The sequence below is a fragment of the Nocardia sp. NPDC004654 genome (genome assembly GCF_040609595.1).
Classification (GTDB): domain Bacteria; phylum Actinomycetota; class Actinomycetes; order Mycobacteriales; family Mycobacteriaceae; genus Nocardia.
The window spans coordinates 343575-456680 of the sequence record NZ_JBEXKI010000008.1; the positions used below are offsets into that span (position 1 = coordinate 343575).

Consider the following 113106-nt stretch of genomic DNA (forward strand, 5'->3'; position numbering starts at 1 on the left):
GGCTCGAGCCATCCGCCGATCATGGTCGCCGTTTCGGTGATCACCAGTTCGCGATCGGCGGTCGCGGCGGGCCCGAGGGTGATGCGCAAGGCGGCGGCGAGGCCGGTGGTCACCATGACCAGCGCCTTCGCGTCGAGCTCGTCCTCCGGACACGGCCCGAGCCGGTGCAGCAGATAGGCCCGGGTGAGGACGAGCAACCTGCGCTCCAGCCCGAGCAGCCCGAATCCGGGCACGGCGGCGGCCGCCGACAGCGCGCGTACCAGACCTTCTCGCGCCGACACCACGTCGACGATCGCGTGCAGGCTGGCCGCGACCGATTCGCGCGTGGACAGCGTCATCCCCGCCCGCACCGTCTCGGCGAAGCGCTCCTCGAGTTCGGTGAGCAGCCGATCGCGCAGCACCCCGACGATCTCGTCCTTGTCCGCGAAGTACCGGTACAGCGACCCGATGCTCATGCCCGCGTGCGCGGCGATGCGATTGGTGGAGGTGTCCACGATGCCGCGCTCGGCGAAAAGCTGAGCGGCGGCGGTCAGGATGCGTTCCCGCGACTCCCTCGCGCGCGGCTGCTTGGGCGCTTTCCGCCGGTTCGGCGCGGTGTTCCCGGTCATCGATCGACCGGCCGCAAAAGCGAGTAGAAGGTGAGCATGAACTCACTTTAGTGTTTCGACATGGCTATCGATACGGTGGACGAGGCCGAACCCGCCGCCCCGACCGAATTCCGCTACTGGCTGCGCGTCGAGGATCCGTCGATCCAGCGGATTCGGCGAATCATGAAGCGCGCTTTGCGATTCGATCCGCAACCGTCGGACGATCTGGTCCGTTCCTTCGCGGCGGCCTACTTCGAGGCCGACCCAGTGGCCGAGGCGTTCGTCGACGAGGTCTATCTCGGCGAACCCGGCCCGAAAGCGGGACGGGCCATGCTCGACCGAGCGCTGACGCACGGCGTCGGCGCGGTGCCGGACGCGCCCGCATCGCTGGTGCGGCTGTTCGAGGAGTTCGAGACGCCCCCGCCATGGCTGGACCGCGAGCTGATCGAACGGGGCGCGCGGGTGTTCCGCCGGTGGGGCACTTCGGTGTTCAGCTTCGCCACGACCAGCACGCTCGAGATGTACTCGGAGAGCTCGATCGCCAAACCCCTGTCCTACACCGGCGGCTACGCGGGACAGCGTGCGCACAAACGCCAGCTGGAGACCGTGCGCTTCTGGATCGATGTGTCCGAACCCGGCGGCTTGTCGCCCGGCGCGCGCGGACGGCAGACCGCCATGCGGGTGCGAATCATGCACGTGTTCATCCGGCGCAAGCTGCTGAGCAGGCCGGAGTGGCAGCGCGCGGCGTGGGGTGTGCCGATCAGCGTCGGCGACGCCACGCTCACCCTGATGGCGGGCAGCGTGGTCCCCGGACTCGCGCTGTGGAGCGCGGGTTTCCAGACCACGCGGGCGGAAATCGAAGCCACCATGCATTTCTGGCGCTACGTCGGGCACTTGCTCGGCGTGCAGCCGGATTGGTATCCGACCGATCTGCGCACCGGCGCGCAGCTGATGTTCGCCGCCTTCGTCAAGCGGGCGCACACGGCGGGCGCCGACGGAGCCGAACTCGTCGAGTCCTACCTTCCGGCCTTCCGGCCGAAGCCGGAAACGCCGTGGCGCAAGCGAATCCGCGACGAGCTCAACTACCGCGCGCAGATCGGCTACACCGGTTTCTGGCTGCCGCCCGCCACCTACGCCGCGCACGTCATGCCACGGCGCTTTCCGTGGATCCTCTACCCGATCCTGCGCACGCCGGTGATCTTCGGTCTCGAGACGCTGCGCCGCACCGTTCCCGGACTGGACGGCCTCGCCGACCGGTTTCAGCGCGACCGCCGAGAAGCGTGGTACCGCAACGAAGTCGGCGACCGCGCCGCCGAGTTCACCCCCGTCGAGGAATTCCGACGGTGAGCGCCCGGCGGCGCGGATGCCTCACTCCACCAGCACCGACAGCGATTCGGCGACGCCGTGAAAGACCCGCATAGCACTTCCCTTCGCTCAGGCGGTCGGTCCGCCGGCCACGTAGATGACCTGACCGGAGACGAATCCGGCGCCCTCGCCGACCAGGAAGGAGACCGTGTTGGCGATGTCTTCCGGCTTGCCGGTGCGCCCGACCGGGATCTGCTTGGCGGCCGCCTCGACGAACTGCTCGAAGCTCACGCCGATCCGCTCGGCGGTGGCGGCGGTCATGTCGGTCTCGATGAAGCCGGGGGCGATGGCGTTGACCGTGACGCCGAACTTGCCGAGTTCGATGGCCAGCGTCTTGGTGAAGCCCTGCAGGCCCGCCTTCGCCGCCGAGTAGTTGGCCTGGCCGCGGTTGCCCAGCGCGGAGGTGCTCGACAGGTTGACGACGCGGCCCCACTTGGCCTCGGTCATGTACTTCTGGGTGGCGCGGCTCATCAGGAACGAGCCGCGCAGGTGCACGTTCATCACCGAGTCCCAGTCGGCGACGCTCATCTTGAACAGCAGGTTGTCGCGGGTGATGCCCGCGTTGTTCACCAGCACCGTCGGCGCGCCCAGCTCGTCGGCGACCCGCTGCACGGCGGCGCCCGCGGACTGCTCGTCGGAGACGTCGACGCCCACCGCGAGCGCCCTGCCGCCCGCCGCCTCGATCTCCTCGACGACGGGCTTGCACGCGGCCTCGTCCAGGTCGAGGACAGCGACCGCGAAGCCGTCGGCGGCGAGCCTGCGGGCGGTGGCGGCGCCGATGCCGCGGGCGGAACCGGTGACGATGGCCGTGCGGGAAGTCGGGGCGCTCATGGTTCTCCTGACTGTCGAGGATGGTCCGTTTCGAGGGACACCCATAAAATACAACTAAGCCAATACGTCTCCAATAGGCGCGGCCGTCCGGTCCATCGGCTGTACGATTCACCCGGTGACCACTCCCTCGCGGCCCGCCGCCACTCGCTCTCCCGGACGTCCGGCTTCGGCCACCCGCGAACAGGTCATCGAACTCACCCGCCGCGCCTTCCTGGCCGGTGAACGCGTCGACGTGCAGGCCATCGCCGCAGAGCTAGGACTCAGCCGCGCGTCGATCTACCGCTGGTTCGGCTCGCGGGACGGCCTGCTCGGCGCGATGCTCGTCCAGGAGTACGAGCAGATGATCGCCCGCGCCGACGCCAAGCGACGGTCGCGCGGCGCCGAACGCATCCTCGAGGTGCTCGACCGCGTCGCACGCTGGGAGGCGGTGAACGAGCCATTCCGGCTCTACTTCGAGAACGAACCGATCTCGGGCTTACGCATCCTCACCGCCAGCGACGGACCGGTCCAGCCGCGCGCGGTCGCCGCCGTCGCCGAACTCATCGCCCGTGTAGAGGAAGAGGACGGCTACCAACCGCCACTGGAGCGAGAACTGTTGGCCTACACGCTGGTTCGGATCGGCGAGGCGTTCCTCTACACCGACACCGCGGCGGGCATCCGCAACGACGTGGACCGGCTGCGCGAGGTGCAGTCGGTGCTGCTCGGCATCACCGCGCAAGACGGCTCCGCCTGACCGGGCCGCCGAGTTCGCCGGGGCCCGCGCCGAATCTCGCGCGGACAAAGCACGGTCCGCGGCGGTCGGTGTGTGGCAATCTAACAACCCGACATTCGCACCGACGACCTTCGGGAGCCGATCGCATGGCAGCACTTCGCCAGTGGCCCACCGCATTCGGCGCGATCGATTACGATCAGCTGCCCGTCGCGCTCGAGGAACTCGCGCGGGCGCACGCGCGCCGCGCGTTGGCCTGCACCGGATCTCGCGAACCGCTCGCGCTGATCGACCAGGCCGTCTCGATCGGCGCGTGTGCCGAGTCGCTGCTCAAAGCCGTACTCGCCGGAATAGACATCCACCTGGTCCGCGGGCACATGGCGGGTCTCGAGACGACGCTGACGCTGGCCGGGCGGCCGGAGAATCCAGACCGACCGCTGCCCGACCTGTGGACGCTCGGCGGGCTCGAGGCGGCCCAGGTGCTGAACCGGGTCACGCCCCCGGACATCCACTTGCCCGAGGCGCTGCTCACGCGGATCGTCACGGTGCGCGACTCCGCCATCCACATGGGTTTCGTGAATCGCGACGAGAGCGAACGGGCTCTCGCCGATCTGGTCGTTCTCGTCGATCGGGTGCTGGCCATCCGCCGTGCGCTCGGCCAAGACACCGACTGGGCCGCGTTCTGGTCGCCGATCCATCTGGAGCGCGCCGACGCCCTCTTGCGCCAACGCGCCGAACCGGTCGTCGAGCTGATCGAACTGAGCGAGCAGAGCCTTCCGCTGCTGCTCGACGCGGCGGTGACCGACGCGGACCCGCTCGAGGTCATGGCGCCGGTGGCCGGACCGCCGGGCTGGACCGCGGTGCGCAAGGAGGCGTTCCTGGCGTTTCACCGCGACCGCGCGCTGCATCCCACCTGCCCGAACGAACGCACCTTCGTCATCACGGTCGAGGGGCGGGTCGTCGGCGCGGCCCGGCTCGAACCGCACGGCGACGAGGTGGAGGCGGGCGTGTGGATCGGCCGCTCGCACCGTGGGCGCGGCATCGGCGGCCGCGTCGCCACCGAGTTGCGCGCGCTCGCCACACGATCCGGAGCCCGCCGCATCACCGCCGTGACCACGCCGGACAACATCGCGGCACGGCAGCTCATCGACACCGGACTCGGCGCGCGACCGCACGTGCGAGGCGACGAGGTCATCGGCACCGCGGAGCTGGGCTGACCGAGCGATCGTCCTCAGTCACCGCGCAGGTGGTCGAGCAGCACCGCGACGTGGCTGTGCTCGGGATCCTTCGCCGCGGTCACCAGGGTCACGGGATGCTCGGCGGCGAGCTCGCGCAGTTCGCGAAGACCCCGCCGCTGCGCGTCGCCGGACAGCTCGGCCTCGTAGCGCCTGGCGAACTCGGTGAAGTCGGCGGCGGAGTCGTGGTGGAACCAGGTGCGCAGGTCGTTCGAGGGCGTGATCTCCTTGTCCCACAGGTCGATTCGGGCGCGCTCCTTGCTGATGCCGCGCGGCCACAGCCGGTCGACGAGCACCCGGCGGCCGTCGTCGTCGCTGGGGTCGTCGTAGATCCGCTTGGTCCGGAATTCACCCACGATCGTGTCCTTCCGATGCGTCCCTGTTCACTGCACGACGAGCACGACCAACCGGCGCGGGCCGTGCACACCGGGCGTCGCCGCGTCGGCGGTGGCCGACGGGCCGCCGACCAGGATGGTTTGCCGGCGCGGATCGAGCCGGTCCATCACCTCCGGCAGCGAGGCGAGGAGCTGTTCGGCTCGCACCACGCAGACGTGGCAGTCGGGCGCGAGCGTGGCGGGGCGGCGACTCTGTCCCTCGCCGCCGTCGAGCACGAGGATGCCGGAATCGGCGGCCGCGGCCGCGCAGGTGGTGACCACCGCGTCGACCTGCTCCATCTCGCCGGTCGTCGCCAGCGGGCTATCGGGGACGATGCGGTGGCCAACCTCGGCCGCCCATCCGGCCAGCCATTCGGCGGGCAGTCCGTCGGGTGCGATGACCGAGCGCGCACCGTGCTCGCGCAGCGCGGCGCGCACCTGATCCGGGATGTCCGCCGCGGTGATCCGGCGCAGCTGCGCACCGTGATGCTCCATGCGTTCGGCGAACAAGTCGACCAGCGCCGCGAGATCGCCGGGCTCGACGCCGGTTCCCTGGCGGGTGACCGCGTTCGGCACCGGCACGACCCGTTCGTCGTCGGGTAGCTCGACCAGCGCGTCCCTGATCCGGCGCAGCAGGTCCTCGCGAGAATTCACGTGCGCCACCACCCGCTCGCGTTCACCCAATATCCCACTCCCCCAGCGGTTTCCACCGCCTCCCCGAACATTTCCGGACAGGCGTCGCGATCGTACCGCAGGATCGGCGGCACCGCTCAGACTCCAGCTTCGACGGTTTGCTCGCCCCGGCGTGCGGGCGCGCCGAGGATCAGCCCGTTGTCGTCGGCGTCGACGCGCACCCTGTCGCCCGAGCCGAACTGGCCATCCAGCGGCAACCGGGACAGCGCGATGATGCCGCGCCCCGGTTCCGCCTCGATGACCGAGTGCAGCAGGCGCTCGGAACCGGAGAACCGCTCAGAGATGTCGTCGAAGGAACTGATCGAACTCGGCCAACCCTCGGTCATGTTCACCTCACTGCGTCCTGCGCACCCGGTGCGCCAACGGGATCACGGACGGCGCCGGACGAGACGGCGCCGGAACTGCTCACGGTTCACGCTCGTGCTATCGCATGGCAGACGCCGTGCGACCACGGGAGATCGCCCTCCCGCTCCATCGCAACGTACCGCCGTGTCGCCCGGGGTGGCAACCAATCGGTTCGTGATCGACTCGATACTGGCTAACCAGCCGCTACCGGTACGGGCGCTGGCCTATCCTGCAAGGCATGTCCACCGGCACCGGCCCTGTTCCGCCGCGGCCGGGCGACGGTCGTGATCGAGTGGTACCCATGTGCCGCACCCTCGCCGAACTCGACGCCTCCGTCGCCGATTGCTTCGCCTGCCCGCGCCTCGTGGCGTGGCGGGAACTGGTCGCGCGCGAGAAGCGCGCCGCGTTTCGCGACGAAACCTATTGGGGCCGACCGGTTCCCGGCTTCGGGCCGCCCGACGCCAGGCTGCTGATCATCGGGCTCGCCCCCGCCGCGCACGGCGGCAACCGCACCGGGCGCATGTTCACCGGCGACCGCAGCGGTGACGTGCTCTATGCCGCCATGCACGCCGTCGGCCTCGCGAACCAGCCGACCTCGGTGCGTCGTGGTGACGGCCTCGAACTGCTCGGCGCCCGGGTCACCGCGCCCGTGCACTGCGCGCCGCCGGACAACAAGCCGGCTCCCGACGAACGCGATCGGTGCCGCGGCTGGCTGGACATCGAACTCGGATTGCTGGCCCCGACGGTCCGGTCGGTCGTGGTGCTAGGCGCGTTCGGCTGGCAGGCCGCGCTGCCCGCGCTCGCCGAGGCGGGCTGGGTGGTGCCGCGCCCGCGCCCGAAGTTCGGGCACGGCGTGCGGGTCACGCTGGCGCCCGCCGTGGCGGGTCGCGCGGAACTGGAGTTGTTCGGCTGCTACCACGTCAGCCAGCAGAACACCTTCACCGGACGATTGACCCCCGCGATGCTCGAACAGGTACTCGCCGACGCGGCGACAGCGGCGGGACTGCATCCACGCACGCCGCGCTGACACACGCGGGTGCCACCGGGACACCCCGGTCGACGTCATGCCGGGCTGGTGCGGCGGTGGAGGGCGAGTTGGAGTTCCAGTAGGAGGCGGTTCGCAGGGTCGGCGAGGGCGACACCGGTGATGGCCTCGGCGCGGCGCAGCCGGTAGCGCAGCGTGTTCGGGTGCACCCGCAGGGTCGAGGCCGCGCGCCGCACGTCGCCGTGCTCGCGCAGGTAGCCTTCGACGCTCTCGCCGAGATGTGCGCCGTGGTCGCGATCGTAGTCGAACAGCGCCCGCAGCCGCGGGTCGTGCAATTCGGCTCGGGTGGCGAGCAAATCGAGGATCTCTCCGAGCAGCACGGCGGTGCGGGATTCGGCGAGGGTGGTCACCCGGCCGTGCGGGAAGGTGGCCGCGGTGCTGTCCAGCACCCGGTCGACCTCGGCGCGCGCGGCGGCCACCTGGGTGAGGTCGGCGACCGGAATGGCGATGGCCGCGCGCAGGATCGCCCCGCGCCCGGTCTCCAGCTGGTCGACCAGCTGCCGGGTCCACGCCGTGACCGACGGCGCGGACCGATACCCGGGCAGCAGCACGTAGACGCGGTCGCCGAGCACGGTCGCGATCGAGTCGGCCCGAAACGAGCTCGCGTGCAAGCGGATCACACTGCCGATCTCCGAATGCTCCGCGCCCGCGGGCGCGTTCAAGGCGAATCCGACGACGGCCGCCGGCCCACGCACGGGAATGCGCAGTGCGCCTGCCACGGACGGGATGTCGACGCCCTCGCCGTGCGCACCGAAAAGCCTATGCAGCAACAAGGTTTCGGTCGACGGCGCGTCCAAGGCCCGCGCGATGATGCGGGCGGCGACGGCGGCCGCGCCGCGCAGCACCTCCGCGGCATCCGGTTTGAACGGCCGGTCCCCCTGCTGCAACCAGATCGAGCCGAGCGTGCGCGACCGGCCGTCGGCGGCCGTGGCGTGAATGCCGACGACCAAGCGGCGCTTGATGTTCAGCTCCGCGCGCGCGGGCAGGTCGATCACCTCGTCGCCGCGGCGCAGCCGGTCGAACACGCCCCAGTCCTGGAGCACCCGCAGGTAGTCGCGCGGTCCCTCGCGGCCGAGGATGGACAGGATGCGCAGTTCGTCGGCCGATTCGTCGGAGGCGGAATAGGCCAGCACGTGCGAGTGCGCGTCCTCGATCGAGACCATGCCGCCCGCGTTCTGCGCGACGATCTGGGCCAGCCCGAACAGGTCGGTATCGGTGGTCAGCGGGTCCTCGGCCGGTCCGCCGCGGCCCGCCCGGTCGAGGACGCGGCGCACCAGCGCGAGCACCGTGTCCCAGCGGGCCCTGCGGTCGACGACGACCACGGCGACCCGCGAGCGCCGAGCGGCCGCGCGCACCGCGGCGGATTCCGCGGTCGACTTGAGCAGCACCGCCCGCGGACGCCGCTCCGGCGGTCGGGCGGCCAGCTCGTCCAGCCAGGCCAGCACCGCGGACTCCGGCACGCCGACCAGCAACGACATATCCGCCGGAACCGAAGGCGACTCGCCGAGGTCGTCGCCGTCCAATAGCGCCACTGAGCGGATCGCGACCGCGTCACCGTCGGGCGCTTCGACCGGATCGGTGACGGTGCTGTCGAGCGCGTCGAGCAGTTCGCGCAGCGGCACACCCGCCGGACGGTTCGGTTCCTCGGTGACCACGCTCACACCTTCCCGCCCGATCGGCTTCGGCCGACCGGACAACAACTCCACCCCATCTTTGTCCCATCGGCCGATCCGGCGCGGGGCTTTCGCGGAGTTGACTGCGCTGACCAGCTCCGACCAGGCAGGAGGATCCATGGACGCCATCGCGACCACACCCACGCCCGTCAACGAACCCGTCGGCAGCTTCGCCCCCGGCACACCCGAACGGGGGCGGCTGCGTGCCGAACTGACCAAGCTCGCCGCGACGCCGACCGAGGTACACCACGTCATCGGCGGTAAGCATCGCCGCACGGCCGGACCGGTCGTCGAAGTGGTGCAGCCGCACCGGCACGCCGCGGTGCTCGGCACCCTCACCTTCGCCGAGGCCCGCGACGTCCAGGACGCCATCGAGGCAGCCGCCGCGGCCGCACCGGGCTGGCGTGCGCTCTCGTTCGAGGACCGGGCCGCGGTGTTCTTGCGCGCCGCCGATCTGCTTGCCGGGCCGTGGCGGGAAACCCTCGCCGCGGCGACGATGCTCGGTCAATCCAAGACCGCGTACCAGGCCGAGATCGACGCGCCGTGCGAACTGGTCGACTTCTGGCGGTTCAACGTGCACTTCGCGCGCCAGATCCTGGCGGAGCAGCCGATCTCCACGCCGGGCGTGTGGAATCGGCTGGAGTACCGGCCGTTGGAGGGCTTCGTCTACGCGATCACCCCCTTCAACTTCACCGCTATCGCGGGCAATCTGCCGACCGCGCCCGCGCTGATGGGCAACACCGTGCTGTGGAAGCCCGCGCCGACCCAGGCGGTGGCCGCGTACTGGACGATGAAGCTGCTGGAGGCTGCGGGGCTGCCGCCCGGCGTGATCAACCTGGTGCACGGGGCGGGTCCGGAGGTCTCGGACGTGGCGCTGGCCGACCCGCGCCTGGCCGGTGTGCATTTCACCGGATCCACCGCGACCTTCCGCCACCTGTGGCGCACCGTGGCGACGAATCTCGATCGCTATCAAGGCTATCCGCGTCTGGTGGGTGAGACCGGCGGCAAGGACTTCGTGCTCGCGCACGCCTCCGCCGACCCGGACGTGCTCACCACGGCGCTGCTGCGCGGGGCGTTCGACTACCAGGGCCAGAAGTGCTCGGCCGCCTCGCGCGCGTTCATCCCGAAATCGGTGTGGGCGAGGATGGGCGCCGACCTGGTCGACAAGGCGAACGCGCTGACCTACGGCGACGTCACCGATTTCGGCAACTTCGGCGGCGCGCTCATCGATCGCCGCGCCTTCGACAAGAATGCCGAGGCCATCGCCCGGGCGAAGGCGACGCCGGGTCTGACCATCGCGGCGGGCGGCCGCACCGACGACAGCGTCGGCTATTTCGTCGACCCGACCGTGCTGCTCGGCGACGATCCCACCGACGAGGCGTTCCGCACCGAGTACTTCGGACCGATCCTGGCGGTGCACGTCTACGACGACGCGGCGCCCGGATCCTTCGCCGCGGCGATGGAATTCGTCGACCGTGGCGCGGCCTACGGGCTCACCGGCTCGATCGTCGCCGACGACCGCGCCGCCGTGGCGGCGGCCACCGACCGGCTGCGCTTCGCCGCGGGCAACTTCTACGTCAACGACAAACCGACCGGCGCCGTGGTCGGCCAGCAGCCGTTCGGGGGGTCTCGCCTGTCGGGCACCAACGACAAGGCGGGCTCGCCGCAGAACCTGCTGCGCTGGGTCTCGCCGCGCACCATCAAGGAGACCTTCGTGCCGCCCACCGACCACCGCTACCCGCACCAGGCCGCGGCTGCTCCCACGTCCGATGCCGAGACGGAGGTGCGGTGATGCCCGCCGGACTGCTGCGGCCCGCCCTGCTCGCGGCGGCCCGCTCCCCCAGGCTGGAGCGCGGCGTCACGCGGATGCGCGCCACCCGCTCGCTGGTCGACCGCTTCGTCGCGGGCTCGACCGAGCCGCAGGCCATCGCCGCCACCGGAGCGCTGCGGAGTACCGGCCGATTCGTCACCATCGACTACCTCGGCGAAGACACCACCGACCTCGCCCGGGCACGCGACACCGTGGCACACTACCGTGCACTGCTCACGGCGCTCGCCGAACTGCCCGACACCACCGGGCCGGGAACCGTAGGCGCGCTGGAGGTTTCGCTGAAACTCTCGGCGCTCGGCCAATCCCTGCCGCGCGACGGACACCGGATCGCGCTCGACAACGCCCGCGAGATCTGCGCCGCCGCGCACGACGCGCGGGTCGCGGTCACCGTCGACGCCGAGGACCACACCACCACCGACTCGACGCTGTCGATCGTGCGGGATCTGCGGGTGGACTTCCCCGGCACCGGCACCGTGCTCCAGGCCTACCTGCGGCGCACCGAGGCCGACTGCCGCGACTTCGCGGGCCCAGGGTCGCGCATCCGGCTGTGCAAGGGCGCGTACCGGGAGCCGGAGTCGGTGGCCTACCAGTCGACCGCCGAGGTGGACGCCGCCTACCTGCGGTGCCTGCGGATCCTGATGGACGGCGCGGGCTATCCGATGGTCGCCACCCACGACCCGGCGATGATCGAGGCGGCCCAGCGCTACGCCGACGAGGTCGACCGGAAGGCGGACGAGTTCGAGTTCCAGATGCTCTACGGCATCCGCGACGCCGAGCAGCGCCGCCTCGCCGCGGACCGCCATCGAGTGCGGGTCTATCTGCCCTACGGCGACCAGTGGTACGGCTACTTCATGCGCAGGCTCGCCGAACGGCCCGCCAACCTGGTGTTCTTCCTGCGCGCCTTGGCGCCCGCCAACCGGCGCTGACCATCGAACCGACCGCCCGGGTTGTCCAGTCGGACAACCCGGGCGGAACATTATTTATCCAACTCACCGATCACACCGTGTTCGTGGTCCGATTAGCTGACTGCCACCAGTGTGATCTGCGTTACCGCGCGTGTCCCGCGACCCGGGCGCGCCGAAACGCAGCGGAGAAAGGAACCCGCATGTCCCTCGCGGAGTTGCGCCACCAGATGTTGCGCCGCAAACCCCTCGTCGAAGTCGAGGACGAGACGCCCACCGACGAACGGTTGGCCAAACACCTCGGCGTATGGCAACTCACCGCGATCGGCGTCGGCGGCATCATCGGCGCGGGCATCTTCACCCTGGCGGGCAGCGTCGCGAACAAGACCACCGGTCCGGCCGTGCTGCTGTCCTTCCTGGTCGCGGGCCTGGCCAGCGCGGCGGCCGCGCTGTGTTACGCGGAGTTCGCCGGCATGGTGCCGAAGGCGGGATCGGCCTACACCTACGGCTACGTCTCGCTGGGTGAGTTCGTCGGCTGGTTCATCGGGTGGGATCTGCTGCTGGAGTACATCGCCGTCGCGGCGGTCGTCGCGATCGGCGTCTCCGGGTACTTCGGGTTCCTGCTCGATCAGGTGGGCCTCACGCTGCCCGACTGGATGCTCGGCGCCTCCGGCACCGGCGAGGGCCACGTGGTGGACGTGTTCGCGATGGTGTTCTGCCTCGGCACGGCGTGGGTGCTCTCGCGCGGCATCCGCAGCGTCGGCCGGTTCGAGACGGTGGCCGTCGGCATCAAGGTCGCCCTTGTCCTGCTGATCATCGTGCTCGGCGTCTTCCAGATCGACAGCTCGAACTACACCCCGTACTTCCCGTACGGCACCGGCGCGGTGATGACGGGCGCGGCCACGGTGTTCTTCGCCGTGTTCGGCTACGACGCGATGAGCACGGCGGCCGAGGAGTCGGTCGACGGCAAGAAGCACCTGCCCAAGGCGATCCTGTACTCGCTGGCCATCGCGATGGTGCTGTACGTGCTGGCGACCCTGGTGCTCACCGGCATGCAGAAGTACACCGAGATCGACCCGGAGAGCGGCTTCTCCAGCGCCTTCGAGGCCGTTGGCATGCCGGGCATCGCCAACATCATCGCGGTCGGTGCCATCGTCGGCATCATCACCGTGGTGCTCACCTTCATGCTCGGCGTGACCCGGGTCTGGTACTCGATGAGCCGCGACGGCCTGCTGCCCGAGTGGTTCGCCAAGACCCATCCGGAGCGCAAGGTGCCGACCCGCGTGACGTGGATCGTCGGCATCGGGTCGGCCCTCCTCGCGGGCCTGCTGCCGATCAACCTGGTCGCCGAGCTGACCAACATCGGCATCCTGAGCGCATTCGTGGTGGTCTGCGTGGCGGTGCTGGTGTTCCGCTACACCCGGCCCGAGGTGCCGCGCACCTTCCGGCTGCCGTTCATGCCGGTGGTGCCGATCGTCGGCATCGTGTTCTCGGTGTGGCTGATCCTGTCGCTGCCGTGGGAGACCTGGGCGCGCTTCGGGACCTGGTTGGTGGTGGGCCTGGTGATCTACATCGGGTACTCGCGCACCCACTCCAAGCTCCAGCAGACCGCTCCCGGCGCGCACAACGCGGTCGGCTCGGTGCGTGAATGAGGGGCGGCGCGGCGAGGCCTCGAGGATTGTTCGGATGAACACTTCCGAATCGAATTGGATTCGCTACGGTGAGCCGGTGACCAGGAAAGATTCACCAGCACCACCACCTCAGGCCCCGCCGCGCCGTAGTCGCACGCCGGTCCCCCTGGACGACATCGACCGCGTTCTGCTCGACGAGCTGGCGCGCGACGGCCGCATGACCAACAACGCGCTGGCGGCCGCGGCCGGTATCGCGCCGTCGACCTGCCTCGGGCGAGTGCGGGCCCTGGTGGAGCGCGGCGTGATCCGCGGCTTCCATGCCGACATCGACCCGTCCGCGCTCGGCCGGGGCTTGCAGGCGATGATCGCCGTGCGGCTGCACGGTAATTCGCGCAAGCACCTCGCCGAGTTCGGCAGGCGGCTCGCTACGCTCGTCGAGGTGCTCAACGTGTACTTCATCGCGGGCGCCGACGACTACCTCGTCCACGTCGCCACCGCGGACACCGACGAGCTGCGCACTTTCGTGCTGAAGCACCTGAGCGCGAATCCCGCGGTGTCCTCGACGGAGACGATCCTCATCTTCGAGCACCTGCGGCCGCAGACACCGGCGCACTGAGTCATCGAACGCTCGGCGTCGTCGAACGCTCAGCCGCGACGAGCCGTTCCGTGGTCGGCTACACCGACACGCGGTCGCTTTCCGGCGCGCCCGCGATCCCGCGCGAGTCGGGCGCGCTGAGCCGGACCACGTCGGCCGACCGGTCGTCGGGCTGCTCGTTGGCGCGCAGTTCGGCCTCGACGCGCACCCGGTAGGTCTCGATCTCGCGCTCGATCCCCTCCTCGCCCCAGCCGAGGTACGGGGCGACCAGGCGCGCCACCTCGGCCGCGACCAGCACGCCGCGATCACCGGTCTCCACTGAAACCCGGGTGCGGCGGGTGAGGATGTCGTCGAGGTGCAGCGCGCCCTCGTGGGTCACCGCGTAGACGAACTCGGCCCGTAGGTAGCGGGAATTGCCCAGCGGCGCACCGAGTTCCGGCTGCGCGAGGATGATCTCGCGCAGTTCGCCGACGGCGCTGCCATAGCGGCCGAGCAGGTGCTCGACCGTGGCCAGATCGACGCCGAACTCGTCGGCGAGGCGGGCACGGGACAGCGAGAGCTCGCGGTACCCGTGCGCGCCGACCAGCGGCACCCGCTCGGTGCACGACCGGGCGACCCGCCCCGGCAGATCCGCGACGGCCGCATCGATGGCGTCCTTGGCCATCACCCGGTAGGTGGTGTACTTGCCGCCCGCGACGATCACCAGGCCCGGCACCGGCGTCGCCACGGTGTGCTCGCGCGAGAGCGCGCTGGTCTGCTCGGAGGCGCCCGCGAGCAGCGGCCGCAGCCCGGCGTAGACGCCCACGATGTCGTCGTGGCCGATGGGCTGCTCGAGCAGCCGATTCACCTGGGCGAGAATGTAATCGATATCGGCGCGGGTGGCGGCGGGGTGGGCCAGATCGTGGTCCCAGTCGGTGTCGGTGGTGCCGATGACCCAGTGGTCCTCGCTCCACGGGCACGGGATCACGAACAGCAGGCTCTTCTCGGTCTCGGTGATCAGGCCGGTCTCGGAGTCGATGCGATCGCGCGGGACGACGATGTGCACGCCCTTGGAGGTGCGGATACGGAAATCGCCCGCGCCGCCGAGCATTTCCTGGATCTCGTCGGTCCACGGCCCGGCCGCGTTGACGGTGCGCTTGGCCCGCACCGGGATGTGCCGACCGCTCTCCAGGTCGTGCACCAGCGCGCCGACGATCCGGCCGTCCTCGCGCAGGAAGTCGACGACCCTGGCGCTGGAGGCGACAAGCGCGCCGTGGCTCGCGGCCGTGCGCGCCAGCATCATGGTGTGGCGCGCGTCGTCGAGCTGGCCCTCGTAGAAGCTCACACCGCCGCGCACGGTCCCGCGCTTGGCGCCGGGGAAACGCTTCAGCGTCGCCCGCCTGCCCAGGTGCCGATGATGCTGCGGCACACCGCGTCCCGCGCCGAGCACGTCGTACACGCCGACGCCCGCGCCGACCCAGGCCCGGTCCAGACCGGGACGCTCCAGCGGGTAGACGAACTCGACGGGCTTGGCCAGGTGCGGCGCGAGGGTTTCCAGGATCAGCGAACGCTCCCGCAGCGCCTCGAAGACCAGGGCGAAGTTGAGCTGCTTGAGGTAGCGCAGGCCGCCGTGGACCAGCTTCGACGACCGGCTCGAGGTGCCGGAGGCGTAGTCGCGGGCCTCGACGAGCCCGACGCTGAGCCCACGGGTCACCGCGTCGAGCGCGGCGCCCGCGCCGACGACGCCAGCGCCGATGACCAGCACGTCCAGTTCGGTGCTCGCCATGGCGTCCAGGGCGCGGGTGCGCTCGGCCGGACCCAGTGCGACGGGGGCGGTGAGAGAACGGTCGACCATGTCGGTCTCCTTCTGTTCGAATCGTGGTGCGCGCGTGCGCATGTGGTCTGTGTGGGCGGGCGGCTCAGTGCGCGGGCGCCCAGTCGAGGGTGCGGCCGATGGCCTTGCGCCAGCCCTCGTATCCGGTGGCCCGTTGCGGCTCGGTCCATTCCGGTCGCCAGCGCCTGGATTCGCGCCAGTTCTCGCGCAATTCGTCTGTGCCGCCCCAGAATCCGACCGCCAGCCCCGCGGCGTAGGCGGCGCCGAGCGCGGTGGTCTCCGCCACCACCGGACGGCTCACCGGCACCCCGAGCACGTCGGCCTGGATCTGCATGCAGAGGTTGTTGGCGGTGACTCCCCCGTCCACCTTCAGCACCTCCAGCGCCACACCGGAGTCCTTGAACATCGCGTCGGCGACGTCGCGGGTCTGGTAGCAGATCGCCTCGAGGGTGGCGCGGGCGATGTGGGCGTTGGTCGCGTACCTGGTCAGCCCGACGATCGCGCCGCGCGCGTCGGAGCGCCAGTGCGGCGCGAACAGGCCGGAGAACGCCGGGACGAAATACACCCCGCCGTTGTCGGCGACCTCGCCGGCCAGCGTCTCGCTCTGCGAGGCGCCCTGGATGATGCCGAGTTGGTCGCGCAGCCACTGCACCGCCGAGCCGGTGACGGCGATCGAGCCCTCCAGCGCGTAGACCGGGTCCTGTCCGGCGAATTGGTAGCAGACGGTGGTGAGCAGCCCGTTCTTCGACCGAACCGGTGTGCCGCCGGTGTTGAGCAGCAGGAAATTGCCGGTGCCGTAAGTGTTCTTGGCCTCGCCCGCGGACAGGCACACCTGCCCGATCATGGCCGCCTGCTGATCGCCGACCGCCGCGGCCACCGGGATCTCGCCCGCCAGCGGGCCGTGCGCGGTGGTCCGGCCGTAGCCCGCGGGATCCGACGACGGACGGATGGACGGCAGCATGGCGCGCGGAATGTCGAACAGCGCGAGCAGTTCGTCGTCCCAGTCCAACGTTTCCAGGTTCATCAGCATGGTGCGGCTGGCGTTGGTCACGTCGGTGACGTGCACACCGCCGCGGACACCGCCGGTGAGGTTCCACAGCAGCCAGGTGTCGATGGTGCCGAACAGGGCCTCACCGCGTTCGGCCGCCGCGCGCAGGCCGTCGACGTTCTCCAGCAGCCAGCGGATCTTGCCGCCAGCGAAGTAGGTGGCTGGCGGCAGCCCGGTGCGGTGGCGGATCAGTTCGCCCGCACGGGATTCCAGCTCGGCGGCGATCCGGTCGGTGCGCGTGTCCTGCCAGACGATCGCGTTGTGGTACGGCCGTCCGGTGCGGCGGTCCCAGACCACGGTGGTCTCGCGCTGATTGGTCACGCCGATCGCGGCCAGGTCGGCGGCGCGCAGGCCGTGCGAGTTGAGCGCCGTCTGGATGACGGCCGACGTGCGTTCCCAGATCTCGACCGGATTGTGCTCGACCCAGCCGGGCCGCGGCAGGATCTGCTCGTGTTCGAGCTGGTGCTGGGCGACGACCGCGCCCGCGTGGTCGAAGACCATGAAGCGGGTGCTCGTGGTCCCCTGGTCGACCGCACCGATGAGGTCAAGCATGCGTCTCTCCGTTGCTCCGTTGTCCGGCGCGCGCGGCGGCCGGTACGCCATGCCGAAGGTAGGCAGCGGCGAAGTCCGCGACAACGGTGCGTGTTCGACAATGTCGAACGTTCTAGGTTTCCGCAGTACAGTCGAGTGCGTGCCGGGACCGATTCAGTCGATCGAACGGGCCGCCGCGATCCTGCGGGTGGTCGCCGAGGCGCCCTTCGGCGTCGGCGTCGGCGAGCTCGCCGGCGCGCTCGGCCTGCCCAAGGCGACGGCGCACGGTCTGCTGCGCACCTTGCAGCGAGTCGGCTACATCGAGCAGGACGACGCCACCGGCAAGTACCTGATCGGCGCCGCGGCCCTCGGGCTCGCCGACGCCCGGCTCGACACCAACGTGCTGCGCTCCTACGCGATGAACTGGGCCGACACCCTGGCCGCGCGGTCCGGCGAGTCGGTGCGGATCGGCGCGCTGCGCGGCGAGGGCGTGTCGATCGTGCACCACGTGTTCCGGCCCGACGGCACCGAGCAGACCCTGCGCGTCGGCATCGAACTCCCCCTGCACGCGACCGCGCTCGGCAAGGTATTGCTCGCCTACACACCGGGTTTGACCGAACGCGTCGCGAGCGCGCCGCTGCCCGCCTACACCCGGCGCACGGTGACCGCCCCGCGCGCCGTGCACGCCGAGATCGCGCGGGTGCGCGCGCAGGGCCACGCCGAGGACGTCGCCGAGTTCGCCTTCGAGCGGGCGTCGGTGGCGGCGCCGCTGCGCGACGCGGGCGGACGGGTGGTCGGCGCGCTCGGCGTTGTCGGCGCCGTCGACCGGGTGATCGATCCCGGCGTCCGTCCCAAACTCGTCGAGCTGGTGCGCGCGACCGCGGGCGCCATCTCCCGTGACCTGGGCGCCGACCGTCCACGGGTGCGCCCATGAGCGAGCGAATCGTGTACCAGCGCGCATCGCGCATGCCGGAGCCGAGCGCCAGCGAGGCGCAGGCATGAGCGCCGAACGGGGCCGCAACCGCTACGTGATGGCCATCGACCAGGGCACGACGTCGAGCCGCTCCATCCTGTACGACGCTGCGGGACAACTGGTTTCGATCGCCCAGCGCGAGCACCGGCAGCTGTATCCGGCGGCGGGCCGGGTCGAGCACGACGCCGCGGAGATCCGCCGCAATGTCGCGACGCTGGTCGATCGGGTGATCGCCAAGGCGGGCGTCGCCGCCGACCAGGTGGTGGCGATCGGCATCGCCAACCAGCGCGAGACGACGGTGCTGTGGGACAGGGAGACCGGCGCGCCTGTCGGCAACGCGATCGTCTGGCAGGACACCCGCACCGAGGAACTCGTCGCCCGGCTCGCGCGCAGGCCAGAGGCCGAGGAGGTGGTCCGGCACTGCGGATTGCCGCTGCTGAGTTACTTCGCGGCCCCGCGCATCCGGTGGCTGCTCGACCGCGACGAGCGGCTGCGCGAACGCGCCGAAAAGGGTTCGGTGCTGTTCGGCACGATGGACAGCTGGCTGATCTGGAACCTCACCGGCGGCCCGCGCGGCGGTGTGCACGTCACCGATGTCACCAACGCCGGGCGCACCATGTTGATGAACCTCGCCACCCTGGACTGGGACGACCGGCTACTCGACTTCTTCGGCATCCCGCGGGCGATGCTGCCCGAAATACGGTCCAACGCCGAGGTATACGGCCGCACGGCGGCGGGCATCCCGATCGCGGCCGCGCTCGGCGACCAGCAGGCGGCGCTGTTCGGTCAGACCTGCTTCGCCGCGGGCGAGGCCAAATGCACCTACGGCACCGGCAGTTTCCTGCTCAGCAACACCGGGACCACGCCGGTGCGCTCCACGCACGGGCTGCTCACCACGGTGGCGTTCCGGATCGACGGCGAACCCGCCAGCTACGCGCTGGAAGGTTCGATGGCCGCCACCGGGACGCTGGTGCAGTGGCTGCGTGACCGGCTCGGGCTCATCGACGCCGCGCCCGAGATCGAAACGCTCGCAAGCACTGTCGAGGACAACGGCGGCTGCTACGTGGTGCCCGCGTTCTCCGGCCTGTTCGCGCCGCGCTGGCGATCCGAGGCCCGCGGCGTGATCGCGGGGCTCACCTCCTACATCACCAAAGGGCATCTGGCCCGCGCGGTGCTCGAGGCCACCGCGTGGCAGACCAGGGAGGTGGTCGACGCGATGAACGCCGACACCGGCTACGCCCTCACCGAACTGCGCGTCGACGGCGGCATGACCTCGAACAATCTGCTCATGCAACAGATCTCGGACGCGCTGGGCGTGCCGGTGGAGCGGCCGCTGTTCTCCGAGACGGTGTCCCTCGGCGCGGCATACGCGGCGGGTCTCGCCGTCGGGCTGTGGCCCGATATGACGGGTCTGCGCAGCAACCGCCGCACCGCGAGCCGGTGGCTGCCGACCATGCCGGACGAGCGCCGAGATCGGGAGTACCGCCGCTGGTCGCGGGCCGCCGAACTCACCTACAACTGGAACGAACCTGGCGAGTCGTGAACCGCGCGCGTGGCGCGACGGCGCGTCGGTGGGACGTTCGCCGTACCGGCGCTACGGTGCTGGAAGCACAAGGCTCGACTACATCCGGTACATCGCGTCGCCGCATCGGCGCCCACCGAGGAGGGGCAGTTGCTCACCGTCCAGATACTCGCCGTGCTCGCGGCGCTGCTGCACGGCTACATCTTCGTGCTCGAATCGCTGCGATTCGCCGAGCCGAAGGTGTACGCGGGGACGTTCTACGTCGAGCGCGAGGATCTGGGGGCCGTCCAGCCCTGGGCCTTCAACCAGGGCTGGTACAACCTGTTCCTCGCGATCGGCACGTTGATCGGCGCGCTGCTGCTGCCCACGCTCCCGCAGGCGGGCTGGGCGCTGCTGCTGATCGGTTGCGGTTCGATGATCGCCGCGGCGGGCGTCTTGGTGGCGAACGACCGGCGTTTCGTCAAAGCCGCCCTGATCCAGGGGACGCTGCCCGCGCTCACGCTGATCACGGGCCTCATCACCCAGCTCTGAACGCGGGGAGGGTCGCCGAAGCGGCCCTCCCCCACCCGGTTACGGGTTCAGATGAACCGGCAGGCGGCGGTGGCCGTTGGAGATGAAGCTGGGCACCGAGCCCAGTTCCCCCGGCTCGGCGGCCAGTTCCATCTTCGGGAACCGCGCGAAGATCGCGGGCAGCGAGACGGCGGCCTCCATGCGGGCCAGCGGAGCGCCCAGGCAGTGGTGCGCGCCGTAACCGAAGGCGAGGTGCTCCTTGGTCGCGCGGTGCACGTCGAATTCGTCGGCGGTGTCGCCGTGCAGCTTCGGATCCCGGTTGGCCGCCACGTAGGACGCCAGGATCGGCTCCCCCTTGGCGATGCGCGCACCGTCGAGTTCGATGTCGTCGACCGCGAAACGCAGCGGCAGGTGCGCGACCGGAGCCTCGAACCGCAGCGCCTCCTCGATCAGATCGCTCCACGCGGCCCGCTCCTCGACCACGTCGGCGCGCTGCTCCGGCCGGGTCAGCAGCGCGAAGATGGCCTGGTCGAGCAGGTTCACCGTGGTCTCGTGGCCCGCGCTGATGACGAGCAGCAGCGTGTCGATCAGCTCCTGCTCGGTGAGCTGGGCGCCGTCCTCCTCGTCGCGGTGCGAGATGAGCAGGCTGGTCATGTCGTCGCCGGGGTGCTCGCGCCGGTAGGCGACGAGTTCACCGAGGATCCGGTACATCTCCATGTAGTTGGCCTGCGACTGCTCGGGAGTGAGCGAGGTGTCGAAGATGCCGTCCACACAGGTGCGCAGTCCGGCGTTCAGCGCCTCCGGCACGCCCATCAGTTCCGAGATCACCTGGATCGGCAGCGGATACGCGAAACCCTCGCGCAGGTCCACCGGTTCACCGGCCGGGGCGGCGGCGAGCTCGTCGAGCAGCGCCGCGGTGATGGCCTCGATGCGCGGGCGCATGGCCTCGGTGCGGCGATGGGTGAACGCGGGCGCCACCAGTTTGCGTAGCCGCCGGTGGTCAGCGCCGTACGCGGTGAACATGTTGTTCACGGCGACCCATAGGAACAACGGCCAGTCCTGCGGGATCTCGCCGTTGATGAACGGGGGCCAGTGCTGGCGCGCGTCCTTGGACACTCGGGGGTCGACGAGCAGCTTCTTCAACAGTTCGGCATCGGTCACCGACCACGCCCGCACACCACCGGGCAACTCGACGAGCACGACCGGCCCGCGGGCACGGATACGCGCGGACTCACCCTGGATATCGGCGCCGGTGGGATCGAGGACAAGGGGCTGACTGTCCATCGGGGCACTCTCCTTAATACAGGTTCAGCGGAGGGGATTTCGGGAAGGTGACCGGAAGGGACACCAGAGCTCGATGGAAAGGCCCAGGGCGGTAGGTCAACTGATCGACGGGCACCGCGAGCCGCATCTCGGGCAGCGCGTCGAGCAGCTGGTCGATCGCGTCCTGCGCGATCAGATAGGCCGCCGACTTCGCCGGGCAGGCGTGCGGACCCGCGCTCCACGCCAGATGCGAACGGTTGTCGGTGTAGTCGCCCGCGTCGATCGCCGGATCGTTGTTGCACGCCGACATGCTGATCACCACCGGCTGGTGCGCGGGCAGCCAGGCGCCGTCGATCAGGATGGGCTGCTTCGGATACGAGACGCAGTAGTTGGCCATCGGCGGGTCGGTGAACAGCACCTCGTCCAGCGCGTCGCGGGTGGACAGGCTGCCGCCCAACAGGTTTCCGGCGAAGCGGTCGTCGGTGAGCATGAGCAGCAGCGTGTTCACGATCAGGTTTTGCTCCGGCTCGATGCCCGCGCCGTAGAGGGTGACCAGCTGGTGGATCATCTCCACGTCGTCGAGTCCGGCCGCGTGGCCGAGCAGCCGGGAGACGATGTCGTCGCCGGGTTCGTTTCGTTTGCGGGTGGTCAGCTCGAGCAGGGCGTCGGTGAGCATGGCGTTGCCCTTGTCCGCGTTCACGCCCTCGAAGATGGCGGCCATGCCGGTGGCCACCTGCTGGCCGATATCGGCCGGGCAGCCGAGCATCTCGTTGAGCACGGCGAACGCGAGCGGGAAGGCGTACTGGCTGATCAGGTCCGCCGCCCCGTCGGCGCAGAAGGCGTTGATCAGCGGGACGGCGACCCGCTCGATCGTGGCGTGCATGGCGTGCAGATCCACCTCGGCGATCGCCGCGAGGTTGGCCTGCCGGTAGCGCGTGTGCTCGAGACCGGCGCTGCGCAGCGCGTTGGGGCGCCATTCCAGCATCGGCAGGATCGGGCATTCGCCGGGAACGTTCTGCTGCCAGGCCCGCGGATCGGCCGGAAAGTGCTCGGGATCGTTGAGGATTCGCAGCGCGGTGTGGTATCCGATCACCAGGGTGGCGGGGATGCCAGGCGCCAGATCGACCGGCGCGAGCGAGCCGAACTGGCGGCGCATCTGCCGGTAGACGCGGTGCGGGTCGGCGGCGAACTCCTCGGTGTACAGCGGCACCCGCGGGCCGTCGGTGTCGATCGGCGAACCGTGCGGAACGGGGCAGACACCCGCGGGCGCCGTGTGCGGAGGCATTGTCAAAGTCGGGACTCCAGACGGTGGAACAGGAATTCGACGAGTGTGATGAGCGATTGCAGACACGTGCCTCGATGCCGCGCGTCCAACGTGGTCAGTGGTGTGCCCTCGGCGAGATCCAACGCGTCGCGGACCTCGTCGAGGGGGTACTGCTTGGCGCCCTCGAACTGGTTGACCGCCACCGAATACGGCACGCCGCGTTCCTCCAGCACCGAGAGCACCTCGTCGGCCTTCTCGATACGCCGGGTGTCGACCAGCACCAGGGCGCCGAGCGCGCCGCGGGCCAGCTCCTCCCACAGCGGCACGAAGCGCTGCTGACCCGGTGTACCGAAAAGATACAGTGCCAGTTGCGGATTCAGCGTGATACGGCCGAAGTCCATCGCGACGGTGGTCTGCGTCTTGCCCGGCAGACCGGCCATGTCGTCGACGCCGATGCTCGCCTCGGTGATGGTCTCCTCGGTACGCAGCGGCTTGATCTCCGAGATGCTGCTGACGAAGGTCGTCTTGCCGACACCGAAATTGCCTGCCACCAGCAATTTGACCGATCGGGTCACGGTCTCCGGCACATAGTCGACGACTCGTTCAGGCCGAGAGAGCGCGGAGCCCATTCAGTACCTCCTCCAAAAGGGCTATCTCCGGCAGGTTCTCGGCCGGGGTTGGCGTGGTGAGATGGCCGCCGTCCATGAGATCCGATACGACGATCTTCACCACGGACGGCGGCAGGTCCAGATAGGCCGCGATCTCGGCGATGGACAGCACGCCGCGACCGCTGCACAGGTTCATCACGCGGCGTGCGTCCGGGCTCGCGCCGGGCGCGGGAGCCAGCGCCGCGACGACGAGCGTGACCAGATCCAGTTCGCGAGTGGCACGCGAACGCCCGCCGGTGCGCACATAAGCCCGAACCAGGTCGGGGTCGCGGCGGGACCTGGTCATGACAGGCCGCTGTCTGTCCTCTGCCGCGATTGGCTGCCGAGTTCGTGCCCGACGCGCCCGGCCAGTTCGTTCATCCGGTGCGCGATGAGGCTGACGTCGATGTCCGCGGTGGTCGAGACGCCGAGCAGGGCGCCCTCCCCGGCGGCGGTGATGAAGATCATCCCGTCGTCGTATTCGGTCATGTTCTGACGTAGGCCCGTTTCCGGTCCGCCGCAGAACTCGCCTAGCGCCTTGCCCAGAGACCGCAGGCCGGAGGCGGCCGCGGCGAAGCGTTCGGCGTCGTCGCGGGCGATGCCCTTCGAGTGCGCGATCCGCAGCCCGTCATCGGACAGCAATACCGCGAACCGGACGCCTGGAATGCTGAGATCCTCGAGTAGCCAGCCGAGCTTGTTGCTGCTGTCGGCCACGGTGGTAGTCGGTGTGCCCATCAAGGTGTCATCCCTTCCGTGTGTTCGGCGGCGGCGGCGCGGCCGCTCTTGGAACCTGTGTGCCATGCGGCAGCGATATCCGGCCTCGCGGGCTCGCCGGAAGTCCTTGCGCGCGTGCCGATCGCGGGCGCCACCTCGCGGCGGCGCCGCTTCGGCAGGCCGCCCTCGGTGATCTCGTGCACCGCGAACGCGCTGTCCTCCGGCTCCTTTTCGCGCGGTGCGGGCGCCGGTTGGGGCGCGGGTGCGGGCGCGGGAGCCTCGACCGGGGTGGCGGCCGTCGTCGTCTTGTCGCCCCCGCTCGGTGCGGCGAGCAGGGCCTCGGGGATGTACACCATCGCGCGCATGCCTCCGTAGGCGTTGGGCCCGTCGATGTAGACCGTGAACCCGTAGCGACGCGCGAGGGCGGCGACACCGGGGAAACCGACCTTCGGCGACGGACCGAGCTGGTGGATGTCGACCGGGCGCTCGTTGGCGAGCACCTGCCTGGCCTCCTCCATCTGCTCGGCGTTCATCCGCACGCCCGCGTCGTCGATGATGACGGTGACGCCGTGATGTCCCTCCTGGAAGCTGACGTCCACGAAGGAGGTCGGCGGCGAGTAGCGCAGCGCGTTGTCGAGCAGGGTGGCCAGGGTGTGCACGAGCGGTTCCACCGCTCGGCTGACGACCACGCGGTCCAGCTGGGTGGTGCGCACCCGCAGGTAGTCGCGCACGCGGCCGGTGGCGCCGCCGACCACGTCGGTGAGCGACTGCGCGGGCCAGCGCCTGCCGGGCAGGCCGCCACAGACGATCACGTAGGACTGCGCCTGGCGGATCATCTGCTGGACGGTGTGGTCGATCCGGGTGAGCGTGGCGTAGACGTCGTCGTTGCGGTGCTGGCGCAGCGCGGCGCTGACCACCTGGCTGACGTCGGCGCCGAGACTCACCACGGAGGTGCCGAAGGAGCGGACCGCGCCACTGGTCGCGTCGCGGGCGGCGGCTCCGACCTCGGCGCGCACCGCCTCCTCGGCGGCGTCGATCGCCTGCCTGGCGTGCGCCTCGGCGTCGACCATCGTCCGTTCCCTCGACTCGGACTGCACGAGGCGCAAGTCGTCGGCGTAGCGATCGCCGATCCACTGCAGGCACTGGGCCAGTCGCGAATTCTGCAGTCCCGTAGGCACTTCGATCGTGCTGGTCGGCGGCTCGTAGCGCCGGACGGCGTCGGTGATCGCCGGCATGGTCTGCCCGGCGAAACGCTCCAGCGCCTCGTCACGTTTGCGCTGGTCCTCCAGCAAAGACTCGGCTCTGGCCCGCTCTCGGCGCAGCGCGGCGATCGTGTACCCGACCGCGACGACAAGCACCGTGGCGAGGATCCATGGAAGTAGTACGGCGATATCCAGATTCATCAGTTCTCTCGTCGTTGACGGGATCGAGCCTCCCCCCGATGCACCGCCCCCGTTAAGGTCCCCGTCCGAACCCGCACCCTGCCACCACAGATCTCCGTCTTGTCTTTCCGAACGACACCGATCGTGTGACGCCTGATCGGATCCATTGCGCGTCGGAGGATCTGGCGCTCGCGGACAAGCACCACCGGAGGCTCACCGCTCACCTCACAGTGCCCGCAGCGCAGGCGATCAGCGAATCGATCACCGACCGACCGGAGCCAGTCCGACACGCCCAGAACCCGACGACTCGCCCACCCTAGCAGCATCACAGCGAAGTCACGACGGATCCTGATGACCGGCTTCGCAATTCGTAGCAAAATCCAAACGGGCACAGGAAAACCCAAGCAGCGCAGTTCATTGCGGCCGCCGAGAAGTGGCTGTTCGGAGTGAAATCGAACAGTCGGGCTGCCATTGTTCGCCGAATTCGCAACGGTGCCAGGGAACCGCTCCGCGACCGACGTCGCGGCGCGCACGGTCGGGCGCCGTGGCGGCTGCCGCCGGACCGCCACCGGTGCCGAAGCCCGTCTGTCCAGCGGTTACGCTGGCTCCATGACGGCCCAGACGGATTCCACTTCCGCTGCACGGGAAAGGATCCTCGCCGCCGCCTACTCGCTGTTCACTCGCCGCGGTATCCGCGATGTCGGCATCGACGAGGTGATCGCTCGCGCGGGCATCGCCAAGGCGACGCTCTACCGGCACTTCCGCACCAAGGACGATCTGGTGCTCGCCGTCCTGCGGCGCAGGGAGAAGCTGTGGACCTTCGGTTTCGTCGAGGAGCGTTCCCGACTACTCGGGCAGACCCCCGAAGAGCGGTTGCTCGCCATCTTCGATGTCTTCGACGAGTGGTTCAACGGCCCGGATTTCGACGCGTGCACGTTCATCAACGTGCTGCTGGAGATGGGCGCCGAGCATCCGGCCGGGCGCGCGAGCATCGAACACCTGGACAACATCCGCGGTGTGGTGCGGGCCCGCGCGCACAGCGCTGGTCTCCGCGAACCCGACGAGTTCGCCAGGTCATGGCACATCTTGATGAAGGGCTCGATCGTCTCCGCGGCGGAGGGCGATCGACAGGCCGCGCGCCGCGCTCGCGAGATGGCGCGCGCCCTGATCGCCGCCCACCGGCCGGGGCAGACCTCGACCTAGCTCTGGAGACCGGCCTCGATCTCCAGCGTGAGGGCCACCTTGTCGCCGATGACCGCGCCACCATCCGGCAGCGGCATATCGATGTCGAGGCCGAACTCGCGGCGGGAGACCACGGTCTTGGCCTCGAAGCCGGCGACCGGGCCGTTGCCCATGCCGGGGTTCACGCCGAGGAACTCCACGTTCAGCGAGACCGGCTTGGTGTTGCCGCGGATGGTGAACTCGCCGTCGACGACGAATTCCTCGCCGTTCACCCGGAATCCGGTCGACTTGAAAGTCATCAGCGGGAACTGCTCGGCGTGGAAGAAGTCGGCGGTGCGCAGGTGGGCGTCGCGCTGTTCGTTGTCGGTGGTCAGCGAGTTCACCCGGATCTCGGCCTCGGCCGACGCGGCGCCGTCCTCGCCGATGACGAGCTTGCCCTCGAAGTCGGTGAACCGGCCGCGGACCTTGCTCACCATCAGGTGGCGTACCGAGAAGCCGACGGTCGAGTGGGTGGGGTCGATGACCCAGGTGCCCGCGGTCAGTCCCTTGGCGATTGCGGTGGTCATGATGTTCTCCTTCGGTTGGTAGAAATTTCAACTAGTGCGGCGGTCGGGTGCGACGTCCTCGGCGTCACCCGGTGTTCTTGCGCACCCGGCCGGTGCGCGGCTTTCCTCCGGTCAGCCCGGCAGGCGTCCCGCGGTCACGAGACGGGCTCGGTCGCGGTGCGCGCGGCGAGCAGTGACGCGTGCGTCGGTGCGTCCGGCACGTGCGCGGGCTTGCGCGCGGCGAATTCCCTGCGCAGCACCGGAACCACCTCCTCGCCGAGCAGGTCCAGTTGCTCCAGAACGGTTTTCAGCGGCAGCCCGGCGTGGTCGATCAGGAACAGCTGGCGCTGATAGTCGCCGAAGTGCTCGCGGAAGGTCAGCGTCTTGTCGACGACCTGCTGCGGGCTGCCGACGGTGAGCGGGGTCTGTTCGGTGAACTCCTCCAGCGAGGGGCCGTGGCCGTAGACCGGCGCGTTGTCGAAGTACGGGCGGAATTCGCGCACCGCGTCCTGGGAGTTCTCGCGCATGAACACCTGTCCACCGAGACCGACGATGGCCTGATCGGCGGCGCCGTGCCCGTAGTGCTCGTAGCGGCCGCGGTACAGCTCGATCAGCCGCTGGAAGTGCTCCTTCGGCCAGAAGATGTTGTTGGCGAAGAAGCCGTCGCCGTAGTAAGCGGCCTGTTCGGCGATCTCAGGACTGCGGATGGATCCGTGCCAGACGAACGGCGGCACGTCGTCGAGCGGGCGCGGGGTCGAGGTGAAGGACTGCAGCGGCGTGCGGAACTTGCCCTCCCAGTCCACCACGTCCTCGCGCCAGAGCCGGTGCAGCAGATGGTAGTTCTCGATGGCGAGCGCGATCCCGTCGCGAATGTCCTTGCCGAACCAGGGATACACGGGTCCGGTGTTGCCGCGGCCGAGCATCAGGTCGACGCGACCGTCGGCCAAGTGCTGCAGCATCGCGAAGTCTTCGGCGATCTTGACGGGATCGTTGGTGGTGATCAGCGTGGTCGCGGTGGACAGCTGGATGCGGTCGGTGCGCCCGGCGATGTAGCCGAGCATGGTGGTCGGCGAGGACGGCACGAACGGCGGGTTGTGGTGCTCGCCGGTCGCGAACACGTCCAGGCCCACTTCCTCGGCCTTCTGCGCGATCGTCACCATCGCCTTGATCCGCTCGGCCTCGCTGGGGGTGCGGCCGTTCGTGGGATCCGCGGTGACGTCACCGACGGTGAAGACTCCGAACTGCACGAGGCCTCCTCGGACTAATTGGTTGACTTGGCAACCATAGTAACTCCGCTGCGGCGTCGCCTATTCCGACGTGACAGGGCTCACAGATCGCCACCGCGATCGGAGTCAGGTCGAACCGCCGGTACCGGATACCATGCGCGGCATGGCAAAGCTCAAGGTCTCCGTCGACGTCCCGATCAGCCCGGAAGAGGCGTGGTCGCACACCTCCAACCTCGCCGAGCTGGACAAGTGGCTGACCATGCACGAGTCGTGGCGCGGCGAGGTGCCGGAGACGCTGACGGTGGGAACCGAGCTGGTCGGCGTCGCGTCGGTCAAGGGCATGCGCAACCGCGTGACGTGGAAGGTCAAGACCGCGGAGCCGCCGCGCAAGCTGGTGCTCAGCGGCGCGGGCAAGGGCGGCACCAAGTTCTCGCTGGGACTTCTGGTCGCCCCCAAGGGCTCTGGATCCGAGGTGACCGTCGACATCGAACTCGGCGGGGCGCCGCTGTTCGGCCCGATCGGCTCGGGCGTGGCGCGCGCGGTGAAGGGCGACATCGAGCGCTCGCTGGACAAGTTCGTCGCGCTCTACGCGTAACCGCTGCCCGATCACGGCCGGAGCGAAACGATTCGGGTCCACGGCGTATTCGCCGCGGACCCGAATCTGTCGCCCTGACGCCGGACTCAGTGCACGAGCACCTTCGCGTCGGCGTCCTGGGTGTTCGCCGGTTTGGTCCGCGGCAGGAAGAACGCCGGGACCAGGGTCAGCACGATGAGGACCAGCGCGACGATGTAGGTGTCGCTGAACGCCTGCGCGGCCTGGTCCAGGCCGGTGGCGATGGCCTCCGGTCCGAGCTGCTGCGCGATGGCAGGATCGGAATTCGCGGCGATCGCCGGGCCCGCCAGGGTCTGGTCCTTCAGCAGGTTGGTCAGCACCACCGACATGGTCGCGGTGCCGATCGAGCCCGCGGTCTGGTTGATGATGTTCATCAGCGTCGAACCGCGCGCCACCTGCTGGTGGGTCAGCGTCTGGATGGCGGCGGTCATGATCGGCATCATGGTGCAGCCCATGCCGAGACCCATCACGAGCAGCGCCAGGCACATGATCACGTACGACGTGTCCGCCTCGAGCTGGGTGAAGAAGGCGGTGCCGACCGCGAGCAGCACGATGCCCAGCATGACGATCTTGCCGGGACCGTACTTGTCGACGAACCGGCCCGCGATCGGCATGGTGAGCATGGCGCCGAGACCCTGCGGCGCGATCAGCAGACCCGCCGCGAGCGCCGACTCACCGCGCACCTGCTGCAGGTAGCTCGGCAGCAGCAGACCCGCGCCGAAGAAGGCGATGGCGAACAGCACCATGGTCAGCACCGAGGCGGTCAGCGCCTTGTTGCGGAACAGGTGCAGGTCGATGAGCGGATGCTTGGTGCGCAGCGCGTGGAAGACGAACGCCACCAACAGCACGAGGCCGATCGCGGCCGGAATCAGCACCTTCTTCGCGGTGACCGTGCCCGCCTCCGGAATCGTGGAGACGCCGTAGAGGAACAGCGCCAGACCCGGCGAGGCGAGCAGCATGCCGAGGAAGTCGAACGACTCCGAGGGCTCCGGCTCGTCGGCCGGGAACACGAGGTAGGCCAGCACCAGCGCGACGATGCCGATCGGCAGGTTGATCAGGAAGATCCAGTGCCAGCTGAACGCGTCGATCAGCCAGCCGCCGAGGATGGGGCCGCCGATCGGGCCGAGCAGCATCGGCACGCCGAGCACCGCCATCACCCGACCGACCCGCTGCGGGCCCGCCGCGTGGGTCATGATCGTCATGCCGAGCGGCATCAGCATGCCGCCGCCGATGCCCTGGATGACGCGGAAGGCGATCAGCGACTCGATGTTCCACGCCGTACTGCACAGCAGCGAACCGAGCACGAAGAACGTCAGCGCGGCCATGTAGAGGCGTTTGGTGCCGAACCGGTCCGCCGCCCATCCGGTGAGCGGGATGACGGTGGCGAGTGCCAGGGTGTAGCCGGTCATGGTCCACGCGGCGATCGCGTAGCTGGTGCCGAACTCGATCTGGAAGGTAGGCAGCGCGACGGTCACGACGGTGATGTCGAGGATCGACATGATCGCGCCGAGCACGACCACGCCCGCCACCTTGAACACGGCGGCGTCCAATGTGTCCGAGGACGGATCTTGTCCCGCCGCCTGAATATCCGGAGGTTGTGTCACCGGTTAAGAGTGGCACTTTCTCGCCCGAAGAACCAGACGATTTCACTCGCGTCGCGGGACCGAAATCGCCGCGACGTGAGTAGTGCGGACGCGGTTTTGGCGTAGTCGCCTACGCGTGGCGCGCAGGGCGCACCGGCGGAGACTTCTAATCGCACGCCCTTCGGGGAGCGCGAATTCCAATCTTTCGATTCAGGGGCCCGACATGCCGCGCAGTCTTCGTTTCACCGACCCACCCAGCACTCCCGAGCAACTCGCCGCGACGCCGCCCGATCGCGAGGCCGAGCCCGCGGACGGCCTCGTCTTCGAGACGACTGTCGACGTCCCGGCCGACGGCGCCGACATCGAGCAATCCTCGGTCGTCGTCCGCGGCTTCGACGCGGGCGCCCCGACGGAGCAACCCGCGACCGAGGTCCGAATCAGCTACCGGCCGAGCCGGATCGGCGCCCGCGCCATCCCGCCCGCGGTGCCCGCGGAGCGAGTCGATCCCCCGGACGCCGAGATCGTGGCGCGCGAAGAAAAGCGCCTGGAACGCGAACTCGACGGCAAGGTCGCGACGCCCGAACAGCTCGCCGACCTGGAATCGGCCATCGCACGCGCCACCGCCGAGTTGCCGCGCGTCAGCACCGACGCCGGGGTGCCCAAGCACCTTGCGGTGCGCTCGGTTCCCGAGCCGATGCCCGAGGAGGTGCGGGCGACCCGCTTCCCCACCGCCCCGGCGAACCCGTCGCTCGACGCACCTCGTCCGACGACGGTCTTCCTCCCCGAGAACCGCCAGGTGCTGTGGGACACCGCCTACCCGTGGGGCTGCAACGGCCGGGTGACCACCGGTAACGGTGCCGGTTCCGGCGTCATGGTCGGTCCGAGGCACCTGCTGACCGTTTCGCACGTGATGGTCTGGAACAACGACGGATCGGTGGGCTGGCTGGAGTTCGTGCCCGCGTTCTTCGATCGCGAGCCCGGGCCGTTCGGCAAGGCGCACGCGATCCGGACCTACTACCACCGCAAAGTCACCGGCGGTCTCGACGAGGACGAACGGCGCCACGACTACGTCGTGGTAGTGCTGAACTGGCGGATCGGTGACCGGACCGGGTGGCTGGGGTCCAAGTCGTACACCGACGCGTGGGACGGCCAGACGTGGTGGAGCCACGTCGGCTATCCCGCCGACTTCGGCGGGCTGCGCCCCACCTGGCAGAGCAGCATTTCCCTCGACGGCCACAACTCGCAGGCCGACTCGAACCAGGAGATGCACCACTGGGGCGATGTCGCGGTCGGCCAGTCCGGCGGCCCGTTCTTCGCCTGGTGGGACGGGGTTCCGCACGCCGTCGCCGTGCAGAGCTCGCACGACAGCGGACGCAACTACGCGAGCGGAGGTTCCTACATTCCGAACCTGATCAACCGTGCTCGTACCGAATTCCCCTGACAAGCAGTCCTTTTAGCAACGAAGGGAACGATCGTGACCACACGCCGCAACTGCATCATCCCGCCCTATCTGCTGGATCTTCTGCTCCAGAGCCCGAATCCCGACGTCCGCGGCGCCGCGATCGAAACCCTCGTCTCGGACACGCGCATGCGCACCGAGCGGCGCCTGACCGCGGTGTTGCCCCTCGCGGCTCCGCCCACCGACGCCGCCCGCACCGTCTTCGACTGCCGTTCGTCCCGCAATCTCGCCGCGGCCCGCCAGGTCCGCGGCGAATCCGGCGCGGCGGTCGCCGACGCGTCGGTGAACCGAGCCTTCGACGGTCTCGGCACGACGCGCTCGTTCTTCTCCGAAGTGCTGCAACGTAAGTCGATCGACGACCGCGGGATGCAACTGCACGGCTACGTGCACTACGGTCGCCGATACAACAACGCGCTGTGGGATGGCAGCCGGATGATCTTCGGCGACGGCGACGAGCGGGTGTTCACCGATTTCACCAAGTCGCTCGATGTGATCGCCCACGAACTCGCGCACGGCGTCACCCAGTTCACCGCGGATCTCGTCTACGAGAGCCAGCCCGGTGCGCTCAACGAGTCGATGTCCGACGTGTTCGGCTCGTTGGTGAAGCAGTGGAACGCGAAGCAGACCGCCGACCGAGCGGATTGGCTGATCGGCGCGGACGTCTTCACCCCCGCTGTCGCGGCCGACGCGTTGCGCTCCATGAAAGCGCCGGGCACGGCGTGGAACGAAGCGTTGTTCGGCAAGGATCCGCAGCCGGGCCACATGGACGACTACGCCGATCTGCCCGTCTCCGAGGACGGCGACTGGGGTGGCGTACACATCAACTCGGGAATTCCCAACAAGGCGTTCTACCTGGCCGCCGTCGAAATCGGCGGCTACGCGTGGGAGGCGCCGGGGCACATCTGGTACGAAGCGTTGCGGAACGCCCACGGCCGGACGGAATTCCAGGAGTTCGCCGAGCTGGCCGTAGCCGGGGCCGGGCGCCTGTGCGGCGCGGGCAGCAGGGAGCAGGATGCGGTGCGGTCCGCGTGGGCGCAGGTCGGGGTCGACGTCGCGGAGCGCCGGGACGTGGGCAACGGCGCGGCGGTGGACCAGATCGCCGATCTGACAGCGCAGATCAAGCAGCTGTGCGACCGGGTCGACCTGATCTCCCACGAGCGGCGCTGATCGGGCGTGGTTGCCGTGAAAGTCACGCTGACCACGTCGGGTGGGCACGTCCCCGGCCTGCCCGCCCGGCCGACGATCGTCGACTCCGCCGCGCTCGCGGCGGCCGACGCCGATCGGCTGGCGCGTGCCGTCGCGGCGGCGGTCAGCGCGGACGACACCGCACTGCGGACATTTCGCGCACCCGATGCCGCGACCTATCGCCTGACGATCGAAACCGCTGACGGCACCGATGTTCTGGTCGGCTCCGACGGTGCGCTGAGCCCGGCGCTCGCCGAGTTGCTCGATGTGGTCGAGCAACTCGGCGAGCCCTCCTGATCCACATACGTCGGCGCGAGATCACCAGTCCCGCGCGGCGAGCAGCAGATGGCGGCGCACCCGTTCGACGTGGCGACGCGGCGAACTTCCGGGACGTCGGGCCAAGAAGGCGGTGTTGATCGGCGGGTCCTCCGGTTCGAGCAGCGCCGTCACCGCACCGGAAGCGAGTTCGCGCGCACACAGGTAGCGCGGCACCACGCTGACGCCCGCGCCCGCGACCACCCCCGCGAGCACCGCGCGCAGATCGCCGACGATCAACGCGGGCTCGGCCGTGAGGCGGGTGTCGAAGACGTGGCGCCAGTAGCGGCGCAGGATCGGCAGGTCGGCGGCGTAGCTGAGCAGCGGCAGCCCGGCCAGCGCCGTGGGATCTCCGGCGCGCAGCCGCGCGGTGTCGACGCGCCGCGCCACGGCGGGGGCGGCGACGAGGACGAATTCCTCGTCGGCGAGCGGTTCGGCGAGCACTGTGCGCCCGCGCGGGCGGGTGGTCGCCACGACCAGGTCGTAGGTTCCGGCCCGCAGACCGGCGAGCAGGTCGTCGGTGAGGCCCGCGGTGAGTGTCAGCCGGACGCCGTCGGCCACGAGCGGCGCCAACGCGGGCACCACCATGGCGGCAAGCAGTTCGGCGGGTCCGGCCAGCAGCACCGGCGGTTCGGGCAGCGCGGCCTCCGGCTCGGCGCCGCCCGCGATCGCTTCCAGCTCGTCCATCGGTCCCGCCAACCGAGCGGCCAGCTCGTGCGCCGCGGCCGTCGCCGCCACGCCGCGCGGCAGCCGATCGAACAGCGGACGACCCAGCCGCCGCTCGAGAATCTGCAATTGCGTGGTCACCGTCGGCTGCGACAGCCCGACCTGCGCGGCGCCCGCCGTGATCGACCCCGCGCGGTACACGGCGAGGAAGGTCCGCAGGTGCGCCAGCTCCGCCACGCCATTGGTCCGCCGATCCGCCACGGCGAAAGTCTATTGCCCCGCCGATAGCACCCGTCGCTAAGCTGTTGCTCCTATGGCTCTCAGCGCGACACTGCACACGTTCACCGTTCATCTGGCCGATGTCGATCGCGGCGTCTACGAGGAGCTGGAGTTGCGGGTGGCGCGCCACCCGTCGGAAACGGCCGAGTTCATGCTGACGCGGCTGCTGGCCTACTGCCTCGAGTACGAGGAGGGCATCGCCTTCAGCGACGGCGGCGTGTCCTCCACCGACGAGCCCGCCGTGCTGGTGCGCGACCTCACCGGCCGCCGCACCGCATGGATCGAAGTCGGCGCACCCGACGCGGACCGCGTGCACCGCGGCAGCAAATCGGCCGAACGCGTCGCCATCTACACCCACCGCGACCCCGCCAAGGTGCTCGCTCAACTCACCGGCAAGCGCATCCACCGCGCCGCCGACATCCCCCTCTACAGCTTCGACCGCGCTTTCATCGACGCCGCCGTCCCCGTCATCGACCGCCGCAACACGATCACGCTCTCGGTCACCGAACGCCTGCTTTACCTCGACCTCAACGGAACGATCCTGAGCACACCGATCGAAGAACACCGCCTCACCTGACCGCGGGTGAACGGCGGTGCGGCACGCGGTAGAGAGAAGGGTTGGGCCGCAACCGATTCGGTATCCGTGCGAGGCTCGCTGTGACCGATGCGGATCGAAGGACGACAACGGCCCTCCGCGCACTGGGCAGCGGAGGGCCGTGGTAAGCGAGGGGCGGAACGGTTACCTGCACACCCCGTCGAAGGCGGTGCCCTCGCGGGTGACGACGCCGTCCAGGATCGAGCACGCCGTGCCGTCCGCGACGGGCACCCGCACGACCGCCAGCGTGCGCGGATCCACGCACGGCGCCTTCGGCGAACGGAAGCCCGCGGCCGCCAGGCTCGTGTTCAGCTGGTAGCCCGCGGACTCACAGGCCTCCTTCGCCGCATGCAGGTAGGCGTCGGTGGCGGGGTCCGCGGCGGCGTACCCGGCCCCCACCACGGGGAGCACGGCGGCGATGGCGGCTCCGGCGAGGAGGGTGATCCGGCGGTGTGCGAGTTTTGTCATGGCCGAGATCTTATGGGCTGAAGTCGGTTTCATGAACAATTCGGCCTGCGAAATCGCATACCGGGTCCTGCAGGGCGGGACAGGCGCGCGTTCGGCGCACACGAGGCCGCACCGACGGGGGTGCTTCCGGCCGGACACGAGCAGCTAGACAGTAGCCGATCGCACTTTTGCCGAGCGTCGAACGGGGTAGATCGGAAGGGCGGGCGCGGCGAACGCGCCCGGGGCAGCCGAGGGAGGTCGGTCGCATGCGATTGCGACGCAGTACACCGTACGGCCCCGGCCTGCGCCGGATCGGCCGCGGCCGCGGCTTCTCCTATCTCACTGCCGAAGGCGAGCCGGTGTCCGACCGGGAAGAACTGGAACGCATTCGCGCCCTGGTCATCCCGCCCGCATGGCGGAAAGTGTGGATCTGCCCCTACCCGAACGGACACATCCAGGCGGTCGGCGTGGACGCGGCCGGCCGCAGGCAGTACCTGTACCACGAGCAGTGGCGGCGCGAACGCGACGAGGAGAAGTTCGACCGCGTACTCGAGCTGGCGGCCCGGCTGCCGCAGCTCCGGGAGCGGCTCGGCGCGGACCTCGACCGCCGCGGCCTCGATCGGCACCGGCTGGAGGCGCTCGCCATCGGACTGCTGGACCGCGGGGTGTTCCGCATCGGCGGCGAGGAGTACGCCGAGGAGAACGGGACGCGCGGCGTGGCAACGCTGCTGAAGGAGAACGTGGAACTGCACGGCGACGAGCTGGTGTTCGATTTCACCGCCAAGGGCGGCATCCGGCGACAGGCCCGCCTCCGCGACGCGCGGTTGGCCAAGGTGGTGCAGACCGTGCGGCGCAGCCGTACCCCGTCGAAGCGGCTGCTGACCTACCGAGACAAGACGGGCTATGGCGAACTGCACGCCGACGACATCAACGCCCGCTTCCGCGAACTCACCGAATGCGAGTGCAGCGCGAAGGATCTGCGCACCTGGCAGGGCACCGTACTGGCGGCCGTCGGCTTCGGACAGGCCGATCCGCCGTCCTCGCAGCGCGGCCGCAAACGCGTCGAGCGCGCGGTGACCGAGCGCGTCGCGGCGGAACTCGGCAACACACCCGCGGTCGCACGGAGCGCGTACATCGATCCGCGGGTGGTCGAGGCGTTCGAGGACGGCGTCACGATCTCCGACGCGCTGCGGCGGGCCGCGCGCCGCGAGTCGGAGGACGAGCGCAGGGAGCTGACCGAGCGGGCTGTCATCCGCCTGCTGCGCCGCCGCGCCGGATGATCGACGCCGGATAGCCGGGTGATCGACGCCAATGCTCGGCACACCGCCGCCTCGGGTTCAGACCTGCCGCCACTTCTCGTCGTCGAGCATCACGCTGGCCTGCGGTCCCATCAGCAGCATCCCGCCGTCCACCACGAACGACGCGCCGGTCACGTATCCCGCGGCGGGTGTGGCCAGGAACGCGACGACGGACGCGACCTCCCGCGCGTGGCCAGGACGGCCGAGCGGCACGCCGGGGCGTGGCTGCGAGCGCGGGTCCACATCCTCCTGACCTGTCATCGGCGTCGAAATCTCCCCCGGCGCCACGGAATTAACCGTGATGTCGTATTCGGCGAGTTCCAGGGCCAGCACCTTGGTCAACGCGCCCAGCCCCGCCTTGGCCGCGCAGTACGGCGCCGCGCCGACCAACGGCGCGTGCTCGTGCACGCTGGTGATGTTGATGATGCGGCCGCCGTGCCCGCCCTCGATCATGTGCTTGGCGGCGCGCTGCGAACACAGGAACGCACCGTCCAGATCGACCGAGAGCACGTGGCGCCAGGTGTCGAAATCCATGTCCATGGCCTTCTGCGCGGAACCCGTCCCCGCGCAGTTGACCAGGACGTCCAAGCCGCCGAGTTCGTCGGCCAGCTCATCGATGACCGCGGCGGAGGTGGGCAGGTCGCCGAGGTCGAGCTGTCGCACGGCCGCCGAGACGCCGCGCTCGCGCGCCTCCTCGGCGGTCCGTTCGGCGCCCTCGGCGTCGGTGTGAAAAGTGATGCCCACGTCGGCGCCGCCACCGGCCAGCGCGACGGCCACCGCCGCGCCGATACCGGAGTCCGACCCGGTCACCACGGCGCGCAGCGGCGCGCCCGCACGTTCTTCGGGAAGCGGAGCTGTAGTAGCCATGCTCGCGGCATACCCGACCGCCCTGCCGTCACACTCCGATCACGAGACGACGGCGTCGACGGCCTTCTTCAGCGCCGAGGGCTGGGCGGGCGAGGTGGGCGCCTTCTTGCGCAGCTCGATCATCCGCGCGCCGAGTTCCTGCAACTGCTTGCGGCCGAGGTGTTCGCGCACCTGCGGGAACCACTCGTTCTCCTCTTCGTCGATGTGGTGGTCGACGTTCTCGATGAGCACGGTGGCCTTGGCGGTGAAGTGCTCGTCTTCGGGCTTCATGGCGGCCAGCTCCATGACGAGCACGTCGGCCACATGGTGCTCCTCGTAGGACTCGAGGATGTCGTCCTCGAGTTCGGGGACGAGCTTGCGCACTTCGGGATACATGCACTCGTTCTCGAGATAGGTGTGCACGGTCAGCGCCTCGATGATCTTGTCGACCACTCGCGCCTTGGTGGTGTGCGCGTCCGACCCCGCTTTCTCGAACTCGCGGAACAGTTTGCGGATCGCCTTGTGATCCTCGCGCAACAGCACGATCGCGTCGGTGCTCATCGGTGACTCCTCCATCGGGACGACGGCTACCTGACTTCGCTGCCGTCATTCCCGTTCGCCGCGCGCCGAAACCGGCTTCGGCCTCGCCTCCTTCGATCAGCCGAACCGGTACGGCCTCAGATATTCGGGCACGATCACCTCCGTCTCCGGGCTCGCCGCGCGCACCGCGGCGATCAGCGCGTCGCGGCGCTGTGCGCTCTCGTCGTCGGTGCGCGGCGGGTTGGCCAGCGGGGATTCGAAATCGTCCCAGTGCACCGGAACCACTGTGCGCGGGTGATCCAGCGCGCGCATCAGCCGCGCGGCGTAGTCGTGCGTGGCGTCGCTGCTGTTGACCGCGATCATGGCGACGTCGGGCGCGGCGCCCGTCAGGTTGCGTTCGACGAAATCGCTTGCGCCCATGAAGAACACCGACGGCCCGCCGTCGACGCGCAGCAGGAACGCCAGCGTGTCGCCCTCGGGCAGATCGGCGATGGTCGCGGGGCGTTCGGGTCGGCTGATCCGCACGCCGGGGAAGGTGAGCGAATACCGGCCGGTCCGGCTGTGCAGCGAACCGACGATCTCCACGGTGTAGCCCCCGAAGTCGAGCACCTCGCCGCCGCGCACCACGCTCAGCTGGTCGGACGGCACGTCACAGGCCTGCGCCACGTGATAGGTCGTCACGGTGCCGAAGACTCGAGCGCCGCTGCGCGCGGCGATGTGCGGCACGTCGTTGAAGTGGTCCCAGTGGGTGTGCGTGACGAACACGTACTTCGGGTTGCCGATGTGCGGATCGATCGCCGCGGGATCGACCCGCAGCGGCGCGTTCGCGTCGAAGGCGCCCGCGGCGAGACCGACCGGATATCTGCTCAGGTACGGGTCGATGAGCAGCGTGTCGCCGCCGATGTCGACGCGCCAGCCCGAGACGCCGAGCCAGCGGAATTCCGCGTTCCCAGCGCCGGGCAGGCGGACGGGTTCGCCGGAATCCCGGCTCGAAAGGAACGCGCCCGCGCCCGCCGCGCCGACGGCCGCGACTCCGGCGCCCGCGGCGGTGGTGCGGAACAGGGTGCGCCGGTTGATCCGTGGAGATGTCATGGCGACGAGACAAGCAGGCCGCCGCGGGTCACGTCCAAGATCGAAAACCCGGCATGCCGATACGCGATCGGATATCAGACCTGGTCAGAACTATCGCGGAGGGCGTCGACGGCGAGCCGCGCCGATCGCGCCATGGCCAGGTCGACGTCGATGCGTCGAGTGGCGAGCTCGTCGCTGCGCGCGAACACCGCCACGGCGTAGCGCCCGCCGTCCGGGTACTCCAGGACGCCCGCCTCCATGTGCAGTCCGGGCAGCGTGCCGGTCTTCGAGGCGACCAGCACCTCGTCCGGGAACGCGGCCGCCAGCCGGGTCCAGAACATCTGGCGCCGCAACAGATCTCGGGTAGCGGCGCAGGCCGCCGGACTGCCCGCCTCATCGCGCCAGATCATGCCGAGTAGCCGGGTGATCTCCCGCGCGGTGCTGGAGGTGGTGTGTTCCGGACGGAAGACCCGCATGTCCGCCACCCGCTCCCTGGGCAGGCTCGGGAAGATCGCGGCGAATTCGGCGGCGGTGCGCGCGCCCGCGTCGGCGAACATCGTCTCCAGCAGCTGGCGCGGTCCGCCGATCACCCGGGTCGCGCCGAGCCCCAGCTCGGCGGCGAGCAGCGCGGGCGTGTCCGGTCCGATCCGGCACAGCAGCAGGTCGGCGGCCGTATTGTCGCTGACCGACATGGTGAAGTAGGCCAGATCGCGCAGCGACATCTCCACGTCGTCGGCGCAGCCCGCGGTGCCCCAGCCGCCGAGCCGGTCCGCGGCGCGCACCAGCACGCGTTCGGTCGGGTCGAGCTGACCCGCGTCGACCTGCCTGCTGAATTCCAGGATCAGCAAAATTTTGAAGATGGAGGCGATCACCACCTGGTCGTCGGCGTCGACGCCGATCTCGCGTCCGTCGGCCAGGTCGACGGCATGGAACCGGCCGCGCACCGGCAGCTCGGCAAAGATCTCACGGATGCGCTCCTCGGGTGACACAGCGGCCACGCTACGCATTCGCTCCGGCCGTGCGCGGGGCCGATGACGAACATCGTCCGCCAGCGCCCATCGACCGGCCGCGCCCGAGCGCCCGATATCCGATCGCATATCGTCGGCCGATGGATCTCACGCGACACCTGCGCCATTTTCTGGTGGTGGCCGAGGAGATGCATTTCGGCAGGGCGGCCGAGGTGCTCGGCATCGCGCAGCCGCCGCTGAGCCAGTCCATCCAGCGGCTGGAACGCGAACTCGGCGTCGCGCTGTTCGACCGCTCTCGGCGGGCCGTGCAGCTGACGACCGCAGGGCAGCTGCTGATCGAGGAGGCGCGCGCACTGCTCGCGGCGGAACAGCGGTTGCGCACGGTGGCGCGCAAGGCGGGCGACGGCAGTCTGGGAACGCTGCGCGCGGGTGTCCCACCGGACACACCCGCCGCCGTGCTGCACCGCCTGCTTCGCGAACTCGCCGAGCATGCCGCCGGACTCACCGTGGACCTGCACGAACTCACGACCGCCGAACAGCTCCGTCTGCTCGCCACCGCGGAACTCGACGTCGGACTGGTCGAGCATCCGGTCGACGCGCCCGATCTGCGATACGGGCCGACCGCCGAACTGCCCCTCGGCGTCGCGCTGCCCCGCACCTCGCCGCTGGCCCGACTGCACGAGGTGAGTCTCGCCGACCTCGCCGGACACGAGCTGATCCTCTTCCCTCGGGCCACCGCTCCCGGCTGGCACGACGAATTGCTCGAGGTGTGCCACACACACGGATTCGTTCCGGGCCTGGTCCGGCATGCCCGCAATCCCGAATTCCTGCTCGGCCTTGTGCTTTCGGGCAACGGTGTCGCGCTCACCCGGGAGGCGCTGGCCCGACGCGAGCCGAGGGTGGCCTGGCGTCCCCTCGTCGACCGGCCGCTGCGGCTGCGCGTCGGCGCCGTGTGGCCCGACACCTCGCCGCACCCCGCCGCGCCGCGCTTCGCGCAGGTCGCCGCCGAAGTTCTGAGCGAAGGCGCCGGGCCACTTCCGGTGCCCGCACCGGAGGCGCCGACCGGACCGTGGTCGTTGGTCTACGCCGTTCACCCGGCGCAGCAAAAGCGTTTCGCGAGTGGAGATTTCGCAAAACCGCCCGTTTCGCACGGTGGGACGCGAGAATGAGTACGGCCGAGAACCGGCCTCTTGGGGACGCATCGGCTGTCTTGCCCGAACGACACACGTAGGGAAACACGATGAGAGTCAATCAATTCGCCGCTTCCGCCCTGCTCGCGATCGGGGCCATCGGCATATCCGCGGGCGCCGTCAACGCCCAGCCCACCGGTCCAGCCGCCGAGGTGTCCGTGCGCGGCGCCGACCAGGGCATCGGCTACACCGCCGGGCCGACCTCGGACGGCAGCGGCATCGTCACCACCGTCGAGGGCGGCGCGTTCACGCTCGCCGGTGACGCGCGGACGGTCACCCTCGCCGACGCCTCGGGCCGCATCGTCGCGACCCTGCCGATGGGCTTCACCACCCACGGCCAGACCTTCGGCCTGACGCCGCGCATCACCGACGCGGGCCGTACCCTCACCCTGACGCCGGTCGGCGCCCCGGCCGCGACGACGCAGCACCTGCGCCAGCTGGTCGATTACGACGAGACGGTCGCGCGCAAGCAGCACAACGCCGTGGTCGGCGCGCTCATCGGCGCGGGTATCGGCGCGGTGCTCGGCTTCTTCCTCGGCGGTGTCGGCGCGCTGGTCACCGTTCCGATCGGCGCGGGCATCGGCGCACTGATCGGCTTCTCCACGCCCTGACCGACATTCGCGGGGCGCCGTCACCGAGCAAGATCGGTGACGGCGCGCCGCCGCGTCCGGCCTCGACCATGCTCGCCACGGGGCACCTCCCCGCGCCCGCCCCGCTCCGGATGGCCCGCCGCAGGAGGCATTTCCCATGGCCGACGCCCGCTTCGCCCGCACCAAGCGGATCATGCTCTGGACCGATCTCGGTTTCCTCGCGTACTGGGTCGCGACAGCGCTCGGCGCGCTCAGCGTCGGTACCGATCCTTTTCTGCGCCAATGGAACTGGTCGTTCCTCGGGCTCGACCTCGCCGCCATAGGCATCGGACTCGCGAGCCTGGCCGTCGCAGGCAGGCAGCCCGCGCTGGCCGAGCGGATGATGCTCGTCTCGCTGACCGCGACGGCCGCCGCGGGACTGATGGCCCTGAACTTCTACCTGGTGCGCTGCGAATTCGACCCGGCATGGTGGATACCGAACGCCTGGTTGCTGTTCTTCCCGATCGTCGCCATGACAACGATGATGGTCACTTCCGCGGGACGCGGGCGAATCCCCGATGCTGGATGATCGCTACCGCTCGTTCCGAGCGGGGGCACTCCCCCGAGCATGATTGTTCCCGCTGATCACGGCCGGTTCGAAGCAGATATCGACGAGGCTATGTTGGGTTCGAATTCTCCTCGGGCGCAACGATCTTCGACCCATACCCGCAGGTCGCGACCGGAAACACGGACAGCATCACCCCTGTGAAATCGCATCACGGATCTACCGTTCCATTGTGAGAATCACCAAGTTCGGTGTGTCGTTATCCTCGATTCGATCTTGGTTGCGATATGTTCGCCGCGGATAGTGGCCGTCGCCTGCGGCCTCGGGCAGCCACGGAGACGAAGGAGGTGCGCCAAGCCTCGCACGACCATCCGCCGCGAGGGGCGATGGCGTGCACGCGTCTCCAGCGACCCATTCCATTTCGACCGCGCTTCACGCGGTGACCGAAGTCGCTCCACTGCGTCGTTCCCACCTTGTCAAATACGTCACCGATGTCCGCCGCGGCCCCTCATCCCACGGCCGTCCATCGGCGATGCCCAATGGACGAAAGAAAGACCGTGTCCAGAGTCACGACTCGAATATTGATCCTCGTCTCGAGCATCCTGTCCCTAGGCGTCCTGTGCGCCCCGGCGCAGGCCGATCCCCTTTATCCCGAACCCGATCCGGACCCGTTCTACAGCGCGCCCGCCGAACTGGCCGCGTTGCAGCCCGGCGACGTCGTCCGGACACGCAAGATCGACACCGGCCTCTACGTCGGCACCGAAGGCTGGCAGGTGGCCTTCCGCTCCACCAATTCCGGTGGCAATCCCATCATGGGCATCACCACTGTCCTGCTCCCCATCGGAGTGAGCAACCCGCCCCTGGTCTCCTACCAGGCATTGATCAATTCCCTTGGCTCCCGGTGTAATCCGTCGCGCTCGCTGTTCAACGGCGAACTCCAGGACGCGCCGGGCGCGTTGCTGCCGATCGGCCGCGGCTGGGCCGTCTCCCTGCCGGACTACCTCGGCCCGACCGTCGCCTACGGCGCGGCCAAGCTCAGCGGCATGGTCACGCTGGACAGTGTGAAGGCGGTGCAGAAGGTCGCCGAACTCGGCCTCGGTTCTTCGCAGGTCGCGATCGCGGGCTACTCGGGCGGCGGCATGGCCACCGCGTGGGCTGCCGCGCTCCAGCCGACCTACGCGCCCGACCTGAAGCTGACCGCCGCCGTCGCCGGTGGCATCCCCGCCGATCTCGAGCAGATGGCGCTCGGCCTCGGCTTCGAACCGCACCCCGGTTTCGGCCTGGCCTTCGCCGCCGCGATGGGGCTGGAGCGGGAATACCCTGAGCGGCTGCCGATCTCGGATCAGCTGAACCCGAACGGCCTGTGGTTCCGCGAGTTCACCCACGACGCCTGCCGCCGCTTCCTGCTCTTCCACGGCGCCTTCCGCAGCGCCGACCAGATGGCCGCGTCCAAGAGCCTGATGGACAGCCCCGAGGCGCGAGAAGTGCTGCACGAGAACAGCTTGCGCCACTACGAAGGCGTGCCGACCGTGCCGACCTATCTGTGGCAGGGCCGCTACGACACGCTGACGCCGTTCGACTCGGTCGCCGAGGTCGCTGATCGCTACTGCAAGGCGGGCGCCCCGGTGAAGCTGGTGACCTACGACATCGCGGAGCACATGACCGCGGCCGCCGCCGGATTCGCCGACGCGTGGAACTACGTCGAGTCGCGCTTCCGCGGTGATCCGGTGCCGACCAGCTGCTGACCCGGTATCGAACCGAAAGGGGACGCCCCGCCATCCGGCCGGGCGTCCCTTCTGTCGTTCCGGGCACCCGACGGCGCGGTGGCACCGCACTGTCCGCCCGATCCCGGTGCGTCACCGACCGGTCAGAGCGAACCGCCGCCGCCGATCATCCACGGGTTGAACGCGCACGTCAGCTCGATGGACGCCTGCGGGTCCAGGGCGCGCAACGCGATGGCCGCGGCGCGCGGCGAGTACATCAGCGTCAGGTGATCGGACATGTCCTGCTCGCAGCCGTCCTGCAGCGCGATGTTCTGCACCGGGGCGTCCGGACCCGGTTGCAGGAAGGTCCATTCGAACGGGTTCGAGATCTGGTCGTGCCTGGTGCCGATCGCGGTGTACTCGATGCCCGGCACGGTGTCGCCGTCCCGGTTCAGGTGGGCGTAGAACTCCGAACCGACGACCTGCTGGATGTTGGCCGCGCCGATCAGTGGCCGGTAGAAGCCGAGGATGGGGATGCCCAGGTTGGTGATGAGCCGTCCCAGTGTCGCCATGCCCATCAGCGAGGTGCCGTGGTTGGTGCCGCCGAAAGAGATGAGCTTGCCGACCTTGTCCGCGCCGCCTTCGAATTTCAGGTACTGGCTCGAGACCGGTCCGCCCTGGGAATGCGCGATGATGTCGACCTTCTCGGCGCCGGTGGCGGCCAGCACGGTGTCGACGTACTCGCGAAGCTGACGGGCCGAATCCTCCATCGGGCCGACGCCGTAGCGGCCGGGCAGGAGCGGTCCGAGGCCGCCGCCCTCGAACAGGCTCGCGCGGCCGAAGTTGAAGGTGAAGACGCAGTACCCGGCGCGGGCGACCCGCGGCGACAGGTACGCGAAGGTGTCGTAGGCGTTCAGCCAGGTGCCGTGCACCAGCACCACCGGGCGCGGATGTTCCGCGCTGGGACGACAATTCGGCTGGTTCGCACCTGCGGGGGCCGCGTCGGGATGGCTGAGGCCGTGGGCGAAAGCCGCGAGGAAGGCCGACACCTCGGGCCCCTCACCCGCCACCCGGGAGGCGTGGCTGCGCCCGGCCGAACCCGAGCCGCTGCCCGAGCTGCTTCCGGTGTCCACGATGGGCTGCGGCTGCCTGCCGTCCGGCGCGGGCCGCAGCCCGGCGCGGACCAGATCGGCGAGCTGCTGCTCGACCGACACGCCCACGGTGGGCTCGGGCGCGGCCGCCGCGGGACCGATGGCGTGGGTCGCGCCGAGAACCGTCACGCCCGCCACGACGGCTGCCGCGACGACACCCCGCAGTCGGCCTATAGGTCTATGTCTGACTCGTGCAAGAGAGACGACCCGCATGGAATCACACTCCAAAACTAGCGGTGAAAGTTTCCAAGGCGACCGTAAGGCCGATAAACTAGCAGCGCAAGTTTTTGTCTCCTGCGACAATGCTGCGACAGGACAAGGAGGCAAACCGTGGCCCGACCCCGCCACCCACTGCTCAACCGAGCGCGCATCGTGGCCACCGCACTGGCACTGCTCGACGCCGAGGGCATGGCGGCGGTGTCCACCAGGCGCATCGCCGCCGAGCTCGGCGTTCAGGGACCGTCGCTGTACAACCACGTCGGCACCAAGGACGAACTCATCGATGCCATCGCCGACACGGTGCTCGGCGAGGTCGACACCGGAATGTTCGCCGCGCTCGGCCCGGAGAACCCGGATTGGCGTACGGCACTGTGGGATTGGGCCTACTCCTACCGCGCCGCCATGGCCGCCCACCCGAACATCGTCCCCGCGCTCGCGGGCGGCCCCGGGCATCGCCCCAACGCGCTGCGGATCGCCGACGCGGTGTTCGGTGGCTTGGTCGCGGCGGGCTGGCCGCGCCGCGAGGCGACCAAAGTCGGCGCGCTGATGCGCTATTTCATCACCGGCTCCGCGCTCGCGTCGTTCGCCGCGGGATTCCCCGCCGACGCGACGGTCTACGGCGGCGACTACCCGCACCTGAGTGAAGCCCATCTGCTCGCCGATCGGCAACATCGCATCGACGAGGACGCCTTCGAGGTGGGGCTGCGTGCGCTGTTGGACGGACTCGGCGACCGCTATCGCACGGTGCGCGACGCGCTGTCCGATCGCCCCTGATTCGCCGCCGCCCTCCGGCGACCGTTCACGCGACGCGGAACGAGCCCGAATTGTCCGGATAGGGTGGAGTCGTGAACGTAGAGGTAACACCCTTGCCGGGTATTGGTGTCCGCAAAGATTTTCCGTTGAAGAACAACCGACGCGTCGGCGTGATCGACCACCGCGACGGCACTTTGGACCTGATCGTCAGCAAGCCCGACAACCCCGACGTCACCGAGCAGATCTCGCTCACCCGGCGCGAAGCGTCGCTGCTCGCCAACTTGCTCGGCGCACCGCAGGTGGTCGCTCAATTGCAAGACGAGCACCGCGCATTCGACGGGGTGATCACCCGGCAGCTCACCGTTCGCCCGGGCTCGCCCTACGACGGCAGGCCGCTCGGCGACACCGCGATGCGGACGCGTACCAAGACGTCCATCGTCGCGCTCGTGCGCGCCGGGCACGTGATCGCCTCGCCGGGACCGGAATTCGCGTTCGCCGCCTTCGACGTCCTGATCGTCGTCGGCACCGCGGACGGTCTAGCGGCCGCCGCCATCATCCTCACGGACGGCTGAGGCGTGGTGGCACACGAAACCGCGCTCTCCCTGATCCAGCTGGGCGCGGTCTTCTTCGGCCTCGGCCTGCTCGGCCGCATCGCCGCGCGCATCGGCATGTCGCCGATCCCGTTCTACCTGGTCGGCGGCTTGATGTTCGGCACAGGCGGTCTCGTCGAACTGGACCATGTCGATTCGTTCATCCATCTGGCCAGCGAGATCGGCGTCGTCCTTCTGCTGCTGCTGCTCGGGCTGGAATACACTGCCGCCGAACTCGTCACCGGCCTGCGCCGATCCTGGGCGGCCGGTGTGGTCGACATCGTGCTCAACGCCACCCCCGGCGTGCTCGTCGCGCTCTTCCTGGGCTGGGGTCTGACCGGCGCCATCGCGATGGCGGGCGTCACCTACATCTCCTCGTCGGGCATCGTCGCCAAGGTGCTCAACGACCTGGGCAGGCTAGGCAACCGGGAGACCCCCACGATTCTGTCCATCCTGGTGTTCGAGGACCTGGTGATGGCCGGTTACCTGCCGGTGCTGACGGCGGTGCTCGCGAGCGCGGGGTTCCTGGCCGGTCTCACCACCGTCGGAATCGCCCTGCTCGCCGTCACGGTGGTGCTCGTGGTCGCGCTGCGCTACGGGCGCTACGTCTCGATGATCGTGGACAGCGACGATCGCGAGATCTTCCTGCTCAAGCTGCTCGGCTCGGCGCTGCTCGTCGCGGGTCTCGCGTCCGCGCTCCAGGTCTCGGCCGCGGTGGGGGCGTTCCTGCTCGGTATCGCGATCTCGGATTCGACGGCGCACAACGCCACCAAGATCCTGGAGCCGTTGCGCGACTTGTTCGCCGCGCTGTTCTTCGTGCTGTTCGGGCTGAGCACGGATCCGTCGACGATTCCCCCGGTGCTCGGCTGGGCCTGCCTGCTCGCCGTGGTCACCACGGCCACCAAGGTCGCCACCGGCTGGTGGGCCGCCAAACGCGCGGGCACCTCGCGGTACGGGCGGGCGCGCGCGGGCACGGCGTTGGTCGCGCACGGCGAGTTCTCCATCGTCATCGCGGGATTAGCGGTCACCGCGGGCGCGGTGCCGACCGAGTTCGCGGCGCTGGCGACGACGTACGTACTGCTGATGGCGGTGCTCGGCCCGATAGCGGCGCGTGTGGTGGAACCCGTTCTGGTGTGGCGCGACCGTCGCGTGGCCCGTCCCGTCTGACGAGCGACCCTCCCGGAACGACCCGGCGCGGCCCCTCAACGTAGCGGGGCCGTCGTGGTGTTCGACCGGCCGACGTATTCGTCGTTGAGCAGGTGATAAGCCTGCCCCAGATCGGTCAGCGCACGCCGCCAACGGATTTCGGAGTCGCTGCCCGCGGGGTTGCGGCTCAGCTCCAGCAACGCCGTCGTGGCGTCGGCCGACCGAGTGGCCGCGGCGAGCAATACCGGCGCGGGCTCGGCGGTCGCGTCCTCGGCCATCGCGCCGATGCGGTCGTGCAGCTCCGCGGCGTCGGCGCACATCCGTTCGGCCGGGTCCTCGGCCACCGGAATGGCATGGCGCGGTTCGCCGCCGACCACGTGTCGCAGCAGACCGACCAGCAGCGCCCGCTCCGCGGCGGCGTCCCTCGGTCCGTCGAAGGGCGGGTCCACCGCGTCCGGGTCGATGTGCAGTATCGCCAAGACGGCCCGCAACTGCGCGATGGTCACCACGTGCTCGGCCCCTCCCTGCCCTGCGCCGGGCGACCGATGTGTTCGTCCGCCTGGAATGTCCCCGTCACCGCACACCCCTTCTCGTCGGCCGCGCGCGACGCGCGAACCTCCGTCGCCGCCGGGCCGGGGATAGTGTTTGCCAGATCTTCACTGAACGAGGGCCAAACTATCCAAAACCTCGACGGATGTCTCGGGAATCGACATCTAAAACGGAGTCTCGCGGGGTGGCGGCCACGGTCGCGGCGCGTCGCGATCCGCGCCTGGGCGGCACCGGTCGCGAATAGGATTGCGCGGGAAGCGCGCTCACGATCGGCGCGACCGCGGAAAGCGTGGGGAGACGATGACGACCGGACGGTGGCGGCAGCCCGCCGCACTGCGCGCGATCGCCGCACTGGCGGTCATCGGCCTGACGGTCGGCGGCTGCGCGACTCTGCTCGGCGAGCCCGCCCCACCGCCTTCCGCCGACGAGATCGCGGCGGTCTCAGCCGAATTGACCGAATTGCCGTCTTCCGAGGTCGCCGAACACCAGGTCGCGTCGGTCGTCGAACAGATCGTGGCCGCCGCCTCGGCGCTCGAACCCACGCTGCGCTGGCGCCAGACCGAAGACCGCGCGATCGGGCCCTGCTACGGGCCTTACGCGCACACCGGCGGCCGGCGCGTGGTCCTGCCGCGCTACCGCACCGAGGGTTCGCTGCCCGCGGCGGCGTGGCCGGGATTCCAGGAGACGGCCCGCGCGCTGGCCGTGTCCGTCGGCGCGACGGACATGCTGCCGGGCGGTAGCTCGTCACCCGACCGGCACGTCACCTTCCAGGGCGGCGACGGCGCGCGGTGGGACAGCGACATCGAGCTGTCGATCTTCGCGGACGCCCGGTCGATGACGATCACCGCGGTCGTGGGTTGTCGTCTATCCGCCGAGCAGTGATCGAGCCGCGCTCTCGTACACCGGATCACCGGCGCCGACGATCTACCCGAGCTACGGCGGGCAGCTGCACCGAGCCAAGCGGCCGAAGGTCAGGCCGCCAGATGCTCGGTGTCGTCGCCGAGTGCCCGGTCGCGCAACGTCTTCAACGTCTTGGCGAGGATGCGCGAGATCTGCATCTGCGACACCCCGAGGCGCTCGGCAATCTGGGCCTGGGTCCGGTTCTCGAAGAACCGCATGACGAGCACCTGGCGTTCACGCTCCGGCAGTTCGGCGAGCAGCGGACGCACGGCCATCGCGTCCTCCAGCAGCCGGTAGCAGGGTTCCTCCGCGCCGAGGGTGTCGACCGCGGCGCGCGGCGAGCTGTCGTCGTCGTTGTCGCGCGGCGTGGCGTCCAGTGAACTCGCCTGGTAGCCGTTGCTCGCGACCAGTGCCTGGGTGATCTCGGTGAGCTCCACATCGAGTTCGGCGGCGAGTTCGCGGGCGGTGGGCATACGGCCGAGCCGCTGCGCGAGCGTGTCGGTGGCGGGGCCGATCAGCTGCTGAATCTCCTTGAGCCGCCGCGGGACCCGCACCGACCAGGTGCGGTCGCGGAAGTGCCGCCGCACCTCCCCCATCACGGTCGGCACCGCGAACGACAGGAAGGAACTGCCGCGGGAGACGTCGAAGCGATCCACGGCCTGCACCAACCCGAGGCGGGCGATTTGGTGCAGGTCGTCGAACGCCTCGCCGCGGCCCGCGAAGCGACGCGCGATGTGTTCGGCCAGCGGCAGGCACATCCGGACGATGTCCTCCCGCAGCCGATGCCGGTGCGGGTCGTTCTCGTCCAGGCTCGCCAGCTTCTCGAACCACGGCTCGACGTTGTCGTACGAGTCCGTACGGGCGGTGTCGTCCGCGGCGCCCACGGTCGATTCCTGCTTCATCCGATGTCCCTCGTTTCCCACTGAATTCGACACTGATCGGATACCCGCGACCCCGTTATCGAAACGTGATCGCAAAGAAATCGGTCTCACCTGGGCCGACGGACCACCGCCCCGCGCGGATCAGAGGATGGGCCGACCGCCCGTCACCGCGAGCCGCGCGCCCGAGATGTAGCTGCCGTCGTCGGAGGCGAGCAGCACGTAGGCCGCCGCGAGTTCGGCGGGTTGACCCGCACGCCCCAGCGGCGTGTCGTCACCGAACTTCGTGACCTTCTCCACCGGCATGGTCGAGGGGATCAGCGGCGTCCAGATCGGTCCCGGCGCGACGCTGTTGACCCGAATCCCGCGCTCCCCCAACAACTGCGCCAGGCTGGCGGAGAAGTTGGCGATGGCCGCCTTGGTCGCCGCGTAGGGCGCCAGCGTCGGCGAGGGCATGTCCGAGTTCACCGACGAGCTGCCGATGATCGACGAGCCCGAAGGCATATGCGGCAGTGCGGCTTTCACGAGATAGAAGTACGCGCCGACGTTCAGCTTGAAGGTGTGGTCGAACTCCTCGTCGGAGATCTCCTCGAGGGTCTCGTGGGTCATCTGGTAGGCCGCGTTGCTCACCAGCACATCCACCTTGCCGAACTCCTGTACGGCGCGATCGATGACGGCGCGGCAGTGCGCGGGATCGGCGAGATCGCCCGCCACCAGCACGGCCTTGCGGCCCGCCTGGGTCACCAGATCGGCGACCTGCTTCGCGTCCTCGTCCTCGTCGAGATAGGAGATCAGCACATCGGCGCCTTCCCTGGCGAACGCGATCGCCACCGCGCGCCCGATGCCGCTGTCGGCGCCGGTGATCACCGCCGCCTTGCCGGTGAGCTTGCCCGAACCGCGGTAGCTGTCCTCGCCGCAGTCCGGCACCGGCGTCATCCTGGCCTGGACGCCGGGGACCTCTTGCTGCTGCTCCGGAAAACCCATTGCTCAACTCCTCCTGATGAATTCCTGCGCTTTGGCTTTCATGCCCTGGGTGATGAAGCGCCTGGCATCGGGATCACCGCGCAGTACGGCTTCGGCGGTGTCCTTCAACTGCTCCCAGGTGGCGTGCGGCGGGATGGGCGGCACCTCGGGATCGCACAGCACGTCGAGCACCACCGGACAGTCGGCGTTCAGCGCGCGATCCCAGGCGGGGCCCAGATCCTCTGGCGCCTCGACGGTGATCGCGGCCAACCCCATGACCCGGGCGACCTCCGCGTAGGAGACCTCCGGAAGCGATTGCGACTCCACGAATTTCGGCGCGCCGCCCATCGCGCGCAGCTCCCAGGTGACCTGGTTGAGGTCGTTGTTGTGGAAGACGCAGACGATCAGCCGCGGATCCGACCAGCGGCGCCGGTAGCGGGCGATGGTGAGCAGCTCGGCGAGCCCGTTCATCTGCATCGCGCCGTCGCCGACCAGCGCGATCGCGGGCCGGTCCGGGTGGGCGAACTTCGCGCCGATGGCGTACGGGACGCCAGGACCCATCGTCGCGAGCGTCCCGGACAGTGAGCCACGCATCTGGCCGCGGAAGCGCAGGCACCGGGCATACCAGTTGGTCGAGGAGCCCGAATCCGCCGTGACTATGGCGTTCTCGGGAATGCGTTGGGACAGTTCCCAGACCACGCGCATCGGGTTGAGTGGCTGCGCGTCCAGCATCGACTGCCGTTCGAGCGTCTCCCACCAGCGGGCCACGTTCTTCTCCACCTTCTCCCGCCACGAGCGATCGATCTTGCGCTGGATCAGCGGAATCAGCTCGGCCGATGTGGATTTCGCGTCGCCCACCAGATTCACCTCGGTGGGGTACCGCATGCCGATCATGGTGCCGTCGATATCGATCTGCACCGCACGCGCCTGACCGAACTCGGGCAGGAACTGCGAGTAGGGGAAGCTGGAGCCGACGATGAGCAGGGTGTCGCAATCGCGCATCAGCTCGTAACTCGGCCTGCTGCCGAGCAATCCGATCGGCCCGGTGACGAACGGCAGATCGTCGGGGAGCACGTCCTTGCCGAGCAGCGCCTTCGCCACGCCCGCGCCGGTGCGGTCGGCGATCTCCACGACCTCCGCGGCGGCCGAGCGCGCGCCCTGGCCGATCAGGATCGCGACCCGCGATCCGGCGTCGAGGATCTCCGCGGCGCGCCGGATCTGGTCGCTCGCAGGGATCACTCGCGCGGGCGGCAGCGCGCCCGGCGGGCTGGAGGGCACCTGCTTGAAGGCGTGCTCGGGTGGCTCGTACTCTTCCTCCTGGAGATCGGAGGGGATGATCACCGCCGTCGGCGCGCGCCGCGTGATGGCGACGCGGAAGGCGCGGTCGAGCGCGTTGGGCAACTGACTGGCGACATTGACCTCGACCACGTACTCGGCGACGTCCTGGAACAGGTTTTGCAGATCCACTTCCTGCTGGTAGCTGCCGCCCATCGCGCTGCGCGCGGTTTGCCCGACGATCGCCACCACCGGCACGTGATCGAGTTTGGCGTCGTAGAGGCCGTTCAGCAGATGGATCGCGCCCGGCCCCGAGGTGGCGGTGCAGACACCGGCGTTGCCGCTGAACTTGGCGTAGCCGGTGGCCTCGAACGCCGACATCTCCTCGTGCCTGGCCTGGATGAACGCGGGGTCGTCGTCGGCTCGCCCGAATGCGGCGACCAAGCCGTTGATGCCGTCACCGGGATATCCGAAGACCTGCTGGACACCCCATTCGCGCAGTCGTCGCACGACGTAGTCGCCGACCTGTTGACCCATGGTTCCTCCTGTCGGTGCGTCGCTGTCGGGATCCGTCCTCAGGCGGTGGCGCGGCGGTGCTTGCGGTGGCTGGTGTCACACAAGGGGTAGGTCTTGGAACGGCGGCACAGGCAGATCGCGACCTGGAAGCGGTCACAGCGGATCGTCTTCCCGTCGGCGGTCACGAGCTCCACCGGACCCTCGACGAGAGCGGGCCCGTCGTCGGTGAAAGTGACTCGCCTGCGCTCATTTTCGGATTCGATCGGCACGGATCACCACCAGATCTTCCTTGTCCTGGCCGGGTTCGATGAGTCCGATCGAAGCGAGCCAGTCGGCGCGCCCGCGCAGCACCGGCCCGAAGGGAACGGTGTGGCGGGCCACGATCGCGGCTTTCAAACCGGTGTCACGTAATTGAATCAGCGTGCTGTCCGGATCGGACAGCATCGAGTGCACGACCAGCGCCGCGCCTCGGGGTTTCAGCAGATCCGGCATCATCCGGCACAGCCGGTCGAGCGCACCGCGCCCGGACACACCCGCGTTCCACGCGCGCGCCGCCCCGTGGTGGCCAGCGCCCGCGGGCGCTGGGACGTAGGGCGGATTGGCGAGAACGAGATCGAAGCGGCGTCCGCGCAGCGCGCGGCTGAAGTCGCCGCGGATCACCTCGGCCCCGATCCCACGGATCCGGCAGTTCAGCCACGCCGACGCCGCCGCGGAGCGGGAGATATCCACAGCGGTGACCGCCCTGGCGCCACCGCGCGCGGCCGCGATGGCCAACGCCCCGCTTCCCGTGCACACGTCCAGCACGTGCCCACCGCGCGGAATGCCCGCCTCGGACAGCGCCATGGCCAACAACCAGGTATCCGTTTGCGGGCGGTAGACCCAGGGCGGGCGAATCAACATCACGTACGCCGGATAGCCGGAATGAGCCGAACTAATCGTGCGGTCCGGCAGAACCCGGCTCACCGTCGCGCAGCGAACCGCGTCCCGCCTCCCAACAGCCCAGCACATGCTCGGCGAACCGGTCTTCCAGCAGGTTCGTGGCCTGGATGCCGAACACCACCGATTCGGTCAACTCGGGCTCCTTGGCGAGCAGGTCGCCGATCACGTCGCGGCGCATGACCTGTTCGTGCACCGCGTCGGCTTCGACGTGCTCGCGGTAGAACAGCGTGCAGGCGGGATCGGCGTCGAGGCGGCGCAGCGCCTCCACCATCCGCCGCGCCCCCGGCGGCGAGCTGATCTCCACGGTCGCGAAATGACCGACGAGCGCCCCGCGCAGCTCACGGTGCAGTCCGAACAGCGAGATCGTGTCCATCAGGGCGAACATCGGCGCCGGAATCACGTCCAGATAGTGCAGATAGTCCGGATTCAGGCCCGCCGCGGCCATCAGCTTCGCGTACAGCTCGGCGTGCACCCGTTCGCCGCGCCCGCCGCCGAACTCGTCGAACTCGACCGCGACCAGCGACGCTTTAGCCTGACCGCGCAGCCGCGGAATGGCCCATGCGTACGGATCGGCCTCTTTGTGGTGGTAGAGCGAGCGGTGCACCAGGTACTCGCGCATCTGCCACCACTCGCCGCGATCGAGCAGGAACTGGCTCGGCCCGCTCGCCTCGACCGGTGTCACGAGCAGCTGTTCGAGTTCCCCTTCCAGATCGGTCCCGCCGGGGACGGCGTCGCGCAGCCCGCGCAGCAGCCGCTGTTCCATCTCGGCACGCAACCCGAGCAGGCCGGGGTCCCACTCCCAGCCGGGATGAACCTTCGCGAACCCGTAGTAGTGCAACTCGTAGCAGGTGTGCAGGGCGAGAAGCAGATCCTCGTCGAACGGGTCCGTCGACCCGGCCCCCGGTACGGACTGTCCCGGCGTGCCGTGCAGGAGTTCGACCACCGCCGCGGACAGCTCGCCGCGCGGCTCGGGCATGGGCTGGGCTTTCGGGACCATGGTCGCTGTCATGCTGGTCGTTTACCCCGCTCGCGCCGGGTTATCGCCCGGCTTCCGAGTGAGCCCGCCTGGCTCCTGGTCGATCAGGCCGCGGAGGCGGTTCTCACGAGGCGGACCGCAGCCGCTCGGCGACGACCTCGGCGATCGCCGCGGCCGCGCGCACCCCGGCGCCACGGGTCTGCCACGCGCGCCAGCGTCCGGTGTCCAGCTCGCGGGCTCGGGCGAGCAAGCCGGGCCAGTCCTCGAGATCGGGCCAGCGGTCGAGCGTCAGCGCCATGCCCGCCGACGCGAGTGCGCGCGCGGTGGCCAGTTGTTCGTCGAACGGGCGCGGCGCGGGCACCACCACGGCGGGTTTGCCCGCGGCAGCGACATCGGCGATCGCACCCTGCCCGGCGTGCGTCACGATCACGTCGGCCCGGCACAGCTCCGGCCACGGGTCGTCCACCCAGTCACCCAATGCGATAGTGCGCCAACGATATTGATGGTGACGCAGGGCGCAGGCGCGCACCATCCCCGCCGTGAACGCCGCACCGCCCGCGCCGCCGACGACCAGCACCGTCGGGCGGTCGTCGCGTGCCGCGAACAGCGGGGGGCGGCCGTCGAATCGGGTGATGCCGCCGACATAGCGGGTCTTGTCCGTGTACGGGCGCAGCCACGACGGATCGTAGAGTTCGCGCGGCCACGCCGCGATCAGGCGTTCGGCGATGCGGTGCACCAGCTGGTGGGCGGGATCGGTACGGGCGCCGGGCAGCGCCATGTAGACGACGGGCACCCCGTGCAGGCGGGCCAGCAGCGCCACCTCCACCGACACGTCCACCACCAGCGCGTCCGGCCGCGTCGCCGCGAGCCACGCCGCGACCGCCGCCATCCGCTCGGCCTGACCGCGATCGTGTCGCGGCGCCCAGTGCAGAACGCCCGACGCGGTGGGATCGCGGACCGTCGCGGGAAGGTTGCCGGCGGGCAGGCGCACGACGTCGTCGAAGATCTCGTCGTCGGAGAGTGCCAGCGAGGACAGCGCCGTGACCGGCTGCGCGAGACAGGCGCTGATGCGGCGAGCGCGGACGAGATGTCCCGAGCCGTGGTGGTGGATGTAGTAACCGATCACGCGGCCCCCCGGTGCGCGCAAGGTCCCCGAGCTGGCAGAGGCCGAGGTCGGCGCGGATACGCCATGGCGAACCACACCAGGTCCGGGCCGCCGGGCCCCGGTGTCCATTGCGCGAGACCGTACATCGGACCTCCCGGCGGATCTGCGGTGACGTGCGACGATGCGGATCTACCCGGCCGTGCGCCCGGCAAACCTGGAGCACATTCCACTGGCGGGTGAGCTCGCGCTCTCGTTTGCCAGAGGCGGGCGCGGGTAGCCGGTCGGTGATCGACCGGCGACACCACCCGGCAAGGAGGTAGCGATGCAGATCGGATACAAGCTGGCGGCAGAGGGTTTCGGTCCCGCCGAACTGATCCGCCAGGCCGTGCAAGCCGAGCGCGCGGGTTTCGACTTCGTCGAGATCAGCGACCACTTCCATCCCTGGCTGGACAACCAGGGCCACTCGCCGTTCGCCTGGACGGTGCTCGGCGCCATCGCGGCGCGTACCGACCGCATCGGCCTGGCCACCGGCGTCACCTGTCCGATCCTGCGCTACCACCCCGCGATCGTGGCCCAGGCCGCCGCCACCATGGCGCTGATCTCCGACGGACGCTTCACGCTCGGCGTCGGGTCGGGCGAACGGCTCAACGAGCACATCGTCGGCCTCGAGTTCCCGGACTCGGTGCGGGTGCGCCACGAGATGCTGCGCGAAGCGCTCGAGATCATCCGGTTGCTCTGGAGCGGCGGCTATCAGTCGTATTCGGGCAAGTACCTGCATCTCTCGGACGCCAGGATCTTCGACCTGCCCGAGCGGCTTCCTGCGATCGCGGTCGCGGCGGGCGGGGCCGCATCGGCCGAGCTGGCCGCCGAACTCGGCGACGGCCTGTTCGCCACCGACGCCGACCCCTCGATCGTCCGGCAGTACCGCGAGCACGGCGGCGACGGGCCGCGCTACGCCGAGGTGCCGCTGGCCTGGGCGCCCGACGAACACACCGGTGCGCAGGCGGCGCTGGAGACGACCCGCTGGGCGCTCACCGGATGGAAGGTCATGAGCGAGCTACCCAACCCGGTCAACTTCGCCGCCGCGAGCGCCACGGTCCGCGAGGAGGACATCCGCGACCACTTCACCTGCGGCTCCGACCCGGAACGCTACGTGGAAGCCGTCCGCGCCTACACCGACGCGGGATTCGACCATCTCGTGCTGCAGAACGCCGGACCGGATCCGGACGGCTTCCTCGAGTTCTATCGCGACGAGCTCGATCAGCGGCTGCGCGGTTCGCTCACCCCGGCCGCGAGCCCGAGCTGAGCGTTCAGCGCTGCCTGCCGGTGCGCGCCCGCCTGCGCGCCTCCTGCATCTCGGCGAGTTCCTGTTCGAGCGCCTCGGCGATGCGGAACTGCCCGGTGTCGTAGATCCCCGACGAGCGAACCACCTCGTGGTAGGCGCCGTCCGGATCCGGCGGAGCCGCCTTGCGGGAGTCCTTGGCGTTGCGCGAGTCTTTCGCGTTGCGCGAGTCCTTCGCGATGCGGGAGTCCTTCGTGCTCATCTTGATCGACGAGCTCTCGGCGGCCGGACGCGCCGCGACGGGCTTGTCGATCTCGATCGGCTTGGTCGGCGGCGGCGGGGGCGTCTGGCGGACGACTACTTTGGCGGCCACCGGCTCCGGCGTGCGCGCCGGGGCGGGCTCGACGACCGGCTTGTCCACCGCGACCGCCGCCGCGGGCTTTTCGGCCTGCCTCGGCTCGGCCTTCTCGGGGGCCTTACCGTTGGTGCCGTTCGTGGCGGGCTGCGCGGGTTCGGCGGGCGCGCGGCGCTTCTCGGTCGGCGCGGGCGGCACGTCCTCGGGCGCGACCTCCGGAGCGTCGATCTCCTCGACCTCGACCTCCGCGTAGTGCTCGACGACTTCCGGCTCGGGTCGCGGCGCGGGCACCGGTCGCTCCGCGACTGCGGCGAGACTCTCGCGCCGGACCAACGCGGACAAGCTGGCCCGCATCTGTTCGGCCGGATCGGGCAGATCGCGCACTTGCTCGGTGGCCCGGTGGATGGCGAGGCCGTACCGCGCGCTCGCGGCATCGTGAATCAGCAGTGCCACACCGATCATCACGGGGGCGATGGCGTGCACGGCCACCTCGTACCACTGACCGGAGCGCAGGTACGGGTAGGTGTTGAGGCCGACGGTCAACGCGAGCAGCGCCATTTCGGCGGCGGCGACCTGGCGGCGATTGTCGATGACGCCCCACTCGGCCACCTTGTTGGTGCCGATCATGATGATGATCAGACAGACGCTGATCATCCCTTCCAGCAGATAGCTGAACCAGTAGAGCGGGTCGCTCGGGCCGCCGGGGGCGATGTTGTGCTGCACGTTCACCGCGGACCACAGCATGCCCGCGCCGACCACGCCCGCCAGCGCGCGTAGCGACCAGGCGCGGTGCCGGTACAGCGAGGCGAGCTTGGCGTGCGGACTGGATTCGCGCCGCTGCGCGGCGATCGCCTTGCGGGCGAGCAACAAATCTCGCATATCGGCCTTCGCGATTTCCTCCGCCGTGTGCCTCGCGCGGTCGGAGGCGACCGCTGCGGCCTGCACCTCTTTCCAACGCTGCCCACGATCCTGTTCGCGAATTCGCTCGGCGAGTTCGCGTTCGGCGTGTAGTTCGTCCTCGGACAGCGCCTCGGTGAGAGCCGGGTCGAACTGATAGGCCAGCCGTCCGCGGGCCTTTTCGACCCGCCGCGCCAGCTGCGTGACCTCGTCCTCGATGGGGTGCTCTATGGTCAAATCGACCTCCGACCGTGGAGATCCGATGGCAGGCAAGTGATCACGAGTGTGAACAGCACCCCACATTCATAGTCGATGCATCGTTGCGAGCAAAACTATAGATTTGCCGCGTCGCGGATTCGGGCGGCGCGCCGTGCGCGACACACTGTATAGCGGAGGCGGAAACCGATCACGCGGATTCGCCGACTCCAGTTCCGACAGAGGGCTTGTCGGGACGCGTCGACCCGTCCGGATCGGGACGGATCGACGCGCACCGGTTCCCCGCCGAGTCAGCTCTCCAGCAACGTCGCCCCCACCGCCTCCGCGCCGTCGAGCACCTGCTCGATGCGACGCAGGGTGTCGGCGTGCAGGCCGATATTCGCCGCGAACAGGTTGTCCTCGATGTGCGCGGGGGTGCGACTGCCCGGAATCGGCACCACGTGCGGATCCTGGTGCAGCAGCCAGGCGAGCGCCAATTGGCTTCGGCTGATGCCGAGTTCGGTCGCGATTGCCTGCAGCGCGGCGTAGGAGTCGTTGTTCGCGGCGAGATTGGCGGCGTCGAAACGGGGCAAGTTGGCGCGGAAATCGTCGGCGCCGACCCGATCGACCGTTCCGGTGAGGAAACCCGCGCCCAGCGGACTCCACGCGACAACGCCGACGCCCAATTCCCGAGCCGCCGCGAGCAATTCGGGGTCGATCGGGCGCCACATCGACCATTCCGCCTGCACCACCTGGACCGGGTGCGCCGCGTGCGCGCGCCGCAACTGTTCGGCGGTGACGTTGGACAGGCCCAGGTAGCGCACGAGGCCGTCGGCCACCAGTTCGCCTACCGCGCCCGCGGTCTCCTCGATCGGCACCTCGGGATCGGGGAAATGCGGGTAGTACAGATCGATCACGTCGGTGCCGAGGTTGCGCAGGCTCTGCTCGGCGTATCCGCGCACGTAACGCGGCTCGGCGTTGACGGCGAGCTCGCCGAACGCGAAGCCGACCGGGAACGTGTGCGCCGCGGCGCCTTCCGGAACGCGGAAGCCGAATTTGGTGGCGATGGTGAGTTCGTCGCGGCGACCGCGGATCGCGCGCCCGATCAGTTGTTCGTTGTGGCCGTCGGCGCCGTAGCCGTCGCTGGTGTCGATGAGCGTGGCGCCGTGGTCGACGGCGTGGCGCAGCGCGGCGAGGGCGCGGTCGTCGTCGATCGCTCCGTACATACCGGGCGAGAGCACCATCGCGCCGAAACCGACTGCGGAAACCGGGATTTCGCCGAGATGGCGCACGGGGATCTTGGTCATGGCACCACTCTCGCCGAAGTGCACCCTGCCGTCCAAGTCATGTTGGTATAACCAAACGTTATGGACGTCGACCTGCGGGATCTGCGCTACCTGATCGCGGTGGCGGAGGAGGCCAACTTCACCAGGGCCGCGGCGCGGGTCTTCGTCTCGCAACCCGCGCTGTCCAAACAGATCCGAGCGCTGGAGCGCCGCCTCGGCTTCGAACTCTTCGAACGCACGCCGCGCGGCGTCACGCTCACCCCGCAGGGCGCCGAGTTGCTGCCGACCGCACGCGAGATGCTGGAGCGCTGGGACCGCGCCTACCCGCGCGCCCAGGCGATCGGCCGCCCGCGGACCCTGGTGGTCGGCATGCAGACCGCGGTGGGGCGGGATCTGCAGCGCCGCGCCATCTCCCGGTTCCGTGCGGCGGCGCCGGACTGGACCGTCTCGCTGCGCCTGGTCGGCTGGTCCGATCCGACGGCGGGGCTCGCCGACGCCTCCAGCGATGTCGGCATCGTCTGGCTGCCGATTCCGCTCGACGGACTGCGCACCCGGGTCCTGCGTCGCGAATCGCGCGGCGTGATGCTTCCCGAGGGGCACCCGCTCGCCGACCACGCGACGGTCGCGTTCACCGATCTGCTCGACGAACCGTTCGTCGCGCTGCCGCGCGCCGCCGGGCCGCTGCGCGATCACTGGCTGGCGATCGACGCGCGCGACGGGCACCCGGTCCGCGTCGGCGCCGAGGCCTCCGGGGCGGACGAGACATTCGAGGCGATCGTCTCCGGGCTGGGCGTCGCCCTGGTCGCGGCGGGCAACGCCGACCTCTATCGACGGCCCGGTCTGGTATTTCGCCCGGTCGACGGACTCGAGCCCGCCGAGCTGGCCGTCGCCTGGCGCGGCGACGACACCCGGTCGGCCACCGCGCTGTTCGTGGATTGCCTGACCGGGCCCTGACTCACGGGACGTGCGGAACGGCCGCGTCGCGATAGCCGAGGGATTGCCGACCCAGTACGGTGTGCCTGGCAGTGTGCGACGGACCCGAACGAGTCACGGAGGTACACCATGGAGCGGCCAGCGCTCGGCAGGCCCGCGATCGCGCTGGCGGCGGCCGCCGCGGCGATACTCACCACGCTCTTCCCTGGCGCGGCTTGCGCCGAGACCAGCGATCCGATCATGGCGAGCGGCGCCCTGCTCGCGCGTCCCGTGGCGCCGGATGGTTCGCGCATCGTCGATTTCACCATCGAGGACGACCGCAACCTGACGCTGAGCGTCTACTCGGCGGCGATGGGCCGTCCGATCACCATCACCGTGCAGCGCCCGGCCGACACCTCGGAGCCGCGCCCGACGCTGTATCTGCTCTCCGGCGCCGACGGCGGCGAGGGCACCGCGAACTGGGATCACCGCACCCCGGAGGCGCTGCAGTTCCTCGGCACCAAGTACGTCAACGTGATTCAGCCCATCGGTGGCGCGTGGAGTTACTACACCGATTGGCGGGCGCCGGATCCGGTGCTCGGCGTGCACAAGTGGAAGACCTTCTTCACCGAGGAGCTGCCGCCGGTGATCGACGGCGCCCTGGGTACCAACGGACTCAATGCCATTGCCGGACTGTCGACTTCGGGTACCTCAGTGCTGCAACTGCCGATCGCCGCGCCCGGACTGTTTCGCGCGGCGGCGGCCTACAGCGGGTGCGCGCAGATCAGCGATCCGATCGGATATTCCTTCGTCAACCTGTCCGTGGGAGTGTGGGGCGGCGGCAACACCGACAACATGTACGGCCCCCAGGACGATCCGATGTGGGCGGCCAACGACCCGTACGTGAACGCCGAGAAGCTGCGCGGGGTGGAGCTTTTCATCTCCAGCGGCAGCGGCCTGCCGGGTCGCTACGACATGCTCAACGGCCCGTACGCGCTGCCCGGACTGGACGGACTGGCGAGTCAGGTGCTCACCGGCGGTGTGATCGAGGCGGGCGTCAACTACTGCAGCCACAATCTGCAGGCCAAGCTGAACTCGCTCGGCATACCGGCGACCTACGACTTCCCGCCGACGGGAACGCATTCCTGGGGTTACTGGCTCGACGCGCTGAAGGCCTCGTGGCCGGTGCTGGCGCGCGGCTTGGAACTGCCCGCGTGAGCCGTCGGCTCGCCTCGGCGCCCGGCAACCGCCGCAGCCTGTCTCGGTGATCTCCCTGGCATTCGTGCCAGCCGCCGCGACGGATAGGTCTACCGTGGTTGATCGACGGTTGCCAAGGCAATGCTGAACATCCACTCGCGATCTTCGATCAGGTAGGAGGAACGGATATGCCTACTCGGGACACCGCTTGGCCGCAGGGCACGCCGTGCTGGGTCGACTGCCAGGTCGACGACCCCGGCCGGGCCAGTGAGTTCTACTCGGCGCTGTTCGGCTGGGAGATCGACGACTCCCCGCCGGAAGCCGGCGGCTATCTGATGGCCTCGCGCAAGGGATCGTCGGCGGCGGGCATCGGACCCAAGCCGGAGAACATGGCGATGCCCTCGGTGTGGACGACCTACTTCGCCGCCGACAGCGCGGACGAGATGGCGCGGAAGGTGACCGCAGCGGGCGGCACCGTCATGATGCCGCCGTTCGACGTGCTCGAGTTCGGCCGCATGTTCGTCGCCACCGACCCGACGGGGGCCGCCTTCGGCGTGTGGGAGTCCAAGGCCCACACCGGCGCCCGTATCTACAACGAGCACGGCGCGTACTGCTGGAACGAGCTGCATACCCCCGGCTACCGGGATGCGCAGCGGTTCTACGAGGCGGTGTTCGGCTACGACTACCAGGAGATCGGCGACGGCCAAAACTTCGACTACGCGACCTTCACCCTCCCGTCGGGCGGAGAAGTCGTCGGCGGCATCAACGACGACACGAAAGGCCGGCAGGTCGAGGCGCCGCCGCACTGGCTGGTGTGGTTCCAGGTGGACGACGCCGACGCGTCGCTGGCCAAAGCGGCCGAACTCGGAGCCACGGTGCTGGCCGGTCCCGACGACAGTCCGTTCGGCAGGATGGGTGTGCTGCAAGGGCAGCAGGGCGAGGTGTTCGCCGTCATCGACCCGACCCGCAAGGTCGGCGAGCCGCCGACGCCGAGCTGAGAGCACACACCGCGGTGAGATCAGGACGGGCCCGGCGGCGCGGCGTGTCGGCCCCGGGCACCGGTCTTCGCTGAGTACCATCCCGAGCGCCACAGCCGCTACCAGGAGGAACACTCACCGGAGGTATCCAGAGTTGGTTGGCCGCATCGAGATCAGCGACCGGGCTCGCGTCTCCGCCAGCGAGGCATCGGAGTTCGCCGAGCGGTTGAACCGGCTGTTCGACAGCGCCCGACCGCCGGGGTTCCGTCGGCGCTACAGCAACGCGGAGGTGGCCCGTGCGCTCACCGCGGCGGGTCACCCCATCTCGCCACGGTATGTCGCGCGCTTGCGCAACGGCACGCGCACGCCGCCGACCGTCCGCACGGTGCGCGCGCTCGCCGACTTCTTCGACACCTGCCCGGTCGGTTTGCTGGCGAGCACATCCGGCGCCGACCACCCCGGCGACCGCGGGATCGTCGAACAGTTGCTCGACGCGAAGCTGCGCAGGCTGACCCGCGCCGCCTGCGATCTGTCCGCGGAGTCCCAGGATCTGCTGATCGCCATGGCGATCGGCTTCCGGCGCGCCGAGGACCTACCGGACCCTCCGCCGGACTGCGCGCATTGACAACGTGCCTCGCGCGCGATTCGTTTGCCGCGCACGGGGTATGACCCCTATGTCGGCAACTGGCGCAGGATGAGGGCCTGGTCAGCGGCCCGGCACGACGACAAGGACAGGCTGTCCACTACCGGCATCGTCAACGGCGACGACGGACCTCAACGGCGAGGACCACGTCCGGCGGACCGGCCCGCCCCTGACGCGAAGCGATCGACCGGATCTGCCGAGTTGCCCGACCGGATATACCGACGTGCCGCCGGGTCGGCCACGTCGCTCCGCATTCCTTGCCGCAGTGGACATCGCACACGGTCGCGGGCGGGTCGGCGGCAACCGCCGACCCGCCCGCGACCGTGTTCAGGCCGCCACTCGTCCCTTGCGGACTCCCTCGGCCAGCACACGCACGACAACGGCCTCGGGCCGCTCCCGCGATCGGATGAACGCGACCGGCTGCCCCTCCACGAGGGTGCGATAGCCGACCATCTCGATACTCGAATAGTCCACGTACACCAATGCGCGTGGATCCGACGCGGGTTCGATGAAACCGAACCCTTTCGGTGCGTCGAACCACGCCACCCTCCCGCGCGACCAGCTCGCCGTTCCCGACCGTGCAGGCGTCATCGGCATCACCTCCGGGTCCGAGCCGCCCCCTACGAGCAGCCAGTGCACGCCGATTTCCCGATCCACCGCGATCGAAACAGCGACCGGATCGATGGCCGAGGCGAGCGTGCGCCGGTAACGTCGAAACGGACCCGACGGAGGAGGAAGACCGGTGACGCAAGCAGACGAGCGAGCCACCGAGCTCGCCGAATTGGCGCTCGACCGTGACATCACCCTCGCGGTCGCGGAATCGCTGACCTGCGGCCGGCTGTCTTCCTCGCTCGGCGCCGCGCCGGACTCGGGCACCTGGTTCCGCGGCGGTGTGGTCGCCTACCGCCCGGAGATCAAGCGCAGGGTGCTCGACGTACCCGATGTGCCGGTGGTCTCCGAGACTGCCGCGCGGGCGATGGCGACCGGCGTCCGCACGCTCATGGACGCCTTCGCCGGCGTCGCGGTCACCGGAGTCGGCGGCCCCGATCCGCAGGACGGCGAACCGGCGGGCTCGGTCTGGTTCGCCGTCGCCACCGAGAGCGAGGTCCGTGCCGAGCACCGTCAGTTCGACGGCGGGCCCGATCGGGTCCTCGACCAGACCATCGAGCATGCTCTCGCCATGCTCGTGGACGCGGTGAAGTCCGCTCACGGGCAGCGTCTTTGAGCCCAGGCCTCAGTCGAGGACTGCGGTGGCCTCGACCTCGACCATCAGGTCGGGCTCGCCCAACGCGGCGACACCGAGCAGGGTGATCGGCTTGACCGGATCGACGCCGAGCTTCGCGGCCGCGCGCGCCACACCTTCGCCGAGCAGCGGGTACTTCTCCTCGTTCCAGTCCACCACGTAGATGGTCAGCTTCGCGACGTCGTCGAACGAGCCGCCGATCTCGGCGAGCGCGGTGCCCACGTTGAGATACGCCTGCTCGACCTGCGCGGCGAAATCCCCCTCCCCCACCTTGTTGCCCTCGGCGTCGCGGGCCACCTGCCCGGCGAGGAACACCAGCCTGCTGCCCTGTGCGATCGAGAGCTGGCGGTACACATCGGGTTTGGGCAGTCCCTCGGGGTTGACCAGCGTGATGGCCATGGCCACTCCTCCCTCGTCGGTTCCGCGCGTGCGGCTGTCAGCCAAACCATAACAATGCTATGTATTGTTGCGCCATGGCCCGCACCAAGAATCCGCACGTGCGCTCGATGCTGCTCGACCGCGCCGCGCTGATGCTGCGCAGGCGGGAGCCGGTCACCTTGCGCGGATTGGTGGCGGGCACGAGTGTGTCGACCATGGCCGTCTACACCTACTTCGACGGCATGGACGGTCTGTGGCGGGCCCTGCGGCAGGAGGGCTTCACCCGGCTGTCCGCCAGGCTCGCCGAGGTGGCGGCGACCGCCGATCCGGTGCGCGATCTCGCGGCGCTCGGTGCCGCCTACCTGCGCAACGCCATCGAGAATCCGGACCTCTATCGGGTGATGTTCGACGCGGGCTTCGAGCTCGAGGATTCGGCCGCCGCCGACGAGACGCTGGACCGCGTGGTGACCACCGTGCACCGCGCCAAGGACGCGGGCCGGTTCCGGTCCGGCCTCGATCCGCTGGAGCTGGCCACCCAGAGCTGGACCATCGGACACGGCCTCGCTTCCCTCGTCGCCACCGGCCCCCTTCCCCGCGAAACGCTCTCGAACGGAGTTCCTTTGCTGACCGCCCTGTTCGTCGCGGCGGGCGACGAGCGGACCCGCTGCCGCCGATCGGTGCGCGAAGGCTGGCGACTCTGAGTCAGGTCGCCGAGCGCCGCACCTCGGCGAAGAACGCCCGCATGGTCGGGCCGATCTCGGCCAGCTCGATGAACGGCACGCCTTCCGAGGCGCCGTCGACATAGGCGAAACGCATATCCGCGGCCATGTCCCCACGCTGCACCACCGTGAGCCCGTCGCGTTCGGCCGCGGCGACGGCGGCGTCGAAATCGTCCGGCTCGAAGCACACGTGATGCAATCCCGGACCGCGGCGGGCGAGGAACTCCGCGTAGATGCTCTCGCCGCGGACCGGCTGGATCAATTCGAGCTGGATGTCGTCGAGGTACGACAGCGCGATGTGCGCGGTGAAATCGGCGGGGCGGCCGCGATAGACGCAGGCGTCCGGGCCGAATTCGACGTCGGGGATACGCGCCCATTTCCGCACGCCGAAATGCGTGACGAAGAAGCGTTCCGCCTTCTCGATATCGTCGGTCACCCAGGCGATCTGGGTGATGGGGCCATCAGCGTAGTTCATACCGAGTCCCGCGTTCGACCGTCGGGGCTGCTGTGAAACACCTGTCGTTCATGAATCGACGTTAAGCGACCTCGCTTAATCTCTCAATTCGAACCGTTTAGATTGTCGGCGGTATGCCGGTCCGCTCGACGCTCGGTGTTTGACGTGCGCGGCGCGTGGAATCACGAAGGCGATCACCGACCGGGCGGGAGGACGCATGAACGACGACGGACTCGGCCCCGCGGCCGCGGACCGGGTCGACGCGACGATCGTCGACACCGGCGGGGCGATCTTGCCGCGCGACCGGCTGATCGAGGCGCTCCGGCGCCACCGCGCGGCCGGGGCGCGAGTCGTGTTCACCAACGGCTGTTTCGACGTCCTGCACGCAGGGCACATCGCCTACCTCGACGAGGCCAAGCGCCTGGGCGACGTGCTGGTGGTGGCGGTCAACTCCGACCGCACCGTCCGCGAGCTGAAGGGTCCGGATCGCCCGGTGAACCCGGAAGGCGATCGCTGCGCGGTGCTCGCCGCCCTCGGCTGCGTCGATCACGTGACGCTCTTCGACGAGGACACCCCGCTCGAGCTGCTGCGCGCGACCGAACCCGACATATACGTCAAAGGCGGCGACTACCGGCCGGAGACACTGCCGGAGTCACCGATCGTGCGGGCCTACGGCGGCGAGGTCAGGGTGCTCGGCTACCTCGCCGATCGCTCGACCTCGGCGATGATCGAGCGAATCCGTGCGCGCGCACCGAGCGATGGGTTGTCCGCACGCGGATAACGGGGCACACGGCCTCGAACGATCGCATCTGGCGGCCTGCCCCGCCCCGACCGGCGGCTCCGAGGACGCGTCGATTGGCCGAAGGGAAAGCGGGTAAGCGCCGCACATGGCACCACCGTGATCATCGCCGCGCGCGGCGAGCGAGTTCGCCCGCGCCCCGACGCCGAGCATTCCGCTTCGCGCCGACGGAAGGGAGCACCTCGTGAGAATCGCCATGGTTTCCGAGCACGCCAGTCCACTCGCCCAGCTCGGCGGAGTCGACGCGGGCGGACAGAACGTGCACGTCGGCGAGCTCGCGGCGGCGTTCGCCCGACGCGACCACGACGTCACGGTATACACCCGCCGCGACGATCCGGCACTCGACACCACGATCACCACCGACGCGGGTTATCGGGTCGTGCACGTGCCCGCCGGTCCGGCGAAACCCATTCCGAAGGACGACATCTTGCCGCATCTCGGCGAATTCGCCACCTTCCTGCGCGAGCAGTGGTCGGTGAATCGGCCCGATCTGGTGCACGCGCACTTCTGGATGTCCGCCGTCGCCGCCGAACTGGCAAGCCGCGAACTCCGCATCCCGGTCGTGCTGACCTTCCACGCGCTCGGCACCGTCAAGCGCCGGTATCAGGGCGCGGCCGACACCAGCCCGCCCGCCCGCCTCAAGCTCGAAAGACTGGTCGCCACTCGCGCCCACCATGTGATCGCCACGTGCACCGACGAAGTCGAAGAGCTGAGCCGCATGGAACTTCCGCACGCGCGCGCCACCGTCGTTCCGTGCGGCGTCGACCTCGCCAGGTTCGGTCCGCACGGCCCCGCCGACGAGCGTGACGGCCGCCACCGGCTGGTGTCGGTGGGCAGACTGGTGCCGCGCAAAGGTTTCGACACCACCATCAAGGCGCTCGCCCAGCTGCCCGACACCGAACTGCTGATCGCGGGCGGATCCGCCGACGGCGACGACCCGACCGGCGCGGAATCGCGGCGACTGCGCCAGGTCGCGGTCGACGCGGGCGTCGCCGAGCGCGTCCACCTGCTCGGACAGGTCTCACGCGAGAGCATGCCCGCGCTGCTGCGTTCGGCGGACGTCGTCGTGTGCACGCCCTGGTACGAGCCGTTCGGGATGGTCCCGCTCGAGGCGATGGCCTGCGGCAAACCGGTGGTGGCCAGCGCTGTCGGCGGACTGCTCGACACCGTGGTCGACGGCGTCACCGGCACCCTGGTCGGTCCGCCGGAGCCGGGCCCGGTCGCGCGGGCGCTGTCTCCGCTGCTGGCCGACCACGAGTTGCGCCGCGCCTGGGGCGTGGCCGGATATCAACGGGCGCGCAGCCGATACTCCTGGGATCGCGTCGCCGACGAGACGCTGACCGTGTACCACCGCGTCATCCCCGAAGCGGCGACCGCGACGCTCGCGGCCGCCGGTTGATCTCCGTCATCGACATCCGAAGGGACCCCTGGTGAATCAACCGACGAAGAACGAACTCGGCACCGTCCTGATCACCGGCGGCGCGTCCGGACTCGGCGCCGCGACCGTCGACGCAGTACGCGCCGCGGGCGGCGTCGCCCTCGTCATCGACCGTGACAAACCCGAAACCGACGTCGCTTGGGAGTACGCGGATCTGGCGTACACCGAGGACGCCGAGCGCGCGGTGCGGACGTTGGTCGCGCGCACGGGCGGGCGGCTGGACGCTGTGTTCACCGCCGCGGGCACCGATGCGTGCGGCAAGCTGGACGAGGTCGCGGTCGAGCAGTGGGAGCGCGTGGTGCGGGTCAACTTGCTCGGCACCGCCGCGATCATCCGCGCCGCGCTGCCCGCGTTGCGTGCCAGTCGCGGCACCATCGTCACCTGCGCCTCCACCCTCGGGCTCAAGGCGCTGCCCGACGCGACCGCCTACTGCGCTTCGAAATTCGGCGTGGTCGGCCTGACCAGGGCGCTGGCCGCCGAGACCGCGGGCGAAGTCGGCGTCACCCTGCTGATACCCGGCGGCATGCACACCGCCTTCTTCGACGGCAGGCCCGCCCAATACGCTCCGCCGCCGGACATCCAGCTCAACAAGCCAGAGGACGTCGCCGCGGCCGTGGTGTTCGCCATGTCGCAGCCACCCGGCTGCGAGCTCAGGGAGATGGTCGTGTGCCATTCGACGGAGCGGTCGTGGCCGTGAGCGCTCCGGTGCGAACATGACGGGGCATGTACTGGCGGCCCGGCTCGACAGCGTCGGCGACGTGCTCGTCACCGGCCCCGCCGTCCGGGCCGTCGCGGCACGGGCGGAGCGGGTGACGTTCCTGGCCGGGCCGCGCGGACGGGCGGCCGCCGAACTGCTGCCCGGCGTGGACCGGGTGCTCGAATTCCATGCTGGCTGGGTGGATTTCGATCCGCCGCCGGTGACCGCGACCGCGATCGAGCGCCTTCGCTCCTCGATCGCGGCACTCGCCGTGGACGAGGCGCTGATCTTCACCTCGTTCCACCAGTCGCCGCTGCCGCTCGCGCTGGTGCTGCGCACCGCGGGCGTCGGCCGGATCTGCGCGATCAGCACCGACTATCCGGGCTCGCTGCTGGACGTGCGGCACCGGCCGGACGAGGATTTGCCCGAACCGGTCCGGGCCGTATCCCTGGCTCGGGCGGCTGGTTATCCGGCCGCCGACACGTCGTTGCGGATCCGTGCCGACCTGCCGGACGCACGCACTCTGACGGGCGAGCCCGGCTACGTGGTCGTCCATCCGGGCGCGGCGGTCCGTGCGCGGCGGCCGTCGGCGCGCCGGTCGGCGTCGATCGTCGCGGCGCTGCGCCGCGCGGGACATCGGGTGCTCGTCACGGGCGGACCAGAGGAACGGGAACTGACCGCGACCGTCGCGGGCGAGGTCGCCGAGGACTTGGGCGGTGCGACCGATCTACCGATGCTGGCCGCGGTGCTGCGCGACGCCCGCGTGGTCGTCGCGCCCAACACCGGGGCCGCGCATCTGGCGGCGGCCGTGGGCACACCGGTCGTCTCGCTGTTCGCTCCCGTGGTTCCGGCGCCGCGCTGGGCGCCGCACGGCGTGCCGTCGATCGTGCTCGGCGACCAGACAGCCCCTTGTGCGGACTCACGCGCCAGGGTCTGCCCGGTGCCCGGCCATCCGTGCCTGGACGGCATCGCCGACGACGCCGTCGTCGCGGCCGTGGTGAAGCTGGCAGCCATCGAGCGCACCGTGCTCGGCAGGGACGACCTCGCCGAACGCACCGCCTGACGAAGATCCGCCGCTGGGAGCAAGCACACCGCGAACGACCCGACCGGCGATCCTCCCGGACTGTTTCGAAGTGGTCGGTCTGGGCATCACCGAGACAAGGTGGGCGTCGAAACCGCCATACCCTGCGGAAACTCTCGCCGCCGCGATCACCTTCGTCCTGGTGGGCGTGCACGGATAAGGAAGGGGCCGTCGTGAGCAGCGCAGAGTATCGGCAGAACAGCCCGGTTACGGTGGAACTGGAGGAGCACTTCGACGCGCTCGTCGCGGCCCTCGGTCGCAATCTTCGGCCCGCGGTCGCGCGGGTGCTGGCCTGGGGCGAGCAGCTCGCCGCCGTCTACGACCGCGGCGGGCGCTTGTTCGCGTGCGGCAACGGCGGCAGCGCCGCGGAGGCGCAACACCTGACCGCCGAGCTGACCGGCCGGTTCCGCGACGACCGCCGACCGCTGTCTGCCATCTCGCTGCACGCCGAAACCTCCAGTCTCACCGCGATACTCAACGACTACGGACCCGACGAGATGTTCGCCAGGCAACTGCGCGCCCACGGCCGCCCCGGCGACGTCTTGATCGCCATGTCCACCAGCGGCTCGAGCGCCAACGTCATCGCGGCTGCCAAGGCCGGACACGAGATCGGCCTGGCGACCTGGGCGATGACCGGACCCTCGCCCAACACGCTCGCCGCGCTGTGCGACGACGCGATACCGATCGAAGCCGACACCGTCGCCACCGTGCAGGAAATGCACTTGGTGCTGGTGCATTCGCTGTGCGCGGCGGTGGAGGCCGCGCTCGAGGCGGATTCGTGATCTCCGGAGCCCCGCTGGTCGTGGTCGGCGACGCGCTGCTCGACATCGAGGTGGTCGGCCGCGCCGACCGGCACAGCCCGGATGCCCCGGTCCCGGTGGTGGACGTGACCGCGCGGTCGTTTCGTCCCGGCGGGGCGGGACTTGCCGCACTACTCGGCGCCAGCGACCTCGAGGATGTCGTGCTCGTCGCCGGTTTCGCCGACGACTCGGCGGGTGAACGGCTGCGCGCGTTGCTGCCCAAGGGGATTCGTCTCGCTCGCTTGCCGTTCGCGGGCAGCACGGTGTGCAAGGAGCGCGTGCGGGCGGTGGGCCCGTGCGCGGGGCCGAGCGTGGACGGCGTCCCCGCTCCGATCACCCGGCTCGACTCCGGGGACGGGCGCGTCACCGACGAGCCCCTCGACGACGATGTGCGGACCGCCATCGGATCGGCCCGTGCCGTGCTGATCGCCGACTACGGCCGCGGCGCAGCGGCGCACCCGGAGATCCGCGCCCTCGTCGAGGCGCGGGCCCGCGAGGCGCCGGTGGTCTGGGACCCGCATCCCCGAGGTCCGGAGCCGGTGCGCGGCGCCGCCCTGGTCACGCCGAACCGGGACGAGGCCGAACGATTCGCGCCCGGCGGCACGGAATTCGGCGGCCGCGCGCGGACGCTGACCGATCGGTGGGCGGCCAGGGCCGTCGCGGTGACACTCGGCGCGGACGGCGCGGTGTTGTACTGCCATGGACGGCCCGACAGCGTGCCCGTCCCGGTTCCGGTCGAGCGCCGCGCGGCGGCGAACGCGGACACCTGCGGGGCGGGCGACCGGTTCGCCTCGGCAGCCACCGTCGCGATGGCCGACGGAGCCGGTACGGAGAAATCGGTGCGGTACGCGGTCGCCTCCGCGGCCGAATTCGTCCGCGCCGGTGCGGCTTCCGCCTTCGCCGTCACACAGACCGAAGCGGCGATGCGGCTCCGGGTATTCGCCACGGAGAACGAGAGTGCCGAAGCATCGCCTCGGCACCGCTGATCACGCGAAAGGAGGACACGATGGAACGCGGAAACAGCAAGCACGGGCCCAAGCGCGACGACCAACTCGCGCACGAGCTGCACGGCGCGTTGCAGGGCAACCTGTCGAGCCGCGCCGAAGAATGGCGCGATCCCGAACCGCTTGCCGACGACGACGAAGCCCTGACCGCTCGCCCCGACCTCCCGCGTCCGGCACCGCCGGACAACCCGCAACCCTGACGGGCGGCCGGTTCGCCCCGGTGATTCGGCCGCGCTTCCGGCACGGCCGCACCAGAATCGGACTACTGTGGTGGTCTCCGTCCCGGCACGTTCGCGTACCGAGCCGCCGTGGACGGCCCATCCGATGCAATCGCCCGCAGCGGGCCCGGCCGAGGCGGGAAGCATGGACACATTCGTCTTCGACAGCGAGGATCTCGGTGCGACCGAGGCCATGCTGAACTCGGCCTACACGAAGATGCGGATCGGCAGCAGTCACGAGCGGACGCGCGCGCAAGTCTCGCGCGAGGTGATGGGCACCGTCAGCGTCGACCAGCTGGATCTGGAATTCGACATGGCCTACCGCGCCGATCCGCTCGGCCGGGTGTGCCTGTGCGACATGCGGACCGGCGCCATCGAGGAATCCTTCGCCGACGGCTCGACGGACACCTTCCTTCCCGGCGATCTCACGCAGATCGCGCTGCCGGACGAACCGTATTCCGGCGTGGTGCGCAGCGCGCGCTATCAGCTGACCATGTTCGATCCGCGCCTGCTCACCCAGGTGGCTTCGGAGGCGCCGGGCCGGAGCGCCGAGCCGGTCAGGTTGACCCACCACCGACCGGTGTCGGACACCGCGGTCGCCGAGTTACGCCAGGTGATCCGGTGGCTGCGCGAGCACGTCCTCGCGGTACCGGAGGCGCGGGCATCGTCGCTGATCGCCGCCTCGGCGGAGCAGTGTCTCGCGGCGAGCGTGCTACGGGCCTTCCCGAATACCGCGACGCCCGAACCGACGTCCGTCGACCGCAGGGACGCCCACCCGGACACTCTCCGCCGCGCCATCGCCTATATCGAGGCGCACGCCACCGAGCCGATCAGCGTCGCCGACATCGCGGCGGGCGCCCACGTCACCATTCGAGCCGTCCAGCTCGCGTTCCGCAGGCACCTGGACACGACGCCGATGGGCTATCTGAGGAAGGTGCGCCTGGCCGGCGCGCACGAGCAGTTGGCCGCGGCCTCCCCCGACGACGGCCACACCGTCACCGGTGTCGCCGCGGCTTGGGGTTTCGCCCATCCCGGCCGGTTCGCGAGCAGCTATCGCCAGACCTACGGCGTCGCCCCGCGGGCGACGTTGCACGACTGACCGGCTACCGGCCGTCCATCATCGCGACGATCTGGTGGCAGGCCGCCGCGACGGCGGGGTCGAGGCTCGCGTCCAAGACGTGCGGGCGCTCGGCGTAGACGGCCAGCACAGCGGTCGTGCCGTTCGCCGCGCGCATACCGCGGCAGTGCAGCGAGCGCACGCCGAGCAGGCGCAGCTGCGCCCGGCAGTCGCTCCAGCGGGTCTCGCCGTCCAGATCGGCGACGGTGACGGCGACGTCCTCGTTCAGCGCCGTCCTGTTCGGCGCGGCATCGCTGATGAGCTGGGATTCTTCGGCCAGTTTCGCCCGCGGTGAGGACCACGCGCGCACCGCGAACTCGTCACCCACGCGGACCGTCAGTCCGACGAGCACGTTGTGCGGTAGCGCCTCGGCCAGTTCGCGCGCCACCGTGTGCGGATTCCGGATGTCGGCGGTCGCCTGCGCGGCGGGCGGCGGGTCACCAGCCTGGTCGCAGGGGCTCGTTTCGAGCATGGTGGCTCCTTCGGACGTCGGCGATGGACGCAGCCGACGACGCGCACGACCACGGAGGTATTAGCGTGGCAACACCCGATCGAACCCCACAACACAGAGAACGAAGTGTCGCCCTCCAGAAAACGAAGCGCGAAGTCGGCGGCTCACCGCCCGAGCGCCTCGTCCAGGTTGGCGTAGTAACAGAACAGCGCCCGCACTCCCACCACGTCGAGCACTCGGTCGATCTCGGCATGTCCCGACACAAGCCGCAGATCGACCCCCCGTTCCGCGAGCTTCCTCTTGAATTCCCCCAGTGCGATGGCGGCTCGAATCCCGACGAAACGGGTGGTACGGAAATCGACGATCACGGCGCGACAGCCGTGCTCGGGTATGGAGTCCAGCGCAGCGCACAGCTCGGGCAGTCCGGCGAGATCCAGTTCGCCGTCCACCGCCATCACCACGCAACTGCCGCGCATGGCTACCGATCGTCCCCCTGGCCGCCGCTTGTCGTACATATAGCGGTGAACTCGCCCGACACCGGACCGCACAACGATTTTCGTCGACATCGCAGAACCTCCCAACGGGATGGTGTCCCACCCATCGGCCGAACGGCACCGTTGAACGGCGCCACCATGGTCGGTGCGATTCGCCCGAGAACCGCGTGGGACTGTGCTCGTCTGAAGATCTCAGCCTGCGGCCGGTCCTGTCTTTCGGCTCTCGGCGTCGCTGGATCGTAGCCACGATCCGCGGCCCCGGCCGCCATCCAATGTTGTGCTCCAAGCATAGGCCGGCAGCCGATCGACTTCACCATTTGCGGCAAAGGACCGTTCCCACCTGCGCGCGATCCGGAGTCCCAGCCCGGAAATCCCCCTGTGTCCCCCTGCGGTTCGACCGTCGACCCCGCGCGTCACATCATCATCGGCATGCCGGGGAACATGCTGCTCCACCACTCGCGCAGCATCCCGATCATCTGCGAGAACATATCCATCATCGCGAACACCTCCTCTCCGGCCAGATCGTCCAGTCAACTTTCGGCTACCCTCACGGGCGTCGAACATGCCTTCGGATGGGCCGGAACACGGCGTGCTCAGCTGTAGTGGCGCACGAGTTCGCGCTTGAGAACCTTGTGGCTCGGGCCGAGCGGCAGCTGGTCGACGAACTCCACGCGGCGCGGGTACTTGTGCTTGGCCAGGCGCTTGCGGCCGAACGCGATGACCTGGTCGGCGGTCAGCGGGGCTCCGGCGACGACGACCGCGCAGATCTCCTCGCCGTAGGTCTCGTCGGGCAGGCCGATCACCGCGACCGCGTCGATGGCGGGGTGGTACAGCAGCGTCTCTTCCACCTCGCTCGGGTACACGTTGAACCCTCCGCGAATGATCATGTCCTTGATCCGGTCGGCGATGTTCACGTAGCCGTCGGCGTCCCGCACACCGAGATCACCCGTCCGGAACCAGCCCTGCACGACGGCGGCGGCGGTGGCGGCCGGATTGCCGATGTATCCGTTGAACACGTTGTGCCCGCGGATCACGATCTCGCCGAGTTCGCCGGACGGCAGCAGGACGATCTCGTCCGCGATGCCAGGGTCGGCGATCTCGACCTCGACGCCCCACACCGCGTGCCCGACGGTGCCCGCCTTCGGCCCGAAGTCCGGCTGGTTCACCGCGGCGGTCGGCGAGGTCTCGGAGAGTCCGTAACCCTCCAGGATCGAGGTGCCGAACAGCTCGTGGAAGGTCTCCAGCACCGGCTGCGGCAACGACGCTCCACCGGAGATGCACAAACGCAATTGCGGCGCACCGAGTTTCGTCGCCGCGGTGATGAGCCGGACGTACATCGTCGGCACGCCGTGGAAGGTGTTGACGCCCTCGGCGTGCATCAGGCGAATGGCCTCGTCGGGGTCGAAGCGCGGCTGCAACACCAGCGTCGCGCCCGCGCGCCAGGTGGAATTCATGGAGACGGTCTGGCCGAAGATGTGGAACAGCGGCAGCGCGCCGAGGGCGACGTCGTCGCTGCGCACGTCGTTGGCGTCGAAGGCGTTCACCGTCGCGTTCATGACCATGTTCAAGTGGCTGAGCTCGGCGCCCTTCGGCTTGCCCGTGGTGCCGCTGGTGTAGAAGATCACGGCGGTGTCGCCGGGCGCTCGGGAGACGAACGACCGAATCGGTTCCGCCACAAGGGTGTTCGGGTCGTGACAGCCGATTCCGACCGCGCCCGCCGCGGCCTTGCCGACCTCGGCGAACTGCTCGTGACACACCAGCAACGTCGCTCCACTGTCGCGCAGGACGTGCTCGGCCTCGTTCGCCGTCAGCAGCAGGTGCACTGGAATCACCGCGGCGCCCGCAGCGAGGATCGCATAGTAGGCGCGCGGGAACTCGGCGGTGTTGGGGCACATCAGCGCCACGCGGTCGCCGGGGCGCACACCGAGTTCGATCAGCGCGGCCGCCTGTTCCCGGGCCTGCGACCACAACTCGGCGAACGTGATGCGCTGCGCACCCTCGATCAGCGCGATCCGGTCCGGGCGGCGGCGCGCCTGCTCGGCCAGGATGCTCGCCAACGACAGCGTGGCGTTCATGCCACCTCCAAAACTAACGTCGCAAGTTTTTCGCCAACCGTAGATCAGCCAAACTAGCGGTGCAAGTTTCTGGTTTCGCGGCTACTTCGACGCGGCGTGCAGCTCGATGGCGACGAGCAATTCGACGAGGTCGTTGACGCTGCGGACATTGCGGCCGGTGAGTTCCTGGATACGGCGCAGCCGGTACTTGGCCGTGTTGTGGTGGATGCGGAGGCCGTCCGCGGCCTCGCGCAGATTCATGTCGGCGCCCGCGAAGGCGCGAATGGTGTCGGCGAGCATTCCGCCGCGCAGCCGATCCTCGGCCAGCGCGGCGGCGATCCGCGGATCCACCAGCTGGCGGACGGTGTCGTCGGCGCGCAGCATGAGGTAGCGGAACGGCGAGAGGTGTGGAAGGGCGAGCACGCCACCGTCCTCGGGCAGCAGATCCAACGCCGAACGCGCCTGCTGATAAGACCGCGGGAACTGGGCGATCTCGGTGAACACCGTGCTGACGCCGATGCCGAGGGTGATGCCTTCGGCGTGCAGCTTGTCGCGGGTGCGCCGCAACAGCGCGCACAGTTCGTCGGCGGACCCGTTGCGACCGAGCGCGGGCAGCGCGACGATCTCCGATCCGCGCACCACCGACAACGTGCGCAATCCGTTGACGCCGGTGCGCGCGAGCGCCGCCGACGCGATGTGCCTGGCCTCCGCTTCGGAACTACCCGGCTCACCGCGATGGGCCGTGCGCAACACGACCGCCGTCACCGCCACCATGGGCGTCGCCCGCTCGGTGCCGATGCCGTGCGCGTGGGCCATGGCCACCTGCGGCCCGCGGTCGGGCAAGGCACCGTCCAGCAGACCCTCCACCAGTTCTCGGCTGTCGCGCCCGGCCTCGGCGGACAGGTACTGCTGGAATTCCAGATAGGCGTTGGCCGCCTGGGTGCTGATCAGGTCGCAGTAGCGGGTCAACGGCACGACCATCGACAGCGCCGCGTCGCGCCCGGCCTCCGAGTCTCCCGCGTGGGCGAGCAGCGATTTCCAAATCGCCTGCTGCCCGAGCCGGAACGCGGAGATGTAGTCGACCAGCGTCAGCCCGGACTGCGCGCGGCGCGCCGCGGCCCGTCGCGCGTAGCCGATGTCGTCGACGGTGACCCGCCGCTTGTCGAGCAGCGCGCCGAGTCCGGTCCGGCACAGCCGGGTCAGCTGATCGTGTACGTCGGCGTGGAAGCTCGTGTCCCGCGCCGCGTACCCGGGGACCTGCGCCAGGATCGCGGACATGCCCGCGTCGGCGATGTCGTGCGCGTGCTCGAAGACGCTGCCGACGATCCGCGTGCGCTCGGCCTGGACCGGCGCGGATACCCCGGTCGAATGTGATCCAGCTGACATAACCCGGCATACTCCACGGCCCTCGTCGCGGGTGTCAACAGGGCCGAAGGAGGCACCCACCCCTGTCCACGCCGGACAAATCGCGCCGCCGAGATTGGGCCTCCGCGTCCGATGTGCGCCCTGACCAGCGTCTTTACGCTGACCACGATCCACAGGCCAGACCCCAAGGACTGCGCCGACCCGCACGGAATTTCACCCACGTCTCGGACGCGGGCCGGAGGACGAATGCTCGAGATATCCCACCTGACCGTTCGCTTCGGCGGCATCACCGCCCTGCACGACGTCGGCTTCGGCGTCGCGCCGGGCGAGATGGTCGGTCTGATCGGTCCGAACGGGGCGGGCAAGACCACCCTGTTCAACTGCCTCACCAGGCGCTACCAGCCCACCGAGGGCACGATGCGCTACCAGGGCGAGGACCTGCTGACGGTCCGCCCCGACGCGCTGGCCGGACTCGGTATCGCCCGCACCTTCCAGAACCTGGGGTTGTTCCCCCGCATGTCCGTCCGGGACAACGTGCTCGTCGGCGCCCACCACCGGGCCTCCGCCGGTTTCGTCTCCGCGAGCCTGCGCCTGCCGCGGGTCCGCGCGGAGGAGCGGCGGCTGCGCGCCGAGGTCGACGCGCTGCTGGAGCGGCTCGACCTCGCCGATGTCGCCGACCACCCGGCCGCGGGCCTGCCGTTCGGCACGCTCAAGCGGATCGAGCTGGCCCGCGCGCTGGCCGTCGGGCCGCGCCTGCTGCTGCTGGACGAGCCGGTCAACGGGCTCAGCCACGGCGAGGTCGACGTGTTCGCCGAGCGTCTGCGCGCGCTGCGCGACGAGTTCGACCTGACGGTGATCGTCGTCGAGCACCACATGGGATTCGTCATGGGCACCTGCGACCGGGTGGTGTGCCTCGAGTTCGGGCGCGTCATCGCCGAGGGCGAACCCGAAGCGGTGCAACGTGATCCGGCGGTCATCCGGGCCTACCTGGGGACGGCGGCATGACCGGCGAACCCTTCCTCACCGTCACCGACCTGCGCGCGGGCTACGGCGCGGCCAAAGTGCTGCACGGCCTGAGCTTCTCGGTCGCCCGCGGCGAGGTCTGCGCGGTCCTCGGCCCGAACGGCGCGGGCAAGACGACCTTGTTGCGCGCACTGTGCGGCATGATCCGGGTGCGCGGGACCGTGCGCCTCGACGACGCCGAGATCGCCGGCCGCACACCGGAAGCCATCGCCCGGCTCGGTGTGGCGCACGTGCCCGAGGGCCGCGGCACCTTCCTGCCGCTGACCGTCGAGGAGAACCTGCGCCTCGGCGCCTATCAGCACCGCGACCGGGTCCGCACCGAGGCCGACCTGCGCCGGGTCTTCGACTTCTTCCCCATCCTGCGCGACAAGCTGCGCGAGACGGCGGGCGGACTCTCCGGCGGCCAGCAGCAGATGCTGGCCATCGGCAGGGCGCTCATGTCCCGGCCCCGGCTGTTGCTGCTGGACGAGCCGTCACTCGGCCTCTCGCCCCTGGTCACCCAGGAGCTCTTTCAAATCGTGCACACCATCAACGAAGAGGAGCGCACCACCGTGATCGTCGTCGAGCAGAACGCGCATCTGGCGCTCGGGACCGCCCACCGGGCACATGTCCTGGAGACCGGCCGAATCGTCTTGTCCGGCACCGCGGCCCAGATCAAGGCCGACGAGCAGGTCGCCGAGTCCTATCTCGGATACCGGGTGTGACCATGGCCGGATTTCTGCAACAGGTCATCGAAGGCCTCACGGCCGGAGCGATTTACGCCGGTTTGGCGCTGGCGCTCGTGCTCATCTACCGATTCACCGGCATCGTCAACTTCGCCCAGGGCGAGCTGGCCATGTTCTCGGCCTTCCTCGCCTGGCAGTGCGTGCAGAGCGGCCTGCCGTTCTGGGTGGCGCTACCGGCCACGCTCGCGGTGTCCTTCGTCGGCGGCATGCTGATCGAACGGGTGATCATCCGGCCCGTCGAGGGCGCACCGGAACTGACGCTGGTGATCGTCACCGTCGGCCTGTTCTTCTTCATCAACGCCGCCGCGGGCTGGATCTGGTCCTACCAGGTGAAGTCGTTCCCGAATCCGTTCCCGGAGGGGGCTTTCCGAGCCGGTGGCGTCACCGCCGGGTACAGCAGCCTCGGGGTGCTCGGCGTGGTCGCCGCGGTGATGGGCTTGCTGTACCTGCTGTTCCGCTACACCAAGATCGGCCTGGCGATGCGGGCCGTGGCCTGCAACCCGCAGTCGGCGCGCTTGGTCGGCATCCGGGTGGGCACCGTGCTCGCGCTCGGCTGGGGCCTCGCGGCGCTGGTCGGCGCGGTCTCCGGCGTGCTGTCGGCGCCGCTGCTGTTCCTCGAGCCGAACATGATGGGCGGCGTCCTGATCTACGCCTTCGCGGCGGCGACGCTCGGCGGCTTCGACAGCCCCGGCGGCGCGGTGGCGGGCGGACTGATCGTCGGGGTGGCCGAAACCCTCACCGGCGCTTACCTGGACGTCATCGGCACCGAACTCAAGATCGGCGTGCCCCTGGTGATCATTCTCGGCGTCCTGCTGCTGCGGCCGCAGGGTCTGTTCGGTCGCGCGGTGGTGGAACGGGTATGAGCGACATGGGAACTCGAAACACCGCCGTCGCGGCGGAAACATCGTCGGCGCCAACCGAAACCGTCGCTCCCCGCGCGGAAACACGACGGCTGCGGATGCCGGACTGGACATGGCTCGGGATCGGCGCGCTGCTGCTGATCGCCTGTCTCGCACCGTTCCAGCTGGTGCCGTTCCGCACCTTCCAGCTGGCGCTGGCGATGATCTACGCGGTCGCGCTGCTCGGCTTGAACGTGCTCGTCGGCCACACCGGCCAGATCTCGCTCGGGCACGGCGCGTTCTTCGCGGTCGGCGCGTACACCAGCGCGGTGCTGATGGATCGCTGGGACACACCGTATTTCGCGACCCTTCCGGTCGCCGCGGCGGTGGCCTTCGCGCTCGGATTCGCCCTCGGCATTCCGGCTCTGAGGTTGCGGGGGCTGTACCTGGCACTGGTCACCTTGGCCATCGCGATCTTCCTGGTGCCGCTGCTCAAGCGGTTCGAGTCGGTCACCGGCGGCTCCATGGGGCTGACGCTGACCAAGCCCGCGCCGCCGGTGTGGACCGGGTTGGCCGAGGACCAGTGGCTGTACTTCCTGGCGCTGCTCGTCACCGTCGTGAGCTTCGTCCTGGTCGCGGGGCTGCTGCGCTCCCGGGTCGGCCGGGCGCTGCACGCGATCCGCGACAACGAGATCGCGGCCGAGGTGATGGGCGTGCGCCTGGCCTTCTACAAGACGCTCGCCTTCGCCTGCGGCGCCATGCTCGCCGGTGCGGCGGGCTGCGTCTACACCTGGGTGATCGGCTTCGTCTCGCCGGACTCCTTCGCCGTCGGATTGTCGATCACGCTGCTGGCCGGATTGGTCGTCGGCGGGCTCGGCGGGCACTGGGGACCGCTGCTGGGCGGGCTGTTCGTGATGTACGTCCCGAGCTTCGCCCAGGACCTCAACCAGGCGGCGCCGGGAGTGATCTTCGGACTGCTGATCATCGCGGTCATGTACCTCGCGCCCAACGGACTGGCCGGACTCCTCGGCCGCACGGCGCGCTGGCTCGAACATCTCGTTCGGAAAGGGAAGAACAATGCGCACTAAGGCAATCCGCGCCGCCGGCGTCGCGGCCGCCGTCCTGCTCGCGGTCTCCGCCTGTGGCGGCCGCGACGACACGGGCAGCACCGTCGGACAGGGCGAATGCCGTGGTCAGCAGACCACGGGAATCACCGACAGCAGCATCAAGCTGGGCGGGGTCTACCCGCTGTCGGGTCCCGCCTCCGCTTACGGCGAGCTGCCGAAGGGCGTTCGCGCCTACTTCGACTACCTCAACGCCGAGCACGGCGGAATCGGCGGCCGCGCCGTCGAGTACCTGGTGCGCGACGACGGCTACCAGCCGCCGAAGACCGTCGAGGAGACCCGCCGTCTGGTGGAGCAGGATCAGGTGTTCGCCGTCTTCCAGACCCTGGGCACCCCGACGTCCTCGGCGGTGTGGGACTACCTCAACCAGCGCAAGGTGCCGCAGGTGTTCGTCGCGGGCGGTGCGACGAAATGGGGTGCGGACGAGGGACATCCGTGGACCATCGGCTGGCAGCCCAGCTACCGCGCCGAGGGCCGCGCCTTCGCGCAGTACGTCCGTCAGCACAAAGCCGATGCGACCGTGGCCGTGATCTACCAGAACGACGATTTCGGCAAGGATCTGCTGTCCAGCTTCACCGAGGCCGTCGCGGGCAGCGGCGTCCGGGTGGTGGCCGAGCAGAGCTACGAGGTCACCGACCCGACGGTGGAACCGCAGGTGCGCAACCTGGCGAACTCGAAGGCCGATGTGCTGCTGAACTTCTCCACACCGAAGTTCGCCTCCCAGGCGCTGGCCGCCGAGCGGCGCAACACCGACTGGAACCCGCTGCACATCCTGACCCAGGTGGCCAACACCATCAGCACGCTGAAGCCGGTCGGCCTGGAGAACGCCCAGGGCGTGGTGTCTGCGGCGTTCACCAAGGACCCGTCCGACCCGCAGTGGTCGTCCGACGCCGCCATGCGCCACTACCAGGAGAAGCTGGCCGAGTACGCGCCCGGCGCCGACCCGACCAACCAGTACACGGTGGTCGGCTGGGCTGCCGCGGAGAGCTTCCACAAGACCATGGAAGCCGCGAAATGCCCCACCCGCGAAGGACTTCGCGACGCCATGCGCTCGCTCGACAATGTCGGCATCGACCTGCTGCTGCCCGGCATCACGTTGAAGACCGGCGAAGGCGACGCGTTCCCGATGGAGTCCCTGCGCATCCAGAGGTTCGAGGGTGACCACTGGGTGCTGACCGGCGACGTCATCGACACCGGCAAGTAGCCACTCCCCACCACGTGCCGCGGCGCATTCCGGCGTCGTCGGCAAGCACGAAGAAAAACCGATCGATGAGGATCAACAATGAAACTGCGAAACAGCGTCGTGACCGCAGCTATGGCGGCCGTTGCCGTCGGCGTCTGCGGCGCGGGCGTCACCAACGCCCAGCCCGCCGAGGAACAGGGTGCGGTGCGCTACGAGGTCACCCGTCAGGGTGATTCGGCCGTGGTAGCCATCGGCGACGGCAAGTTGCGCGTCGTCGCGGACCAGCTGGTGGTCACCGACGTGCACGACACGCCGGTCGCGGCCGTGCCACTCACCTACCGCATGGATGCCATGTCGTATCCGATCGCGGCGCGGGTCGAGGGTGACCGCGCGATCCTGACGCCGTCGCGTGAAGGCGGAACGCCGGTGGCGGCCGTGTCGGCGAACGAGGTCATCAGCCAGGAGCAGGCGGCCAAGCAGGTCGCCGAATCCTTCACCCCGCGTGACCAATCCGCACTCGGCGTGTTCGCCCAGCGGATGACCATCAGCGCCGCGGTGAGTGCCGTGGTCGGCGCGGTGCTCGGCGGCGGCGTCGGCTGTCTGCTGGGTGGCGCGGCGGGTGCGACGGTCGCCAGCCCGGTGATCGCGCTGCTGCTCCCCTGGGTCGGCGCGACCATCGCCGGGTGCGTGCTCGGCGCGGCGACACTGGGCGCGGTGGGCGCCATGGTCGGGCTGATCACGGTGGGCGGTCCGATCGCGCTGTTCTCCGCGTTCCAGTACTTCTCCACCATCCTGACCCCCTGCCCGGCGGAACTGCCCTACTGCAAGGACCCTTCGGTTCCGGCTCCCCCTAAGTAACACCCCGAGAAAAGATCCCGCAGGCCTGTCCGGCACACCGCCGGACAGGCCTGCGCGGCGGTGCGACGCCGCCGACGACGAGGAAGGAAATCAGCGTGCGCAGAACAGTTTTCGAGGCCGACCACGAGGCGTTCCGGGAGACCGTCCGGTCGTTCATCGAATCCGAGGTCGTCCCGGAGTACGACAAGTGGTACGCCGACGGCATCGTGCCCCGCGACTTCTACCGCAAGCTAGGCGAACTCGGCGTGTTCGGCATCGAGGTTCCGACCGAGTACGGCGGCGCCGGTATCGAGTCGTTCTCCTTCCAGGCCGTGCTCACCGAGGAGATCGCGCGGGCCGCGGTGTCCTTCGGCGGCTCCAGTGTCCATGTGTCGCTGTGCCTTCCGTACCTCAAGGCGCTGGCCACCGAGGAGCAGAAACAGCGCTGGCTGCCCGGCTTCGTCAGCGGCGACATCATGTTCGCCATCGCCATGACCGAACCCGGCACCGGCTCGGACCTCGCGGGCATCCGCACCACCGCGACCCTGTCCGAGGACGGCACGCACTACGTGCTCAACGGCGCCAAGACCTTCATCACCGGCGGCGTGCACGCGGACCGCGTCATCGTGTGCGCGCGCACCGCGCCCTCGACGGCGGAGGACCGCCGCCACGGCCTGTCCCTGCTCGTGGTCGACACCCGCTCGCCCGGCTACTCCGTCGGCCGCAAGCTGGACAAGCTGGGCCTCAAGGTCTCCGACACCGCCGAACTCACCTTCACCGACGTCCGGGTTCCGGTCGAGGATCTGCTCGGCGAGGAACACCGCGGCTTCTCCTATCTCGGCCAGAACCTGCCGCAGGAGCGGCTCAGCATCGCCGTCGGCGCCTATGCCCAGGCCAAGGCGGCCATCCGCTTCGCGCACCAATACACCAGGGACCGGCTGGTTTTCGCCAAGCCGGTGGCCAGCTTCCAGAACACCAAATTCGAGCTTGCGGCCTGCCGCGCCGAGGTGGACGCGGCCGAAGCCGTGGTGGATCGCGCCCTCGCCGCGCACGACCGCGGCGAGCTGACCGCGGCCGACGCCGCCTCGGCCAAGCTGTTCTGCACCGAGACCGCCTCCCGTGTGATCGACCGCTGCCTGCAACTGCACGGCGGCTACGGCTACATCACCGAGTACCCGATCGCCCGGCTCTACGCGGACAACCGCGTCAACCGGATCTACGGCGGCACCAGCGAGGTGATGCGCATGATCATCGCCAAGGACATGGGCCTGTAAGGGATTTCAGCGTGCGCCCGCCGTCGGCTCAGGCGGAGTGGGCAGCACCTCCTCGGCCACCTCGAGCACGGCGGCCAGCGCACGCGAGGCGTTGTCCGCCCGCCAGGCCAGTGCGGACGCGAGCGCGGGGACGTCGCCGCGCAACTCCTTGTAGACCATGCCGGTCCGGTGGATGTGCTGCACCGAGGAGAGCGTCAGCGTCACGCCGACCCCGGCGGCGACCAGGTCGAGGATGGTGTAGGAGTCCGGCGCCTCCTGCACGATGCGGGGGGTGAACCCGGCGTCGAGCGCCGTGCGCACCAGGTGGTCGCGCACGCTCGAGCCCTGCGTGCCGGGAAAGGTGACGAAGGCGTCGTCGGCGAGGTCGGCCACATCGATATCGACGGCGTCGGCGAGCGGGTGCTCCGCGGGCAGCGCGGCGACCAGTCGCTCGTATTGGATGACCCGCACCGCGACGCCCTCGCGCCGCACCGGCAGCCGGACGAAGCCCAGATCCAGCTCGCGGGCGGCGACCAGGTTGAGCGCGGCGCCCGCGTAGGTCTGTCCGCGCAGGCGCACCTCGATACCGGGGTGCGCGGCGCGGACTGCCCTGGTCAGCGTCGGCAGCGCCTCGTGGCTGCTGGCGCCCGCGAAGCCGATCGAGACCCGGCCGACCTCGCCGCGCCCGGACGCGACCGCCGCGCGCCGGGCCACCTCGATGTCGTCGAGGACCTTGCGCGCGTGCGGCAGCAGCACCTCGCCCGCGGCGGTCAGCCGCACCGACCGGGTGTTGCGTTCGAACAGCGCGACCCCGAGCTCCTTCTCCAGCGCGCGGATCTGCTGGCTCAGCGGCGGCTGAGCCATGTGCAGACGCTCGGCGGCGCGGCCGAAGTGCAACTCCTCGGCGACCGCGACGAACCCGGCGAGATGACGGAACTCCACGACGACCCCATTAGGTAAGAATCGGTATCACTGAATTGCGAATTGAGTATTGGACTATATCGGTTCGACAAGGCACCGTGAGGATCGATCCGAACGAAGGAGCCCGATGCCCCGGTCCAAACAGCTGACGATGCGCGAGGCCGTCGCCGCGTTCGTCGAGGACGGCGCCACCGTGGCACTGGAGGGATTCACCCATGCGATCCCGGTCGCCGCGGGGCACGAGCTGATCCGCCAGCGCAGGCGCGAGCTGACGCTGGTCAGGATGACGCCCGACATCGTCTTCGACCAGCTGGTCGCGGCGGGCGTGGCACGCAAGATGATCTTCTCGTTCACCGGCAACAGCTCGGTCGGCTCGCTGCACGCCATCCGCAGGGCCGTGGAGCGCCGGGAACCGCGTGGACTGGAGATCGAGGAATACAGCCACTACGGCCTGCTCGCCCGTTATCTCGCCGGGGCCGCCGATCTGCCCTTCTACCCGCTGCGTTCGTACGCGGGCGGCGATCTGCCCGCGCACAATCCGCGCATCGCCAAGGTGACGTCGCCGTATCCCGCCCCGGATGGCGGCGTCGAGGAGATCTACGTGGTTCCGCCGATTCGACCGGATGTGGCGATCCTGCACGCGCAGCGCGCGGACCGCGCGGGCAATGTGCAGGCGTGGGGCATTCTCGGGCCGATGCAAGAGGTGGCGTTCGCGTCGGAGCGCACCATCGTGGTGGTCGAGGAGATCGTCGACGACGAGGTGATCCGCGCCGACCCGAACCGCACCGTGATCCCTGGATTCGCGGTCGACGCGGTCGTCGAGTGTCCGCGCGGCGCGCACCCTTCGTACGTGCAGGGCTACTACGACCGCGACAACGACTTCTACCGGTCGTGGCCCGAGATCGGCAAGGATCCCGCCGCGCTGGACCGGTGGTTGCGCGAATGGATCTACGACTTGCCCGATCACGCCGCCTACCTGGACAAGCTCGGCCCTGGCTATTTCGATCGCCTGATACCGGAGCCCGCGCTGTCGCACCCCGTCGACTACGGATGCGCACGATGACCGACGCACCGCAGAGGACACGCGCCCACACCACGAGTGAACTGCTCACCGTCCTCAGCGCCCGCCATCTGCGCGGCAAACGCCGGGTCTTCGCCGGAATCGGCCTGCCGACTCTCGCCGTGACGCTCGCGCGGGCGACCACCTCACCCGACCTCGAGCAGGTCTACGAGTCCGGCGTCTGTGGCGCGCATCCCCCGCGCCTACCCGAGACCATCGGCGACGCCCCGCTGGCCACCGGAGCCGAGGCGATTCTCGGGATGCACGCGCTCTTCGGGTACGTCCTCCAGGGCGGCTACCTCGACGTCGGGTTCCTCGGCGCGGCGCAGATCGACCGCTTCGGCAGCCTCAACAGCACCGTGATCGGCGACTACGCCACTCCGGCCGCCCGGTTGCCCGGCGCGGGCGGAGCCACCGAGGTGATGGCGAACGCGGACGAAATCTTCGTGGTCCTGCGTCGACACGATCCGCGCTCGTTCGTCGATCGGCTCGATTTCACCACCAGCCCGGCGCCGTCGGTGGCGCGCCGGGCCGAGCCGCGGGTGCGCACCCGCGGGCGCGGCGTGACCACCGTGATCACGCCCCTCGGGGTGCTCACGGCGGACGCCGATGGCGAATTGTGCCTCACCGCAACGCATCCCGGCGTCTCCGTCGAACAGGTCGTGGCCACCACCGGCTGGCGGCTCCGGGTGGCCGAGAACGTCACCGTCACCGAACCCCCGACCGCGGCGGAGCTCGACCTGCTGCGCACCACCATCGATCCGACCAGGGTGTATCTCCGATGACCGAACCTTCCGTTCTCCGTTCCGATCTGTCCGGCGAACACGCGGGCATCCGTGTGCTGCGCATCTCCCGGCCGCAGGCCCGCAATGCGCTGAACTCCTTCACGAAAACTTCGCTCGCCGAGGAGCTTTCAGCTGCCGATGCCGACCCCGCGGTCCGCGTCGTCGTCCTCACCGGCGACGCGGGCGTCTTCGTCGCGGGCACGGATCTGAAGGAGATGAGCACGTATCGGCCCACCGATCTGTTCGCTCAGGAGACCGGCAAGGTCTTTTCCGTGCTCGACGAACTCGGCACACCGGTGATCGCCGCGGTCGAAGGCTATGCGTTCGGCGGCGGATGCGAACTCGCCATGGCGTGCGATCTCGTGGTCGCCGGCGCCTCGGCGCGGTTCGGGCAGCCGGAGATCCGGGTCGGGCTCATTCCCGGCGCGGGCGGATTGAGCCGCCTCGTCCAGCGGGCCGGGCGGGCTCGCGCGCTACGCATGGTGCTGACCGGCGAACCGATCGATGCCGCCACCGCCCAGCAGATCGGGATCGTCGCCGACATCGTGCCCGACGGCACCGCGCTGGACGCGGCCGTCGAGATCGCGGCGACCATCCTGCGTCAGCCGCCGCTGAACGTCCGCGCGATTCGCAGCATCGCGCGGCACGCCGAGAACGCTCCGTTGAGCACCGCGATCGCCTTGGAGCGCACGACCTTTCAGATGTTGTTCGATACCGCCGATCATGCCGAGGGCATCGCCGCCTTCCTGGCCAAGCGCACGCCGACCTACGAAGGACACTGATGGAACCGATCGAACGCATCCGCATCGTCGGCGCGGGGGCGATGGGCCGCGGCATCGCCCAGGTCGCCGCGACCGCCGGATACCGGGTCGAGCTGACCGACGCCGACGCGGCCGCTGTTCCGTCCGCGCTCGAGTTCGTCGCGACGATGATCCAGCGGTCCGTCGACAAGGGCAAGCGCGACGCCGACGAGGCCGCGGCCATCCTGGCGCGGCTCACCGCGGGCGCCGCCCCGACCGCACCCGCCGACGACATCGATCTCGTGATCGAGGCCGTCGTCGAGAAGCTTCCGGTCAAGCAGGCGATCTTCGCCGAGCTGGAGACCGCGACACCGAACGCCGTGCTCGCATCCAACACCAGTTCGCTGTCCATCACCGCGATCGCGTCGGCGCTGCACGACCCGACCCGGTTGATCGGGCTGCACTTCTTCAATCCGGTGCCGCTGATGTCCCTGGTGGAGATCGTGCCCGGCCTGCGGACCGCGCCCGAACTCACTGATACCGCAACGGCTTTCGTCGACCGAATCGGGCACACCCCGATCCTTGCCCGGGACACCCCCGGCTTCCTCGTCAACCACCTGGGGCGCGCCCTGCCCAGCGAGGCGCTGGCCATCCTGTCCGAACAGATCGCCTCCCCCGCCGATATCGACCGCATCGTCCGCGACACACTCGGCCTGCGGATGGGCCCGTTCGAGCTGATGGACCTGACCGGATTGGACGTCAGCCACCCCGTCATGGAAACCGTCTCCGCGGGCTTCTACGGTGACCCGCGGCTGCGCCCCTCCCCGATCGCGGCCGCCCGTGTCGCCGGCGGTCTGCTCGGCCGCAAGACGGGCGAAGGGTTCTATCGCTACCAGGACGGCGCACCGCTGCTGCCCGCCGAACCGGACATCACGCCGGATGCCGATGCCACCCCGGTCCACGTTCACAACCACCCCGATTTCGCCGCGGCGCTGCACCGAGCCGGTGCGACGGTGCTCGAATCGCCCAGTGCCGAAGCGGTTTCGCTCGTCCTGCCGATCGGCGAACCGACCTACCGCCTCGCCGCACGCTACGGCCTCGACCCCGCCCGGACCCTCGGCATCGATCCGCTGGGCCTCGACCGCAGCCGCCTCACCGTCGTGGTGCCCACCGCCGCCGACCCGCTCGCCACGGCGCCCGCGTTGCACGTGCTGGCCGCCGCCGGTTACACACCGACTCCGACCGCCGACGGCACCGCCCCTGTCGCGCAACGCATCCTGGGCGCGATCGTGAACCTCTCCTGCGCCCTCGCCGAACACGGCATCGGCACACCGGAGGACATCGATCGCGGCGCTCGCTTGGGCCTCGGCTACCCGCTGGGACCGCTGGAACTCGGCGAATCCGTCGGCACCGAGCGGGTCACCGCGATACTCGACGGCTTGTACGCCTACACCCGCGATCCCCGCTACCGGGTGAGTTCCTGGTTGCGCAGCCGCTCCGAGCAGCGAATCCCCCTGCACACCAAGGGCACCCGTCCCGAAGACCTGCTCACGAACCGAGGAACCGATGTTCGTTCTCGATGACACCCACCGCGAGATCCGCGCGCTGGCCGCCGATTTCGTCGACACCGAGATCACCCCGCATGCGCGCGACTGGGACCGTGCCGAGACCGTCGACCTGGCCATCGTCGACCGACTCGGCGAACTCGGTTTCCTCGGGCTCGGCATCGCCGAGGAGTTCGGCGGCACCGAGGTCGACATGCTCTCCTACGTCCTGGTCTGCGAGGAACTCGGGCGCGGCGATTCCGCCGTGCGGGGCATCGTCTCGGTGTCGCTCGGACTCGTCACCAAATCTATTGCGGCACATGGCACTGACGAGCAGAAGCACAGGTGGCTCCCGGAGCTGACCTCCGGACGCGCGCTCGGCTGCTTCGCCCTCACCGAACCCGACAGCGGTTCCGACGCGGCCTCCCTGCGCACCAAGGCGGTTCGCGACGGGGACGACTGGGTGATCTCCGGCGAGAAGATGTTCATCACCAACGGCACCTGGGCCAAGGTCGCCCTGGTGTTCGCCCGCACCTCCGCCGACGGCGGCAAAGGCATCACCGCCTTCCTCGTGCCCACGGACACACCGGGTTTCACGGCGACGACCATCCACGGCAAGCTCGGCCTGCGCGGACAGGCGACCGCCGCGCTATCGCTTCAGGATGTCCGGGTGCCGGACTCGGCGCGGTTGGGTGCGGTGGGCAAGGGTCTCGGGATCGCCCTGGGCGCCTTGGCCAAGGGCCGGATCTCCGTGGCCGCGGGCAGCGTCGGCGTCGGGCAGGCAGCTTTGGACGCCGCGGTGCGCTACTCGACCGAACGCACCCAGTTCGGCAAGCCGATCGCCACCAAACAGCTCGTCCAGGAGCTGCTCGCCGACTCCGCGCTCGACGTCGAATCCGCCCGCCTGCTCACCTGGAAGGCCGCCGCCCTCGTCGACGCCGGAGCCTCGCGCGACGAGATCCAGCTCGCCTCGTCCATGGCCAAACTCGCGGCCAGCGAGACCGCCGTGCGGGTCAGCAACAACTGCTTACAGGTCTTCGGCGGTTACGGCTTCATCGACGAGTACCCCATGGGCAAATACCTGCGCGACGCGCGAGTCCTCACCCTCTACGAGGGCACCAGCCAATTGCAGAAACTCATCATCGGCCGCGCCCTCACCGGCATCGACGCGATGTGACCGCCCCTCTTCAAGGACAACGAATGCCCGACGCAGTCATCTGCGAACCGTTGCGCACACCCGTCGGCCGCTTCGGCGGCGTGCTCAAAGACGTTTCGCCGCAACAACTCGCCACCACCGTGATCGAAGAACTGGTGCGCCGCACCGGCATCGACGGCGCCTCGATCGACGACGTGATCCTCGGCCAGGCCTCGCCCAACGGCGAAGCCCCCGCCATCGGACGAATCGCCGCCCTCGACGCGGGCCTCGGGATCGACGTCCCCGGCATGCAGGTCGACCGGCGCTGCGGCTCCGGACTCCAGGCGATCATCCAGGCGTGCCTGCAAGTCGCCACCGGCGGCAGCGATCTCGTGCTCGCGGGCGGCGTCGAATCCATGAGCCAGACCGAGTTCTACGCGACCGGAATGCGGTGGGGCGTCAAGGGCGACGGTGTCGCGCTGGCCGACCGCCTCGCCAGGGCCCGGGTCACCGCGGGCGGCCGCGACTTCCCCGTGCCGGGCGGAATGATCGAAACCGCGGAGAACCTGCGCGCCGAGTACGCGATCAGCCGAGCGGATCAGGACGCACTGGCCGTACTTTCCCACCAGCGCGCCGTGGCCGCCCAGCGCGCGGGACGATTCGCGGACGAGATCGTCGGAGTCTCTGTTCCGCAACGCCGCTCGGCACCCGTCCTTGTCGACGCCGACGAGCACCCGCGCGCCGACACCACCGTCGAGGCGCTGTCCGCACTGCGGCCGATCCGTTCCTCGATCGATCCCGAATCAACGGTCACCGCAGGCAATTCCAGCGGCCAGAACGACGGCGCGGCCCTCTGCCTGGTCACCACCCCGGAGCAGGCCCGCAGACTCGGCCTGCGCCCAATCGCCCGCCTGCTCTCCTGGGCCGCGGCGGGCGTAGCCCCGCGCACCATGGGAATAGGCCCGGTTCCGGCAACCGAGCGCGCCCTCGCCCGCGCGGAACTCACTCTCGCCGACATGGACGTCATCGAACTGAACGAGGCCTTCGCGGCCCAAGTCCTCGCCGTCCTCCACCACTGGAACCTCGACCCCACCGACCCGCGCCTCAACCCAAACGGCTCCGGCATCTCCCTCGGCCACCCCGTCGGCGCCACCGGCGCCCGCATCCTCGCCACCCTCCTGCGCGAAATGGACCGCCGCGAAGCACGATACGGCCTGGAGACGATGTGCATCGGCGGCGGTCAAGGCCTCGCCGCGGTCTTCGAACGCATGTCCTGATCCCGACCTACGACGTCCCGGTCGACCCACTTCGACGCGCACACCCGTGATATCCCCATCTCCACGCCGACGTGGGTGATCGGCCGGGTTCTCCAGCCGATCACCCACCGCTGCCGGGCGCGTTCCTATGTCACCGCCGGGACTCTTTCGCATCCAATGTTGAACGATGGTACAAATAGTACGTACGTTCAATTAGATCTGAGGGTGAGATGGACACAGAACCGTCGTCACGTGCCGGCGGGCGGCAGTGGGCCGGCCTAGCGGTGTTGGCGTTGCCGACCGTGCTGTTGGGACTCGATGTCACGGCGCTCTACCTCGTCGTCCCGAGCCTGACCGCGGACCTGCATCCCACCGCGACAGAGACGCTGTGGATCATGGACGCCTACGGATTCCTCATCGCCGGGTTCCTGATCACGATGGGCACGCTGGGCGACCGGATCGGGCGCCGGCGCCTGCTGATGATCGGCATGACCGCGTTCGGCGCGGTGTCGGTGTTCGCGGCATTCGCCCCCAGCGCCTTCTGGCTGATCGTGGCGCGGGCACTGCTCGGCGTGGCCGGGGCGACGCTGATGCCATCCACCCTGTCCCTGGTCAGCAACATGTTCACCGATGCCAGGCAGCGAGCTTTGGCGATCGGCGTGTGGGCCACGATGTTCGCCCTCGGCATGGCCGCGGGACCGGTTGTCGGCGGGATCCTCGTTGCTCATTTCTGGTGGGGCGCAGCGTTTTTGATCGCGGTACCGATCAGCGTCGCAGTGCTGGTCGTGGCACCGGCGTTACTGCCGGAGTATCGGAGCGATGCTTCACGGCTCGACCTGCGGAGCGTCGCTCTGTCGCTGGCGGCGATGCTTCCGATCGTCTACGCGATCAAGCACGTGGCCACACACGGCATCGATGCCCAGGCCTTGGCAGCCGTCCTGCTCGGTGGCGGTTCGACGGTCGCCTTCATCCATCGCCAACTGCGCTTGCGAGAGCCGCTGCTGGACATCAGGCTTTTCAACAGCCGGGCCTTTTCCGCCGCCTCGGCAGTCTTGCTGATCGGCCTTGTCGGCTTCGGCGGGATGATGTATCTGGTCACGCAGTACCTGCAGCTCGTCGAGGGCCTCTCGCCACTGGCGGCCGGGCTGTGGATGGGACCACCGGCGCTGGCCATGCTGATCGGCGGGATCGGTGCCCCTTTGATCGCCGGTCGCATTCCGCCGGGCACGGTAATGGCCGGCACCTTGGCCTTGTCACTGATCGGATACGCCTTGCTCGCCTTCGCCGACACCGACAGCAAGCCGGATGTGGTCGCTGGCTTCGCGTTCCTCTATCTCGGCCTGGGTGTCATCGCCGCACTCGGCACCGACATCGTCGTGAGTGCGGCGCCGTCAGAGAGATCCGGGTCGGCCGCGGCGCTGTCGGAGACCGTGCAAGAGTTGGGAATCGCGGCCGGGGTGGCGCTGCTGGGAAGCCTCACGACGGCGATCTACCGGACCGCGGTCGAGGTCCCATCGGGGCTACCCCGATCCGTGGCCGAGTCGTACAGCGACACCCTCTCCGGCGCGGTCTCCGTGACGGACCAGCTGCCCATAGCGGCTCTCCACCAAGCGCAGGACGCGTTCACCGCCGGACTCAACACCGCCGCGATCGCCGCGGGTCTCGCCATCGCCGGCGCATCGATCGCTTGCTTCCGGACGCTGCGCCACATCCGCCCGATCGGCGCCGCCACCGCCGAGGCGGAGCCGATAGCCTCGACTCCCGGCAGCGGCGAAGATCGGCGAGAGGACCACGGTGGTTGAACACGACACTGGCGATGGCCGCAAACTGCGCGGCCAACGTCGCCGAGCCCAGATCATCGAGGCAACACTCACGATCGTTCACCGCGACGGCGCCGCCGGCGTGACCCACCGAACCGTCGCCAAAGAGGCAGGCATCACCACCAGCCTGACCCTCTACTACTTCGCCACCCTGGACGACCTGCTGGTGGCAGCCCTGACCAGCGTCACAGACGCCTACACGCACCGCATCCGCCAACTCGTCGACACCGCGGACGACCCGCTGGACGGGCTCGCCAGGATCATCGCCGAATCCGCGGGCCCCGGGCGGGAGCGCGCACTCGCCGAACGTGAACTCGCAACCCTGGCGGCTCGCCGACCCGCCCTACGCCCCGCAGCGCGACGCTGGCGTGACAGTGTCGCGGAACTCGCCCGGACACGAACCACCGATCCCGACACCATTGAAGCCTTCGTCGCACTGTGCGACGGACTGTGTACAGCCATCCTCCTCGACGACCACGAAGCCGACCCGGACCACATCCGCGCAGTCCTCAGTGGCGCGCTACTGCGCCCCAGCCCATAGCCCGGATCGGGTCGACATTTCCCAGTCGCGCAACAGTCGGCGTCCGATGTAATCCATTGGTGCCTCCCGCACGGATTTCCGTCGCACCGCTCGAGTCCTTCAATCGGCTGCGCGGTTGGCGGGTAGTGTCGTCTTCTCCTGTTCCAATCCGCGCATGGACGGCGCGATCCAAGTCATTCGCTGCGCGTACACGGCCTGCTTATAACCTTTCCGTATGTCTTCGAGGGAAGTCGCCGGGTCGTCCGCATCCAATAGCAGACTGTCCAGGTCATAGAACGCGTTCCGGTTCGCCTGCCATTTCGTCTCGAAGCCACCGACGATATTGAGTGTGGACAGCAAGGCGGCGACAGTCGCGCAGATCGCCGCGAGGTCAGCCTGAGGTGGGTCCGGAATCTGGATCGCCAGCGCGGCAGCAGCACTCAGGACGGCCGCACCGATGAGACTCACATGGTGCGCCACAGACCACCCGGCTGACCCGCGCCGAAACTTGTTTCGCGCCAGGCGGACTCGTTCGAGCAGGTGCTCCCTGGCCGACCCGGACGCAGATCCACCAGTGCTGCTTTGCGTTGTCATGGCACCATCTTCTCGCGAAACCTGTTGCGGAAGAGGGCGAGCACAGCCGCCAGGTTCGATTCAGCTGCCGCTACCGCTGCCACCACTGGATCCCCCGAGACCACCACGCTCCGTGGTGGTTGTCGGGGGTTTGGTCGCCGTCGGCTGTTGCGGGAGCGTCGTACGCGGTGACTGGGTGGCGGACGGTGCGGGCCGGGACGCGGTCGTGGTGACCGACGTCGGCGGCTTGGGCGCTTTACGCGGTTGGGTGGAGCCACATCCCGTGGCGAGCAGTGAGGCTGCCACCGCGGCAGGCAGCGCGTACGCCACTCGCCGCGACATGCGCCGTCCGCCGGCACGAACGTTCCCAGATGGATTGCCCCGCACAGTCTTCCCCCCTTGTTACCGATCGAGCGATCCGATCTTAACAACAGGCGAGGCCAGAGCGAGAAGTAGGTGAACGTCGCTGGCTGTGCCCGCCACACGAAGCGGGCCGGGCGGCAACACGACTCGTGGCGTTCACCGCGACGGCCCCGCGCGGCGGTAGAGGACGCGTGCCACAGCGCCCTCTACGCCGAGGTCACAGATCGCCGGCGATTATGTTCTCGATATTGCGTTCCGCCAGAGCGGTAATGGTGACGAAGGGATTGGCACTGGTATTGCCCGGAATCAACGAACCGTCGATGACGTAGAGCCCGGTGTAGCCGGGGAGGCGACCGTAGTTGTCGGTCGCCTCGTTGAGCACACAACCACCCAGCGGGTGATAGGTGAAGTCGTCCCCCCAGGTCTTGTAGACGCCGAAGAGGTCGGTCCGGTAGATCGTCCCCTCCTTCCGATTGATCTTGTCGAAGATGCGCTTGGCGGCGTCGATGGCGTACTGGTTCTGGGAGGTCTGCCAGCTCAAATCGACCTTGCCGGTACCGGAGTTGAAAGTGAACTGGGCGCGAGCGGGGTTCTTGGTGATCGCCAGGTACAGGCTGACGTAGGTTTCCAGCCCCGCGGGGAACGGCGCGACCTCGGCGAAGGCCGGGCCACCCGAATCCGCCCAATTGTCGATACCCAGGCAAGGCATGCTGGATTGCAGTACGCCCGTGCCGTCCCACATGTGGTTGGCGCGGCCCACCATCACATTGCCGTTGTTGCCCCACTTCTTGCCGACGGCATCGGGCAGGTCCGGCAGTTTGCCCTGCGCCTTCATGGCGACCAACAGCTTCGAGGTGCCGATACTGCCCGCCGCGAAGAACACCTTCTGCGCCACAACGGTTTTGGTCGCCACCGCGGCGCCGCTGGTGTCGATCTCTTTCATCTCCACCCGATAGCCGCCCTCCGTGGGCGATACGGCGGTAACTGTGTGCATGGGCGTGATACGCACCTTGCCGGTCCCGGTGGCCGCGGCCAGATACGTCTTGTCCAGCGACCGCTTGCCGTGGTTGTTGCCGTAGATGACCTCACCGGCCAGTGCCGACCGGGTGACCTGCGCGGCCTGCTCCTTCTTCATGTACTCGAAGTCGTAGACGTTCGGCACGAAAGTCCAGCCGAAGCCGGAGCGTTCCGCGTGTTTGCGCCCCACGCGGGCGAATTGGTAACACTCCGCGGTCTCGAACCAGGTCCGATCGATATTGTTCACGCCCAGACCGGCATTGGCGCGCGGGTAGTAGACGTCGTACATCTCAGCGGCGTTCACCGAAGGCAGGATGGCCGCGAAGTTCTCCCGCTTGGGTGTCACCGCCATACCGCCGTTGACCAACGAGCCACCTCCGACGCCGCGGCCCTGATACACGCGAATCCCGCTGAACTGTTCGGAATCCAGGACGCCCGTGTACCTTTCGATGTCCTTGTTGTAACTGCTGCCCGCGAAGTAGCCGACCGGCTGATCGGTGCGGTCGCGCAGCCAGTAGGACCGCCCGTCGGGTTTCAGCACGGGACAGAAGATCTTGCCGTCGGAGCCGGGCGTCGTCCACGACCTGCCCATCTCCACCACGGTCACCTCCATGCCCGCCTGCGCGAGCCGCAGTGCGGCGACCGCTCCCCCGTATCCGCTGCCGATGACGAGCGCGGACACCTTCTCGCCATCCGCCAGCGGCGCCGCGGTCGCCCGCGCCATGGACCTCCCGACTAGCGCGGCACCAACGGTGATACCCGTTGCCGCTAGGAATCCGCGCCTGCTCACCCCCCGCCCGGACCGGCTACCAACAGGCATTTCATGGGTGCGAACAGACATCGCAGGCTCCTCGTCGAGTCATGGATTGGAACCTGTTATAGAGGTGTGAAACGCGGCCGCGCGGTATTTTCCGGGCAAGCCGGAAAACTTTCGATCTTGGGCCGATGGGAGAAGTGTGAACAGAAGGTTCACCGCTGGCGCCGCGGTTTTCGACGTCCTCGACCGAACGCTCACCCGAGGGCCGTTTCGGTCCCTACGACGCCACCGGCGATTTCACTCGAGTAGTCATCGCGGGACAGCGGCACAAGAAATCTCGGCGACATCCCGCAAACGCTGCCGAGGCACATCCAACCGACTCAGCTGGATCAACCCCTGGGAAACCAGCACGATGTGGGAGCTGAGCGCCGCTAACTCCTTCTCGTCCAGCACCTTTCGCGGAATATCGGCGCGCAGCCGGTCGGCGACGTGGCTCTCCATCCGCGCGGTCGTCCGATCGGCGATGGCGATGACCTCCGGAACCCGGTGCCCGAGTTGGCCGATGCTGTTGAGCATCAGGCATCCGCGCCGGCTGGGGTGAGCAAGGCAGTCCGCGATCACCGCGTCGAAGAACGCGCGCACCGCGGCCTGCGGCGACCCCGAGTCGGCACGCAGCACCTCGTGCACGAACGTGGCCCGCCGCTCGCAGTATCGACCGAAAGCCGCGAGGAACAAACCCATTTTGCTGCCATAGGCGGCGTAGATACTTCCGTTGCCGACACCGGAAGCACCCGATACCCCCTCGACCGAGGTGCTGTCGAAACCGTCGGTCCAGAACAGTTCGATGGCGGCATCGAGCAACGCCGACTCGTCGAACTGCCGCGGACGCCCCATTCGTCCACGCTAGCAACGCCCGGCATTCGCCTCCGTCGCGGGCATGACGTCCGGCACACGGTGGCCGGTCAGCTTGGTTGTGGAGGCGCGATTCCATAATGATTGTCCAATGGATTCCACAGCAGGTACCTCATCGCGGCGGCGCATCGGAATCCTGGTCTTCGACGGGGTGAAAATGCTCGATTTCGCGGGCCCGGCCGAGGTGTTCGTCGAGGCCAACCAGTCACTCCCCGCCTACGACGTAGTGCTGGTCTCCGCCGACGGCAACGACGTGCAGACCTCCATCGGCGCGCGAGTCGCCGTGACCTGCGCGGCGGCGGACGCGGGCCGCTTCGACACCGTGGTCATCCCCGGTAGCGAGCTGCCCGCCGCCCAGTTCGTGACACCGGAAGTACTGCGGGCCACCCGTCATCTCGCCGCCCACACGCGCCGCCTCGCCTCCATCTGTAGCGGGGCCGCCATCCTCGCCCACCTCGGCCTCCTCGACGGCAGGCGCGCGACGACGCACTGGAAGTTCACCAAAGACCTCGGCCGCCAATTCCCCGCGGTCCAAGTGGATTCCGACGCGATCTTCGTGCGCGACGGGCACATCTACAGTTCCGCGGGCGTCGCCGCGGGCATCGACCTCGCGCTGGCGCTGGTAGAGGAGGACCACGGCGCGGCGGTCGCGCGGCGGGTCGCCCAGTCGTTGCTGGTGTACATGCAGCGGGCCGGTGGGCAGTCACAGTTCTCGGCGGCGCTGAGCGGACCCGTCCCGCGCAGCCCGCTCATTCGCGCGGTCGCCAACCTGATCTGCGCCGATCCCGCCCAGCCGTACTCGGTGAAAACGCTCGCGTCGCACGCCAGGGTGAGTCCACGGCACCTGACCCGATTGTTCCGCGCCGAGCTGGAGAGCACGCCCGCGGAGTACGTCGCCTTCGTCCGGTTCGGTTACGCCAGAGACAAACTCGACGCGGGCTACAGCGTCACCGAAGCCGCCATGGCCGCCGGATACGGCAGCGCCGAGGCGATGCGCCGCGCCTTCATCGCCCGACTCGGCGTCTCGCCGCGCAAGTATCAGCAGCGCTTCCGTTCCACGGCGTACGCGAACGGCCGCTGATCTTGGTTCTGCGGTTTGCCGTCCGGTGTCCCAAAACGGGCGGATACTTGGCTCAACGGTTGGGGCGCGTGTGCGCCCGGTTCACGAAAACTGGAGGCCCCACTCAACAACGACGCCGAAAGGTAGGGACCATGGCAGGAAATCCCCTCGGTCTATCGCTCGAGCCAGCCGCGCAGGAGTTCGTGGACGCGACCTCCGAGCCGCCGTTCCTGTACCAGCTTCCGCCGGAAGAGGGCCGCAAAGCGGTCGACGGCGTACAGGACAGTCCGATCTTCAAGCCGGAGATCGATGAGGAATGGATCACCGTCGAGGGCGGGCCCACCGGCTCGGTCCGGGTGCGCATCGTCAAGCCGGTCGGCGCGGCGGGACCGCTGCCCGTCATCCTCTACACGCACGGCGCGGGCTGGGTCTTCGGTGACGCGCACACCCACGATCGGCTCGTGCGCGATCTGGCGATCGGCGCGAACGCCGCCGTGGTGTTCCCCGAGTACGACCGCTCGCCGGACGTGCGCTACCCGGTGGCGAACGAGCAGTCCTACCGAGTCGCCCAGTGGGTCACCACCGAGGGCGGCACCAAGGGCCTGGATTCCGCGCGCATCGCCATCGCGGGCGACTCCGTCGGCGGCAACATGGCTATCGCGTTGACGCTGATGGCAAAGGAGCGCGGCGACGTCTCCTTCGTACAGCAGGTGCTGTTCTACCCGGTCACCGACGCGAACTTCGACACCGGCTCGTACCGTGACTTCGCCGAGGGCTACTTCCTGAGCCGGGACGGCATGCGGTGGTTCTGGGACCAGTACACGACCAGCGAAGAGGACAGGGCGCAGATCACCGCGTCGCCCTTGCGCGCGACGACCGAGCAGCTCGCCGGACTCCCGCCCGCCCTGGTCATCACCGCCGAGGCCGACGTGCTGCGCGACGAGGGCGAGGCCTTCGCGGCCAACCTCCGGCGCGCGGGCGTGCCCGTGACGCAGACCCGCTACGGCGGGATCGTGCACGACTTCGTGATGGTCAACTCGTTGCACGACACCCACGCCGCCAAGGCCGCGATCGCCCAAGCCGTCGCGGCGCTGTCCACGGCACTGCACGACTGAGCGCTTCGCCTGATCAGCCGTCCGCCGCGGCCGGGGACTTCGCGGCCGCGGCGGCTCACCGGTCAGGGAGAAAGTCGCCGAACTCGTCAAGGAATTCCGGTACCGGGTCGACGCCCACGCTGTGGTGCACGAGGCGGCCGTCGACGAACAGGCCCAGCGTGGGGAAAGCCCGGACCCCGTACCGCTCGGCCAGATCGGGCTGCTCCTCCACGTTCACCGTGACGACGACGAGCCGATCGGCGAGTTCGTCGGCGAGTTGGCGCAGCGTCGGTGCGGCCCTGCGGCAGGGGGCGCAATAGGGGGCGGAGAAGGCGACGAGCACCGGCTTGCTGGAGTCGAGCACGGTCGTGGCGAAGGTTTCGGTGGAGACGGTGTTCGGGACCTTCATCGCTTCCCTCCTCGACGCTGCGCTCAGCTATCGCATTGCCGGGTGGTGACCGGGCAAACGTCCGAATTTACTGCCGACAACCGTGCCCTTGGCGAGGCTTGGCGTGCCCTCCTCACCTCTTGACCGACCGACGGTCGGTCGGTAGCGTCGAATCCAGGGAGGTGCACCGTGCGACAGGTGAAGAAGCCCGAAGTCCGCAAAGCCGAGATCGTCGACGCGGCCGTGCGCAGTTTCGTGGAGCGCGGCTACGACCAGACCACCGTCGAATCCATCACCGGCGGGCTCGGCGTCGCGAAAGGCTGCTTCTACCACTACTTCAGCTCCAAGGAGCAGGTGTTCGCCGCCGCCGTCGACACCATCGCGCAGCGGCTGTGCGCGACCTATCTCGCTATCCTGCAAGACGATTCGCGATCGCCCAGCGCGCGGCTGCTCAGCTACGTCGACCACAGCTACGCGCTCACCGAACGCAACGAAGCGCCCGGCCTGCTGGCCACGCTGCACGGGGATCGCTTCCGCGACATGCACCATCGGATCGTGGATAGCGTGGCGAACGAACTACGCCCCGCCCTGTGCACCCTGCTGACAGCGGGTGCGACTCAGCGCGAATTCCGCGTTCCCGACCCGGAATTCACCGCGATCGCCCTGCTCGGCGCACTGCGGGAACTTCACGAGGTCTACGCCGAGCGCCCGGACCTGGACCTGCGCGCGCATCGCGCCACGCTCGTGGATCTCCTCGAGCGCATGCTCGGCACGAAGCTCCCGCATTCCGATCGGCACGCGGAGGAACGATGAAAACCGTTGCGATAACCTTCGATTCGTCGGGCACCGAATGCGCGGGCGCCCTGTACACCGAGACGGACACCGTCGGTCGCCCCTGCGTCGTCCTGTGCACGGGTTTCAGCGGCACCCAGGACACCCCGTCGGTCGTCGCGGCCGCCCAGGCCTTCGCCGCCGCGGGCATGACGGCGTTGACCTTCGACTACCGCGGCTTCGGCGCGAGCGCGGGTCGACCGCGTCAGGTCGTCGACATCGAGGACCAGTTGGCCGACATTCGCGCCGCGGTCCGCTTCGCCCGCGAGCATCCACTGGTCGATCCCGATCGAATCGTGTTGTGGGGCACCTCGCTCGGCGGCGGCCATGTCGTGACGGTCGCCGCCGACGACGAGCGCATCGCGGCGGTACTGGCGCAGGTGCCCTTCAACGGATTTCCGCGCCGAGCCGAAGGACGTTCCACCAGAGCCACTTTCGCGCTGCTGCGCGTGATGGTCGTGGACTGGTTGCGCGGCGTCTTCGGCCTCTCGCCGCACTACATTCCCGCTGTCGGCCGCCCAGGCGAACTCGCCGTCATGACCGGCCCGCAAGCACAGGCCACCATCGACGCGATGCGCAGCGACACCTGGCGCAACAGCGTGGCGCCGCGCGGCCTGCTCCAGATGATGCGTTACAAACCAGGCGATCACGCGCCGCGGCTCCGCATGCCGCTCTTGGTCTCCATCGCGGAAGGCGACCGCGAGACCCTCGCCGAGAACACCGTCGAACTCGCCGAGCGCGCGCCCCGGGGCGAGCTGCGCACCTACCCGTTCAGCCACTTCGAGGTGTATCGCGCCGACAACCGCGAGAAGGTCCTCGCAGACCAGATCGACTTTCTCCGCCGAGTACTTCCCGAAGTCTGATCACGCCCCTTCCGTACGGTGTAAGAATCACCTAGGGTGACGACTGGATGACAGTCCGATGAAGGGAGTGCGCGTGTCGGTCGCCGCCGCGGTCAAGAAGCAGGTCCAGGAACTCGGCGGGGGATTCATGTTCTCCCGGGAGGCGAAGGAATTCGCACGCAGTACCGGGGTCGACGGGTTCTTCGGCCCGTACGTCCGCGGCAGGGGCGGTGTGCTCGGCGACGTCGACGCCGACGTGGTGACCGCCGCCTTCGGATTCTTCCCCGCCCATTCGATCCGCAAGGCCTGGGAGTCGGTGCCGATGCCCGCCGCCAAGGCCGCCGACGGCTACGCCGCCGCCTGTCAGGATTTCGGCCGCCGCAAACTCGCCGATTTCGACCAGGCCGAACGCCTCGCCCAACTGCTGGAAGTCGTTGTCGCCGCGGCCGATCCGGCCGGCCTGCCCCTCTTCGCGGGCTGGCGCGCCTTGCCACTTCCCGCCGACGCCCCCGCCCGCGTCGCGCAACTCGCGCACGTCCTGCGCGAACTCCGCGGCGGCCTGCACCTCCTCGCCGTGCGCACCAGCGGCCTCACTCCGCTGCAAGCCGTCCTCGTCTCGGGCTCCCCCTTCAACAACGGCCCCAACCAGGCCCGCTGGTACGGCTGGCCCGAACCCTTCGAAGAGATCACCCCCACCATCCAAGACCGCTGGCAACGCGCCGAAGCGCTCACCGACACCCTCATCGCCCCCGCCTTCGCCGTCCTCGACGAGGCCGCGGGCGCCGAACTGACCGCCTTGCTCACCGCCGCCCACACCACCGTCTTCACCCGCTGACCCACGAGCGGCAGTCTCGGTCGCCCTCTCGGGTTCCTCCGGCAGGTCCACACCGAGCAGGCCGGCGGCACCATGCTTGTTCCAGACCTCGCGGTCCACTTGGTGCCGCTCGGCTCAGCGCCCCTGATTCGGCGTCGACTCCTCAGCGCGAAACGCCCGGTCAGGGGCGAATCACTCCGATGGCCCGTTCACCTCCACCGGGGCATCGAGTCCCGGTAATCTTCTCCGAGCGTGTCGTTGATCGTCTGTGCAGTTAGCCGTGTTGGGATGTGCGGGTGAGTTCCAGCTGTCCGGGCAGCCGCTGACGTTCGCGCTGGTCGCTGCCGATTCGCTCGACGACCGGGCAAGCCCGCCGGGATCACCGAGCGAATCCAGGCCGATGGCCGCGGGCTTGCCGTAGCGACCGAAATCGGCGTCGGACCTTCCCGCCCGACAAGTTCATGCTCCACACCTCGTTGTGCCCGGCCATACCGACCGACCCGAACCAACCGACGAGCCCACGAAATTCGCACCGTCCCGCCGTGATCCGGCCCGTATCGCGGGCCGACGCCACAACTTGAGCATTGTCGAGAAAGAGGGATACCCGTGAATCTCGAGACCACCATCTCCGCCGCACTATGCGCCCTCGGCCTTGCCATCCTCCCCGCCGTTCCGGCGCAAGCCGACGACCCCGTCGTCGTCGGCCCGGGAACCTCGATCGGAGTCTGCACCATCGCCTCCGTCGGCACGGACAAGCACGGCAACCTCGTCGCGCTGACCGCCGGGCACTGCATGCGGGTCCCGAACCAGCGCGTGAGCGTCGGCGGTCGAGACGTGGGTTACTTCGCGGCGTGGTCCAGCAAGTGGCCTTCGGAACTCTTTCGGGAGGACGCCCAGCTCGACTACGCGGTGATCCAGCTCGATCCCAAGGTCGTCAAGCCCACCAACCTGACCCCGGCGGGTCGGCGCGTCGACCGCATCACCCCCTATCCCGATCCCAGTCAGCTGCTGTGCAAGTACGGCCAGGTCACCGAGCACACCTGCGGCAACATGCTCGAACGCGACGGCAACGCGGTACGGTCCTGGCAGCTCGTCTTTCCGGGCGATTCCGGTGGTCCGGCCTACGCGGGCTCCGGGCTGGTGGGCATCGCCTCCTCGATCAACCTGATGCGTATCTGGGCGCCCATCCAGTTCACCGGAATCAGCGGCGTGCTGGCGGATCTCGCGGCCCAGGGTGGCGTCGGCGCCGGCTTCAAGCCGATCGGTTAGGACAGCTGCTCGTTCGTCAACCTGGCGTTCCGATCCCAGGCGGGCAGACGACTCGCTCCGGGTTCGCTCGCAAGTATTTGAGGCCCTGTTTCATGTAGACGCGGGGGTTGGTGTCGAGGTGCTCGGCCCACAACGGTCTGGGGTCGCCGCGCATCACGCTCCAGCAGGCGAGCGCGTACCCGAACATCGGCTGTGACAGATAGCCCAGCCGCTGGGATCGCCAGCCGTGGCGACTCTGGGCGAACTGGAACGCCGCATTGGCGTTGAAGACGCCGAGCCCCAGGTAGACGGTGACCAGATCGGTGAGCTGCTCGCCATCGTGCCGATCGGGCGCGATGCGGTCCTCACCGAGAAGACGTTCGTGCGCCAGCTCATGGGCGACCGTCGCCACCAACGCGACCGGCGAGCGCATCTGGGACATCGAGAGCGACACCACCGCGCGGCCGCGCTCCAGACGGTAGTGTCCCGCCTCCCCGTGCGAAGAACCCTCCAGAAACGCGACGTCCTCCGGCAACACATCGCCGTCCGTGTCGATCTCTACGACGACGCGATCCCGACGGACACCCATGTACCCGCTCACGCGCTCGACCAAAGAACGGACCTCCGGCTCGGTGCCGGAGTACGCGTCGGGAAAGAAGTCCGAAGTCGGCAGGATCACCGGCGTTCGCAGCGTCCTGTGCCCGAATTGCGTTGCGCACCAGCTCAACATCTCCTCGACCCACAGCCGCTCGATCTCCCTCACCGGGCACCTCGGCTTGAAAAATCCCATGCGGCATTATCTCTGGCGACTCGATCCACCGCGCGACTGCGCTATCGCGCACCCGACGCCGAACGCATCCCGAATAGAAAGGCGTTCGCTGGAACGCACACGCGATCTCTGCTGCACCGGTGAATTCCGGGCGGATCCGTCGTCACAGTCTCTGGATATACCGAACGAGATGATCATGGGCCGCCCCGCGGCGCCCGGTCCCATGCTGGCCACCGTCGCGGCCCTGACCGACCTGCGCGTTGGCACCTGGGTGTACGCCTCTCCGCTACGCCCGGCCTGGCTGACGGCGTGGGAAGCGCACTCGGCGCCGACTTCGCCGACCGGTGCGCTCCGGTCGTCGCCGAGCTCGCCGGAAGGTAGCCAGGACCGTGGGATTGTCCGAGCCTTGCAGTTCCGTGACCGTCTTGTCCGAAAACTCCGATCAATCGCGGAACGGTGTCGGTTGCGCGACGGATCGGTGGAGATACCGCCCGTTGCCGTCTCGGCCGACGCGTAGCTGCCACATGCTGGCGGACAGAGGTCGGCCCTGCTGCACCCCAGCGAAGGGAGAGACACGGTGGCATTGGGACGTCGTCGGATGCTGATCGGCTTCGCCGGTGCGGGTGGCCTCGCACTGGCCGGATGCGGGCAGTTGGAACCCGCGCCTCCCGAACCCGCCACAATCCGGATCGATCCGCCACCCGGCGCGCACGACGTCGATGCGCGCAGCCCCGGCACGGTCACGGTCACCGACGGGACGCTGCGGTCGGTCGAATGGATCGATGAAACGGGCAGATCACTACCCGGTGCACCGGCGCCCGATCATCGAACCTGGACCAGCGCCGAACCACTCGGTTACGGACACACCTACACCGTGAAAGCCGTCGCGCACGGCGAAACAGGCGACGTCACCGCGACGGCGACCTGCGCCACGGTGCGACCGCAACAGCTCATCGACGTCTCGCTGCGCTCCGCCAATCTTGTCGAGCTGGCCGAAAACGACACCTACGGAGTGGGTTTCGTGCTCGTCGCCCATTTCGACGAACCCGTAGACCGGGCCGCCGCGGAACGCCACTTGAAGGTCACCACACAGCCCGCCGTCACCGGCGCCTGGTATTGGCTCGACGATCACAACGCACACTGGCGGCCGGAGCACTATCACGCGCCGGGAACCCAGATCACGGTCGAAGCCGACCTCTTCGGACGCGCGCTCGGCGAGGGCCGCTACGGCCTGCGCGACCAACGGGTTTCCGTGAACATCGGCCCCGCGCACGTCGCGATCGCCGACGACGACACCAAACACATCGAGGTCTTCGACAACGGGAACCTGGTGCGCACCATGCCCACATCGATGGGCAAGGGCGGCACCATAGCTGTCGGAGGCAAATATCTGTCGTTCTGGACCCGCCCCGGCATCTACACCGTGCTGGACCGGAACAACCCGGTGATCATGGACTCCGCCACCTACGGCCTGCCCACCAACTCCGGCGGCTACCGCACGAGCATCGACCACGCGGTCCGCATCAGCCACGACGGAATCTTCGTCCACGCACTGGCCTCGAGCATGTGGGCCCAAGGCAACACCAACGTCTCACACGGCTGCCTGAACCTCTCCCCCGACGATGCCGCATGGTTCTACGACTTCGTCATCCCCGGCGACGTCGTCGAGGTCCGCAACACCGGCGGTGACCCCCTCGACATCTGGCAGAACGGCGATTGGAGCATCCCCTGGCCCGACTGGCTTCGCGGCGGCACCCCCGCCTGACACGAGCAGGCAGGTCCGGCATCGGCCGGGCGACCGAGGCGGTGAGCACCCCGTTCCAGGTGCCGTCGGCGGCATAGCGGGCGGTGCCGCTTACACCGTTGCCACGGTCCGAAGACTTCCGGCCGGTCTCGCCCGCACGTCGATGTGCTCGAGCAGTCACCACTCGGAAGGTGTGTTCGATCTCGGACTCAGGCGGATGTCGCCGCACCGTTGCGCCGGCAGCCGCACCGACGTCGTTGTCGTTCAGGCCCGATAGATCGATTCGTTTGTCTTGCACTCCCAAGAATGCCGACCTCTGCGAGGGTTGACACGGGTAGTCGACTACGCCAATTTCACGCGAGGCACCGACGAGAACGACGGTTCTGGAGAAGCGCAGCGCCGCCCCGGAGCGCACACCGATTCGCATGCAGTTCAACCCCTTCGGACCGCGGTGGAATCGGAGTAGTGCGCTACTTCGGCTCGGCAAGTACCGGCGGGCAACGGCGAGTACGGGTTGGTCTCACGTGCAGGCGGCGTCGACCACCACCGATGGTTGCCGACGCCGCCTGCACGTTGCCGTCGCCGGCGCGGCGCTCGCCAACCACCGCGCCACCGATTCAGCGGTCGGCGAAGACACCTTCGAGCATGCCGGTGGCTTGGCCGATCTCGATGAGGTAGCCGTCCGGATCACGCAGATAGCAACGAATTTCGGCTTTGCGGTCGAGGGGCTCGGTGAGGAACTCGGCGCCCTTGCGGCGTGCGTCGGAATAGAAGGCGGCGATATCGGCTACCCGCACGTTCAGGAACGCCGAAACGGCATCGGTGGGCTCGGGCGGACGCAGGACGATATCGGGTTTGTCGGGGGTGGGTCCACCACCGGGGTTCATGATGATCCAACTGTTGGCGACTTTGACGATGCACGGGTTTTCCTCGAGCACCACCCGGCCGTTGAAAATGTCGGCGTAGAAGGTCCGGGAGCGGCTCACATCGGAAACGGTCAAAAAGTGGGTCACCAGTAGCCCCTGGTCGGGGGCGGGTAAATCGGAGTCGTTCATGAGCGCTGCCTGCCTTCGCGGTCGGTCGGTGGGAAGCGGTGTGCTGTGGACTGCGCTGAACCAGAACCGTGCGCACTACGGCACGGTGAACTTCTTCGCCTGTCCGGAGACCACGATGCCGTTGCTGTCGACGAGCGCTACCCGCACCTGCGCCTCGGAACCCGAGGTCAGCGGTGGCTCGCCGGGGTCCGCCGTCAGGGAGACGGTGGCGCTCTGCGGGGAGCCGTCGCAGACGACGGAGTTCTGGATGCCCTGGGCGGCGGGACGGTCGGCGTCCGGCTCGCCCATCATCGCCTGAATGCTCGTCACTCCGGCGGAGCCGTCGCAGGTGTAGTCGACTTGGATCAGGTTCGATCCGGCACCGGTGATGTCGAGAGTCGCGGCGGCGAGCGCGGAAGCGGCAGCGGCCACCGAGGCCGCGGCCATCGCGGCGAAAACACCGACGATGCGGGCGGGGCGCCAAGAGTTCGGGGTAGTCGTCATAGGATTTCGTTCCTCCTGTGTGGCGGACATAGATCGCGGAACACAACGGGAAGAGACGCGGTACGCATCGCACCGCTCGCATCCATGGTCCAGCCCTTTTGCCCGCCGCGGCGGGAAACCACTCGAATCGGCCGTCGCGGCGGTGTCACCTGGACGATGAGGGACAGTCGCCGAGCGGCGTCTTGGCCACGACCGCGGACTGCCGTCGCACTGATACCTGCTACCCGCTGGGCGATCGCACAGTCAACGCAGCCAGCGCCGCGTCGGCGCAGTCCTCGGGACTGCTGTTGAAGGCGATAGCCGCGTCGGGCGCGTACTGCCGGACCGGATTGACCACCTTTTCGAAGAATTCGAACACGGCGCTGTCACAGACCTGATGGGAGGTGCGCGGGCGATCAACTGTGACGAAGTCCCACCGCGGAACGTGATGCACCTCATTGCCCGAGAAGACGTTGTTGGGCATCGTCATCAATTCGTTATCGGAAAGACCCTGGTTGGAGATGCCCGAAATGGCCGACCACAATTTTGCCTACGACCTCACGCTGGACGAGGCACGCCGGCGCAGCGCCGTCGTCGCGGCGCTCGGTGACAACTGGGATCCGGTGGCGGTCCTCGCCGAGGAAGAGCTGGCATACGACATGCTGTACTCGAATCTCGACGATGAGCAGCAGCGGATCTACGACGAACTCGTCGAGGCCGGGATCCTGCCGGATCGGGCGACGCGCACTATTGCCGACTGATCGCACCGCCGAGACGCAGCTCGATCTGGCACAGGCCGCCGGCAGCTGCGCGCGGCTTCTCTCCTGCCTCGAGACCGGCAAGTCCTCACCCAGCCGGGCAATGGTGGTGAACTCGGCAAAGTCGTGGAAGTGCCACTGAGAGAACGTAATACGATGCTGTTGGCGGGTCCGAAGACCGAATCGGAAGCGGCCGCAAGCCACCGAGCCCGTTGATCACTATCGGCGATGCCCACCGGCCGGCGCACCGGCTTCTGACCAGCCCAGCGCGTCGCGGGCCAGGTCCCGAGCCCCTCGTAAATTCTCTGATATTCGTGGGCTATGACCAACCCGCATGATTTCGAATTCGAAGAAATCTACCGAGGTACAGGGGGTGCGTTCGGGCCGGGCGTCAAACCACCGTGGAGTATCGGGGAGCCCCAGCCGGAGCTCGCCGCGCTGATCGAGCAGGGCAGATTCCATGGCGATGTCCTCGATGTCGGATGCGGGGAGGCGGCGATCTCGCTGTATCTGGCCGAGCGGGGTTTCACCACCGTCGGCCTGGATCTGTCGCCGACCGCGGTCGAGCTGGCCCGCGCAGAGGCCGCCAGGCGCGGCCTCGTCAAAGCCTCTTTCGAGGTCGCCGACATCGCCTCCTTCACCGGCTACGACGACCGCTTCGGCACCATCGTCGACAGCACGTTGTTCCATTCGATCCCCGTCGAGTCGCGAGAGGGCTATCAGCAGTCGATTGCGCGCGCCGCCGCGCCGGGTGCGTCGTATTTCGTGCTGGTGTTCGACAGAGCCGCGCTGCCCGAAGCACCTCGACCGGGGCCATCGCCGGTCACCGCCGACGAGCTTCGCGAAGTGGTGTCGCAGTACTGGGTAATCGATGAGATCAGGCCGGCGCGAATCCATGGCAATCTGCCTGCGGCGTTGCCAGCGGACGCGGGCTTCCAGTTCGAGGGCATGCGCGACGAGCCCAGTGGCCGCAAGTCGCTTCCGGCATGGCTGCTGTCGGCCCATCTCGACTGATCTCGCGACACGGGATCGCGGGTGCGTCGCCCGGGCCGGATGCGTCAGAGCATCGAAGTGCCCGGGCACTCCCGGCCCATCGCTCGTCGGATACAGCGACGGTCACGTTCCCGCGTCGACCATTCGGGTCCACGACGCGGCCCTGGGCTTCACCCGCATCGGATGGAAGATCCGCAGAAGGCGGTCGAGCGTGATCTCCTCGCCCTCTCGATTGCTCACCGCCGACCGGCAGCGAGCAATCGAGAGGTCACGTGGAATCACCCAGGCAGACCTGCCTCGATCGCGGCGATAATGCGCGGGCGCATGTCGGAGGCGCTGATGATGGCGTCCACCGAACCGACCTCGACGGCGCGCTGGATATTGTGCACGCGATCGAATTCCGCCGCGACATCACCGAGCTTCTCGGCGCGCACCGACGATCGGATCTCGTCGAGCTCGGCGGTCAGGGCCATGCGGTCGGCGCCGGTCGCGTTCGCCGCGCGCGCCTCGAGTTCCCGCACTCGCGGATCCGCCGCGGTTCGCGTGTCGACCTCACCGGAGAACACGACCGCCGCGGCCGGTGCGCCGCCGAGCACCGAGGCGAACGAACCTTCCAGAGCGAGCACGGTCATGTTCGGGTTCAGCGCCTTCGAGAACACCACGAACGCGCCGCCGTGGTAGCGGGAGATCACACAGAACACGATCGGCCCCTGGAAGTTCACGATCGCGCGACCGATCTCGGCGCCGTACTCGAGCTGCAACTTCCGCATCGATTCCGGTGAGCCGTCGAAGCCCGACAGGTTCGCCAACACCACCAGCGGCCGGTTGCCGCTGGCCGCGTTGATGGCTCGCGCGGCCTTCTTCGACGACCGCGGGAACAGCGTGCCCGCCGTGTAGGTGTCCGGGCCGTCGGTGGACGGGAAGCCGCGCCTCGGCACGCCTCGGGATTCGATGCCGAGCAGGCACACCGGAATGCCGCCGAGCCGCGCGTCCTGCACCACCGCGGTCTCGGCGTCGGCCATGCCCGCCCAGCGTTCCAGCACCGGGTGGTCCTGGTCGGACAGCGCCCGCATCACGGTCCGGATGTCGAAGGGCTTCTTGCGGTCCGGGTTGGCGGTGGCGGAGAAGATCTCGCCGACGGTCGTGAAGTCGCTGTCCGCCATGGCATGCGGGAAGTCGGAGACGTCGCGATCGAAGGGGTCGTCGGTCCCCGACCGCCGCGGCGCCTGCTCACCGGGCGCCACATAGGTGTGGTCGTAGTGCGACATCAGCACGTCTCGCGCGGCGAGCAGGTTCGGCGCCCAGTACTGGGCCTGCCCGTTGGGACCCATCACCCGGTCGTAACCGCCGATGCCGAAGTTGTCCTCGGCCGACACACCGCCGGAGAAGTCCAGCGACTGCTTGCCCGTGAGCACCATCGCGGAGTCCGGTGTCATCACCAGGATGCCCTTGGTGTGCATGAGCATCGTCGCCTCGGCGTTCCAGTACGGCTGCGCGCCGACATTGATGCCCGCGACCACGATGTTGATCTCGCCGCCGTCCTGGGTGAACTCGACGATCCGCTTGAGCGCGGCCGCCACCCAGTCCATGTTCTCGGTGCCCGACTCCATCGAGATCCGGGCGCCCGAGGACAGCGCGTACCACTCCAGCGGCACCTGCATCCGTTCGGCGAGATCCAGCGCGGCGATCACCCGGCGGCATTCCGGTTCGGACAGTGCGCCAAGCGATTTCGTGGGATCACCGAGCAACACCACCCTGGTGATGCCGTCCGCGTACCGCTCGGTCGGCGTGGTGACCACGCCGGCGACGATCGCGGCGGTGTTGCGTCCTTTGGGCCGGTCGACCGGGACGAGCGTGTGGTCGTCGTCGAGATCGTACTCGGCGAACTCACCGAGCAGCCCGGTCAGTTCGTAGGGGTACACGGTGTTGCGGCTGCCCGCTCGCAGCACCTTTTGCCGGTACGCGTCGAGCGGCTCGATCACCTCGTCGGTCCGTTCCCCGATGGTCACCGTGGTGCCGCCGGTGACGTCGAAGACGACCCGCACGACGATCTTGACCAACTCGCCGGTCTCCGGATCGGGCTGGCGCGCGATGAGGAGCAGCTCCTCCAGCCCGGCGCCGACGGTCGTGGCTTCCACGCGCTCGATGATCGACTCCAACTCGGCGCGGGTGAGGTCCAGCGGCGGCCAGACGTACATCACGATCCGATTGGTGTGCAGGCGTTTGCCCGACGGCCGCCGGGACTGCACTCGCCGAATCGCGTCGACGCAGGCGCTGATGGTGCTCTCGGCCGTCGGCAGCGCGAGCAGCCTGCCAT

The 113106-nt window shown here is 69.1% G+C and carries 116 protein-coding genes (2 of these 116 running past the window's edge); 65 read left to right on the forward strand and 51 right to left on the reverse strand.

Features of this window, described 5'->3' with window-relative positions; all coding sequences use genetic code 11:
- A protein-coding gene (locus ABZV58_RS26920; RefSeq protein WP_355002944.1) for a TetR/AcrR family transcriptional regulator crosses the window boundary here: on the reverse strand, nt 1–608 show its 5' portion. 13 nt of this gene lie to the left of the window's left edge; 608 of the gene's 621 nt are visible here — the first part of the coding sequence; the start codon lies at nt 606–608; its stop codon lies off the left edge, out of view.
- A gap of 60 nt (nt 609–668) precedes the next feature.
- On the opposite strand from ABZV58_RS26920, the gene ABZV58_RS26925 reads away from it, so the two are divergent.
- Entirely contained in the window at nt 669–1934 is a 1266-nt protein-coding gene (locus ABZV58_RS26925) for an oxygenase MpaB family protein (RefSeq protein WP_355002945.1), read from the forward strand.
- Nucleotides 1935–2021: 87 nt separating this feature from the next.
- Here ABZV58_RS26925 and fabG read toward each other — a convergent pair whose 3' ends face one another.
- A complete protein-coding gene (gene fabG, locus ABZV58_RS26930; RefSeq protein WP_355002946.1) occupies nt 2022–2783 on the reverse strand; it encodes a 3-oxoacyl-ACP reductase FabG in 762 nt (253 codons plus the stop codon).
- 115 nt (nt 2784–2898) lie between these two features.
- On the opposite strand from fabG, the gene ABZV58_RS26935 reads away from it, so the two are divergent.
- Nucleotides 2899–3516, forward strand: a complete 618-nt coding sequence (locus ABZV58_RS26935) for a QsdR family transcriptional regulator (RefSeq protein ID WP_355002947.1) — start codon at nt 2899–2901, stop codon at nt 3514–3516.
- Between the two features lie 125 nt (nt 3517–3641).
- Nucleotides 3642–4709 (forward strand): GNAT family N-acetyltransferase, encoded by a 1068-nt coding sequence (locus ABZV58_RS26940; protein ID WP_355002948.1) that lies wholly within the window; start codon nt 3642–3644, stop codon nt 4707–4709.
- Between the two features lie 14 nt (nt 4710–4723).
- On the opposite strand, the gene ABZV58_RS26945 is transcribed toward ABZV58_RS26940, so the two are convergent.
- From ABZV58_RS26945 to ABZV58_RS26955, 3 genes are all read right to left on the reverse strand, one after another.
- On the reverse strand, nt 4724–5083 hold the full coding sequence (locus tag ABZV58_RS26945) for a DUF488 family protein (protein ID WP_355002949.1): 360 nt from the start codon (nt 5081–5083) through the stop codon (nt 4724–4726).
- Nucleotides 5084–5110: 27 nt separating this feature from the next.
- A complete protein-coding gene (locus tag ABZV58_RS26950; protein WP_355002950.1) occupies nt 5111–5785 on the reverse strand; it encodes an LUD domain-containing protein in 675 nt (224 codons plus the stop codon).
- An 86-nt stretch (nt 5786–5871) separates the two neighbouring features.
- On the reverse strand, nt 5872–6120 hold the full coding sequence (locus ABZV58_RS26955; RefSeq protein ID WP_355002951.1) for a hypothetical protein: 249 nt from the start codon (nt 6118–6120) through the stop codon (nt 5872–5874).
- A gap of 320 nt (nt 6121–6440) precedes the next feature.
- On the opposite strand from ABZV58_RS26955, the gene ABZV58_RS26960 reads away from it, so the two are divergent.
- On the forward strand, nt 6441–7166 hold the full coding sequence (locus tag ABZV58_RS26960) for a uracil-DNA glycosylase (RefSeq protein WP_355003093.1): 726 nt from the start codon (nt 6441–6443) through the stop codon (nt 7164–7166).
- A gap of 35 nt (nt 7167–7201) precedes the next feature.
- On the opposite strand, the gene ABZV58_RS26965 is transcribed toward ABZV58_RS26960, so the two are convergent.
- A complete protein-coding gene (locus ABZV58_RS26965) occupies nt 7202–8839 on the reverse strand; it encodes a helix-turn-helix domain-containing protein (protein ID WP_355002952.1) in 1638 nt (545 codons plus the stop codon).
- A gap of 136 nt (nt 8840–8975) precedes the next feature.
- Here ABZV58_RS26965 and pruA point away from each other — a divergent pair, with 136 nt between their 5' ends.
- The 4 genes from pruA to ABZV58_RS26985 all read left to right on the forward strand — a co-directional run bounded on the left by pruA (nt 8976) and on the right by ABZV58_RS26985 (nt 13837).
- Nucleotides 8976–10649, forward strand: a complete 1674-nt coding sequence (gene pruA / locus ABZV58_RS26970) for an L-glutamate gamma-semialdehyde dehydrogenase (RefSeq protein ID WP_355002953.1) — start codon at nt 8976–8978, stop codon at nt 10647–10649.
- Nucleotides 10649–11614: a proline dehydrogenase family protein gene (locus ABZV58_RS26975; protein ID WP_355002954.1), complete on the forward strand. Its 966-nt coding sequence runs from the start codon at nt 10649–10651 to the stop codon at nt 11612–11614. Before pruA ends, ABZV58_RS26975 begins: the two co-directional genes overlap by 1 nt.
- A gap of 179 nt (nt 11615–11793) precedes the next feature.
- On the forward strand, nt 11794–13242 hold the full coding sequence (locus ABZV58_RS26980; RefSeq protein ID WP_355002955.1) for an amino acid permease: 1449 nt from the start codon (nt 11794–11796) through the stop codon (nt 13240–13242).
- Between the two features lie 34 nt (nt 13243–13276).
- Nucleotides 13277–13837, forward strand: coding sequence for an Lrp/AsnC family transcriptional regulator (locus ABZV58_RS26985; RefSeq protein WP_355002956.1), 561 nt, complete (start codon nt 13277–13279; stop codon nt 13835–13837).
- A gap of 58 nt (nt 13838–13895) precedes the next feature.
- On the opposite strand, the gene ABZV58_RS26990 is transcribed toward ABZV58_RS26985, so the two are convergent.
- Nucleotides 13896–15581, reverse strand: coding sequence for a glycerol-3-phosphate dehydrogenase/oxidase (locus tag ABZV58_RS26990; protein ID WP_355003094.1), 1686 nt, complete (start codon nt 15579–15581; stop codon nt 13896–13898).
- Nucleotides 15582–15714: 133 nt separating this feature from the next.
- Nucleotides 15715–17229: a glycerol kinase GlpK gene (gene glpK / locus ABZV58_RS26995; RefSeq protein WP_355002957.1), complete on the reverse strand. Its 1515-nt coding sequence runs from the start codon at nt 17227–17229 to the stop codon at nt 15715–15717.
- Nucleotides 17230–17368: 139 nt separating this feature from the next.
- On the opposite strand from glpK (ABZV58_RS26995), the gene ABZV58_RS27000 reads away from it, so the two are divergent.
- The 3 genes from ABZV58_RS27000 to ABZV58_RS27010 all read left to right on the forward strand — a co-directional run bounded on the left by ABZV58_RS27000 (nt 17369) and on the right by ABZV58_RS27010 (nt 20234).
- Entirely contained in the window at nt 17369–18142 is a 774-nt protein-coding gene (locus ABZV58_RS27000) for an IclR family transcriptional regulator (RefSeq protein WP_355002958.1), read from the forward strand.
- A gap of 64 nt (nt 18143–18206) precedes the next feature.
- A complete protein-coding gene (gene glpK / locus ABZV58_RS27005; protein WP_355002959.1) occupies nt 18207–19724 on the forward strand; it encodes a glycerol kinase GlpK in 1518 nt (505 codons plus the stop codon).
- Nucleotides 19725–19853: 129 nt separating this feature from the next.
- A complete protein-coding gene (locus ABZV58_RS27010) occupies nt 19854–20234 on the forward strand; it encodes a DUF1304 domain-containing protein (RefSeq protein WP_355002960.1) in 381 nt (126 codons plus the stop codon).
- A gap of 39 nt (nt 20235–20273) precedes the next feature.
- Here the strand turns inward: ABZV58_RS27010 and ABZV58_RS27015 are convergent, their stop codons facing one another.
- From ABZV58_RS27015 to ABZV58_RS27040, 6 genes are read right to left on the reverse strand one after another with little or no spacing between them, the layout of a single operon-like run.
- Complete coding sequence (locus ABZV58_RS27015; protein WP_355002961.1) at nt 20274–21497, reverse strand: cytochrome P450; 1224 nt, start codon at nt 21495–21497, stop codon at nt 20274–20276.
- A gap of 13 nt (nt 21498–21510) precedes the next feature.
- Nucleotides 21511–22761, reverse strand: a complete 1251-nt coding sequence (locus ABZV58_RS27020; protein WP_355002962.1) for a cytochrome P450 — start codon at nt 22759–22761, stop codon at nt 21511–21513.
- A gap of 2 nt (nt 22762–22763) precedes the next feature.
- Nucleotides 22764–23369, reverse strand: coding sequence for an ATP/GTP-binding protein (locus ABZV58_RS27025; protein WP_355002963.1), 606 nt, complete (start codon nt 23367–23369; stop codon nt 22764–22766).
- Nucleotides 23344–23694 carry a DUF742 domain-containing protein gene (locus tag ABZV58_RS27030; protein WP_355002964.1) on the reverse strand — a complete coding sequence of 117 codons (351 nt, stop codon included), beginning with the start codon at nt 23692–23694 and terminating at the stop codon, nt 23344–23346. The genes ABZV58_RS27025 and ABZV58_RS27030 overlap by 26 nt, the downstream gene beginning before the upstream one ends.
- On the reverse strand, nt 23691–24122 hold the full coding sequence (locus tag ABZV58_RS27035; protein WP_355002965.1) for a roadblock/LC7 domain-containing protein: 432 nt from the start codon (nt 24120–24122) through the stop codon (nt 23691–23693). The genes ABZV58_RS27030 and ABZV58_RS27035 overlap by 4 nt, the downstream gene beginning before the upstream one ends.
- A complete protein-coding gene (locus ABZV58_RS27040) occupies nt 24122–25504 on the reverse strand; it encodes a sensor histidine kinase (protein ID WP_355002966.1) in 1383 nt (460 codons plus the stop codon). Before ABZV58_RS27040 ends, ABZV58_RS27035 begins: the two co-directional genes overlap by 1 nt.
- Before the next feature lie 588 nt (nt 25505–26092).
- On the opposite strand from ABZV58_RS27040, the gene ABZV58_RS27045 reads away from it, so the two are divergent.
- On the forward strand, nt 26093–26686 hold the full coding sequence (locus ABZV58_RS27045; protein WP_355002967.1) for a helix-turn-helix domain-containing protein: 594 nt from the start codon (nt 26093–26095) through the stop codon (nt 26684–26686).
- Here ABZV58_RS27045 and ABZV58_RS27050 read toward each other — a convergent pair.
- Nucleotides 26683–27231: a YceI family protein gene (locus ABZV58_RS27050; RefSeq protein WP_355002968.1), complete on the reverse strand. Its 549-nt coding sequence runs from the start codon at nt 27229–27231 to the stop codon at nt 26683–26685. The two genes, ABZV58_RS27045 and ABZV58_RS27050, sit on opposite strands and share 4 nt — an antisense overlap.
- A 134-nt stretch (nt 27232–27365) precedes the next feature.
- The gene (locus tag ABZV58_RS27055) at nt 27366–28457 is read right to left on the reverse strand and encodes an LLM class flavin-dependent oxidoreductase (RefSeq protein WP_355002969.1); all 1092 of its coding nucleotides are present in this window, start codon (nt 28455–28457) and stop codon (nt 27366–27368) included.
- A gap of 142 nt (nt 28458–28599) precedes the next feature.
- Between ABZV58_RS27055 and ABZV58_RS27060 the strand changes: the two genes are divergently transcribed.
- Nucleotides 28600–29031, forward strand: a complete 432-nt coding sequence (locus ABZV58_RS27060) for an SRPBCC family protein (RefSeq protein ID WP_355002970.1) — start codon at nt 28600–28602, stop codon at nt 29029–29031.
- 86 nt (nt 29032–29117) lie between these two features.
- Here the strand turns inward: ABZV58_RS27060 and ABZV58_RS27065 are convergent, their stop codons facing one another.
- Nucleotides 29118–30653 carry a DHA2 family efflux MFS transporter permease subunit gene (locus ABZV58_RS27065; protein WP_355002971.1) on the reverse strand — a complete coding sequence of 512 codons (1536 nt, stop codon included), beginning with the start codon at nt 30651–30653 and terminating at the stop codon, nt 29118–29120.
- Between the two features lie 202 nt (nt 30654–30855).
- Here ABZV58_RS27065 and ABZV58_RS27070 point away from each other — a divergent pair, with 202 nt between their 5' ends.
- The 3 genes from ABZV58_RS27070 to ABZV58_RS27080 are packed head-to-tail and all read left to right on the forward strand — an operon-like array spanning nt 30856 to nt 33573.
- A complete protein-coding gene (locus tag ABZV58_RS27070) occupies nt 30856–32073 on the forward strand; it encodes a hypothetical protein (RefSeq protein ID WP_355002972.1) in 1218 nt (405 codons plus the stop codon).
- Nucleotides 32074–32106: 33 nt separating this feature from the next.
- A complete protein-coding gene (locus tag ABZV58_RS27075) occupies nt 32107–33258 on the forward strand; it encodes a M4 family metallopeptidase (RefSeq protein ID WP_355002973.1) in 1152 nt (383 codons plus the stop codon).
- 6 nt (nt 33259–33264) lie between these two features.
- Complete coding sequence (locus tag ABZV58_RS27080) at nt 33265–33573, forward strand: protealysin inhibitor emfourin (protein WP_355002974.1); 309 nt, start codon at nt 33265–33267, stop codon at nt 33571–33573.
- A gap of 21 nt (nt 33574–33594) precedes the next feature.
- Here the strand turns inward: ABZV58_RS27080 and ABZV58_RS27085 are convergent, their stop codons facing one another.
- A complete protein-coding gene (locus ABZV58_RS27085) occupies nt 33595–34518 on the reverse strand; it encodes a LysR family transcriptional regulator (protein WP_355002975.1) in 924 nt (307 codons plus the stop codon).
- Nucleotides 34519–34570: 52 nt separating this feature from the next.
- Here ABZV58_RS27085 and ABZV58_RS27090 point away from each other — a divergent pair, with 52 nt between their 5' ends.
- Entirely contained in the window at nt 34571–35113 is a 543-nt protein-coding gene (locus ABZV58_RS27090) for a YaeQ family protein (RefSeq protein ID WP_355002976.1), read from the forward strand.
- Between the two features lie 162 nt (nt 35114–35275).
- On the opposite strand, the gene ABZV58_RS27095 is transcribed toward ABZV58_RS27090, so the two are convergent.
- Entirely contained in the window at nt 35276–35599 is a 324-nt protein-coding gene (locus ABZV58_RS27095) for a hypothetical protein (RefSeq protein WP_355002977.1), read from the reverse strand.
- Between the two features lie 245 nt (nt 35600–35844).
- Between ABZV58_RS27095 and ABZV58_RS27100 the strand changes: the two genes are divergently transcribed.
- Nucleotides 35845–36858 (forward strand): DNA topoisomerase IB, encoded by a 1014-nt coding sequence (locus ABZV58_RS27100; protein WP_355002978.1) that lies wholly within the window; start codon nt 35845–35847, stop codon nt 36856–36858.
- 57 nt (nt 36859–36915) lie between these two features.
- On the opposite strand, the gene ABZV58_RS27105 is transcribed toward ABZV58_RS27100, so the two are convergent.
- From ABZV58_RS27105 to ABZV58_RS27120, 4 genes are all read right to left on the reverse strand, one after another.
- Entirely contained in the window at nt 36916–37743 is an 828-nt protein-coding gene (locus ABZV58_RS27105) for an SDR family oxidoreductase (protein WP_355002979.1), read from the reverse strand.
- A gap of 39 nt (nt 37744–37782) precedes the next feature.
- On the reverse strand, nt 37783–38283 hold the full coding sequence (locus ABZV58_RS27110) for a hemerythrin domain-containing protein (protein WP_355002980.1): 501 nt from the start codon (nt 38281–38283) through the stop codon (nt 37783–37785).
- Between the two features lie 96 nt (nt 38284–38379).
- Nucleotides 38380–39354 carry an MBL fold metallo-hydrolase gene (locus ABZV58_RS27115; protein ID WP_355002981.1) on the reverse strand — a complete coding sequence of 325 codons (975 nt, stop codon included), beginning with the start codon at nt 39352–39354 and terminating at the stop codon, nt 38380–38382.
- Nucleotides 39355–39428: 74 nt separating this feature from the next.
- Nucleotides 39429–40322, reverse strand: a complete 894-nt coding sequence (locus ABZV58_RS27120; RefSeq protein WP_355002982.1) for a serine hydrolase — start codon at nt 40320–40322, stop codon at nt 39429–39431.
- Nucleotides 40323–40441: 119 nt separating this feature from the next.
- Between ABZV58_RS27120 and ABZV58_RS27125 the strand changes: the two genes are divergently transcribed.
- The 4 genes from ABZV58_RS27125 (at nt 40442) to ABZV58_RS27140 (ending at nt 44370) form a co-directional block, all read left to right on the forward strand.
- Complete coding sequence (locus ABZV58_RS27125) at nt 40442–41470, forward strand: LysR substrate-binding domain-containing protein (protein ID WP_355002983.1); 1029 nt, start codon at nt 40442–40444, stop codon at nt 41468–41470.
- Between the two features lie 71 nt (nt 41471–41541).
- Nucleotides 41542–42102: a hypothetical protein gene (locus ABZV58_RS27130; RefSeq protein ID WP_355002984.1), complete on the forward strand. Its 561-nt coding sequence runs from the start codon at nt 41542–41544 to the stop codon at nt 42100–42102.
- A gap of 136 nt (nt 42103–42238) precedes the next feature.
- The gene (locus tag ABZV58_RS27135; RefSeq protein ID WP_355002985.1) at nt 42239–42649 is read left to right on the forward strand and encodes a DUF5360 family protein; all 411 of its coding nucleotides are present in this window, start codon (nt 42239–42241) and stop codon (nt 42647–42649) included.
- A 515-nt stretch (nt 42650–43164) separates the two neighbouring features.
- Nucleotides 43165–44370, forward strand: coding sequence for a lipase family protein (locus ABZV58_RS27140; protein WP_355002986.1), 1206 nt, complete (start codon nt 43165–43167; stop codon nt 44368–44370).
- 122 nt (nt 44371–44492) lie between these two features.
- Here ABZV58_RS27140 and ABZV58_RS27145 read toward each other — a convergent pair whose 3' ends face one another.
- Entirely contained in the window at nt 44493–45617 is a 1125-nt protein-coding gene (locus ABZV58_RS27145) for an alpha/beta fold hydrolase (RefSeq protein ID WP_355002987.1), read from the reverse strand.
- Between the two features lie 192 nt (nt 45618–45809).
- Here ABZV58_RS27145 and ABZV58_RS27150 point away from each other — a divergent pair, with 192 nt between their 5' ends.
- The 3 genes from ABZV58_RS27150 (at nt 45810) to ABZV58_RS27160 (ending at nt 48208) form a co-directional block, all read left to right on the forward strand.
- The gene (locus ABZV58_RS27150; RefSeq protein WP_355002988.1) at nt 45810–46472 is read left to right on the forward strand and encodes a TetR/AcrR family transcriptional regulator C-terminal domain-containing protein; all 663 of its coding nucleotides are present in this window, start codon (nt 45810–45812) and stop codon (nt 46470–46472) included.
- Nucleotides 46473–46543: 71 nt separating this feature from the next.
- A complete protein-coding gene (locus ABZV58_RS27155; RefSeq protein ID WP_355002989.1) occupies nt 46544–47023 on the forward strand; it encodes a TrkA C-terminal domain-containing protein in 480 nt (159 codons plus the stop codon).
- Nucleotides 47024–47026: 3 nt separating this feature from the next.
- Nucleotides 47027–48208, forward strand: coding sequence for a cation:proton antiporter (locus tag ABZV58_RS27160; protein WP_355002990.1), 1182 nt, complete (start codon nt 47027–47029; stop codon nt 48206–48208).
- A gap of 35 nt (nt 48209–48243) precedes the next feature.
- On the opposite strand, the gene ABZV58_RS27165 is transcribed toward ABZV58_RS27160, so the two are convergent.
- On the reverse strand, nt 48244–48696 hold the full coding sequence (locus ABZV58_RS27165; RefSeq protein ID WP_355002991.1) for a hypothetical protein: 453 nt from the start codon (nt 48694–48696) through the stop codon (nt 48244–48246).
- A 340-nt stretch (nt 48697–49036) separates the two neighbouring features.
- On the opposite strand from ABZV58_RS27165, the gene ABZV58_RS27170 reads away from it, so the two are divergent.
- A complete protein-coding gene (locus tag ABZV58_RS27170) occupies nt 49037–49618 on the forward strand; it encodes an LppA family lipoprotein (RefSeq protein WP_355002992.1) in 582 nt (193 codons plus the stop codon).
- Nucleotides 49619–49707: 89 nt separating this feature from the next.
- Here the strand turns inward: ABZV58_RS27170 and ABZV58_RS27175 are convergent, their stop codons facing one another.
- From ABZV58_RS27175 to ABZV58_RS27205, 7 genes are all read right to left on the reverse strand, one after another.
- A complete protein-coding gene (locus ABZV58_RS27175) occupies nt 49708–50538 on the reverse strand; it encodes an RNA polymerase sigma factor SigF (protein ID WP_355002993.1) in 831 nt (276 codons plus the stop codon).
- Between the two features lie 120 nt (nt 50539–50658).
- A complete protein-coding gene (locus tag ABZV58_RS27180; protein ID WP_355002994.1) occupies nt 50659–51498 on the reverse strand; it encodes a glucose 1-dehydrogenase in 840 nt (279 codons plus the stop codon).
- Nucleotides 51499–51501: 3 nt separating this feature from the next.
- Entirely contained in the window at nt 51502–53289 is a 1788-nt protein-coding gene (locus ABZV58_RS27185) for a thiamine pyrophosphate-requiring protein (protein WP_355002995.1), read from the reverse strand.
- A 38-nt stretch (nt 53290–53327) separates the two neighbouring features.
- The gene (locus tag ABZV58_RS27190; protein WP_355002996.1) at nt 53328–53537 is read right to left on the reverse strand and encodes a CDGSH iron-sulfur domain-containing protein; all 210 of its coding nucleotides are present in this window, start codon (nt 53535–53537) and stop codon (nt 53328–53330) included.
- Entirely contained in the window at nt 53515–54231 is a 717-nt protein-coding gene (locus ABZV58_RS27195; protein WP_355002997.1) for a HemK2/MTQ2 family protein methyltransferase, read from the reverse strand. Before ABZV58_RS27195 ends, ABZV58_RS27190 begins: the two co-directional genes overlap by 23 nt.
- Nucleotides 54200–55216 carry an iron-containing redox enzyme family protein gene (locus tag ABZV58_RS27200; protein ID WP_355002998.1) on the reverse strand — a complete coding sequence of 339 codons (1017 nt, stop codon included), beginning with the start codon at nt 55214–55216 and terminating at the stop codon, nt 54200–54202. The genes ABZV58_RS27195 and ABZV58_RS27200 overlap by 32 nt, the downstream gene beginning before the upstream one ends.
- Before the next feature lie 91 nt (nt 55217–55307).
- Nucleotides 55308–56309 (reverse strand): glycosyltransferase, encoded by a 1002-nt coding sequence (locus tag ABZV58_RS27205; protein WP_355002999.1) that lies wholly within the window; start codon nt 56307–56309, stop codon nt 55308–55310.
- Between the two features lie 301 nt (nt 56310–56610).
- On the opposite strand from ABZV58_RS27205, the gene ABZV58_RS27210 reads away from it, so the two are divergent.
- Complete coding sequence (locus ABZV58_RS27210) at nt 56611–57594, forward strand: TIGR03557 family F420-dependent LLM class oxidoreductase (protein ID WP_355003000.1); 984 nt, start codon at nt 56611–56613, stop codon at nt 57592–57594.
- Between the two features lie 4 nt (nt 57595–57598).
- Here the strand turns inward: ABZV58_RS27210 and ABZV58_RS27215 are convergent, their stop codons facing one another.
- Together ABZV58_RS27215 and ABZV58_RS27220 are read right to left on the reverse strand one after the other, a co-directional pair.
- Nucleotides 57599–59059, reverse strand: a complete 1461-nt coding sequence (locus ABZV58_RS27215; RefSeq protein WP_355003001.1) for a hypothetical protein — start codon at nt 59057–59059, stop codon at nt 57599–57601.
- A 269-nt stretch (nt 59060–59328) separates the two neighbouring features.
- Complete coding sequence (locus tag ABZV58_RS27220) at nt 59329–60324, reverse strand: aldo/keto reductase (protein WP_355003002.1); 996 nt, start codon at nt 60322–60324, stop codon at nt 59329–59331.
- A 60-nt stretch (nt 60325–60384) separates the two neighbouring features.
- On the opposite strand from ABZV58_RS27220, the gene ABZV58_RS27225 reads away from it, so the two are divergent.
- The 4 genes from ABZV58_RS27225 (at nt 60385) to ABZV58_RS27240 (ending at nt 64014) form a co-directional block, all read left to right on the forward strand.
- Nucleotides 60385–61257 carry a LysR substrate-binding domain-containing protein gene (locus ABZV58_RS27225; RefSeq protein WP_355003003.1) on the forward strand — a complete coding sequence of 291 codons (873 nt, stop codon included), beginning with the start codon at nt 60385–60387 and terminating at the stop codon, nt 61255–61257.
- Nucleotides 61258–61365: 108 nt separating this feature from the next.
- Nucleotides 61366–62433 (forward strand): alpha/beta hydrolase family protein, encoded by a 1068-nt coding sequence (locus tag ABZV58_RS27230; protein ID WP_355003004.1) that lies wholly within the window; start codon nt 61366–61368, stop codon nt 62431–62433.
- A 167-nt stretch (nt 62434–62600) separates the two neighbouring features.
- A complete protein-coding gene (locus ABZV58_RS27235; protein ID WP_355003005.1) occupies nt 62601–63410 on the forward strand; it encodes a VOC family protein in 810 nt (269 codons plus the stop codon).
- Nucleotides 63411–63543: 133 nt separating this feature from the next.
- Nucleotides 63544–64014, forward strand: coding sequence for a transcriptional regulator (locus tag ABZV58_RS27240; protein ID WP_355003006.1), 471 nt, complete (start codon nt 63544–63546; stop codon nt 64012–64014).
- 345 nt (nt 64015–64359) lie between these two features.
- Here ABZV58_RS27240 and ABZV58_RS27245 read toward each other — a convergent pair whose 3' ends face one another.
- A complete protein-coding gene (locus tag ABZV58_RS27245) occupies nt 64360–64623 on the reverse strand; it encodes a cold shock domain-containing protein (protein WP_067779444.1) in 264 nt (87 codons plus the stop codon).
- Between the two features lie 151 nt (nt 64624–64774).
- Here ABZV58_RS27245 and ABZV58_RS27250 point away from each other — a divergent pair, with 151 nt between their 5' ends.
- A complete protein-coding gene (locus tag ABZV58_RS27250) occupies nt 64775–65257 on the forward strand; it encodes a CinA family protein (protein ID WP_355003007.1) in 483 nt (160 codons plus the stop codon).
- 9 nt (nt 65258–65266) lie between these two features.
- Here the strand turns inward: ABZV58_RS27250 and ABZV58_RS27255 are convergent, their stop codons facing one another.
- A complete protein-coding gene (locus tag ABZV58_RS27255; protein WP_355003008.1) occupies nt 65267–65674 on the reverse strand; it encodes a RidA family protein in 408 nt (135 codons plus the stop codon).
- A 74-nt stretch (nt 65675–65748) separates the two neighbouring features.
- Here ABZV58_RS27255 and ABZV58_RS27260 point away from each other — a divergent pair, with 74 nt between their 5' ends.
- Nucleotides 65749–66354, forward strand: a complete 606-nt coding sequence (locus ABZV58_RS27260) for a TetR/AcrR family transcriptional regulator (RefSeq protein ID WP_355003009.1) — start codon at nt 65749–65751, stop codon at nt 66352–66354.
- Between the two features lies 1 nt (nt 66355).
- On the opposite strand, the gene ABZV58_RS27265 is transcribed toward ABZV58_RS27260, so the two are convergent.
- Nucleotides 66356–66847, reverse strand: a complete 492-nt coding sequence (locus ABZV58_RS27265) for a VOC family protein (RefSeq protein ID WP_355003010.1) — start codon at nt 66845–66847, stop codon at nt 66356–66358.
- Between the two features lie 196 nt (nt 66848–67043).
- Here ABZV58_RS27265 and rfaE2 point away from each other — a divergent pair, with 196 nt between their 5' ends.
- The 8 genes from rfaE2 to ABZV58_RS27305 all read left to right on the forward strand — a co-directional run bounded on the left by rfaE2 (nt 67044) and on the right by ABZV58_RS27305 (nt 73962).
- Complete coding sequence (gene rfaE2, locus ABZV58_RS27270) at nt 67044–67607, forward strand: D-glycero-beta-D-manno-heptose 1-phosphate adenylyltransferase (RefSeq protein ID WP_355003011.1); 564 nt, start codon at nt 67044–67046, stop codon at nt 67605–67607.
- Nucleotides 67608–67809: 202 nt separating this feature from the next.
- Nucleotides 67810–69024: a glycosyltransferase gene (locus tag ABZV58_RS27275; protein WP_355003012.1), complete on the forward strand. Its 1215-nt coding sequence runs from the start codon at nt 67810–67812 to the stop codon at nt 69022–69024.
- 31 nt (nt 69025–69055) lie between these two features.
- Nucleotides 69056–69760 carry an SDR family oxidoreductase gene (locus ABZV58_RS27280; protein WP_355003013.1) on the forward strand — a complete coding sequence of 235 codons (705 nt, stop codon included), beginning with the start codon at nt 69056–69058 and terminating at the stop codon, nt 69758–69760.
- Nucleotides 69761–69776: 16 nt separating this feature from the next.
- Nucleotides 69777–70823, forward strand: a complete 1047-nt coding sequence (locus ABZV58_RS27285) for a glycosyltransferase family 9 protein (RefSeq protein WP_355003014.1) — start codon at nt 69777–69779, stop codon at nt 70821–70823.
- A 236-nt stretch (nt 70824–71059) separates the two neighbouring features.
- Nucleotides 71060–71623 (forward strand): SIS domain-containing protein, encoded by a 564-nt coding sequence (locus tag ABZV58_RS27290; protein WP_355003095.1) that lies wholly within the window; start codon nt 71060–71062, stop codon nt 71621–71623.
- Entirely contained in the window at nt 71620–72627 is a 1008-nt protein-coding gene (locus tag ABZV58_RS27295) for a PfkB family carbohydrate kinase (RefSeq protein ID WP_355003015.1), read from the forward strand. The genes ABZV58_RS27290 and ABZV58_RS27295 overlap by 4 nt, the downstream gene beginning before the upstream one ends.
- 20 nt (nt 72628–72647) lie before the next feature.
- Nucleotides 72648–72845, forward strand: a complete 198-nt coding sequence (locus ABZV58_RS27300) for a hypothetical protein (RefSeq protein ID WP_355003016.1) — start codon at nt 72648–72650, stop codon at nt 72843–72845.
- 163 nt (nt 72846–73008) lie between these two features.
- Nucleotides 73009–73962: a helix-turn-helix transcriptional regulator gene (locus ABZV58_RS27305; protein WP_355003017.1), complete on the forward strand. Its 954-nt coding sequence runs from the start codon at nt 73009–73011 to the stop codon at nt 73960–73962.
- A gap of 4 nt (nt 73963–73966) precedes the next feature.
- Here the strand turns inward: ABZV58_RS27305 and ABZV58_RS27310 are convergent, their stop codons facing one another.
- The 4 genes from ABZV58_RS27310 to ABZV58_RS27325 form a co-directional block, all read right to left on the reverse strand.
- Nucleotides 73967–74452 carry a hypothetical protein gene (locus tag ABZV58_RS27310; protein ID WP_355003018.1) on the reverse strand — a complete coding sequence of 162 codons (486 nt, stop codon included), beginning with the start codon at nt 74450–74452 and terminating at the stop codon, nt 73967–73969.
- A gap of 143 nt (nt 74453–74595) precedes the next feature.
- Nucleotides 74596–74997, reverse strand: coding sequence for an STAS domain-containing protein (locus tag ABZV58_RS27315; protein WP_355003019.1), 402 nt, complete (start codon nt 74995–74997; stop codon nt 74596–74598).
- A gap of 521 nt (nt 74998–75518) precedes the next feature.
- Nucleotides 75519–77000, reverse strand: a complete 1482-nt coding sequence (locus ABZV58_RS27320; protein ID WP_355003020.1) for a long-chain fatty acid--CoA ligase — start codon at nt 76998–77000, stop codon at nt 75519–75521.
- An 81-nt stretch (nt 77001–77081) separates the two neighbouring features.
- Complete coding sequence (locus ABZV58_RS27325; RefSeq protein WP_355003021.1) at nt 77082–78365, reverse strand: helix-turn-helix domain-containing protein; 1284 nt, start codon at nt 78363–78365, stop codon at nt 77082–77084.
- Between the two features lie 225 nt (nt 78366–78590).
- Here ABZV58_RS27325 and ABZV58_RS27330 point away from each other — a divergent pair, with 225 nt between their 5' ends.
- The 7 genes from ABZV58_RS27330 to ABZV58_RS27360 all read left to right on the forward strand — a co-directional run bounded on the left by ABZV58_RS27330 (nt 78591) and on the right by ABZV58_RS27360 (nt 85349).
- On the forward strand, nt 78591–79349 hold the full coding sequence (locus ABZV58_RS27330; protein ID WP_355003022.1) for an ABC transporter ATP-binding protein: 759 nt from the start codon (nt 78591–78593) through the stop codon (nt 79347–79349).
- Nucleotides 79346–80071: an ABC transporter ATP-binding protein gene (locus ABZV58_RS27335; RefSeq protein WP_355003023.1), complete on the forward strand. Its 726-nt coding sequence runs from the start codon at nt 79346–79348 to the stop codon at nt 80069–80071. The genes ABZV58_RS27330 and ABZV58_RS27335 overlap by 4 nt, the downstream gene beginning before the upstream one ends.
- Nucleotides 80072–80073: 2 nt before the next feature.
- The gene (locus ABZV58_RS27340) at nt 80074–80955 is read left to right on the forward strand and encodes a branched-chain amino acid ABC transporter permease (protein WP_355003024.1); all 882 of its coding nucleotides are present in this window, start codon (nt 80074–80076) and stop codon (nt 80953–80955) included.
- Nucleotides 80952–82019: a branched-chain amino acid ABC transporter permease gene (locus tag ABZV58_RS27345; RefSeq protein WP_355003025.1), complete on the forward strand. Its 1068-nt coding sequence runs from the start codon at nt 80952–80954 to the stop codon at nt 82017–82019. Before ABZV58_RS27340 ends, ABZV58_RS27345 begins: the two co-directional genes overlap by 4 nt.
- Nucleotides 82009–83259, forward strand: a complete 1251-nt coding sequence (locus ABZV58_RS27350) for an ABC transporter substrate-binding protein (RefSeq protein ID WP_355003026.1) — start codon at nt 82009–82011, stop codon at nt 83257–83259. The genes ABZV58_RS27345 and ABZV58_RS27350 overlap by 11 nt, the downstream gene beginning before the upstream one ends.
- Before the next feature lie 78 nt (nt 83260–83337).
- Entirely contained in the window at nt 83338–84096 is a 759-nt protein-coding gene (locus ABZV58_RS27355; RefSeq protein ID WP_355003027.1) for a hypothetical protein, read from the forward strand.
- Nucleotides 84097–84191: 95 nt separating this feature from the next.
- Complete coding sequence (locus tag ABZV58_RS27360) at nt 84192–85349, forward strand: acyl-CoA dehydrogenase family protein (RefSeq protein ID WP_355003028.1); 1158 nt, start codon at nt 84192–84194, stop codon at nt 85347–85349.
- Between the two features lie 6 nt (nt 85350–85355).
- Here the strand turns inward: ABZV58_RS27360 and ABZV58_RS27365 are convergent, their stop codons facing one another.
- Nucleotides 85356–86270, reverse strand: coding sequence for a LysR substrate-binding domain-containing protein (locus ABZV58_RS27365; RefSeq protein WP_355003029.1), 915 nt, complete (start codon nt 86268–86270; stop codon nt 85356–85358).
- A gap of 106 nt (nt 86271–86376) precedes the next feature.
- Here ABZV58_RS27365 and ABZV58_RS27370 point away from each other — a divergent pair, with 106 nt between their 5' ends.
- From ABZV58_RS27370 to ABZV58_RS27405, 8 genes are all read left to right on the forward strand, one after another.
- Complete coding sequence (locus tag ABZV58_RS27370; RefSeq protein WP_355003030.1) at nt 86377–87312, forward strand: CoA-transferase; 936 nt, start codon at nt 86377–86379, stop codon at nt 87310–87312.
- A complete protein-coding gene (locus ABZV58_RS27375; protein WP_355003031.1) occupies nt 87309–88094 on the forward strand; it encodes a CoA-transferase in 786 nt (261 codons plus the stop codon). The genes ABZV58_RS27370 and ABZV58_RS27375 overlap by 4 nt, the downstream gene beginning before the upstream one ends.
- The gene (locus ABZV58_RS27380) at nt 88091–88876 is read left to right on the forward strand and encodes an enoyl-CoA hydratase-related protein (protein WP_355003032.1); all 786 of its coding nucleotides are present in this window, start codon (nt 88091–88093) and stop codon (nt 88874–88876) included. Before ABZV58_RS27375 ends, ABZV58_RS27380 begins: the two co-directional genes overlap by 4 nt.
- Complete coding sequence (locus ABZV58_RS27385; protein ID WP_355003033.1) at nt 88876–90417, forward strand: 3-hydroxyacyl-CoA dehydrogenase; 1542 nt, start codon at nt 88876–88878, stop codon at nt 90415–90417. The genes ABZV58_RS27380 and ABZV58_RS27385 overlap by 1 nt, the downstream gene beginning before the upstream one ends.
- On the forward strand, nt 90401–91555 hold the full coding sequence (locus ABZV58_RS27390) for an acyl-CoA dehydrogenase family protein (protein WP_355003034.1): 1155 nt from the start codon (nt 90401–90403) through the stop codon (nt 91553–91555). The genes ABZV58_RS27385 and ABZV58_RS27390 overlap by 17 nt, the downstream gene beginning before the upstream one ends.
- 23 nt (nt 91556–91578) lie before the next feature.
- Entirely contained in the window at nt 91579–92790 is a 1212-nt protein-coding gene (locus ABZV58_RS27395) for an acetyl-CoA C-acetyltransferase (protein WP_355003035.1), read from the forward strand.
- Nucleotides 92791–93071: 281 nt separating this feature from the next.
- A complete protein-coding gene (locus ABZV58_RS27400) occupies nt 93072–94571 on the forward strand; it encodes an MFS transporter (RefSeq protein ID WP_355003096.1) in 1500 nt (499 codons plus the stop codon).
- 100 nt (nt 94572–94671) lie between these two features.
- Nucleotides 94672–95130 carry a TetR family transcriptional regulator gene (locus ABZV58_RS27405; RefSeq protein ID WP_355003036.1) on the forward strand — a complete coding sequence of 153 codons (459 nt, stop codon included), beginning with the start codon at nt 94672–94674 and terminating at the stop codon, nt 95128–95130.
- Nucleotides 95131–95229: 99 nt separating this feature from the next.
- On the opposite strand, the gene ABZV58_RS27410 is transcribed toward ABZV58_RS27405, so the two are convergent.
- The 3 genes from ABZV58_RS27410 to ABZV58_RS27420 all read right to left on the reverse strand — a co-directional run bounded on the left by ABZV58_RS27410 (nt 95230) and on the right by ABZV58_RS27420 (nt 98713).
- Nucleotides 95230–95577, reverse strand: a complete 348-nt coding sequence (locus ABZV58_RS27410; protein WP_355003037.1) for a hypothetical protein — start codon at nt 95575–95577, stop codon at nt 95230–95232.
- 685 nt (nt 95578–96262) lie between these two features.
- Nucleotides 96263–97786 (reverse strand): GMC oxidoreductase, encoded by a 1524-nt coding sequence (locus ABZV58_RS27415; RefSeq protein ID WP_355003038.1) that lies wholly within the window; start codon nt 97784–97786, stop codon nt 96263–96265.
- Between the two features lie 342 nt (nt 97787–98128).
- The gene (locus ABZV58_RS27420; protein ID WP_355003039.1) at nt 98129–98713 is read right to left on the reverse strand and encodes a TetR/AcrR family transcriptional regulator; all 585 of its coding nucleotides are present in this window, start codon (nt 98711–98713) and stop codon (nt 98129–98131) included.
- Nucleotides 98714–98822: 109 nt separating this feature from the next.
- On the opposite strand from ABZV58_RS27420, the gene ABZV58_RS27425 reads away from it, so the two are divergent.
- Both ABZV58_RS27425 and ABZV58_RS27430 read left to right on the forward strand, forming a co-directional pair.
- Complete coding sequence (locus ABZV58_RS27425) at nt 98823–99812, forward strand: GlxA family transcriptional regulator (RefSeq protein WP_355003040.1); 990 nt, start codon at nt 98823–98825, stop codon at nt 99810–99812.
- Nucleotides 99813–99943: 131 nt separating this feature from the next.
- The gene (locus tag ABZV58_RS27430) at nt 99944–100906 is read left to right on the forward strand and encodes an alpha/beta hydrolase (RefSeq protein WP_355003041.1); all 963 of its coding nucleotides are present in this window, start codon (nt 99944–99946) and stop codon (nt 100904–100906) included.
- 55 nt (nt 100907–100961) lie between these two features.
- On the opposite strand, the gene ABZV58_RS27435 is transcribed toward ABZV58_RS27430, so the two are convergent.
- Nucleotides 100962–101294, reverse strand: coding sequence for a thioredoxin domain-containing protein (locus ABZV58_RS27435; protein ID WP_355003042.1), 333 nt, complete (start codon nt 101292–101294; stop codon nt 100962–100964).
- 177 nt (nt 101295–101471) lie between these two features.
- On the opposite strand from ABZV58_RS27435, the gene ABZV58_RS27440 reads away from it, so the two are divergent.
- The 4 genes from ABZV58_RS27440 to ABZV58_RS27455 all read left to right on the forward strand — a co-directional run bounded on the left by ABZV58_RS27440 (nt 101472) and on the right by ABZV58_RS27455 (nt 105029).
- Nucleotides 101472–102086, forward strand: coding sequence for a TetR/AcrR family transcriptional regulator (locus ABZV58_RS27440; protein ID WP_355003043.1), 615 nt, complete (start codon nt 101472–101474; stop codon nt 102084–102086).
- A complete protein-coding gene (locus tag ABZV58_RS27445; protein ID WP_355003044.1) occupies nt 102083–102967 on the forward strand; it encodes an alpha/beta fold hydrolase in 885 nt (294 codons plus the stop codon). The genes ABZV58_RS27440 and ABZV58_RS27445 overlap by 4 nt, the downstream gene beginning before the upstream one ends.
- Nucleotides 102968–103025: 58 nt before the next feature.
- Complete coding sequence (locus ABZV58_RS27450; RefSeq protein WP_355003045.1) at nt 103026–103781, forward strand: hypothetical protein; 756 nt, start codon at nt 103026–103028, stop codon at nt 103779–103781.
- A 585-nt stretch (nt 103782–104366) separates the two neighbouring features.
- Entirely contained in the window at nt 104367–105029 is a 663-nt protein-coding gene (locus ABZV58_RS27455; RefSeq protein ID WP_355003046.1) for a trypsin-like serine protease, read from the forward strand.
- 16 nt (nt 105030–105045) lie between these two features.
- Here the strand turns inward: ABZV58_RS27455 and ABZV58_RS27460 are convergent, their stop codons facing one another.
- Nucleotides 105046–105771: a hypothetical protein gene (locus tag ABZV58_RS27460; RefSeq protein WP_355003047.1), complete on the reverse strand. Its 726-nt coding sequence runs from the start codon at nt 105769–105771 to the stop codon at nt 105046–105048.
- Between the two features lie 583 nt (nt 105772–106354).
- On the opposite strand from ABZV58_RS27460, the gene ABZV58_RS27465 reads away from it, so the two are divergent.
- Entirely contained in the window at nt 106355–107542 is a 1188-nt protein-coding gene (locus ABZV58_RS27465; RefSeq protein WP_355003048.1) for an Ig-like domain-containing protein, read from the forward strand.
- Between the two features lie 596 nt (nt 107543–108138).
- On the opposite strand, the gene ABZV58_RS27470 is transcribed toward ABZV58_RS27465, so the two are convergent.
- From ABZV58_RS27470 to ABZV58_RS27480, 3 genes are all read right to left on the reverse strand, one after another.
- Entirely contained in the window at nt 108139–108576 is a 438-nt protein-coding gene (locus tag ABZV58_RS27470; RefSeq protein WP_355003049.1) for a VOC family protein, read from the reverse strand.
- A gap of 75 nt (nt 108577–108651) precedes the next feature.
- The gene (locus ABZV58_RS27475; RefSeq protein WP_355003050.1) at nt 108652–109059 is read right to left on the reverse strand and encodes a hypothetical protein; all 408 of its coding nucleotides are present in this window, start codon (nt 109057–109059) and stop codon (nt 108652–108654) included.
- Nucleotides 109060–109279: 220 nt separating this feature from the next.
- Complete coding sequence (locus ABZV58_RS27480) at nt 109280–109528, reverse strand: hypothetical protein (RefSeq protein ID WP_355003051.1); 249 nt, start codon at nt 109526–109528, stop codon at nt 109280–109282.
- 31 nt (nt 109529–109559) lie between these two features.
- On the opposite strand from ABZV58_RS27480, the gene ABZV58_RS27485 reads away from it, so the two are divergent.
- Together ABZV58_RS27485 and ABZV58_RS27490 are read left to right on the forward strand one after the other, a co-directional pair.
- Complete coding sequence (locus ABZV58_RS27485) at nt 109560–109799, forward strand: DUF6400 family protein (RefSeq protein ID WP_355003097.1); 240 nt, start codon at nt 109560–109562, stop codon at nt 109797–109799.
- Between the two features lie 318 nt (nt 109800–110117).
- On the forward strand, nt 110118–110810 hold the full coding sequence (locus ABZV58_RS27490) for a class I SAM-dependent methyltransferase (protein ID WP_355003052.1): 693 nt from the start codon (nt 110118–110120) through the stop codon (nt 110808–110810).
- A 257-nt stretch (nt 110811–111067) separates the two neighbouring features.
- Here ABZV58_RS27490 and ABZV58_RS27495 read toward each other — a convergent pair whose 3' ends face one another.
- Nucleotides 111068–113106 carry the 3' portion of a carboxyl transferase domain-containing protein gene (locus tag ABZV58_RS27495; protein WP_355003053.1) on the reverse strand. It continues 3424 nt past the right edge of the window, so the window shows 2039 of its 5463 coding nt (coding positions 3425–5463); the start codon falls outside the window, past its right edge — the gene reads right to left on this strand; the stop codon is at nt 111068–111070.

Coding starts and splice junctions, on each gene's coding strand:
- glpK (WP_355002959.1), top strand. CDS start 18,207: ATGAGCGCCGAACGGGGCCGCAACCGCTACGTGATGGCCATCGACCAG.
- ABZV58_RS27285 (WP_355003014.1), top strand. CDS start 69,777: ATGACGGGGCATGTACTGGCGGCCCGGCTCGACAGCGTCGGCGACGTG.
- ABZV58_RS26925 (WP_355002945.1), top strand. CDS start 669: ATGGCTATCGATACGGTGGACGAGGCCGAACCCGCCGCCCCGACCGAA.
- ABZV58_RS27060 (WP_355002970.1), top strand. CDS start 28,600: ATGGCAAAGCTCAAGGTCTCCGTCGACGTCCCGATCAGCCCGGAAGAG.
- ABZV58_RS27375 (WP_355003031.1), top strand. CDS start 87,309: ATGACCGACGCACCGCAGAGGACACGCGCCCACACCACGAGTGAACTG.
- ABZV58_RS27380 (WP_355003032.1), top strand. CDS start 88,091: ATGACCGAACCTTCCGTTCTCCGTTCCGATCTGTCCGGCGAACACGCG.
- ABZV58_RS27425 (WP_355003040.1), top strand. CDS start 98,823: ATGGATTCCACAGCAGGTACCTCATCGCGGCGGCGCATCGGAATCCTG.
- ABZV58_RS27040 (WP_355002966.1), bottom strand. CDS start 25,504: ATGAATCTGGATATCGCCGTACTACTTCCATGGATCCTCGCCACGGTG.
- ABZV58_RS27320 (WP_355003020.1), bottom strand. CDS start 77,000: ATGAACGCCACGCTGTCGTTGGCGAGCATCCTGGCCGAGCAGGCGCGC.
- ABZV58_RS27130 (WP_355002984.1), top strand. CDS start 41,542: ATGAGAGTCAATCAATTCGCCGCTTCCGCCCTGCTCGCGATCGGGGCC.
- ABZV58_RS27180 (WP_355002994.1), bottom strand. CDS start 51,498: ATGGGTTTTCCGGAGCAGCAGCAAGAGGTCCCCGGCGTCCAGGCCAGG.
- ABZV58_RS27230 (WP_355003004.1), top strand. CDS start 61,366: ATGGAGCGGCCAGCGCTCGGCAGGCCCGCGATCGCGCTGGCGGCGGCC.
- ABZV58_RS26990 (WP_355003094.1), bottom strand. CDS start 15,581: ATGGCGAGCACCGAACTGGACGTGCTGGTCATCGGCGCTGGCGTCGTC.
- ABZV58_RS27385 (WP_355003033.1), top strand. CDS start 88,876: ATGGAACCGATCGAACGCATCCGCATCGTCGGCGCGGGGGCGATGGGC.
- ABZV58_RS27355 (WP_355003027.1), top strand. CDS start 83,338: ATGAAACTGCGAAACAGCGTCGTGACCGCAGCTATGGCGGCCGTTGCC.
- ABZV58_RS27300 (WP_355003016.1), top strand. CDS start 72,648: ATGGAACGCGGAAACAGCAAGCACGGGCCCAAGCGCGACGACCAACTC.
- ABZV58_RS27445 (WP_355003044.1), top strand. CDS start 102,083: ATGAAAACCGTTGCGATAACCTTCGATTCGTCGGGCACCGAATGCGCG.
- ABZV58_RS27310 (WP_355003018.1), bottom strand. CDS start 74,452: ATGCTCGAAACGAGCCCCTGCGACCAGGCTGGTGACCCGCCGCCCGCC.
- ABZV58_RS27480 (WP_355003051.1), bottom strand. CDS start 109,528: ATGACGATGCCCAACAACGTCTTCTCGGGCAATGAGGTGCATCACGTT.
- ABZV58_RS27220 (WP_355003002.1), bottom strand. CDS start 60,324: ATGACCAAGATCCCCGTGCGCCATCTCGGCGAAATCCCGGTTTCCGCA.
- rfaE2 (WP_355003011.1), top strand. CDS start 67,044: ATGAACGACGACGGACTCGGCCCCGCGGCCGCGGACCGGGTCGACGCG.
- ABZV58_RS27035 (WP_355002965.1), bottom strand. CDS start 24,122: ATGGGCACACCGACTACCACCGTGGCCGACAGCAGCAACAAGCTCGGC.
- ABZV58_RS27025 (WP_355002963.1), bottom strand. CDS start 23,369: ATGGGCTCCGCGCTCTCTCGGCCTGAACGAGTCGTCGACTATGTGCCG.
- ABZV58_RS27260 (WP_355003009.1), top strand. CDS start 65,749: ATGGCCCGCACCAAGAATCCGCACGTGCGCTCGATGCTGCTCGACCGC.
- ABZV58_RS27185 (WP_355002995.1), bottom strand. CDS start 53,289: ATGGGTCAACAGGTCGGCGACTACGTCGTGCGACGACTGCGCGAATGG.
- ABZV58_RS27305 (WP_355003017.1), top strand. CDS start 73,009: ATGGACACATTCGTCTTCGACAGCGAGGATCTCGGTGCGACCGAGGCC.
- ABZV58_RS27435 (WP_355003042.1), bottom strand. CDS start 101,294: ATGAAGGTCCCGAACACCGTCTCCACCGAAACCTTCGCCACGACCGTG.
- ABZV58_RS27070 (WP_355002972.1), top strand. CDS start 30,856: ATGCCGCGCAGTCTTCGTTTCACCGACCCACCCAGCACTCCCGAGCAA.
- ABZV58_RS26980 (WP_355002955.1), top strand. CDS start 11,794: ATGTCCCTCGCGGAGTTGCGCCACCAGATGTTGCGCCGCAAACCCCTC.
- ABZV58_RS27095 (WP_355002977.1), bottom strand. CDS start 35,599: ATGACAAAACTCGCACACCGCCGGATCACCCTCCTCGCCGGAGCCGCC.
- ABZV58_RS27485 (WP_355003097.1), top strand. CDS start 109,560: ATGCCCGAAATGGCCGACCACAATTTTGCCTACGACCTCACGCTGGAC.
- ABZV58_RS27245 (WP_067779444.1), bottom strand. CDS start 64,623: ATGACGCCTGCACGGTCGGGAACGGCGAGCTGGTCGCGCGGGAGGGTG.
- ABZV58_RS27475 (WP_355003050.1), bottom strand. CDS start 109,059: ATGACGACTACCCCGAACTCTTGGCGCCCCGCCCGCATCGTCGGTGTT.
- ABZV58_RS26975 (WP_355002954.1), top strand. CDS start 10,649: ATGCCCGCCGGACTGCTGCGGCCCGCCCTGCTCGCGGCGGCCCGCTCC.
- ABZV58_RS27170 (WP_355002992.1), top strand. CDS start 49,037: ATGACGACCGGACGGTGGCGGCAGCCCGCCGCACTGCGCGCGATCGCC.
- ABZV58_RS27325 (WP_355003021.1), bottom strand. CDS start 78,365: ATGTCAGCTGGATCACATTCGACCGGGGTATCCGCGCCGGTCCAGGCC.
- ABZV58_RS27015 (WP_355002961.1), bottom strand. CDS start 21,497: ATGGACAGTCAGCCCCTTGTCCTCGATCCCACCGGCGCCGATATCCAG.
- ABZV58_RS27350 (WP_355003026.1), top strand. CDS start 82,009: ATGCGCACTAAGGCAATCCGCGCCGCCGGCGTCGCGGCCGCCGTCCTG.
- ABZV58_RS27175 (WP_355002993.1), bottom strand. CDS start 50,538: ATGAAGCAGGAATCGACCGTGGGCGCCGCGGACGACACCGCCCGTACG.
- ABZV58_RS26955 (WP_355002951.1), bottom strand. CDS start 6,120: ATGACCGAGGGTTGGCCGAGTTCGATCAGTTCCTTCGACGACATCTCT.
- ABZV58_RS27135 (WP_355002985.1), top strand. CDS start 42,239: ATGGCCGACGCCCGCTTCGCCCGCACCAAGCGGATCATGCTCTGGACC.
- ABZV58_RS27490 (WP_355003052.1), top strand. CDS start 110,118: ATGACCAACCCGCATGATTTCGAATTCGAAGAAATCTACCGAGGTACA.
- ABZV58_RS27115 (WP_355002981.1), bottom strand. CDS start 39,354: ATGACATCTCCACGGATCAACCGGCGCACCCTGTTCCGCACCACCGCC.
- fabG (WP_355002946.1), bottom strand. CDS start 2,783: ATGAGCGCCCCGACTTCCCGCACGGCCATCGTCACCGGTTCCGCCCGC.
- ABZV58_RS27345 (WP_355003025.1), top strand. CDS start 80,952: ATGAGCGACATGGGAACTCGAAACACCGCCGTCGCGGCGGAAACATCG.
- ABZV58_RS27200 (WP_355002998.1), bottom strand. CDS start 55,216: ATGACAGCGACCATGGTCCCGAAAGCCCAGCCCATGCCCGAGCCGCGC.
- ABZV58_RS26960 (WP_355003093.1), top strand. CDS start 6,441: ATGTGCCGCACCCTCGCCGAACTCGACGCCTCCGTCGCCGATTGCTTC.
- ABZV58_RS27210 (WP_355003000.1), top strand. CDS start 56,611: ATGCAGATCGGATACAAGCTGGCGGCAGAGGGTTTCGGTCCCGCCGAA.
- ABZV58_RS27125 (WP_355002983.1), top strand. CDS start 40,442: ATGGATCTCACGCGACACCTGCGCCATTTTCTGGTGGTGGCCGAGGAG.
- ABZV58_RS27390 (WP_355003034.1), top strand. CDS start 90,401: ATGTTCGTTCTCGATGACACCCACCGCGAGATCCGCGCGCTGGCCGCC.
- ABZV58_RS27415 (WP_355003038.1), bottom strand. CDS start 97,786: ATGGCGCGGGCGACCGCGGCGCCGCTGGCGGATGGCGAGAAGGTGTCC.
- glpK (WP_355002957.1), bottom strand. CDS start 17,229: ATGCTTGACCTCATCGGTGCGGTCGACCAGGGGACCACGAGCACCCGC.
- ABZV58_RS26940 (WP_355002948.1), top strand. CDS start 3,642: ATGGCAGCACTTCGCCAGTGGCCCACCGCATTCGGCGCGATCGATTAC.
- ABZV58_RS27140 (WP_355002986.1), top strand. CDS start 43,165: ATGGACGAAAGAAAGACCGTGTCCAGAGTCACGACTCGAATATTGATC.
- ABZV58_RS27265 (WP_355003010.1), bottom strand. CDS start 66,847: ATGAACTACGCTGATGGCCCCATCACCCAGATCGCCTGGGTGACCGAC.
- ABZV58_RS27110 (WP_355002980.1), bottom strand. CDS start 38,283: ATGAGCACCGACGCGATCGTGCTGTTGCGCGAGGATCACAAGGCGATC.
- ABZV58_RS27090 (WP_355002976.1), top strand. CDS start 34,571: ATGGCTCTCAGCGCGACACTGCACACGTTCACCGTTCATCTGGCCGAT.
- ABZV58_RS27330 (WP_355003022.1), top strand. CDS start 78,591: ATGCTCGAGATATCCCACCTGACCGTTCGCTTCGGCGGCATCACCGCC.
- ABZV58_RS27020 (WP_355002962.1), bottom strand. CDS start 22,761: ATGCCTCCGCACACGGCGCCCGCGGGTGTCTGCCCCGTTCCGCACGGT.
- ABZV58_RS27225 (WP_355003003.1), top strand. CDS start 60,385: ATGGACGTCGACCTGCGGGATCTGCGCTACCTGATCGCGGTGGCGGAG.
- ABZV58_RS27420 (WP_355003039.1), bottom strand. CDS start 98,713: ATGGGGCGTCCGCGGCAGTTCGACGAGTCGGCGTTGCTCGATGCCGCC.
- ABZV58_RS27395 (WP_355003035.1), top strand. CDS start 91,579: ATGCCCGACGCAGTCATCTGCGAACCGTTGCGCACACCCGTCGGCCGC.
- ABZV58_RS27450 (WP_355003045.1), top strand. CDS start 103,026: ATGAAGGGAGTGCGCGTGTCGGTCGCCGCCGCGGTCAAGAAGCAGGTC.
- pruA (WP_355002953.1), top strand. CDS start 8,976: ATGGACGCCATCGCGACCACACCCACGCCCGTCAACGAACCCGTCGGC.
- ABZV58_RS27030 (WP_355002964.1), bottom strand. CDS start 23,694: ATGACCAGGTCCCGCCGCGACCCCGACCTGGTTCGGGCTTATGTGCGC.
- ABZV58_RS27100 (WP_355002978.1), top strand. CDS start 35,845: ATGCGATTGCGACGCAGTACACCGTACGGCCCCGGCCTGCGCCGGATC.
- ABZV58_RS27050 (WP_355002968.1), bottom strand. CDS start 27,231: ATGACCACCGCAATCGCCAAGGGACTGACCGCGGGCACCTGGGTCATC.
- ABZV58_RS27370 (WP_355003030.1), top strand. CDS start 86,377: ATGCCCCGGTCCAAACAGCTGACGATGCGCGAGGCCGTCGCCGCGTTC.
- ABZV58_RS27340 (WP_355003024.1), top strand. CDS start 80,074: ATGGCCGGATTTCTGCAACAGGTCATCGAAGGCCTCACGGCCGGAGCG.
- ABZV58_RS27335 (WP_355003023.1), top strand. CDS start 79,346: ATGACCGGCGAACCCTTCCTCACCGTCACCGACCTGCGCGCGGGCTAC.
- ABZV58_RS27470 (WP_355003049.1), bottom strand. CDS start 108,576: ATGAACGACTCCGATTTACCCGCCCCCGACCAGGGGCTACTGGTGACC.
- ABZV58_RS27430 (WP_355003041.1), top strand. CDS start 99,944: ATGGCAGGAAATCCCCTCGGTCTATCGCTCGAGCCAGCCGCGCAGGAG.
- ABZV58_RS27255 (WP_355003008.1), bottom strand. CDS start 65,674: ATGGCCATCACGCTGGTCAACCCCGAGGGACTGCCCAAACCCGATGTG.
- ABZV58_RS27235 (WP_355003005.1), top strand. CDS start 62,601: ATGCCTACTCGGGACACCGCTTGGCCGCAGGGCACGCCGTGCTGGGTC.
- ABZV58_RS27105 (WP_355002979.1), bottom strand. CDS start 37,743: ATGGCTACTACAGCTCCGCTTCCCGAAGAACGTGCGGGCGCGCCGCTG.
- ABZV58_RS26985 (WP_355002956.1), top strand. CDS start 13,277: ATGAACACTTCCGAATCGAATTGGATTCGCTACGGTGAGCCGGTGACC.
- ABZV58_RS27315 (WP_355003019.1), bottom strand. CDS start 74,997: ATGTCGACGAAAATCGTTGTGCGGTCCGGTGTCGGGCGAGTTCACCGC.
- ABZV58_RS27045 (WP_355002967.1), top strand. CDS start 26,093: ATGACGGCCCAGACGGATTCCACTTCCGCTGCACGGGAAAGGATCCTC.